This is a genomic window from Anaerococcus tetradius ATCC 35098, assembly GCF_000159095.1.
In the GTDB taxonomy this organism is placed as follows: Bacteria; Bacillota; Clostridia; order Tissierellales; family Peptoniphilaceae; genus Anaerococcus; species Anaerococcus tetradius.
Map to the genome: position 1 here is coordinate 23,980 of NZ_GG666300.1, position 115,343 is coordinate 139,322.

The 115,343-nt window shown below is 35.4% G+C and carries 119 protein-coding genes, 2 pseudogenes and 1 other annotated feature (1 of these 122 running past the window's edge); of the genes and pseudogenes, 101 read left to right on the top strand and 20 right to left on the bottom strand.

From position 1 onward, the window contains the following. Nucleotides 1–27: 27 nt before the first annotated feature. Complete coding sequence (locus HMPREF0077_RS07450; RefSeq protein WP_004837385.1) at nucleotides 28–567, bottom strand: ImmA/IrrE family metallo-endopeptidase; 540 nt, start codon at nucleotides 565–567, stop codon at nucleotides 28–30. After that, the gene (locus HMPREF0077_RS07455; protein ID WP_004837386.1) at nucleotides 567–956 is read right to left on the bottom strand and encodes a helix-turn-helix domain-containing protein; all 390 of its coding nucleotides are present in this window, start codon (nucleotides 954–956) and stop codon (nucleotides 567–569) included. Before HMPREF0077_RS07455 ends, HMPREF0077_RS07450 begins: the two co-directional genes overlap by 1 nt. 135 nt (nucleotides 957–1,091) lie before the next feature. On the opposite strand from HMPREF0077_RS07455, the gene HMPREF0077_RS07460 reads away from it, so the two are divergent. The 6 genes from HMPREF0077_RS07460 (at nucleotide 1,092) to HMPREF0077_RS07485 (ending at nucleotide 7,191) form a co-directional block, all read left to right on the top strand. Further along, on the top strand, nucleotides 1,092–2,333 hold the full coding sequence (locus tag HMPREF0077_RS07460; RefSeq protein WP_004837387.1) for a DNA polymerase Y family protein: 1,242 nt from the start codon (nucleotides 1,092–1,094) through the stop codon (nucleotides 2,331–2,333). A 95-nt stretch (nucleotides 2,334–2,428) separates the two neighbouring features. After that, nucleotides 2,429–2,806, top strand: coding sequence for a GntR family transcriptional regulator (locus HMPREF0077_RS07465; RefSeq protein ID WP_004837388.1), 378 nt, complete (start codon nucleotides 2,429–2,431; stop codon nucleotides 2,804–2,806). Next, the gene (locus HMPREF0077_RS07470; RefSeq protein ID WP_040349593.1) at nucleotides 2,799–3,881 is read left to right on the top strand and encodes a DUF1648 domain-containing protein; all 1,083 of its coding nucleotides are present in this window, start codon (nucleotides 2,799–2,801) and stop codon (nucleotides 3,879–3,881) included. Before HMPREF0077_RS07465 ends, HMPREF0077_RS07470 begins: the two co-directional genes overlap by 8 nt. A 21-nt stretch (nucleotides 3,882–3,902) precedes the next feature. Then, nucleotides 3,903–4,793 (top strand): ABC transporter ATP-binding protein, encoded by an 891-nt coding sequence (locus HMPREF0077_RS07475; RefSeq protein WP_040349595.1) that lies wholly within the window; start codon nucleotides 3,903–3,905, stop codon nucleotides 4,791–4,793. Then, nucleotides 4,786–5,964 (top strand): ABC transporter permease, encoded by a 1,179-nt coding sequence (locus tag HMPREF0077_RS07480; RefSeq protein WP_040349600.1) that lies wholly within the window; start codon nucleotides 4,786–4,788, stop codon nucleotides 5,962–5,964. The genes HMPREF0077_RS07475 and HMPREF0077_RS07480 overlap by 8 nt, the downstream gene beginning before the upstream one ends. Before the next feature lie 72 nt (nucleotides 5,965–6,036). Continuing rightward, a complete protein-coding gene (locus HMPREF0077_RS07485; RefSeq protein ID WP_004837392.1) occupies nucleotides 6,037–7,191 on the top strand; it encodes an NAD(P)-dependent malic enzyme in 1,155 nt (384 codons plus the stop codon). Nucleotides 7,192–7,280: 89 nt separating this feature from the next. Here the strand turns inward: HMPREF0077_RS07485 and HMPREF0077_RS07490 are convergent, their stop codons facing one another. Next, nucleotides 7,281–7,631 (bottom strand): winged helix-turn-helix domain-containing protein, encoded by a 351-nt coding sequence (locus HMPREF0077_RS07490; RefSeq protein WP_004837393.1) that lies wholly within the window; start codon nucleotides 7,629–7,631, stop codon nucleotides 7,281–7,283. Nucleotides 7,632–7,780: 149 nt separating this feature from the next. Here HMPREF0077_RS07490 and HMPREF0077_RS07495 point away from each other — a divergent pair, with 149 nt between their 5' ends. The 6 genes from HMPREF0077_RS07495 (at nucleotide 7,781) to HMPREF0077_RS07520 (ending at nucleotide 13,289) form a co-directional block, all read left to right on the top strand. Further along, entirely contained in the window at nucleotides 7,781–8,602 is an 822-nt protein-coding gene (locus tag HMPREF0077_RS07495; RefSeq protein WP_004837394.1) for a Cof-type HAD-IIB family hydrolase, read from the top strand. After that, complete coding sequence (locus HMPREF0077_RS07500; protein WP_004837395.1) at nucleotides 8,595–9,386, top strand: MBL fold metallo-hydrolase; 792 nt, start codon at nucleotides 8,595–8,597, stop codon at nucleotides 9,384–9,386. Before HMPREF0077_RS07495 ends, HMPREF0077_RS07500 begins: the two co-directional genes overlap by 8 nt. Next, a complete protein-coding gene (locus tag HMPREF0077_RS07505; RefSeq protein WP_004837396.1) occupies nucleotides 9,386–10,195 on the top strand; it encodes a tRNA 2-thiocytidine biosynthesis TtcA family protein in 810 nt (269 codons plus the stop codon). Before HMPREF0077_RS07500 ends, HMPREF0077_RS07505 begins: the two co-directional genes overlap by 1 nt. After that, on the top strand, nucleotides 10,192–11,073 hold the full coding sequence (locus HMPREF0077_RS07510) for an undecaprenyl-diphosphate phosphatase (protein WP_004837397.1): 882 nt from the start codon (nucleotides 10,192–10,194) through the stop codon (nucleotides 11,071–11,073). The genes HMPREF0077_RS07505 and HMPREF0077_RS07510 overlap by 4 nt, the downstream gene beginning before the upstream one ends. 1 nt (nucleotide 11,074) lies before the next feature. After that, complete coding sequence (locus HMPREF0077_RS07515) at nucleotides 11,075–11,617, top strand: DNA-3-methyladenine glycosylase I (protein ID WP_004837398.1); 543 nt, start codon at nucleotides 11,075–11,077, stop codon at nucleotides 11,615–11,617. Between the two features lie 61 nt (nucleotides 11,618–11,678). Next, the gene (locus HMPREF0077_RS07520) at nucleotides 11,679–13,289 is read left to right on the top strand and encodes a glycoside hydrolase family 13 protein (protein ID WP_004837399.1); all 1,611 of its coding nucleotides are present in this window, start codon (nucleotides 11,679–11,681) and stop codon (nucleotides 13,287–13,289) included. A gap of 39 nt (nucleotides 13,290–13,328) precedes the next feature. Here the strand turns inward: HMPREF0077_RS07520 and gltS are convergent, their stop codons facing one another. Then, entirely contained in the window at nucleotides 13,329–14,507 is a 1,179-nt protein-coding gene (gene gltS / locus HMPREF0077_RS07525; protein ID WP_004837400.1) for a sodium/glutamate symporter, read from the bottom strand. A gap of 134 nt (nucleotides 14,508–14,641) precedes the next feature. Between gltS and HMPREF0077_RS07530 the strand changes: the two genes are divergently transcribed. From HMPREF0077_RS07530 to HMPREF0077_RS07555, 6 genes are all read left to right on the top strand, one after another. Then, on the top strand, nucleotides 14,642–15,784 hold the full coding sequence (locus tag HMPREF0077_RS07530; RefSeq protein WP_052588110.1) for a glycosyltransferase: 1,143 nt from the start codon (nucleotides 14,642–14,644) through the stop codon (nucleotides 15,782–15,784). Between the two features lie 2 nt (nucleotides 15,785–15,786). Beyond that, nucleotides 15,787–16,566, top strand: coding sequence for a glycosyltransferase family A protein (locus tag HMPREF0077_RS07535; RefSeq protein WP_004837402.1), 780 nt, complete (start codon nucleotides 15,787–15,789; stop codon nucleotides 16,564–16,566). A gap of 1 nt (nucleotide 16,567) precedes the next feature. Next, nucleotides 16,568–17,521, top strand: coding sequence for a YveK family protein (locus HMPREF0077_RS07540; RefSeq protein ID WP_040349602.1), 954 nt, complete (start codon nucleotides 16,568–16,570; stop codon nucleotides 17,519–17,521). Beyond that, nucleotides 17,514–18,173, top strand: coding sequence for a CpsD/CapB family tyrosine-protein kinase (locus HMPREF0077_RS07545; protein WP_004837404.1), 660 nt, complete (start codon nucleotides 17,514–17,516; stop codon nucleotides 18,171–18,173). The genes HMPREF0077_RS07540 and HMPREF0077_RS07545 overlap by 8 nt, the downstream gene beginning before the upstream one ends. After that, nucleotides 18,173–18,631 (top strand): SH3 domain-containing protein, encoded by a 459-nt coding sequence (locus tag HMPREF0077_RS07550; protein ID WP_004837405.1) that lies wholly within the window; start codon nucleotides 18,173–18,175, stop codon nucleotides 18,629–18,631. Before HMPREF0077_RS07545 ends, HMPREF0077_RS07550 begins: the two co-directional genes overlap by 1 nt. Before the next feature lie 105 nt (nucleotides 18,632–18,736). Then, nucleotides 18,737–19,060 carry a hypothetical protein gene (locus HMPREF0077_RS07555; RefSeq protein ID WP_004837406.1) on the top strand — a complete coding sequence of 108 codons (324 nt, stop codon included), beginning with the start codon at nucleotides 18,737–18,739 and terminating at the stop codon, nucleotides 19,058–19,060. 159 nt (nucleotides 19,061–19,219) lie between these two features. Here HMPREF0077_RS07555 and HMPREF0077_RS07560 read toward each other — a convergent pair whose 3' ends face one another. Then, nucleotides 19,220–20,311: a hypothetical protein gene (locus HMPREF0077_RS07560; protein WP_004837407.1), complete on the bottom strand. Its 1,092-nt coding sequence runs from the start codon at nucleotides 20,309–20,311 to the stop codon at nucleotides 19,220–19,222. Between the two features lie 210 nt (nucleotides 20,312–20,521). Between HMPREF0077_RS07560 and HMPREF0077_RS07565 the strand changes: the two genes are divergently transcribed. The 3 genes from HMPREF0077_RS07565 to uraA all read left to right on the top strand — a co-directional run bounded on the left by HMPREF0077_RS07565 (nucleotide 20,522) and on the right by uraA (nucleotide 23,452). Next, nucleotides 20,522–21,727 (top strand): arginine deiminase, encoded by a 1,206-nt coding sequence (locus HMPREF0077_RS07565; RefSeq protein ID WP_004837408.1) that lies wholly within the window; start codon nucleotides 20,522–20,524, stop codon nucleotides 21,725–21,727. Nucleotides 21,728–21,857: 130 nt separating this feature from the next. Beyond that, nucleotides 21,858–22,052 carry a hypothetical protein gene (locus tag HMPREF0077_RS07570; RefSeq protein WP_040349604.1) on the top strand — a complete coding sequence of 65 codons (195 nt, stop codon included), beginning with the start codon at nucleotides 21,858–21,860 and terminating at the stop codon, nucleotides 22,050–22,052. Between the two features lie 134 nt (nucleotides 22,053–22,186). Further along, on the top strand, nucleotides 22,187–23,452 hold the full coding sequence (gene uraA, locus HMPREF0077_RS07575) for a uracil permease (protein ID WP_004837410.1): 1,266 nt from the start codon (nucleotides 22,187–22,189) through the stop codon (nucleotides 23,450–23,452). 109 nt (nucleotides 23,453–23,561) lie between these two features. Here uraA and HMPREF0077_RS11180 read toward each other — a convergent pair whose 3' ends face one another. The 3 genes from HMPREF0077_RS11180 to HMPREF0077_RS07590 form a co-directional block, all read right to left on the bottom strand. Next, nucleotides 23,562–23,693: an MntP/YtaF family protein gene (locus tag HMPREF0077_RS11180; RefSeq protein WP_428829057.1), complete on the bottom strand. Its 132-nt coding sequence runs from the start codon at nucleotides 23,691–23,693 to the stop codon at nucleotides 23,562–23,564. A gap of 163 nt (nucleotides 23,694–23,856) precedes the next feature. Then, the gene (locus tag HMPREF0077_RS07585; RefSeq protein WP_155811746.1) at nucleotides 23,857–24,399 is read right to left on the bottom strand and encodes a hypothetical protein; all 543 of its coding nucleotides are present in this window, start codon (nucleotides 24,397–24,399) and stop codon (nucleotides 23,857–23,859) included. An 11-nt stretch (nucleotides 24,400–24,410) separates the two neighbouring features. Beyond that, nucleotides 24,411–25,454 (bottom strand): hypothetical protein, encoded by a 1,044-nt coding sequence (locus HMPREF0077_RS07590; RefSeq protein WP_004837413.1) that lies wholly within the window; start codon nucleotides 25,452–25,454, stop codon nucleotides 24,411–24,413. Between the two features lie 187 nt (nucleotides 25,455–25,641). Between HMPREF0077_RS07590 and HMPREF0077_RS07595 the strand changes: the two genes are divergently transcribed. From HMPREF0077_RS07595 to hydE, 6 genes are all read left to right on the top strand, one after another. Continuing rightward, a complete protein-coding gene (locus HMPREF0077_RS07595; RefSeq protein WP_004837414.1) occupies nucleotides 25,642–26,847 on the top strand; it encodes a S41 family peptidase in 1,206 nt (401 codons plus the stop codon). A 3-nt stretch (nucleotides 26,848–26,850) separates the two neighbouring features. Then, complete coding sequence (mgtE, locus tag HMPREF0077_RS07600; RefSeq protein ID WP_004837415.1) at nucleotides 26,851–28,221, top strand: magnesium transporter; 1,371 nt, start codon at nucleotides 26,851–26,853, stop codon at nucleotides 28,219–28,221. Between the two features lie 25 nt (nucleotides 28,222–28,246). Continuing rightward, nucleotides 28,247–28,942 carry an acyl-[acyl-carrier-protein] thioesterase gene (locus HMPREF0077_RS07605; RefSeq protein WP_004837416.1) on the top strand — a complete coding sequence of 232 codons (696 nt, stop codon included), beginning with the start codon at nucleotides 28,247–28,249 and terminating at the stop codon, nucleotides 28,940–28,942. Further along, entirely contained in the window at nucleotides 28,935–29,552 is a 618-nt protein-coding gene (locus HMPREF0077_RS07610; protein ID WP_004837417.1) for an HD domain-containing protein, read from the top strand. Before HMPREF0077_RS07605 ends, HMPREF0077_RS07610 begins: the two co-directional genes overlap by 8 nt. 153 nt (nucleotides 29,553–29,705) lie before the next feature. Further along, the gene (locus HMPREF0077_RS07615) at nucleotides 29,706–29,963 is read left to right on the top strand and encodes a hypothetical protein (RefSeq protein WP_004837418.1); all 258 of its coding nucleotides are present in this window, start codon (nucleotides 29,706–29,708) and stop codon (nucleotides 29,961–29,963) included. Between the two features lie 6 nt (nucleotides 29,964–29,969). Then, complete coding sequence (gene hydE / locus HMPREF0077_RS07620; protein ID WP_004837419.1) at nucleotides 29,970–31,013, top strand: [FeFe] hydrogenase H-cluster radical SAM maturase HydE; 1,044 nt, start codon at nucleotides 29,970–29,972, stop codon at nucleotides 31,011–31,013. 57 nt (nucleotides 31,014–31,070) lie between these two features. Here hydE and hydF read toward each other — a convergent pair whose 3' ends face one another. Both hydF and hydG read right to left on the bottom strand, forming a co-directional pair. After that, the gene (gene hydF, locus HMPREF0077_RS07625) at nucleotides 31,071–32,219 is read right to left on the bottom strand and encodes a [FeFe] hydrogenase H-cluster maturation GTPase HydF (protein WP_004837420.1); all 1,149 of its coding nucleotides are present in this window, start codon (nucleotides 32,217–32,219) and stop codon (nucleotides 31,071–31,073) included. Nucleotide 32,220: 1 nt separating this feature from the next. Next, nucleotides 32,221–33,639 (bottom strand): [FeFe] hydrogenase H-cluster radical SAM maturase HydG, encoded by a 1,419-nt coding sequence (gene hydG, locus HMPREF0077_RS07630; RefSeq protein ID WP_004837421.1) that lies wholly within the window; start codon nucleotides 33,637–33,639, stop codon nucleotides 32,221–32,223. 199 nt (nucleotides 33,640–33,838) lie between these two features. Beyond that, nucleotides 33,839–34,068 (top strand) — a binding site (T-box leader). Nucleotides 34,069–34,119: 51 nt separating this feature from the next. On the opposite strand from hydG, the gene HMPREF0077_RS07635 reads away from it, so the two are divergent. From HMPREF0077_RS07635 to HMPREF0077_RS07775, 29 genes are all read left to right on the top strand, one after another. Continuing rightward, a complete protein-coding gene (locus HMPREF0077_RS07635) occupies nucleotides 34,120–35,151 on the top strand; it encodes a methionine ABC transporter ATP-binding protein (protein WP_004837424.1) in 1,032 nt (343 codons plus the stop codon). Beyond that, nucleotides 35,138–35,803, top strand: coding sequence for a methionine ABC transporter permease (locus tag HMPREF0077_RS07640; RefSeq protein ID WP_004837425.1), 666 nt, complete (start codon nucleotides 35,138–35,140; stop codon nucleotides 35,801–35,803). Before HMPREF0077_RS07635 ends, HMPREF0077_RS07640 begins: the two co-directional genes overlap by 14 nt. Nucleotides 35,804–35,872: 69 nt before the next feature. Then, nucleotides 35,873–36,754 (top strand): MetQ/NlpA family ABC transporter substrate-binding protein, encoded by an 882-nt coding sequence (locus HMPREF0077_RS07645; protein WP_004837426.1) that lies wholly within the window; start codon nucleotides 35,873–35,875, stop codon nucleotides 36,752–36,754. Between the two features lie 199 nt (nucleotides 36,755–36,953). Then, complete coding sequence (locus HMPREF0077_RS07650) at nucleotides 36,954–37,430, top strand: glutathione peroxidase (protein ID WP_004837427.1); 477 nt, start codon at nucleotides 36,954–36,956, stop codon at nucleotides 37,428–37,430. A 3-nt stretch (nucleotides 37,431–37,433) separates the two neighbouring features. Beyond that, complete coding sequence (locus tag HMPREF0077_RS07655; RefSeq protein ID WP_004837428.1) at nucleotides 37,434–37,919, top strand: hypothetical protein; 486 nt, start codon at nucleotides 37,434–37,436, stop codon at nucleotides 37,917–37,919. A 279-nt stretch (nucleotides 37,920–38,198) separates the two neighbouring features. Further along, entirely contained in the window at nucleotides 38,199–41,312 is a 3,114-nt protein-coding gene (gene ileS / locus HMPREF0077_RS07660) for an isoleucine--tRNA ligase (protein ID WP_004837429.1), read from the top strand. A gap of 476 nt (nucleotides 41,313–41,788) precedes the next feature. After that, entirely contained in the window at nucleotides 41,789–42,883 is a 1,095-nt protein-coding gene (locus tag HMPREF0077_RS07665; RefSeq protein ID WP_004837431.1) for a hypothetical protein, read from the top strand. Then, nucleotides 42,883–43,146, top strand: coding sequence for a hypothetical protein (locus HMPREF0077_RS07670; protein WP_004837432.1), 264 nt, complete (start codon nucleotides 42,883–42,885; stop codon nucleotides 43,144–43,146). Before HMPREF0077_RS07665 ends, HMPREF0077_RS07670 begins: the two co-directional genes overlap by 1 nt. 8 nt (nucleotides 43,147–43,154) lie before the next feature. Further along, on the top strand, nucleotides 43,155–43,448 hold the full coding sequence (locus HMPREF0077_RS07675) for a BMC domain-containing protein (protein WP_004837433.1): 294 nt from the start codon (nucleotides 43,155–43,157) through the stop codon (nucleotides 43,446–43,448). 8 nt (nucleotides 43,449–43,456) lie between these two features. Then, nucleotides 43,457–43,747, top strand: coding sequence for a BMC domain-containing protein (locus HMPREF0077_RS07680; protein WP_004837434.1), 291 nt, complete (start codon nucleotides 43,457–43,459; stop codon nucleotides 43,745–43,747). Nucleotides 43,748–43,757: 10 nt separating this feature from the next. Beyond that, nucleotides 43,758–45,191 carry an aldehyde dehydrogenase family protein gene (locus HMPREF0077_RS07685; RefSeq protein ID WP_004837435.1) on the top strand — a complete coding sequence of 478 codons (1,434 nt, stop codon included), beginning with the start codon at nucleotides 43,758–43,760 and terminating at the stop codon, nucleotides 45,189–45,191. Nucleotides 45,192–45,199: 8 nt separating this feature from the next. Beyond that, on the top strand, nucleotides 45,200–47,749 hold the full coding sequence (gene cutC / locus HMPREF0077_RS07690) for a choline trimethylamine-lyase (RefSeq protein ID WP_004837436.1): 2,550 nt from the start codon (nucleotides 45,200–45,202) through the stop codon (nucleotides 47,747–47,749). 17 nt (nucleotides 47,750–47,766) lie between these two features. Then, nucleotides 47,767–48,729 carry a choline TMA-lyase-activating enzyme gene (gene cutD, locus HMPREF0077_RS07695; protein WP_004837437.1) on the top strand — a complete coding sequence of 321 codons (963 nt, stop codon included), beginning with the start codon at nucleotides 47,767–47,769 and terminating at the stop codon, nucleotides 48,727–48,729. A gap of 8 nt (nucleotides 48,730–48,737) precedes the next feature. Next, entirely contained in the window at nucleotides 48,738–49,076 is a 339-nt protein-coding gene (locus tag HMPREF0077_RS07700; protein WP_004837438.1) for a BMC domain-containing protein, read from the top strand. After that, nucleotides 49,073–49,528, top strand: a complete 456-nt coding sequence (locus tag HMPREF0077_RS07705) for a EutP/PduV family microcompartment system protein (protein ID WP_004837439.1) — start codon at nucleotides 49,073–49,075, stop codon at nucleotides 49,526–49,528. Before HMPREF0077_RS07700 ends, HMPREF0077_RS07705 begins: the two co-directional genes overlap by 4 nt. Beyond that, the gene (locus HMPREF0077_RS07710) at nucleotides 49,516–50,064 is read left to right on the top strand and encodes a hypothetical protein (RefSeq protein ID WP_004837440.1); all 549 of its coding nucleotides are present in this window, start codon (nucleotides 49,516–49,518) and stop codon (nucleotides 50,062–50,064) included. The genes HMPREF0077_RS07705 and HMPREF0077_RS07710 overlap by 13 nt, the downstream gene beginning before the upstream one ends. Before the next feature lie 64 nt (nucleotides 50,065–50,128). Further along, complete coding sequence (gene eutJ / locus HMPREF0077_RS07715) at nucleotides 50,129–50,890, top strand: ethanolamine utilization protein EutJ (RefSeq protein WP_248596447.1); 762 nt, start codon at nucleotides 50,129–50,131, stop codon at nucleotides 50,888–50,890. A 3-nt stretch (nucleotides 50,891–50,893) separates the two neighbouring features. Continuing rightward, a complete protein-coding gene (locus HMPREF0077_RS07720; protein WP_004837442.1) occupies nucleotides 50,894–51,187 on the top strand; it encodes a BMC domain-containing protein in 294 nt (97 codons plus the stop codon). Continuing rightward, nucleotides 51,181–51,450, top strand: coding sequence for a EutN/CcmL family microcompartment protein (locus HMPREF0077_RS07725; RefSeq protein ID WP_004837443.1), 270 nt, complete (start codon nucleotides 51,181–51,183; stop codon nucleotides 51,448–51,450). Before HMPREF0077_RS07720 ends, HMPREF0077_RS07725 begins: the two co-directional genes overlap by 7 nt. Before the next feature lie 9 nt (nucleotides 51,451–51,459). After that, nucleotides 51,460–51,756 (top strand): hypothetical protein, encoded by a 297-nt coding sequence (locus tag HMPREF0077_RS07730; RefSeq protein ID WP_004837444.1) that lies wholly within the window; start codon nucleotides 51,460–51,462, stop codon nucleotides 51,754–51,756. A 1-nt stretch (nucleotide 51,757) separates the two neighbouring features. Next, nucleotides 51,758–52,402, top strand: a complete 645-nt coding sequence (locus HMPREF0077_RS07735; protein WP_004837449.1) for a phosphate propanoyltransferase — start codon at nucleotides 51,758–51,760, stop codon at nucleotides 52,400–52,402. A gap of 138 nt (nucleotides 52,403–52,540) precedes the next feature. Then, complete coding sequence (gene eutM, locus HMPREF0077_RS07740; protein WP_040349628.1) at nucleotides 52,541–52,822, top strand: ethanolamine utilization microcompartment protein EutM; 282 nt, start codon at nucleotides 52,541–52,543, stop codon at nucleotides 52,820–52,822. 31 nt (nucleotides 52,823–52,853) lie between these two features. After that, the gene (locus HMPREF0077_RS07745) at nucleotides 52,854–54,446 is read left to right on the top strand and encodes an acetaldehyde dehydrogenase (acetylating) (RefSeq protein ID WP_004837453.1); all 1,593 of its coding nucleotides are present in this window, start codon (nucleotides 52,854–52,856) and stop codon (nucleotides 54,444–54,446) included. Between the two features lie 40 nt (nucleotides 54,447–54,486). Beyond that, entirely contained in the window at nucleotides 54,487–54,762 is a 276-nt protein-coding gene (eutM, locus tag HMPREF0077_RS07750; protein ID WP_004837454.1) for an ethanolamine utilization microcompartment protein EutM, read from the top strand. Between the two features lie 5 nt (nucleotides 54,763–54,767). Then, complete coding sequence (locus HMPREF0077_RS07755) at nucleotides 54,768–55,553, top strand: hypothetical protein (RefSeq protein WP_004837456.1); 786 nt, start codon at nucleotides 54,768–54,770, stop codon at nucleotides 55,551–55,553. A gap of 1 nt (nucleotide 55,554) precedes the next feature. Continuing rightward, on the top strand, nucleotides 55,555–56,481 hold the full coding sequence (locus HMPREF0077_RS07760; RefSeq protein ID WP_004837457.1) for a DUF4037 domain-containing protein: 927 nt from the start codon (nucleotides 55,555–55,557) through the stop codon (nucleotides 56,479–56,481). A 1-nt stretch (nucleotide 56,482) separates the two neighbouring features. Next, nucleotides 56,483–57,112, top strand: a complete 630-nt coding sequence (locus tag HMPREF0077_RS07765) for a DUF4125 family protein (protein WP_004837458.1) — start codon at nucleotides 56,483–56,485, stop codon at nucleotides 57,110–57,112. A gap of 2 nt (nucleotides 57,113–57,114) precedes the next feature. Beyond that, nucleotides 57,115–57,975 carry a MerR family transcriptional regulator gene (locus HMPREF0077_RS07770; protein ID WP_004837459.1) on the top strand — a complete coding sequence of 287 codons (861 nt, stop codon included), beginning with the start codon at nucleotides 57,115–57,117 and terminating at the stop codon, nucleotides 57,973–57,975. After that, a complete protein-coding gene (locus HMPREF0077_RS07775) occupies nucleotides 57,972–59,057 on the top strand; it encodes a 1-propanol dehydrogenase PduQ (protein WP_004837460.1) in 1,086 nt (361 codons plus the stop codon). The genes HMPREF0077_RS07770 and HMPREF0077_RS07775 overlap by 4 nt, the downstream gene beginning before the upstream one ends. A gap of 71 nt (nucleotides 59,058–59,128) precedes the next feature. On the opposite strand, the pseudogene HMPREF0077_RS10995 reads toward HMPREF0077_RS07775, so the two are convergent. After that, nucleotides 59,129–59,407 (bottom strand): annotated as a pseudogene (locus HMPREF0077_RS10995) (hypothetical protein); the annotation flags it as partial. A 120-nt stretch (nucleotides 59,408–59,527) separates the two neighbouring features. Between HMPREF0077_RS10995 and HMPREF0077_RS11000 the strand changes: the two are divergent. The 12 genes and pseudogenes from HMPREF0077_RS11000 to HMPREF0077_RS07835 all read left to right on the top strand — a co-directional run. Then, a pseudogene (locus tag HMPREF0077_RS11000) lies at nucleotides 59,528–59,641 on the top strand (M48 metallopeptidase family protein); the annotation flags it as partial. 306 nt (nucleotides 59,642–59,947) lie between these two features. Continuing rightward, nucleotides 59,948–60,391: an 8-oxo-dGTP diphosphatase gene (locus tag HMPREF0077_RS07780; RefSeq protein WP_004837462.1), complete on the top strand. Its 444-nt coding sequence runs from the start codon at nucleotides 59,948–59,950 to the stop codon at nucleotides 60,389–60,391. 109 nt (nucleotides 60,392–60,500) lie between these two features. Further along, a complete protein-coding gene (locus HMPREF0077_RS07785; protein ID WP_004837463.1) occupies nucleotides 60,501–61,526 on the top strand; it encodes a lipid II:glycine glycyltransferase FemX in 1,026 nt (341 codons plus the stop codon). Then, nucleotides 61,526–62,242, top strand: coding sequence for an ABC transporter ATP-binding protein (locus HMPREF0077_RS07790; protein ID WP_004837464.1), 717 nt, complete (start codon nucleotides 61,526–61,528; stop codon nucleotides 62,240–62,242). Before HMPREF0077_RS07785 ends, HMPREF0077_RS07790 begins: the two co-directional genes overlap by 1 nt. Next, nucleotides 62,232–63,257, top strand: a complete 1,026-nt coding sequence (locus HMPREF0077_RS07795; RefSeq protein ID WP_004837465.1) for a COG1361 S-layer family protein — start codon at nucleotides 62,232–62,234, stop codon at nucleotides 63,255–63,257. Before HMPREF0077_RS07790 ends, HMPREF0077_RS07795 begins: the two co-directional genes overlap by 11 nt. After that, on the top strand, nucleotides 63,244–64,611 hold the full coding sequence (locus HMPREF0077_RS07800; RefSeq protein ID WP_040349607.1) for an ABC transporter permease: 1,368 nt from the start codon (nucleotides 63,244–63,246) through the stop codon (nucleotides 64,609–64,611). The genes HMPREF0077_RS07795 and HMPREF0077_RS07800 overlap by 14 nt, the downstream gene beginning before the upstream one ends. Nucleotides 64,612–64,984: 373 nt before the next feature. Beyond that, a complete protein-coding gene (locus tag HMPREF0077_RS07810; RefSeq protein ID WP_004837467.1) occupies nucleotides 64,985–65,383 on the top strand; it encodes an ATP cone domain-containing protein in 399 nt (132 codons plus the stop codon). Continuing rightward, nucleotides 65,383–65,865: a 23S rRNA (pseudouridine(1915)-N(3))-methyltransferase RlmH gene (gene rlmH / locus HMPREF0077_RS07815; RefSeq protein ID WP_004837468.1), complete on the top strand. Its 483-nt coding sequence runs from the start codon at nucleotides 65,383–65,385 to the stop codon at nucleotides 65,863–65,865. The genes HMPREF0077_RS07810 and rlmH overlap by 1 nt, the downstream gene beginning before the upstream one ends. A 23-nt stretch (nucleotides 65,866–65,888) precedes the next feature. After that, nucleotides 65,889–66,473, top strand: coding sequence for a DJ-1 family glyoxalase III (locus HMPREF0077_RS07820; RefSeq protein WP_004837469.1), 585 nt, complete (start codon nucleotides 65,889–65,891; stop codon nucleotides 66,471–66,473). A 182-nt stretch (nucleotides 66,474–66,655) separates the two neighbouring features. Then, nucleotides 66,656–67,672, top strand: coding sequence for a threonine aldolase family protein (locus HMPREF0077_RS07825; RefSeq protein WP_004837470.1), 1,017 nt, complete (start codon nucleotides 66,656–66,658; stop codon nucleotides 67,670–67,672). Continuing rightward, nucleotides 67,669–68,037, top strand: a complete 369-nt coding sequence (locus HMPREF0077_RS07830; RefSeq protein ID WP_004837471.1) for a hypothetical protein — start codon at nucleotides 67,669–67,671, stop codon at nucleotides 68,035–68,037. The genes HMPREF0077_RS07825 and HMPREF0077_RS07830 overlap by 4 nt, the downstream gene beginning before the upstream one ends. Continuing rightward, a complete protein-coding gene (locus HMPREF0077_RS07835; RefSeq protein WP_004837472.1) occupies nucleotides 68,027–69,805 on the top strand; it encodes an acyltransferase family protein in 1,779 nt (592 codons plus the stop codon). The genes HMPREF0077_RS07830 and HMPREF0077_RS07835 overlap by 11 nt, the downstream gene beginning before the upstream one ends. Before the next feature lie 138 nt (nucleotides 69,806–69,943). Here the strand turns inward: HMPREF0077_RS07835 and HMPREF0077_RS07840 are convergent, their stop codons facing one another. Both HMPREF0077_RS07840 and HMPREF0077_RS07845 read right to left on the bottom strand, forming a co-directional pair. Continuing rightward, a complete protein-coding gene (locus HMPREF0077_RS07840; protein WP_004837473.1) occupies nucleotides 69,944–71,041 on the bottom strand; it encodes a C40 family peptidase in 1,098 nt (365 codons plus the stop codon). A gap of 66 nt (nucleotides 71,042–71,107) precedes the next feature. Further along, nucleotides 71,108–71,701, bottom strand: coding sequence for a hypothetical protein (locus tag HMPREF0077_RS07845; RefSeq protein WP_004837474.1), 594 nt, complete (start codon nucleotides 71,699–71,701; stop codon nucleotides 71,108–71,110). Nucleotides 71,702–71,772: 71 nt separating this feature from the next. Here HMPREF0077_RS07845 and glsA point away from each other — a divergent pair, with 71 nt between their 5' ends. Beyond that, nucleotides 71,773–72,702, top strand: a complete 930-nt coding sequence (gene glsA / locus HMPREF0077_RS07850) for a glutaminase A (RefSeq protein WP_004837475.1) — start codon at nucleotides 71,773–71,775, stop codon at nucleotides 72,700–72,702. 76 nt (nucleotides 72,703–72,778) lie between these two features. On the opposite strand, the gene HMPREF0077_RS07855 is transcribed toward glsA, so the two are convergent. After that, entirely contained in the window at nucleotides 72,779–73,945 is a 1,167-nt protein-coding gene (locus tag HMPREF0077_RS07855) for an MFS transporter (protein WP_040349611.1), read from the bottom strand. A gap of 445 nt (nucleotides 73,946–74,390) precedes the next feature. Here HMPREF0077_RS07855 and HMPREF0077_RS07860 point away from each other — a divergent pair, with 445 nt between their 5' ends. Further along, nucleotides 74,391–75,749, top strand: a complete 1,359-nt coding sequence (locus tag HMPREF0077_RS07860; protein ID WP_040349613.1) for an MATE family efflux transporter — start codon at nucleotides 74,391–74,393, stop codon at nucleotides 75,747–75,749. Between the two features lie 47 nt (nucleotides 75,750–75,796). Here the strand turns inward: HMPREF0077_RS07860 and HMPREF0077_RS07865 are convergent, their stop codons facing one another. After that, nucleotides 75,797–76,081: a GNAT family N-acetyltransferase gene (locus HMPREF0077_RS07865; protein WP_040349614.1), complete on the bottom strand. Its 285-nt coding sequence runs from the start codon at nucleotides 76,079–76,081 to the stop codon at nucleotides 75,797–75,799. Nucleotides 76,082–76,194: 113 nt separating this feature from the next. Here HMPREF0077_RS07865 and HMPREF0077_RS07870 point away from each other — a divergent pair, with 113 nt between their 5' ends. Genes HMPREF0077_RS07870 through HMPREF0077_RS07880 form a run of 3 tightly spaced genes read left to right on the top strand, consistent with a single transcriptional unit; the run spans nucleotide 76,195 to nucleotide 78,057 of the window. Further along, complete coding sequence (locus HMPREF0077_RS07870; protein ID WP_004837479.1) at nucleotides 76,195–77,031, top strand: nucleoside hydrolase; 837 nt, start codon at nucleotides 76,195–76,197, stop codon at nucleotides 77,029–77,031. Then, the gene (locus HMPREF0077_RS07875; protein WP_004837480.1) at nucleotides 77,025–77,522 is read left to right on the top strand and encodes an FUSC family protein; all 498 of its coding nucleotides are present in this window, start codon (nucleotides 77,025–77,027) and stop codon (nucleotides 77,520–77,522) included. The genes HMPREF0077_RS07870 and HMPREF0077_RS07875 overlap by 7 nt, the downstream gene beginning before the upstream one ends. Beyond that, nucleotides 77,491–78,057: an FUSC family protein gene (locus HMPREF0077_RS07880; RefSeq protein ID WP_004837481.1), complete on the top strand. Its 567-nt coding sequence runs from the start codon at nucleotides 77,491–77,493 to the stop codon at nucleotides 78,055–78,057. The genes HMPREF0077_RS07875 and HMPREF0077_RS07880 overlap by 32 nt, the downstream gene beginning before the upstream one ends. 1,146 nt (nucleotides 78,058–79,203) lie before the next feature. On the opposite strand, the gene HMPREF0077_RS07885 is transcribed toward HMPREF0077_RS07880, so the two are convergent. Then, nucleotides 79,204–79,866 carry a hypothetical protein gene (locus HMPREF0077_RS07885; RefSeq protein WP_004837482.1) on the bottom strand — a complete coding sequence of 221 codons (663 nt, stop codon included), beginning with the start codon at nucleotides 79,864–79,866 and terminating at the stop codon, nucleotides 79,204–79,206. Between the two features lie 56 nt (nucleotides 79,867–79,922). On the opposite strand from HMPREF0077_RS07885, the gene HMPREF0077_RS07890 reads away from it, so the two are divergent. The 5 genes from HMPREF0077_RS07890 (at nucleotide 79,923) to HMPREF0077_RS07910 (ending at nucleotide 88,734) form a co-directional block, all read left to right on the top strand. After that, nucleotides 79,923–80,486: an ECF transporter S component gene (locus HMPREF0077_RS07890; protein ID WP_487042721.1), complete on the top strand. Its 564-nt coding sequence runs from the start codon at nucleotides 79,923–79,925 to the stop codon at nucleotides 80,484–80,486. 53 nt (nucleotides 80,487–80,539) lie between these two features. Continuing rightward, on the top strand, nucleotides 80,540–81,187 hold the full coding sequence (locus HMPREF0077_RS07895; RefSeq protein ID WP_004837484.1) for a CpXC domain-containing protein: 648 nt from the start codon (nucleotides 80,540–80,542) through the stop codon (nucleotides 81,185–81,187). A 66-nt stretch (nucleotides 81,188–81,253) separates the two neighbouring features. Next, nucleotides 81,254–82,549, top strand: coding sequence for a coproporphyrinogen dehydrogenase HemZ (gene hemZ, locus HMPREF0077_RS07900; protein WP_004837485.1), 1,296 nt, complete (start codon nucleotides 81,254–81,256; stop codon nucleotides 82,547–82,549). Between the two features lie 8 nt (nucleotides 82,550–82,557). Next, nucleotides 82,558–83,973 carry a beta-Ala-His dipeptidase gene (gene pepD / locus HMPREF0077_RS07905; RefSeq protein WP_004837486.1) on the top strand — a complete coding sequence of 472 codons (1,416 nt, stop codon included), beginning with the start codon at nucleotides 82,558–82,560 and terminating at the stop codon, nucleotides 83,971–83,973. A 510-nt stretch (nucleotides 83,974–84,483) separates the two neighbouring features. Then, nucleotides 84,484–88,734, top strand: coding sequence for an acyl-CoA dehydratase activase-related protein (locus tag HMPREF0077_RS07910; protein WP_040349616.1), 4,251 nt, complete (start codon nucleotides 84,484–84,486; stop codon nucleotides 88,732–88,734). A 674-nt stretch (nucleotides 88,735–89,408) separates the two neighbouring features. On the opposite strand, the gene HMPREF0077_RS07915 is transcribed toward HMPREF0077_RS07910, so the two are convergent. Next, nucleotides 89,409–89,693 carry a GIY-YIG nuclease family protein gene (locus tag HMPREF0077_RS07915; protein ID WP_004837488.1) on the bottom strand — a complete coding sequence of 95 codons (285 nt, stop codon included), beginning with the start codon at nucleotides 89,691–89,693 and terminating at the stop codon, nucleotides 89,409–89,411. A gap of 1,036 nt (nucleotides 89,694–90,729) precedes the next feature. Between HMPREF0077_RS07915 and HMPREF0077_RS07920 the strand changes: the two genes are divergently transcribed. The 17 genes from HMPREF0077_RS07920 (at nucleotide 90,730) to HMPREF0077_RS11005 (ending at nucleotide 108,715) form a co-directional block, all read left to right on the top strand. Then, nucleotides 90,730–91,212, top strand: coding sequence for a hypothetical protein (locus HMPREF0077_RS07920; RefSeq protein ID WP_004837489.1), 483 nt, complete (start codon nucleotides 90,730–90,732; stop codon nucleotides 91,210–91,212). Between the two features lie 232 nt (nucleotides 91,213–91,444). Further along, nucleotides 91,445–92,641 (top strand): hypothetical protein, encoded by a 1,197-nt coding sequence (locus tag HMPREF0077_RS10685; RefSeq protein WP_004837490.1) that lies wholly within the window; start codon nucleotides 91,445–91,447, stop codon nucleotides 92,639–92,641. A 1,392-nt stretch (nucleotides 92,642–94,033) separates the two neighbouring features. After that, nucleotides 94,034–95,902, top strand: a complete 1,869-nt coding sequence (locus HMPREF0077_RS07930; RefSeq protein ID WP_040349618.1) for a hypothetical protein — start codon at nucleotides 94,034–94,036, stop codon at nucleotides 95,900–95,902. A 14-nt stretch (nucleotides 95,903–95,916) separates the two neighbouring features. After that, nucleotides 95,917–96,423, top strand: coding sequence for a hypothetical protein (locus HMPREF0077_RS07935; protein WP_004837493.1), 507 nt, complete (start codon nucleotides 95,917–95,919; stop codon nucleotides 96,421–96,423). 121 nt (nucleotides 96,424–96,544) lie between these two features. Further along, nucleotides 96,545–97,159 (top strand): NfeD family protein, encoded by a 615-nt coding sequence (locus HMPREF0077_RS07940; RefSeq protein WP_004837494.1) that lies wholly within the window; start codon nucleotides 96,545–96,547, stop codon nucleotides 97,157–97,159. Next, nucleotides 97,159–98,103: a flotillin-like protein FloA gene (floA, locus tag HMPREF0077_RS07945; RefSeq protein WP_040349619.1), complete on the top strand. Its 945-nt coding sequence runs from the start codon at nucleotides 97,159–97,161 to the stop codon at nucleotides 98,101–98,103. Before HMPREF0077_RS07940 ends, floA begins: the two co-directional genes overlap by 1 nt. Then, nucleotides 98,096–98,446, top strand: coding sequence for a hypothetical protein (locus HMPREF0077_RS07950; protein ID WP_004837496.1), 351 nt, complete (start codon nucleotides 98,096–98,098; stop codon nucleotides 98,444–98,446). The genes floA and HMPREF0077_RS07950 overlap by 8 nt, the downstream gene beginning before the upstream one ends. A gap of 75 nt (nucleotides 98,447–98,521) precedes the next feature. Then, the gene (locus HMPREF0077_RS07955; RefSeq protein WP_004837497.1) at nucleotides 98,522–99,490 is read left to right on the top strand and encodes a PhoH family protein; all 969 of its coding nucleotides are present in this window, start codon (nucleotides 98,522–98,524) and stop codon (nucleotides 99,488–99,490) included. An 8-nt stretch (nucleotides 99,491–99,498) separates the two neighbouring features. Continuing rightward, on the top strand, nucleotides 99,499–100,830 hold the full coding sequence (gene ybeY / locus HMPREF0077_RS10505; protein WP_004837498.1) for an rRNA maturation RNase YbeY: 1,332 nt from the start codon (nucleotides 99,499–99,501) through the stop codon (nucleotides 100,828–100,830). After that, nucleotides 100,827–101,222: a cytidine deaminase gene (gene cdd, locus HMPREF0077_RS07965; RefSeq protein ID WP_004837499.1), complete on the top strand. Its 396-nt coding sequence runs from the start codon at nucleotides 100,827–100,829 to the stop codon at nucleotides 101,220–101,222. Before ybeY ends, cdd begins: the two co-directional genes overlap by 4 nt. Then, nucleotides 101,219–102,100 carry a GTPase Era gene (era, locus tag HMPREF0077_RS07970; RefSeq protein ID WP_004837500.1) on the top strand — a complete coding sequence of 294 codons (882 nt, stop codon included), beginning with the start codon at nucleotides 101,219–101,221 and terminating at the stop codon, nucleotides 102,098–102,100. The genes cdd and era overlap by 4 nt, the downstream gene beginning before the upstream one ends. Then, on the top strand, nucleotides 102,087–102,854 hold the full coding sequence (gene recO, locus HMPREF0077_RS07975; protein ID WP_004837501.1) for a DNA repair protein RecO: 768 nt from the start codon (nucleotides 102,087–102,089) through the stop codon (nucleotides 102,852–102,854). The genes era and recO overlap by 14 nt, the downstream gene beginning before the upstream one ends. A 1-nt stretch (nucleotide 102,855) precedes the next feature. After that, entirely contained in the window at nucleotides 102,856–103,737 is an 882-nt protein-coding gene (gene glyQ / locus HMPREF0077_RS07980; protein WP_004837502.1) for a glycine--tRNA ligase subunit alpha, read from the top strand. Then, nucleotides 103,727–105,793: a glycine--tRNA ligase subunit beta gene (gene glyS, locus HMPREF0077_RS07985; protein ID WP_004837503.1), complete on the top strand. Its 2,067-nt coding sequence runs from the start codon at nucleotides 103,727–103,729 to the stop codon at nucleotides 105,791–105,793. The genes glyQ and glyS overlap by 11 nt, the downstream gene beginning before the upstream one ends. Nucleotides 105,794–105,796: 3 nt before the next feature. Then, a complete protein-coding gene (locus HMPREF0077_RS07990; RefSeq protein WP_004837504.1) occupies nucleotides 105,797–106,630 on the top strand; it encodes a pyruvate, water dikinase regulatory protein in 834 nt (277 codons plus the stop codon). A gap of 19 nt (nucleotides 106,631–106,649) precedes the next feature. Next, nucleotides 106,650–108,182: a glutamine-hydrolyzing GMP synthase gene (gene guaA, locus HMPREF0077_RS07995; protein WP_004837505.1), complete on the top strand. Its 1,533-nt coding sequence runs from the start codon at nucleotides 106,650–106,652 to the stop codon at nucleotides 108,180–108,182. Between the two features lie 281 nt (nucleotides 108,183–108,463). Continuing rightward, a complete protein-coding gene (locus HMPREF0077_RS11005; protein WP_072071454.1) occupies nucleotides 108,464–108,715 on the top strand; it encodes a mobilization protein in 252 nt (83 codons plus the stop codon). 328 nt (nucleotides 108,716–109,043) lie between these two features. Here HMPREF0077_RS11005 and HMPREF0077_RS08000 read toward each other — a convergent pair whose 3' ends face one another. The 3 genes from HMPREF0077_RS08000 to HMPREF0077_RS08010 form a co-directional block, all read right to left on the bottom strand. Continuing rightward, nucleotides 109,044–109,469: a MarR family winged helix-turn-helix transcriptional regulator gene (locus HMPREF0077_RS08000; protein ID WP_004837506.1), complete on the bottom strand. Its 426-nt coding sequence runs from the start codon at nucleotides 109,467–109,469 to the stop codon at nucleotides 109,044–109,046. Nucleotide 109,470: 1 nt separating this feature from the next. Then, complete coding sequence (locus tag HMPREF0077_RS08005) at nucleotides 109,471–109,845, bottom strand: hypothetical protein (RefSeq protein ID WP_040349622.1); 375 nt, start codon at nucleotides 109,843–109,845, stop codon at nucleotides 109,471–109,473. Between the two features lie 684 nt (nucleotides 109,846–110,529). Next, entirely contained in the window at nucleotides 110,530–110,961 is a 432-nt protein-coding gene (locus HMPREF0077_RS08010; RefSeq protein ID WP_004837508.1) for a helix-turn-helix domain-containing protein, read from the bottom strand. 261 nt (nucleotides 110,962–111,222) lie between these two features. On the opposite strand from HMPREF0077_RS08010, the gene HMPREF0077_RS08015 reads away from it, so the two are divergent. From HMPREF0077_RS08015 to HMPREF0077_RS08040, 6 genes are all read left to right on the top strand, one after another. After that, nucleotides 111,223–111,417 carry a hypothetical protein gene (locus tag HMPREF0077_RS08015; protein ID WP_002839721.1) on the top strand — a complete coding sequence of 65 codons (195 nt, stop codon included), beginning with the start codon at nucleotides 111,223–111,225 and terminating at the stop codon, nucleotides 111,415–111,417. After that, a complete protein-coding gene (locus HMPREF0077_RS08020) occupies nucleotides 111,401–112,543 on the top strand; it encodes a site-specific integrase (RefSeq protein WP_004837509.1) in 1,143 nt (380 codons plus the stop codon). Before HMPREF0077_RS08015 ends, HMPREF0077_RS08020 begins: the two co-directional genes overlap by 17 nt. Then, the gene (locus tag HMPREF0077_RS08025; RefSeq protein WP_004837510.1) at nucleotides 112,536–112,898 is read left to right on the top strand and encodes a plasmid mobilization protein; all 363 of its coding nucleotides are present in this window, start codon (nucleotides 112,536–112,538) and stop codon (nucleotides 112,896–112,898) included. The genes HMPREF0077_RS08020 and HMPREF0077_RS08025 overlap by 8 nt, the downstream gene beginning before the upstream one ends. A 117-nt stretch (nucleotides 112,899–113,015) precedes the next feature. Then, on the top strand, nucleotides 113,016–114,491 hold the full coding sequence (locus HMPREF0077_RS08030) for a VapE domain-containing protein (RefSeq protein WP_004837511.1): 1,476 nt from the start codon (nucleotides 113,016–113,018) through the stop codon (nucleotides 114,489–114,491). A gap of 342 nt (nucleotides 114,492–114,833) precedes the next feature. Beyond that, entirely contained in the window at nucleotides 114,834–115,175 is a 342-nt protein-coding gene (locus HMPREF0077_RS08035; protein ID WP_004837512.1) for a plasmid mobilization protein, read from the top strand. A gap of 104 nt (nucleotides 115,176–115,279) precedes the next feature. Continuing rightward, nucleotides 115,280–115,343, top strand: the start of a protein-coding gene (locus HMPREF0077_RS08040) for a helix-turn-helix domain-containing protein (RefSeq protein ID WP_004837513.1). The gene runs 152 nt beyond the window's last position; only the first 64 of its 216 coding nucleotides appear in the window; it begins with the start codon at nucleotides 115,280–115,282; the stop codon falls past the right edge of the window.

Consider the following 115,343-nt stretch of genomic DNA (forward strand, 5'->3'; position numbering starts at 1 on the left):
CTATGGAAAAAGAATTCTTTACAATCCCTAGTAATTATAGGTCCTATCTTCTATATCCCTAAAGAAGGTAGACTTGGATGGGGCTTCCTTTCTTATGGGCATACCCATCCTGTGCATTTCATTTAGCTTAAATATCATGAGATTGACATTTACATCATACATACTCGCAAGCTGGTTGTAGGTGTAGCCTTCCTTGACATCTTCGATTAGACTTTTTTCGTCAAGAAGGAGGTGGGCTGCAAAGATATTGGCCTCAAGTTCCATTTCTGAATTTATATCGAAAAGCTCATATTCTATAAGCTCATTAGAGGCAGCATCTTCATGGAAAATATGATGGCCTAGTTCATGGGCAAAGACCATATTTTGGATTCTTTCATCGACAAAGGGATTGTAGAAGACAAAGCTTACTCCCTTTATTATTTTATACATACCCAAAAGATGGGTGTTGGTCTTGAAGGCTATGAGGTGGACACCTCTTCTTTCTAGGATATCCCTAGGATCTCTTGACTTGTATTTTTCTATGAGCTCCCTAGCTTTTTTGTAGATATTATCGTAGGATACTCCCATTATTTACCCTTCTTCTCATTTTCCATCTTTGCTATATAATAGGCCTCTGATATGGCATCTAGGATTGCTCTTTTGTCATTTTCAGGGAGTTGCCCACCAGCCATAAGGCCTATTACCCCATTAATCATATCTTGGGCATCCTTTGCTCCATTTTCGCCAAAGTTTTCTCTAGCCTTTAGGATAAACTCATCCTCGTCTGTTACAAGATAATCGTGAGTTGTATCTAGGTGCTCTGCCAGAAGGTCGTAGGTCTTCCTGTACCTTGGCTTTGATTCCCCAAGCTCATACCTTGATATGGTCTTGGTGGAAACATTACATAGTTTGGCTAGGTCTTCTTGGGTTAGTTTCTTTAGTTCTCTTAATTCTTTTACTTTGTTAGCGAATGCCATATAAACTCCTTTGCTAATATAAAGACTTTTAATTTATAAAATCGTTGACAAAAGACACTCAAGGTCTTATAATATTCATAAGTCATTTATTGTCTTAATTATATATTAAAAGTCTTTAAAATTCAAGGAGAAATTATGAAAAGAGTTATACTACATTCAGATATGAACGCTTGTTATGCATCAATAGAGCAAAAATTAAATCCTAAACTCAAAAATATCCCCATGGCAGTAGCAGGAAATCCTAAAAATAGGAACGGAATAATCCTTGCCAAAAGCCAAGAAGCAAAAGAGGCAGGGGTAAAGACCGGAGAGGCAATCTGGCAGGCCTTGGGCAAGTGTCCTAATCTTACCCTAGTCTCTCCCCAATATGACCAGTATCTCAAACATTCTAAGCTTGCTAGGAAAATTTATTATGATTATACTAATCAAGTAGAACCCTTTGGCCTCGATGAGTGCTTCTTGGATGTAACAGGCTCAACCCATCTTTTTGGAAGTGGGGAAGAGATAGCCAATGAAATTCGCCAAAGAATGAAGGAGGAGCTGGGAATAACAGTCAGTGTCGGGGTAAGCTTCTGTAAAATTTTTGCAAAACTTGGCTCAGATATGAAAAAGCCTGATGCGGTTACTATCATAAGAGAAGATAATTTTAGAAAAAAAGTCTGGCCTCTTCCTGTTGGAGAGATGGTTGGCATCGGAAGGGCTACTGAAAGAAAACTCAATAGGATAGGGATTTTCACCCTAGGCGAGCTTGCCAAGGCAGACCTTGACCTGATAAGAAACTTGCTTGGCGTAAATGGTCTTTATCTTTGGGAGTATGCTAACGGTCTAGACATTCGTCCAGTCCATGACAGGGACCACCAAGAGCCAATTAAGACTATAGGAAACTCATCTACCTGTAGGAAGGACCTTTTGACTAACAGGGAAGTCTTTAATGTCCTTCAAGAGCTTGCTTTTTCTGTATCAAGGAGACTAAGAGAAGCAAGACTTGAAGCTTGTGGGGTAGAAATTTTTGTAAGAAATAATGAACTTCAATCCTACAATTACCAAAGCCCAATCAAGCTTGCCAGCCAATCATCCATAGTCCTTGCCAGAAGTGGTTTTGATTTATTTAAGGAAAAGTATAAATGGGATTTTCCTGTTAGGGCTGTGGGTATTAGGGCAATCAAGCTTAGAAAGGAAGGTGGAGGAAGTCAGATAGATGTCTTTTGTGATTATAAAAAACAAGAAAAAGAAGAAAACTGCGATAAGGCCATCTATAAGATCAGAAAAAAATATGGGAGAGAGGCTATAAGCTTTCTTGGCCTTACTAGGGATATAAAACTTCCCAAAGAAATGAACGAAATAATAACCCTACCAATGAACCATTACAATTTTTAATGGCTAAAGGCTTGCATTATTTGTGAGCTTTTTTATTTACTCTTTACAAATTGCTAGAGCTGTTATATAATAACTATAACAAGAAAGGAGGGCTCATGTTTTTAGAAATTGATTTTGGGTCAGATATGCCTATATATGAGCAAATCAGACGAGCTATTATAAAGGCCTTGGCTAAAAATGAATTAGATTTTGGGCAAGCTCTTCCATCAGTAAGGCAGTTAGCAGGAGATATTGGAGTTAATCTTCATACTGTAAATAAGGCCTACAAGATGCTAGAAGAAGATGGCATTATTGTGATGGATAGGCGTTTTGGATCGAGAATTGTCGATAAGTCTTACGATATAACAGAAGCGCAGAAGAGTAAGGTAAAAGAAGAACTCGATTTTATTGTGGCCCTTGCCAAGGTCAAAAATATCGAAAAAACCAGTCTTGAAAAACTAATAAGAAATATTTGGGAGGGAAATGATGAGTGAAGCTAATAAGATGGCTATATTCTATGCCTTAATAATAGTTTTAATAAGCCTTATCCAAGCCTTCGTAACTTCATATTCAAAAAGGGGTTATATCCTCGGAGTAAGGTTTGCTGAAGGATTTGAAAAGGATGAAAAAGTTAGAAAGATAGTAAAAGATTATAAGACTTTAACTATCCTTCTTGGAATAGGATTGGGCTTGTTTATTGTAGGATTAAGCTATCTTACAGAAAATTTAATACTCACTAATGTCTTATATGTACTTTCGATTTTTATAAATTATCTTCCTTTAGTTTTTGCCAACAAAAAATTAAAAGTATTAGGCAAAAATCAAAAGCTAGATAAGAGAAAATTTGTAAGCCTTGATTATTCCAAGGCAAAAATATTTAACAAGAAGGAATTTTTCGGGCTTTACCTAGGTCTTCTCCTTATAGTAATAATTTTCGCCATAAAAATCCACCTGGATTATGAAAACTATCCAGCTAAGCTAATAATGCATATGAATAGCCGAGGAGAGATAGATAGAATGGCTTATAAGTCTTACTTATCTATCCAGTCCCCAACTATTGTAAGTTTTTTAATGCTTGCTGTGATGTTTATTTCTAATCTTTCCCAACTTCTATCAAAGATGAGGATAAGTCCTGATATGCCTGAAGAATCCTTGGATAGGATCTTGGAAACGAGAAGAATTTGGACCTATTATTTTGTGACAAGTTCATTCTTGCTTATAGTTCTTTTTCAAGTTGGAATTTCTTCCTTTATGAAGACGGGAGATGACTTGATTGTCAAGGTCTTGGGCATCATTACTATAGGATTTTCTGTTGGTGGAAGTCTTCTTATAGGAAGATTTAGGTCAGTCGATGGGTCAGCCTTAAACAAAACGGGAAAGTATGGCTATGAGGAAGAGGATGATAAGTGGATTTTGGGTGGACTTATTTATTACAATCCAGATGACCCCGCAATGTTTGTCGAAAAAAGAGTTGGAGTAGGAAGCACAATGAACTTTGCCAACAATTGGGTTAAGCTCTTATTTGCTATAGTTTTGCTTTTTCCATTTGTCTTAGGCTTTGTTCTATGATTTTGAATGCTAGGAGATAGTATGTTAGAGATTAAAAATGTATCCAAGTCCTTTGCTAAGGTCAAGGCCTTGGATGATGTGAGCTTTGTAGTAGAGAAGGGAGACCTTTTTGGTCTTATTGGGCAAAATGGAGCAGGTAAATCTACTCTCTTTAGGTGTATAATGGACTTTTTCGATTCTTTTGAGGGAGAAATTCTCTATGGTGGAGTTCCCATGAAGAAAATCCCCCTAGAAAAAATAGGCTTTCTCCCAGAAGAAAGGTCTCTTTCACCCAAAAAGACTATTGAAGAAGAAATCAGATATTTTGCTAGGCTAAATTTGATGAAAAATTTGGATGATAAGACCCTCCAATATTATTTCGATAAATTTGAGATAAAGGGCAGGCTAAAGGATAAAATCAAGGACTTATCCAAGGGTAACCAACAAAAGGTTCAACTCTTGGCAAGCCTTATCTATAAACCAGAATTTCTAATCTTGGATGAGCCATTTTCGGGTCTCGATCCTTACAATATTAGCCTTTTGCAAGATATAATCAAAGAGGTAAATGAGGCTGGAACTACCATAATTTTCTCATCTCACAATATGGAAAATATAGAAGATATGTGTAACAAGCTAGTAATGCTAAGGGATGGAAAAATTGTCCTAAATGGTTCTCCTAAAGAAATAAGAAATTCTTATCCAAAAGATAAAATTCTTATAGAATGTGAGGGAGAAATTGCTGATATCCTCGATGATTTTCCTCTTAGCTACAAAAAAGAAGATAAAACTTACAAGCTAAGGTTACAAAATCCAGAGGATGGAAGAAAAATCTATCAGAGATTAAGCCAAAGATTCGATTATATACCAGTTTTTGCCCAAACTCCTCCAAGTTTGAATGAGATATTTACAAGAAAGGTGGAAGAAGATGTCTAGATTTTGGACAGTTGCCCTAGATTCGTGGAAAAAACAAATGAAGTCCATAAGCTTTTGGATTATGGTTCTCTTGCCTGTCATAATGATGGGAGTAAGTGGAGCTATAGCCTACTTTTCCCAAGACACTAATGTCAAGGACACCTATGTAGTTTGTGATCAAAAGATAGGAAAATATTTTGAAAGTATGCCTGGCTATAAAATCTCAGATAAGGCTAAGGCAGAAAAGGCCTTGGAAGATAAAAAAATAGGAAGTTTTGCAGAAATTAAAGAAGAAAATGGATCTCTTCTAGCAGATTTTCATACAAAAAATATTAACTCTCAAGCTATCCTCGCCTTTAATGGAGCCTTGAAGGAAGTACAAAATGCTTTAAACATTGAAAATTCAGGTTTGGGCTTTGATAAGCTAGAGATTTTACAAAGAAAGGCCACTTTTAAGCTTGTAGAAGAAGGCTCTGAGTCTGAGATAATGTACTTTGCTTATTTTGCACTAGTTTTTTATATGTATATGATGTTAATAATGTATTCTAACATCATAGTTGTAGAAATTGCTACAGAAAAAGGCTCTAAGATGATAGAATTTATCTTTTCATCTATTAGGGCTGGCAAGTATTTTGCAGGAAAAATTTTCGGCAATTTCCTAGCTATACTAACCCACACCGCTCTTTATGGCTTTGTTGGAATTATAGCCTACTTTTTAGCTAAAGCTTACGGAATTCAAGAAAAATTTAACATCAACATAAAATCCTACCTAGGCGAGATAAATATTTTAATGCTAGTAGAAATCGGGATTTTGGTCATCCTAAGCCTCCTTATTTTTATGATAGTAGCTGCAATGCTTGGCTCTCTTGCTCAAAAGCAAGAAGATGCAGGAAAGGTCGCAAGTCCTATGATGATTGTGATAATTTTTGCCTTTGCCTTAGCCATGACCTTCATGAATAAGGATGAGAATATCCTAATCAAAGTCCTATCCTACCTACCTTTCCTTTCAGTTTTCTTCATGCCTTTGAGGATGATAAAGGCAAGTGTTGGGCTTGGGGCTGGTCTTATCGCTATAATAATTATGGTCGTTGCAATATTTGTAGTCTACAAACTTGCTAGTAGGGTTTATAAGAAAAATATATTAAATTACACTTCTTCATCTTTTATGAAAAAGTTATTTAGAAGAGCCTAGATGGGCTTTTCTTTTTTGTTTCATAAAATCGTTTTCTATGTTAAAATTATCTTATAAAGAAGGGGGCAATATATGAACGTATATGAAAAAGCTTTAGAAAAACATAAACAGTGGCAAGGAAAAGTCGCAACCTTAGTTAAGGCAAAAGTAGCAAATGCAGAAGATTTGACCTATGCCTATACGCCTGGAGTTGCAGAGCCTTGCAGGGAAATTGCCAAAGATAAGAAAAAAGCCTACACCTACACATCAAAGGCTAATACAATAGCCGTAGTAAGTGATGGATCGGCTGTTTTGGGTCTTGGTAATATTGGTCCAGAAGCTGGCTTACCTGTCATGGAAGGAAAGGCAGTTCTCTTTAAGGAATTTGGAGATGTAAACGCAGTGCCAATAGTTTTGGATACCCAAGATGCAGACGAGATAATAAAAACCGTAAAAAATATAGCTCCAGGCTTTGGGGGTATTAATCTTGAAGATATTTCTTCACCTAGATGCGTCTATATAGAAGAAAGTCTAAAGAAAATCCTAGATATTCCAGTATTTCATGATGACCAGCATGGAACTGCTATTGTAAGCCTTGCAGCTTTGATAAATGCCCTAAAGATAGTTGGAAAGAAAAAAGAAGATGTTAAAGTCCTAATCTCAGGAGCGGGAGCTGCTGGATATTCTATAGCTAAACTTTTAAGAGATTATGGGATTAGTCATATCATAGTTTGTGATTCTAAGGGGACTATAAATAAAGATCATCTAGAAAGTAGTAATGATGTAAAAAGAAGACTTGCAGAATTTACTAATGAAGAAAACTTAAAGGCAAGCCTAAAGGAGGCCATGCGAGGAAGAGATGTATTTATAGGTGTATCTGCTCCAAATATTATAGACGGAAATGACATTAAGAACATGAATGTTGACCCAATAGTATTTGCCATGGCAAATCCAGTTCCAGAAATAGACTATGATGAAGCTAAAAAGGCAGGAGTTAAGATTTTTGCAACAGGTAGGAGCGATTATCCTAACCAAATTAACAACGTCTTAGCCTTTCCAGGCATATTTAAGGGGGCTTTGAGTGCCCACGCAAGGGCTATAACTGATCAGATGAAGCTTGCAGCAGCAATAGGCCTTGCTGAAATGATTCCAGATGATAAATTGAATGAAGAATATATAATCCCGAAAGCCTTCGAAAAAGGAGTGGCAGATAAAGTTGCTGATGCTGTTAGGGCTTATGTAAAATAAAAGTATTTTATAAAATGAAAAAGTATCCTACAAAAGCTTAGCTTGGCTAAAAATGTAGGATACTTGTCTATTAGCTTAAAAAATCCTTCTTATTCTTCCAGGAAGGGAAAATATTTGTGGTATTGTTCGTCCAAATTTTTATTTATTTCATCATTAAAGTCCTTGTAGGCTCTCATAAGCCTAAGGCCTTCTTCTGTAACTATGCTTTTTCCTCCATCGGCGCCACCTCTTTGAGTTTTTACTATTCCATAACCCAATTCCTTTTCGCATCTTTTGATAATCTTGAGGGCTTTAGAATAGGATAGGCCCATGGTGTTAGCAGCATCCTTGGTTGAGCCTTTTTCATTAATAAGAAGGAGAAGCTCATTGATTCCAGGGCCGTAGAAGTTTGTTTTCTCACTTCTTATAACTAATTTTAATTTTGCTTTATAATTTCCCAAGACATTTCCTTTCTTTGATTTACTTTCTTTTTATCATTATATCACCTCCCTGGCTAAGTCTTCAAACGAATTGAAAATCAAAGCCCTTCTAGTATTATAATATAGTCCACAAAATTGTTTAAATCTAGAATTTTGCAAGAAGGAGACCTATGAATAAAGATATAAAAATGATAGTGTTTGACCTGGATGGGACACTACTTAATGATAAAAAAGAAATACTTGACCAAACAGTCGAGGTCATAGAAAAACTTAAAAAGAAGGGAATAAGGATTGTTTTAAATTCTGGCAGGACCTTTAATGGTATGTGGAAGATGCGCCAAAAGCTTAATCTTATGAGTTTTGACGATTACTCTATATGTGGGACTGGAGCCTTTGTTAGAAGAAATGCTGATGGCAAGGCCCTAATAGAAAACCCCCTAGCCAAGGCTGATTATGAGTTTTTAGAAGAGATGATAAGAGGATATGATCTCCAACTTAGTATTCACACTATGAATATCCTCTACCTAAATGATGAAGTTCCCAATGAAGCCTTTATAGTTGATCAAAAGCAAGTGTCTATGCCTTGGTTTAAGTTTGAAAAATTTGAGGATATAGAGGATAGCATATCAAGGATAGCCCTAAATGGTGATAAGGAAGTTCTTGATGATTTTTATGAAAAAAACAAGGCCAAACTCCAAAAAGATTATAAGATTATGAGAAATGAAATCCATCTTTTGGAGATATTAAATAAAAATGCTGGCAAATCTGAAAGCCTAAAGAAGCTTTGCCAAATCTTAAAGCTTGAAAGGGAAAATATCATGTATTTTGGAGATGGTATGAATGATATCAAGAGTTTGGAATTTGCTGGATGTGGTGTGGCTATGGGATCAGGAAGACAAGAAGCTAAAAAAGCAGCTGATTATATAATTGGCTCTAATGAACAAGCATCCATAGCTAATTTCTTAAAGGAATATTTTAACCTAGATGTCTAGATTTGTAACCCTATCATCAGGATCATCTGGCAATGTCAGCTTTCTTGAATACAAGGGCTGTCGTATCTTGATTGATGCTGGATTTTCTGGAAAGAAAATAGAAAATCTCCTAGGCCAAATAGGAGAAAACCCAAAAGACCTCGATGGAATCTTCATAACTCATGAACACAATGACCACATCCAGGGGGCTGGAGTCCTATCGAGAAGATTTGATATACCAATATACGCCAACCAAGGAACTTGGAAGGGTTTGACACAAAAAATAAAGAAGCTAAAGGAAGAAAATATTAAAGTCTTTAAGACAAATGAATTTATAAACTTTAAGTCCATGGATATCCTCCCTGTAGCTATCCACCACGATGCTATGGAGCCAGTCGCCTATGTTATATATATTGGCAACAAGAAGCTTACTATTCTTTCTGATACAGGAATAGTTGATGAAAAAATCGCTTACGAGATAAAGGGATCGGATATCTACTATATGGAAGCTAATCACGATCTGCAAGCCCTAAAGATGGGGCCATATCCCCACAATTTAAAGCTCAGGGTTATGGGAAATATGGGGCACTTATCAAATGATCAAGCCGCAGAGGCCCTTGCTGATGCTCTTGTTGGAAAAAATGAGACGGTTTTTTTATCTCACCTTTCAGAAACCAACAATACCCCTGAGCTTTCAAGACTTACAGTTGACAATTACCTAAGAAGTCTTGGTTATGATACAAAAAAAGATATTGATTTGGAGGTTTGCAATAGATACGAGCCTTCAAAAATAGTGGAGTTATAATGGAATTATTAGAAATAGAAAAATCACTTATAAAAAAATATAGAAAAGAAATCTGGTCGCCCTTTATCAAAGCCATAAAGGAATTTTCATTGATAAATGAAGGAGATAAGGTAGCTGTCGCTATATCTGGTGGGAAGGATTCGCTAATCCTTGCCAAGCTCATTGAGGAGCTTCACAAACACTCAAAGGTCAAATTTGATGTGGCATATATTTCTATGGATCCTGGTTATGATAAGGAAAATAGAGAGCTTTTAGAAGAAAACATCAAATACCTAAATATAGATGCTACAATCTATGATTCAGAAGTTTTTGAAGTAGCAGAAACTATAACCAAGGGGGCCTATCCATGCTATATGTGTGCGAGGATGCGTAGGGGCTTTCTTTATAACAAGGCCAAGGAGCTAGGATGCAACAAACTAGCCCTAGGCCATCACATGAACGATGCTATCGAAACAACTATGATGAATGTTCTCTATGCAGGAAATTTTAAAACTATGAAGCCCAAACTAAGAGCCCAAAACTTCGAAGGAATGGAACTTATTAGACCCCTCTACTATCTTCATGAAGATGATATTAAAAGGTGGAGGGACTATGTAGGTCTAAAAGCCCTAAATTGTGCCTGCACCGTAACAAAGTCTAGTGAGTCCTATACTAGAAAGAAGATTAAAGAGCTAATAGCAGATTTGAAGAAAGATAATCCGGAAGTAGAAAAGTCCATCCTAAGGTCAGCAGAAAATGTTAACTGCGATATGGTTCTGGGCTATCAAATAAAAGGCGAGAAACACTCGTTCTTGGAGGAATTTGAATGATAGTAGATTTTTTTAAGGTCCTAATCCTCTCCCTAGTGGAAGGGGTGACAGAATTTTTGCCAGTGTCATCTACTGGCCATTTGATTTTGGTAAATCAATTTGTAAAAATGGAAGGAGAAACTTTTTCCAATGCCTTTAATGTAATTATCCAATTGGGAGCTATCCTTTCTGTAGTGGTAATTTATTTTAAAAGGCTTAACCCTTGGGATAGGGAAAAAACTTCCAAGTATTTTCCTAAAAATTACGACAAGCTAAATGGTCAATCCAGGGCCTATTACAGGTTAACTCACCCAGATAGAAAGACAATAGAGCTTTGGAAGAGGGTAATAGTTGGAGTTCTTCCTGCCATGGTCTTGGGCCTACTCTTTGATGATTTCATAGACGAGCACTTATTTAAACCAATGGTAGTAGCAGCTATGCTTCTTGTTTGGGGTCTTGTTATAATCTTTGTCGAGAAGAAAAACAAGAGGGAAAATAGGGTTAAGCATGATAACATAGCCATGGTTTCCTACAAGACTATCCTCGCCATAGGATTTTTTCAAACCCTTGCTATGATACCAGGAACTAGCAGGTCAGCTGCAACTATTATGGGAGCTATGATTTTGGGCCTATCAAGGTCAGCTGCGGCAGAATTCTCTTTCTTCCTAGCTATTCCTACCATGCTTGGAGCAACTCTCCTAAAGGTTGTAAAGAACTTCTCTGGCTTTACAGGCTATCAATGGGTCTTGATTCTTGTGGGAATGCTTTTAAGTTTCCTAGTAGCCTATTTTGTAATCAAGAAATTTATGGCCTACATTAGAAACAATGACTTCATCCCTTTTGGTATTTACAGGATTATTCTTTCAGTCCTAGTCCTTGTTTACTTTTTGATTTTTTGAGATGAAAAATAGATGCGAATGGGCAAAAAGCCCAATCCTTATAGCCTATCACGATGAGGAATATGGCAGGCTAAGCCATGACGATAGATATATCTTCGAAATCCTAGTCTTGGAATTTATTGAAGCCGGTCTAAGCTTTGAAATAGTCCTAAAGAAAAGAGAGGCTATGAGAGAGGCCTTCGATGGTTTTTCTTATGAAATAATTAAAAACTATGACGAAAACAAAATCGAAGAGCTGATGAAAAATGAAAAAATTATTAGAAATAGGAAAAAATTAGAAGCTTTGGTAAAAAACGCCAGAGCTTTTATAAAAATAAGGGAAGAATTTGGATCCTTCGACAAATATCTAGAAAGCTTCATTGGGGAAGTTATTGACTATAAGAGAAAAGAGGGAGAAGTTATATCCCAAAGTCCCCTATCAGAAAAAATAGCCAAGGACATGAAAAAAAGATCCTTCTCTTTCCTAGGGCCAATCACAATCCACTCCTTTCTTGAGGCTATAGGAAGGATAAATTGTCATTGCCTAACTTGTTTCAAGCACTAAGATAAGTAGTTTTATAAAAATTAATAAAGCTAAAGAAAATAAGAATTATTAGAGGTGAAATATGCAAAAACACTGGTGGCATAAGGCGACTATCTATCAAATCTATCCTAAATCCTTCATGGATTCAAATAATGATGGAATCGGAGATATAGGAGGCATTATAGGAAAGCTTTCCTATCTAGAAAAGCTCGGTATCAACGCTATTTGGCTTTCTCCAGTCTATCAAAGTCCCATGGATGATAATGGCTATGATATTTCTGATTATAGGGCTATAGCAGATATTTTTGGCAATATGGACGATATGGATAAGTTAATAGCAGAGGCGAAAAAGAGGGACATCAGGATTATAATGGACTTGGTAGTAAATCATACTTCTGATGAGCATGCATGGTTTATTGAAGCGAAAGAAAATCGCAAAAGTCCTAAACGTGATTTCTATATTTGGAGAGATGAGCCAAATTCCCTAAAGTCTAGCTTCTCCGGCTCTGCCTGGGAGTATGACGAAAAATCTGGAGAGTATTATCTACACCTATTTAGCAAAAAACAACCCGACCTTAATTGGGAAAATGAAGCCTTGCGTCATGAAATCTACGATATGATGAATTTCTGGATTGATAAGGGGATAGGAGGCTTTCGTATGGATGTAATAGACCTCCTAGGAAAAGTTCCTGATAAAGAAATCCGTGAAAATGGCCCTATGCTTCATTCCTACCTAAAGGAGATGAATGAAAATACCTTTGGAAACTATGACCTTTTAACAGTTGGAGAAACTTGGGGAGCAAGTCCTGAAATAGCCAAACTTTATTCGGACCCAAAAAACAAAGAACTATCCATGGTTTTTCAATTCGAACATATAGGCCTTCAACATAAGTTAAATTTGCCTAAGTGGTATTATGAAAAAGACCTCGATGTTTCTAAATTAAAGGAAATTTTTAATAAATGGCAAAAGGAATTAGAGCTTGGTAAGGGTTGGAATTCTCTCTTCTGGGAGAATCACGACCTACCAAGAGTCCTTTCTCTTTGGGCTAATGTCGATGAATTTAGGGAAAAATCTGCCAAGGCCTTGGCAATCCTCCTCCACCTAATGAGGGGAACTCCTTACATCTATCAGGGTGAAGAAATCGGAATGACCAACTTTCCTTTCAAAGACTTATCAGAATTTGCTGATATTGAATCGATAAATTATGCCAAAGAATGTCTAGAAAATGGTGAGGACGAAGAGGATATTTTGGATAGGATTTCTGTCGTAAGTCGTGATAATGCAAGGACTCCTATGCAATGGGACGCTAGCAAAAACGCAGGATTTTCCAAGGCGGATAAGACTTGGCTAAGAGTAAATCCAAATTACAAGACGATAAATGTAGAAGAAGCTCTAGAAGATTTAGATTCTATCTTCTACACCTATCAAAAGCTAGTAGCTTTAAGAAAAAGTGAGGACTGGCTAGTAGATGGTGATTTCGAACTTGTCGATACAGAAGAAAAAGTCTTTGCCTATTATAGGAAAACGCAGGATGAGAAATATCTAATAGTTGTAAATCTCTCAGATAAAGAAGAAAAATTCGATAAGCTAGGAGATTATAAAGAAATAATCATCTCTAATACAGATGTGGATGAAGTTAAAAAAAGTGGGCTTCTTAGTCCTTGGGATGGTTTTTGTGTAAAAATTAAATAAAAAAAAGCTGGCCCCAGAATTTCTCTAAGGCCAGTTTTTTTAGGCAAAATAGTTTATAAAGAAAGTAATAACGATAGGGTTCATCAGATTTACAGCTATGGCAAGAACTATAGGAAAGACGAACATGGCAAGCTCTGCTGGGCCTCTTTCTTCTATGATAGCCTCCATATTTGCCATGGCATTTGGAGTTTGACCCAAACCAACCCCACAATGACCTGCTGCCATTACTGCTGAGTCATAGTCTTTGCCACAAAGCCTGTAAGTAACAAGGCTAGTGTAGATTGCTATAAAGATAGCTTGGGCTATGAGGATTACAAACATAGGACCTGCTAGACTTATTATAGCAGATATGTTTAGGTTGATTAGGGCGAGGGATAGGAAGAGATTTAAGGAAATATTTCCTACTAGATTTACATTTTCTATATCAAGGTCCCTTTTCATAAAATCATAAACATTTCTTATGACTAGCCCTCCAAATTGGCAACCCACATAGTAGGGAAAGCTTAAAGAGCTTTTAGCGAGTATTAGATTTATAAAAGTTCCCAAAAAACAAGAAAAAGCAACAAGAACTATAGCCTTCATCAAGGAAGCTTGGCTGATTTGGTGTTTGGCCTTTTCTAGGCTGAAATTTTCTACTAGGCCAGAGCTTTTTAGCTTGTTTTTGATGATAAGCCTTTTGGCAACTGGACCTCCTACTAAAGAGCCTACCAAAAGACCGAAAGTTGCAGCAGCAACTCCGATGGAGGTATTATTAACAGCCCCCATTGTTTCCATTATCTTGCCAAAGGATATGGCAGAGCCGATACCCCCTGTCATAGAGGTTGATCCCATGGCTATACCATGGAGGGGATTGATTCCTAAGAGAAGGGAAATTCCTACTCCTATAATATTTTGCAGGGGAAGGAGGATTATTATGGAAATGGCAAGTTTTACTCCAATAAGTCCTGCCTTTCTGAGGCTCTTAAAGGAAGCACAAAGTCCGATAGATGCAAAAAACACATTCATAAAGAAGTCTTGGAGGATTTTATCAAACTTAAAATCCACAGCTAGGGATGATTTAAGGGCAAAAATTCCAAGGCTTATTATAAGGCCCCCTATTACAGGAGAGGGGATAAAAAATTTCTTGAAAAAATCAAATTTATTTTTAATAAAGACTCCCAGGACATAGGCAAGCATGGCAAGACCGAGAGTCTGTAAGATATCTACTTGTATAGTCATTATTTTTCCTTTCTTTTTTATTAGATAAGTATATCCCTAGGAAAAAATTTTACAAGAGCATAGGTTAAAGAAGAAGCAATCTTTATTTGCTTCCAGTATAATGAATGTTATATAATATGCTAAGGAGAGTGTTTATGAAAATAATTTTTTGGGTATCGGCCTTTGCCATTATTTATCCTATGATAGGCTACCCCCTTACACTTTTGTTATTAGATAAAATTATTAAAAGAAAAAACAAACAAGACTATGCTTACAGGCCCATGGTTTCTGTAATAATTTCAGCCTACAATGAAGAAAAAGTAATTGTAAAAAAACTTACAAATATTATGAAAACTGATTACCCGAATCTAGAGGTCATAATAGCAAATGACGCTTCGACTGATAAGACAGTTGAGCTTTGCGAAGACTTTATTAAAAAGCATCCTGACTTTCCTATAAGGGTAAATACAGTCAAAAATCATTTGGGTAAGACTAATGCTCAAGATGAGGCGGTTGAAACTGCTTGGGGAGAAATCCTAGTATTTTCCGATGCCAACTCTATCTTCAAAGAAGATGCTATAAAGGAACTTGTATCTTATTTTACAGCGGATGATATAGAATATGTATGCGGATCTTTGCTTTATAAGAAAGACGATCAAGCCTCTGTTGTAGCTGAAAATACCTACTGGAATATGGAACTTACTATGAGAAAGATAGAGTCTAATATAAAGACCATAGCAGCCGGTAATGGAGCAATCTATGCTTGTAGGAAGAAAGATTATAGAAATTACAATCTAGTTAGCTCCCACGACTACGAGATGCCCCTCTATGCTGGCCTTAACAAGAAAAGGGCCCTCTATAATGAAAAGGCCATAGCCTTCGAAAAGGCAGGTGCTACAACAAGTGATGAGTTTAAGAGGAAGGTAAGGATGCAAAGAAGGATTCTTACTAATATTTTCACCAACCTAAGAAGATTAAATATCTTTAAATATGGATGGTTTTCCTTCTTCCACTTTAATCACAAGACTTTGAGATTCTTGCAGGCTTTTTTTCATATAGTATTATTTATAAGTAATATATTTCTTATAAAATATGGACTAATTTATAAGCTATTTTTCTTAGGCCAACTCGTCTTTATAATTCTTGCTATACTTGGTCAACTTACAAAGGCTAAAAATAAGCTCCTATATTTTCCAAGATATTATTCTATGATGATGCTAGCCCAAATTCTAGGAGCAAAAAATGAGTTTACAGGTAAGAGCAAGGCCACTTGGGAAAAGGCAGAAAGTACGAGGTGATTATGAAAATAGAAGTATTAATATCGGCTATGAATGTCAAAGACATTAACTTCTACGAGAAATTCAATCTCACAACTGATGCCCTAATTATTAACCAATGTGATCACAATGGCTATGAAGAGCTTGATAAGGGAAAGTTTAAGATAAGGATGATATCGACAGACACCAAGGGGCTTGGAAGAAGTAGAAATCTCGCTATCCTAAACTCTAGGGCTGATATAGTAGTCTTTTGTGATGATGATGAAGTCTTTTTAGAAGATTATGAAAAGAAAATTAAGGAGGCCTTTATCGAGCATCCTGATGTCGACTTTTTCGTCTTTAGAACCATAATTTATCAAAATGGCGAAGAGATAATCAAGGTAAGGGAAGAAAAAGACCTAAAGATATACAATGCCCTAAGATATGGTTCGGTGCATTTTGCTTTTAAGAGAGAAAAAATCGCCGAAAAAAATATCTACCTATCGACCTACTTCGGTGCTGGAACTGGTAATGGTTCTGGGGAGGATTCGATTTTTATTGCTGATTGCATAAGAAAAGGCCTTAGGCTTAGAACTTCGATGAAGACGATAGCAAAAATTTACAATGATGATTCTACTTGGTTTAAGGGTTTTGACGAAAAGTTTTTCTATGATAAGGGAAAACTAGCCAAGGCTCTATTTCCAAAGATGTATAGATTTTATATAGAATATTTTATTAGAAGATATCCAGAAAAATTAGTAAATGTTGATATAAGAAGAGCAAGACAGATAATGTTAGAAGGTGCAAAGGATTTTGGAGGTTAAAATGAAAGAAAAAAGATCGCTCTTTAGTGCAATTCCTGCAGGCCTAATCTGGGGAATACTTGCAGCAGTTGTTTTTTACTTTGCCTTGTCCTATTCAGGATTTAATGAATATAAGGCGAAGAGTAAGATTATTACTACAGATTTGGAAAGTGTTAATGAAAATGCAAGCGATGCAAAAACTTATGCAGCAACCATTAACTCAAATAAGATTAAAAAGACTGTCCTAGATAATTTGGGCATAGATATGTCTCTAGGCATGCTCGATACTAAGCTTAAAATCGAGCCAATCGAAGGTTCTTCAGTAGTAGATATTGTTGTTACTGATACAAATAAGCAAAGGGCAGAAGATATAGCTGATGAATATGCAGACCTTGCTGTAAGAGTAATTGGAAACATCTACGGAACAAAGGCTCAAGTTATGGAATATTCTTATCAATCAGCAGGTAAGGTTAATAATGGTATAACTTATTCAGCAATTATAGGCTTGGCTGTTTTCATCCTAGCTACTCTTATAGGAATGATTAGGGTAAATTCTTTTAATAACAAAGTCCTCCTTGCTAGGGCTAAGAATACTATCCTAGATGAAGAAGATCAAGAGCCTTACGAAGCAAGCGATAAAGACTATGAGGGAATTGTTTCTGATGGCAAAAGAGAAGTTAAGAATGGTAGGATGAGCTTTAGAAAAGAAGCTAAAGAAGATTACTCATATCAAGACAATGACGAGTCTAATGATAATGATTATGATAATGATGATGACTTCGATTATTTAGATACGAAAAGCCAAGAACTTCCTGATTTTGACAATGAAAATCCAGCTGAAACCATAGTAATTGATAAAAACGAAATACTCTATGGAATTAACAGACAAAATAGGGTCGAGGAAGATATAATCATCAAAGATTATCCAATCTTAGGCAAGCTTCCACCATATAGCAAAGGAGAATTAGATGTTTAGAAAAAAAGATGAAGAGAAAAAAGAGATCGCTCTTCAAGCCTTCTATAATCTTGAAGATGGTTTGCTAAGTGCTCTTAGCAATGATGAGAAAGTAATAGCCTTTACATCAACATCAAAGCACACCGACCAAGACTTAAATGTCTATGTTATGGCCAAGCACCTAGCTGAGGAAGGTGATAGAATCCTCCTAATAGATGCTAATCTAAGGGAAGCAGGCCTTGAAGAAATAACTAATGATAAAAAAGAAAGAGGCTTTATTGATGGAATCCTCGGTGATTACCAAATAGATGATCTGATAAATTATGATGGAAAACACGATAATATTTATCTAATGTATTCAGGTAAGGTTTCAGATTATGCCGATGAGTTCCTAGAACCAGCAGACATTAAAAATTTCTTTGAAAGCCTAAGGGCTTCTTATGATTATATATTTGTAAACACAACAGCAAATACAGATATAGCAGAAGCTAATATGTTTGCTTCCCTTGCAGATAGAGTAGTTATTTTTACAACCTATGCTAACAAGGATAACGACATCTACCAAGAATCAATTGAACAACTCGAAAGAGTTAATGCAGATATCCTGGGCCTAGTTATTACAAACTATGTTTATAGCGAAGCCGAAGTAAAGGAATTGTTTGGAGAAAATTAATGAAAAAGATTAAAGTATTGATGCTTCTTTGTCTAAGCCTTATCTTGGCTTCATGCTCAAATGACACTTATGTATCAAAGCGTCATCCAGAAGAAAATAACAAGACTGAACTAACAGAAAAATCTAAAGAAGGCAAAGAAAACAAGGATGGCAAAGAAGCTTTAGAAAATTCTAAAGACGAAAAAGATAAAGATAGCGAAGAAACAAAAGAAACAAAAGAAGCTAAAGACGAAAAAGACAAGGGCGATGAAGACTCTGATGTTATGGCTGGAGTAAATTACCAAGTTGAAGATGTGGTAAATATGAGATCCGAACCAAGCACAGACTCAGAAATAGTAGGAGAAGCCCATCCAGGGGATGAAATTTTAGTTCTCCTAGAAAAAGACGGCTGGTCAAGAGTATCAATTAATGGCCAAGCAGGCTACATCAAAAGCGATTTATTAAAACCAGTAAAATAATGATAAGGCTCTTGTGGGATAACCCTGCAAGAGCTTATTTTTCCATAAATTTCAATAAATTTGCTAATAATATGGCCATATGTGATATAATTATATAGAGGTATTATGATAAATTTATTTTTTGATTACTTACTATGGCCCTTGCTTATGGTTATAGCCGCCATAAGTTTTCTAAATTCTATCATGGAAAATAGGAAGAGCAGGATTGTTATTTCTATAATAATTTTGATTATGGCTGTGGTAATAATGATGGTTGTTTATAAGAAGTTTGACGAGGGAATATTCATCCAGCTATATTTATTCCTTTTTTTACTATCCATAGCTTTGGTTATCCTCGCTTTGAAAAAACAGGAAGACTCGTTCACCCTAATTGGTATAGGGCTAATGGTAGTTATGCTTGTTATTTTGCTAAGCTTTCCACTAGAATAATCGGACTTTTTGTAAAAATTGTAAGGATAGAAGCTTCTGCTAATAATAAATAAAATAGCTTTATCAGGGATAGATTGTCTATTGCTGATTTTTATTTACAAATAAGGGCAAAAAAAGATGATATTTAGAAACTGTTTTTCCAAATATCATCTTTTAATTTTATTTGCTTGAAGCATCTACAATAAGCTGTAGGTAGCTTGCGGTATCCTTTAATGTTGCTCCAGTAATTGAATCAATTGTGCCATCTTCCTTCTTTGAAGCTATGGCAGCCTTGATTTCGTCAACAGTCTTGCCGGAAACAAATTTTTCGATGGCTTCGAAGTTATCCTTGATGGAGACTTTAGATTTGGCTTTTTCTGCCATTAGCTTTGAGTACTTATCGCTATTTTCAAGTTTTGATCCCAATACATTCTTGCTATCAGCATAGCCCTTAGCAAATTCATCATCGGCATTGCTTAGGCCAAGTCCATCTTCCAAGTATTGGTATTCATCAAAGCTTGCCGCAACTATCCTATCGCCTTCCATAGCTACTAGGCAATCAGCAAAAGAGTTATCCCCGTGGCCTTTTCCTATTATAGTCTTGAAAGTTAAGTTTTCAGGATCTTCGGCATGACCTACCGATATAAATTTATTATCCTTTGCACTATCTACTATGGCTTTGATTAGGTAAGGTGTGGATTCAAAGTCAGTTTTTCCAACAGCTTCCATTATTTGCTTATCTGTCTTATCTTTTAAGAAAGCTTCAACTTCTCCTATGGTTTTTCCCTTTACGAAATTTGCTATTGCTTCATAATTTTCGCCTAGGCTAGTTTTGGCTCCGGATTTTTTCATCTCGGCTGAGTAAAGCTTCTCATTTTCCATTTTAGATACGAGTTTTTTATCCTTGACAGCCCCTTTGCCAAAGTCCTTATCAGAATTTACAACTGCCTTTAGGTCGCTTGTGCTGTTTTCATATTGGTATTGATCAATTGATAGGCCAACAATTTTATCTTGGCTTGTGGCAACAACTATGCGTGTGAAGGACTTTGCTCCCTTATTTCTTGGGTAGGACCTATGAAGAATAACATTTCCTTCAGCTTGGTCAGGATTTTGTGGTTTTACTTCTTCTACCTTATCTTCTTTTTTATCTATAGCCTTATCTTCTAATGCTATTTCTTCTTTTTTATTATTAGCTTTGTCGGAAGTCTTCCCGCAGGAACTTAGGACAAAAGCACTTACAAGAAGTAGGCTTATTATATTGAATTTTTTCATTTTCCCTCCTAAATTTCTTATAAAAAACTTTCGCCCAACATTATATGCGTTCCATAATATATTTCAAGCCTATTTAATTATTAACTTTCCTTTTTTTAAGCTTTTTGATATAATATATATAAAATTAAAGATATTGGCAGGGCTAATTGATTATAGGTAGTTTTTTCAAAGAGAAACTGCCTTTTTTTTAGGAATAATTAAGGAGAAAGCATGAGAAATATCAATGTAAACAACGAGATTAACAAGTTAAAAACAGTTCTTCTTCACAGACCAGGCGAGGAACTACTAAACCTAACCCCAAACGCCTTGGATGAACTCTTATTTGATGACATACCAGACCTAGATAAGGCCAAGGAAGAGCATGATAATTTTGCTCAAATATTTAGAAATGAAGGAGTAGAAGTTCTTTACCTAGAAGACTTGATGGCTGAAACCATAGCAGATAATAAAGAACTTAGAGATAAATTTCTGAATCAATATCTGGCTGAGGCTGGAATAAGTGATGATCTTATTTATCAAGAAGCAAAAAAACTTCTAGAATCAATAAAAGATAGCAAGGAATTTATCCTAAAGACCATGAGTGGGATAACCCTACATGAGCTAGGTATAAAAAACGAACATGTCCTCTTTAATTACAAATACACCGCCATCAATCCCATGCCCAACCTTTATTTCACTAGAGATCCCTTCTCATCAATAGCAAATGGAGTTTGTATAAATACCATGTATTCTGTAACTAGGTCAAGGGAAACAATCTATGCAGATTATATTTTTAAATATCACAAAGACTACAAGGATACAAAGAATTTCTATGGCAGGGGAAAGAAATATCACATAGAAGGTGGGGATATCTTAAATATCAACGAAAATCTTTTGATGATAGGAATAAGTCAGAGAACAGAGCTTGAAGCAATTAGGGACTTGGCAAAGAATGTCTTATTCGATGATGAAAATAAGATAGAAGAAATTATAGCTATAAATATCCCAAACGAAAGAGCCTACATGCACCTTGATACTGTATTTACCCAAATAGATTATGACACTTTTACCTATCATCCGGGAATAATTTCTAGCTTCCATGCTGTTAAATTTACAAGCAAAGACCATAGGCTTGAAGAAGAGTTTATAGAAAAATCTCTTGATGAGCTATTGAGAGATTCGTTAAAACTTGATAAGATAAGACTTCTACCATGTGGGGGAGGAGATCCTATAGCAGCCCTTAGGGAGCAGTGGACAGACGGATCCAATACCCTAGCTATAGGACCAGGCAAGGTAATAGTCTATAAGAGAAATACAGTAACCAATCAAATGCTAGAAGAAAATGATATAGAAGTAATAAAACTTGACTCATCAACCCTAACTGTCGGCAGGGGTGGTCCTAGATGTATGTCCATGCCTCTAGTAAGAGAGGACTGAGATATATATTAAAATAAGGGGGCTATAAATTAACAAAATCTAATTTGAAAGTTAATAATATTAAAAGTATAATTCAAATATAATAAGTAGCTAGGTGGAAACCACCATAGAAATAAGAAAAGAGGCTATCATGTTTGATTACAAAAATAACAAGAAAAAAATAGAAGAAAACACCCTAGGTAAAATCTTATTTACAGCAGGAGCTGGTCTAGTAGGAGCTTACCTATATCTTAAAAACAATAACAAATTAGATGAAGTTAAGGATAAGATAGACGATATAAAAGATGAAATTATCGACTCACTAAAAGGTGAGGACCTTTTGTAAGTCTTTACCCTTAAAATTTCAATCGAATTATTAAAAAGTAAATAATCATTTAAAAAAGTCCCAAGGGGCTTTTTTTTGTTTGACAAGTCCTCATTAATTTGCTACAATAGCATGAGAAAAATTAGGGAGGTATTATGAAAAATTCTAAAAAAATTTACCATGTTGATGAAAAAGTTCCATTGAAATTACTCTTGCCTTTGTCAATCCAACACACTTTCGCAATGTTCGGAGCGAGTGTTTTGGTTCCTATTTTATTTGGTATTAATCCAGGAATTGTATTATTGATGAATGGTATAGGAACATTGTTATTTATTTTAATTACTAAGAAAAAAGCACCTGCTTATTTGGGTTCTTCATTTGCATTTCTAGCTCCAGGTACAGCTATTATCGCAAGCGAAGGTTTCCAATATGCGCAAGGTGCTTTTATTGTGGTCGGACTTCTGGGTTGCTTTCTTGCTTATATAATTTATAAGTTTGGTATAGGATGGATTGATGTCGTTCTTCCTCCAGCAGCCATGGGTGCAGTAGTAGCCTTGATTGGTTTTGAGCTTGCAGGTAATACTGTAACAGGAGGATCTATAGGTGCTAACCTTATGACCGATAATGCTAGCAAAAAAGATTTCTTTATCTTCTTTGTAACCTTGTTTACAGCCATAATCGGATCAGTTGCCTTTAAGGGCTTCTTCTCAACTATTCCAATTCTTATTTCAATAGTTGTAGGCTATATAGTTTCAATTCTCTTCGGTATGGTAGACTTTACCCCAGTTAGGGAAGCTAGTCTTTTCACTATGCCAGCCTTCTCCATGCCAAAGTTTTCAGCAAGTGCAATAATAGCTATGCTTCCGGTTATTCTTGTAATAACAAGTGAGCACATATCCCACCAAGTTGTAACAAGCAATATCATAGACAGAGATCTACTAAAAGATCCAGGCCTTCACAGGTCAATCTTTGCAGATAATTTCTCATCAGCCTTATCAGGTCTTGTAGGAGGAGTGCCAACAACTACTTACGGAGAAAATATAGGAGTTATGGCAATCACTGGAGTATATTCTGTTCAAGTTATAGGAGGAGCTGCAGTAATCTCTATCCTTATGGCCTTCATTGGACCTCTAGCAGCCATAATCCAAACCATACCTGGAGATGTAATAGGAGGAGTAACCTTCCTTCTTTACGGAATGATTGGTACAAGTGGTATTAGACTCTTAGTTGATCAAAAGGTAGACTACTCAAAGTCCATGAACCTAGTTCTTACATCAGTAATCTTTATAGCTGGTCTATCAGGTCTTTCCGTTAAATTTGGATCAATCCACCTACAAGGAATGGTTCTAGCATCAGTTGTAGCTGTCCTTCTATCAGCCTTTATGACTATAATAAGAAAGCTCGGCTTGATTAATCAATAAAAAACTCCCGAGTAGGGAGTAAAAGCAAAAAGGTAGATGAAAAAATGTCTTCATCTACTTTTTTTATTGGAAAAAAGATGCTCAATAAGAATCTTCGATACTATGTCCATTAAAATATACCTCCAACAAGCTCTGCCACTTGTTTGCTCTTCATCCCAAGTTTTGAGCCTATCTTAGAGCCAAGCATGAAAAGAAGGGCTGTGACTATGCTTATAGTTGAAGCTGACCTTACTATATCTATATTAAGAAAAGCAAGACCGATTGATAAGACTAACAACTATTCAGTATCCAAAACTCCACCTTAATTTAAAATACTATAAGTGCCCTATACTTAACCCTAATGATATTATAAAGCAAGTTTGGAAAAAGAAAAACCGGTCAAACTGACCGGTTGATTCTTGATATTATTCGAATTGACTAATGATTCTTTGGGCATTAGCAATAACTCTATTACTTTTTTCTATTATAGCATTAGCCTTTGGTCCAATACTTCTAGCTATGGCAGGATAAGTATTCATAAGGTATTTAATAGCTTTAATAGTTATCCTGTTTTCTTCTACAGCAGCCTTTAGCTTTTGAACTGCCAAGATTTTTTTGCCATATTCTCTTATCTCGCTTTTAGCATTATTTAGGGCTATGGTAGCATTTCTTAATTCTTCATAGCTAGGGTTTTCTTTATTTAACAAGGTCTTCGCATATTCTAAGGCTTCAACATAATTAGCCTTTAGGCTTTGCTTTTTTATCAAATTATAGGTTTCAGAAGCGAAAATATTTACGCTATCATCAACTCCAATTTGCAATTGCTCTTTTTGAGTTTTAAGTTTTGTAGCATCATCCTCAGCAGCATAGCTTATATTAACTGGGCTAACCTTTTGAAAAACAGGGCCTATTCCTAGAAAAGCAAAGTTAAATGCAAGAAGTCCTGCTATTAATTTTTTCTTAAACATCATTACTCCTCTTATTTGTTTGCTGGTTTTTCGTATTTGGCTATAACTTCTTCAGCATTTTTGATTACTTTTTCAGCCTTTACAAGGTAAGTTCTAATCTTATCTCCGTAGTTTTTAGCTATAGCTGGGAAATCAAGAAGGGTCTTACAAGCTTTTACTGTAATTTCGCTTTCGCTTTTTGCTTTCTTTAACTTATCTAGAGCCTTCTTTATTTTTGCATCCTTATCGCTTCCAAGCATATCTTCCTTAGCTGTATCAAGTTTTTGGATGATATCTTCGTAATTTTCAAGACTTGCTTTAGGATTTGCGGCTGTAGACTTAGCAGCTGTAAGGGCAAGTTCAAATATCTTTACGCTATCAGCAGAATATTTTTTCTTATCCTTTAATAAAACTTCTGCCTCTTCAATTCTCTTAGCCAAGACTTTCTTAGTATCTTCTGTCTTTACATATCTAATTATAGCAGCCTTAGTATCTCTAAGTTCACTTACAGCCTTTTCGTATTCACCTTTTGATAAGCTATCACCTTTGCCATAAACTGTATAGGCATTTGTAAGAGCTAGGTCAAAAGCAGCCTTTAGGTCTTGGGATGCTGCCTTGTAATTTTCATCATTTCTAATAAAGCTACGTGCATCATCTATAAGATTAGTTAAAGTTTGGGAGTCAACTTGTTTACCATCTAGTCTGTCTCTAGCAGTTTTTAGTTCTTCTAATTTAGCTTTCATTTCAGGTATATATGCCTTTTTTTCAGCATCTGTCATTGCTTTATCTGTGTTTATAGAACCAATATAGTTTGCGATTTGAGTAATTGTTCCATCAAAAGCTGCTTTAGAATAGGAAGTTGCATTAATATAAGTATAGTCTTTATTTCTTAAAGATAAACATTCTGTATAAGTTCCGTTTAGTTCGTTATAAGCATCTAGAAAAGCTTTTTTAACATCTTCTTTTTGACTTATACTTGTAGCTTCTGCTGCAAATGAGCTTTGACCTGCTCCTAGGACGAAACTTGTTGCGAGTGTTAGGGCTATTATTCCTTTTGTGATATTATTTTTCTTCATAAAAACTCCTTTAAATTACGTTTTCTTTTCCTACATTATACCATATAAGGCTTTTATTTACAGTATTTATCTTTTCTTCTGTGGAGTAGTTATTTCTTTATTGTTATAAGCTTATTTTTCATTTCCTTTATGTATTCTTGGCAATTTTTGTGATATGATATAGTATATACTTTAAGACGGAGGATTTATGAAAAAATTAGGAAAAATATTTTTAGCTCTCGCCTTATCAGCAGGGCTTGCTTTTACAGGCTATATAGTTGGCCTCAACCATCCATCAACTAATGGACAAATTACTAAGACAGAACAAGCTCATTTGGAAGATATGCATATGCTAAGAGATCTTCTCGATAAGAATTTCCTTTTCGATTACAAGGAAGAAGACTTGTATGAAGGTTCTCTAAAGGGAATGTTCGCTAATTTAGGTGATCCCTACACCCAATACTACACTGCCGATGAGTTTAAGAAACTTATGGAAACCCTAGATGGAAGATATAAGGGAATAGGCGTATTGGTTCAAGCTAGCAAGGAAGGCTTTATTAAAGTTGTCCAAGTATTTGACGATTCTCCTGCTGCTGAAGCAGGACTAAAGGCTGGAGACTATATCATAAAAGTCGAAGGCAAGGAATACAGTGCAGATCAAATGGAAGATGCAGTGGCTGTTATGAAGGGCGAAGAAGATACTGACGTCAAAATAACTATCCGCAGGATGGAAAAAGATGGCAAAAACTTCAAGGATATAGACTTAAAGGTAGCAAGACGTGATGTAAAGGTCGATACCATAGATGATGCAAGCTTTACCATTAAGGGTAAGAAAATCGGCTATATCCACATCAAATCTTTTGACGATGTAACAGGTGAGGACTTCAACGCTTCCTACAAGAAACTAAAAGATCAAGGTATAAAGGGCCTAGTCCTAGACCTTAGAAATAATCCAGGCGGATCACTTGATGTTTGCCTTGCCATAGCTGATAAGTTCTTGGGTAAGGGAGTTATAGTTACAACAGAAGATAAGAAGGGAAAGGTCATAACTGAAGAATCAGACGAGGCTAATGATGATATCCCTATGACTGTTCTTGTAAACGAAAACTCTGCTTCAGCAAGTGAAATCCTATCTGGGGCCTTTAAGGATAGAAAAAGAGCAAAAATTATAGGAAAGAAGACCTTTGGTAAGGGTATTGTTCAAAAACTTTTCCCACTAGAAGATGGTTCTGGAGCAAAAATTACAATTAGCGAATATCATACACCATCAGGAGCAAAGATTAATAAAATTGGTGTCAAGCCTGATGTAGAAGTTGATGTTGAAGATCAAAATCAAGAAATAAACAAGCAAAACCTATCTAAAGATATACAATTCAAAAAGGCTGTTCAAGTTCTTTTTTCAGAGATGGATTAATAGATGCAAAAATATATGGATTATTCAAAGAGGGTAGAGGAGTTAGCAGAACTTCTAGCTAAGAAAGATGGAGTAAATCTTTCAAAATTATTAAGAAGGACTAATCCGGTCGATATAGAAGAATTTATATCGACCCTTAGCTCTGATGATGCTCTTTTAGTTTTTAGGCTCCTCAAAAAGGAAGATGCTATAGAAGTATTTGCCAAGCTTGATCCTTCCGATAAGGATAAGATAAAGAAGGGCTTAAATGATGCTGAGTTTACAGATCTTCTTGAAGATTTGGACTTCGACGATATGATCGACACCCTAGAAGAGATGCCAGCATCAGTTGTCCAAAAGATTCTAAGAAATACCGACCCTGAAATAAGAAAGAGGGTCAACCAATACCTAAAATTCCCTGAAGACTCAGCAGCAAGTCTTATGACTCCAGAATTTGTTGAGTTAAAAATCAACATGACAGTAAAAGAAGCCCTAGCCACTATAAAAAGAATAGGCAAGGACAAGGTAACAGTCTATACTTGTTATGTAACTGATACTACCAAAAAGCTTCTTGGCTACGTTTCCCTAAGAAATATTGTTACAAGCGATGAGAATACCTTGATATCATCCCTCCTCTATGAGGATGTAATTTCTGTAAGGACAGATGAAGACCAAGAAGAAGTTGCGAGGACTTTCCAAAAATACGGTTTTACCGCCCTTCCAGTTGTGGATAAGGAAAATATGCTGGTAGGTATAATCACAGTTGATGATATCATGTGGATAATCGAGCAAGAGGCGACCGAAGACTTCCAAATCATGGCAGCTACAACTCCAGAAGAGGAAGAATATAGTAAGATGAGCGTTCGGAAATTAGCGAAAAACAGGATTCCTTGGTTGATGTTTTTGATGATATCATCAGCCTTCACATCTACAATCCTTAGAAGCTATGAGGCAGTTATTCAATCGATAATTGCCCTTAATATGTTTATACCAATGCTTACAGACTCAGGTGGAAATGCAGGAAGCCAAACTTCAACCCTAGTCATTCGTGCCATGGCAACCCATGATGTTGAATTATCGGATTGGATTAAGGTCTTCTGGAAGGAATTTAGGGTAGGAGTTGTGTGTGGTCTATCGCTTGGTCTAGTAAGTTTTCTAAAGTGTATGTTCTTTGATAAGGTTGGAGTAGAGATATCCCTTATAGTAGCAGTGACCTTGCTATTAGTGGTTATAACAGCCAAAGTCGTAGGCTCCCTCCTTCCAATGCTTGCAAGTAGATTAGGAGCAGACCCTGCCATCATGGCAAGTCCACTTATAACTACCATTGTTGATTCTGTTGGACTAATTGTTTATTTCAACATTGCTCAAATGTTTATCAGTGTAGCTCCCCTATAAATATATCTCTAGAAAAGGAGGCCCTATGAAATTCAAGAAGAAATTCAAAATAGGAAGGATGCATGTAGATCCTTTTAATTATATCTCAATGAGATATCTAGTTGCTCTTATGAATGAAGTTGCCTTTGATCAAGCAGAGATACTTGAAAAAGACATAGATATGAAAAATCTAAGGTGGATAATTTACTCTTGGGATATACAAATCGAAAACAATATTAGACTGGGAGAAGAAATAGAAATCACCACAATTCCCACCCATATGGATAAATTTTATGCTTATAGGGACTTTATAGTTGAAAGTAGGGGAAATATCCTAGCAAGGGCTAAAGCGACCTTCCTATTGATGGACATTACTAGGCTTCGTCCTATAAAAATCCCCCAAAATCTAAGCCTAGCATATGGAAAGGAAAATCCAATCTTTGATATCTACGATATGGAAATAAGAAATGACTTAGCCTTCATCAGAGATATTCAGTTAAGAAGAGCAGATTTGGATAATAATTTCCACATAAACAATGCCGTCTATTTTGATTTGATTAAAGAAACTGTCGATATTTATGACAAGGATATAAGTTATATCAAGCTAATCTACAGAAATGAAATTAGGGATAAAAAACAAATTCAAGCTTTCGCAAGAAGAGAAGATAAGTCCATAGACTTTGCCCTAAGAGGGGAAGATGGAAGAGATTATTGTTTAGGAAAGATTAAAACTAATGTATAAAAAAGGCTTCGGGAATATTCCCAACAAGGACAAGATAATAAATTATTTGGAAGAGGCCTATAAGGCAAGGCCTGGCAGATGGATTGCTCGCCTCTTTCTTGTAGGAAAAACGGCAGAGGCTATGGCAGAAGACCTAGGTCTTGATAAGGACTTGGCCTTTGCTTGTGGGGCCCTAGGAAAGATCGGCCTAATGAAGTCAAATGATAAGGATTTTCTATATGGCTATAAGATCCTTAGGGATGAGGCATATTTTTTTCCAGCAAGGCTTGCCCTTAGTCAGGCTTTTGCTATAAAAGATCTATGTCTTTATGAAAACTTGTACAAATTAGACGATAAAGAGAAGGAATTTTTAGAAAATTTCTTCTACAAGTTTAGCTACACTGACTATGACCTTTTAGTCCAATACCTCTATATGATTTTTTCTGATGAATATATAGGTCTAAAAAGAGGGATGGACCTATATTTAGGATATGACAATGATAAATTGAGGCAAAGATATATAGACCTTGAAGCTTATTTCAAGGGAAAATTAGGGCAAGATATAGAATTATATTTGCCAAAGATTAAAAAATCTAAATTTCCCTACAAGCTTTTTGTTAAGGATGACTAGGAGTTAAGAAAACTTTCGATAAGAAATCTAGTTTGCAAATATAGCTTATAGCAGTATATTATAAATGAATTTATTTTACCAAACCCAAGGAGACTGTTGCAAAAGTGAATAGAACTTTTGCTTTGGTCTCCTGATTTTTTTATAGGAGTTTTTATGAAAGTCAAAGTATGCAAAAAGTGTTCAAAGCTTGACATAGATAAATTAGAAGACCTGAGTGACAAATACGGTTTTAAGTTAAAGAAAACTTGTTTAGGTCATTGCAAAGAGAAGAAAAAAGATTATTTTTTTGGAAAAATCAAATCAAAGTTTATAAAGGTCAAAAACCAGGATGAATTTTTCAAAAAGCTAATAAAGAAGGCTAAGAAGGCACAGGCTAAAAAAGATAAGTCAAAGGCCAAGAAGGAAAAATAAAAGCTTATGCAGGTTAAAAACACAACTTATTATGATGATTCGACCCTTAAAAGATGGATAGAAGATGACTCTCTAACAGAAGTCCTCAACAAGAGGGCAGATGCTATAAGAAAAGAGATTTATGGAGATAAGGTCTATGTCAGAGGTCTAATTGAATTTTCTAACATTTGCAAGAATGATTGTTATTATTGTGGAATTAGAAAGTCAAATTATCATGTAGAAAGATATAGGCTAAGCGAGGAGGATATCATATCTTGTGCCAAACTGGGTTACAAGCTTGGATATAGGACCTTCGTCCTCCAAGGGGGCGAAGATGGATATTTCACTGATGATATCATGGTAGATATAGTTAAAAAAATCAAGGCCCTCCATGACGATATAGCTATCACTCTTTCCCTTGGGGAGAGGTCTTACGAATCATTCAAGAGATTGTTTGAGGCAGGGGCCGACAGATATTTATTAAGAGAAGAAACTTCAGATAAAGACCACTACCAAAAGCTCCATCCTTCTTCAATGAGCTTTGAAAATAGGAGAGATGCCCTAAGGAAGCTAAAGGAAATCGGATTTCAAGTAGGTGGTGGCTTCATGGTAGGCTCTCCCTACCAAACAACAGAGTCTATTATTAAAGACCTACGCTTCTTAGAAGAATTACAACCAGCCATGATAGGCATAGGCCCTTACATGACCCAGCACGATACTCCCTTCAAGGACTTTCCTAATGGGTCATTTGAGATGACCCTAAGGCTAGTATCAATCCTTAGAATCCTCTTTCCCTACGCCCTAATACCGGCTACAACTGCCCTTGGAACTATTAATCCTCTGGGCAGGGAAAGAGGCCTTCAAGCTGGAGCAAATGTCCTTATGCCCAACCTTTCCCCAACCATGGTTAGGGAAAAATATTCCCTCTATGATAACAAAATTTGTACAGGAGATGAGGCGGCCGAATGTAGGGCCTGCCTTGAACTTAGGATAAAAAATGCAGGCTATCAAATCGTAACCGACAGGGGAGATGTGATAACTTACGATAAAAAAACAAGAAGATACAGTTAATCTTTTTAAAGAGAAATAGAAAAAGGCCCAAAAGCTAAGCTTTTGGGTCTTTAGTATCTAATCTGGAAGGACTACCTTATCGAGGATTCCTTTAAGATAGGCTATGGTGATACCATAATTTGTCATTGCTATAGATTTTTCTTTTGCCTTTTCTACCTTGCTTAGCATAGTAGTTCTATTAAACATACAAGCTCCACAAGATATGATCAAATCGTATCTATCGTAGTCTATAAGACTATCGCCCCTAGCAAATTCTATCTCAAGGTCTGGATATTTTTTCTTGAGCATCCTTGGAATTTTTACTGTTCCAATATCCTCATCAATAGGAGGATGGGTGCAGGCTTCTGCTATCAAAACTCTTTTTAGGGGCATGTCGAGTCTTTTTACAGATTTTATAAAATAAGGTAAATCTCCCTTAAAGGCAGAAAAAAGTATGGAAAAACTGGTAAGGCTCGTGCCTTCTTCTATTATTTCGCTAGTTTCCTTAAAGACTTGGGAGTCGCAGATTACTAGGTCGGGCTTTTTGTTAAGGGAGCTTAAAGTATTTTCTAGACTTGTCAAATCACAGCAAATAGCTGTAGCCTTTTTATCAATAAGCTCTCTAATAGTCATTACTTGGGGCTTAATTAGCCTTCCCTTTGGGGCGGCCTTATCTTGGGGGATGACAAGAACAACCAAGTCGCCCTTTTTGACCAAATTTTTGGTGATAGTAGGCTCATCTTTTTTTTCTAAGCTCTTAATCCTAGCAAAAATCTTTAGCCTGTCATCCTTATTCCTTATATCAATCTTTAGAGGAGCAAGGTCCTTATATTTATCACTTATTTCACTACCTACTGGCAAATCCTGCTTGCTAGCTACATAAATTATTGGCTTTTCCTTTTTCTTTAGCTCATTTAGGATTTGCATATCATCATCCAGGCTTAGGCAGTAGATGAAGACATCACACTTATCAATAACCTGCCTGCTTTTAGCAATCCTTGCTTGACCTAAGCTAGTCTTATCATTAACTCCAGCTGTATCTATAAAAAGAACTGGGCCAAAGTCTGTTATCTCCATGGCCTTTCTAATAGGATCTGTTGTAGTTCCTGCTATATTTGAAACAATAGCCGTATCAGTTCCTGTCATGTAGTTTAGTAGGCTCGATTTACCAGAATTTGTTTGACCAAAAATTCCTATATGGAGCCTTTCGCTATTTTGTACTTTCATATTAGATATATAAATCTCTTTGTCCTTGTCTTATTTCTTCTAGTTTTTCTATAGTTGATTTGCGAACTTCAGGGTTTGGAATACTATCAAGCTCTCTTTGGATGAGGGCTTCGGCATCCTTTTTAGTTTTATCACTAGCATAATCAACGAGGTATTCTTCGAGGGTAGTTATGGCATTTGGATGACAAATATTTCCTATACCAAATTGCTTAACCATACCCATGAAGGTCTCTCCTGTTCTTCCCTTTCTGTAGCAAGCTGTGCAAAAGCTTGGAACATGGTCTTTAGCTATAAGCCAGTCGATAATCTCATCAAGACTTCTATTATCAGACAATTCGAACTGATCGCTTCCCTTGGTTTCATCATCGGTGTAGCCTCCGACAGAAGTCTTTGAACCGCCAGAAATTTGTGAAATTCCAAGCTCAAGGAGCTTAGCACGAACCTTTTCACTTTCCCTAGTTGACACAATCATACCAGTATAAGGAGCAGCTACCCTTATGCAGGCTACAATTTTCTCAAACATCTCATCTGAGAGGGAATTGTCGAAGTCGTTAGGGTCAATATCATCAGCAGGTTGAATTCTTGGAACAGAAATTGTGTGAGGACCTACATTAAATCTAGCTTCGAGGTGCTCAGCGTGCATCAATTGTCCTACAAATTCATACTCATAAGAATCTAGCCCATACAAAACTCCAAGGCCCAAATCATCTATGCCACCCTCAAAGGCCCTGTCCATGGCTTCGGTATGGTATTCATAATTAGACTTTGGTCCAAACTTGTGAATAGCCTCGTAATTTTTCTTATTATAAGTTTCTTGGAAGAGAATATAAGTTCCAATCTCTGCTTCGTGAAGCTTCCTATAATTTTCAACTGTAGTTGCAGCAATATTTACATTAACCCTCCTGATAGCGCCATTCTTATGTTTGATATTATAGATTGTGTGAATGGACTCGAGTATGTATTCGAGTGGGTTATGGATAGGATCTTCTCCAGCTTCTAGGGCAAGTCTCTTATGACCCAAATCTTGTAGGGCTATAACTTGCTCACGGATTTCATCTTGAGTTAATTTTCTTCTAGGTATAGTCTTGTTTTGACCATGGTATGGGCAATAAGAACAGCCATTTACACAATAATTTGATAGGTATAAGGGTGCAAAAAGCACTATCCTATTGGCATAAAACTTATGTTTAAGTTCTCTTGCTAGATTAAAAATCTCCTCGTTAAGGTCTTCTTCCTTGCAAGATAGAAGCACAAAGGCCTCCCTGTGGCTTAGGCCCTTAGCCTTTTTTGCCTTATTTAAAATATCTATGATAAGCTCTCTGTTATGGGCATTAGCTCTGCCATAATCGAGAGTTTCTAAAATTTCTTCATGGTTTATAAATTCATTAGCATCTTTTGATTTTGGATTATATACTACCATATTACCTCCCTTTATTATTTCATTAATATTATAATACTTATGGGCTTAAAAAGGAAATTTACCTATCTTTCATGGATAAATTTTTTCTAAAAAATTCTACCAAAGCTCTAAAAATTAATGCTTATACAAAAATACATATATTTTATTTGACAAGTAAAAAAATCCATGGTAATATATCTTTATCGACAAGATAAACTTAACAAACCAACAGAAAAGAAGAGTAATCTAGATTTTCGTTCTACAGAGAGCCCCGTTTTGGTGAAAGGGGTGGATAAGGATTTAGATGAAGATGGCCTTTGATGGGGCGATTCGATATTAGAGTCGCACGGGAATTCCCGTTATAGAATTAGAGTATGTATGTACTTGATGAGAGCATGAGTGTGCGAGCACTTGTGAATTAAGGTGGTAACGCGAATTTTCGTCCTTAGTTTCCTTCGGGAAGCTGGGGACTTTTTTTATTGAGACAATAGGAAGGAAGATATGATAGAGTTAAACAATATTACAGTCGACTTCGATGGCTTTAAGGCAGTCGATAATGTAAGCATTAAAATTGAAAAGCAAGATGCTTTTGGAATCGTAGGATTTTCTGGAGCTGGTAAGTCAACTCTAGTTAGGACTATAAACCTTCTCCAAAGGCCAAGCCAAGGGGAAGTTATAGTTAAGGGAGAAAAGCTTCTAGACTTATCCAACAAGGAACTTAGGGAAAGAAGAAAAAAAATCGGAATGATTTTCCAACACTTCAATCTTTTGAATAATCTTACAGTTTTGGATAATGTAATCTTTCCAATCAAAAGAGATAAATCGACAAGCAAGGAGGAGAAAATCAAAAAAGCCAAAGACCTCCTAGAGCTAGTTGGAATTGCTGATAAGATAGATTCCTATCCAAGGGAGCTTTCTGGAGGACAAAAGCAAAGATGTGCCATAGCTCGTGCCCTAGCTTCTGATCCTGAAATCCTTCTTTGCGATGAGGCTACAAGTGCCCTCGACCCAAAGACAACTAAGCAAATTCTAGCCCTCTTAAAGGAACTAAATGAGAAGCTAAAGCTTACTATTGTGATAATCACTCACCAAATGGAAGTTGTTAAAGACCTTTGCAACAAATGTGCAGTAATGCAAAATGGAAAAGTTGTTGAAGAAGGCTCAACCCTCGATATCTTCTCAGATCCTAAGGAAAAATTGACAAGAGAGTTCGTAGAAACTTCTACAAATGTCGAACAAACCATAGCAGATGTTAAGGAAAATATAGGAATCCTTAGAGATGATGAAATCCTTGTTCAGCTTAACTACAAGGGAGCTAGCACAACCGAGCCACTTATCAATGAAATTTACGAGAAGTTTAAAATAAAGACCAACATCCTAGCTGCCAATATAGAGTTTATAGGATCAACTCCTGTAGGAAATCTAATAGTAACCTTCAAGGGTTCTGAAGGAAGCCTGGATAATGTCTTAACTTACTTGAAAGATAAAGATGTAAGAATTAAAATCTTGGGAGGTAAAGATGGGATACTTTGATTATGCCATATCCATATCAGATAGGATAGTAGATGAAACCTGGGCAACCTTGTATATGCTAGTAGTTTCTGCTATATTCGCAGGAATATTTGGCCTTATACTTGGAGTAATCCTAGTAGTAACAGACAGGGGAAGATTACTCGAAAATAAGAAACTCTATTCGATATTAGATAAACTAACTAATACCTTTAGGGCCATTCCCTTTGTAATCTTACTAGCTCTAGTAGCTCCAATTACCAAGGCCATAGTCCACACAAGAATAGGCCCTACAGCAGCTATAGTGCCACTAATATTTTCGGCAGTTCCATTTTTTGCAAAGCAGGTTGAACAAGCCCTAGCAGAAGTTGATCCAGGAGTAATCGAAGCTGCTGAAGCAATGGGCAAGGGACCAGTCGAAATAATCTATTCAGTTTACCTTAGGGAGGGACTTCCTTCACTAATCAGGGCAGCATCCATTACCCTAATCTCACTATTAGGCCTTACAGCAATGGCAGGACTTATAGGTGGTGGCGGTATAGGAGACCTTGCCATAGCAGTTGGATATCAAAGATACAAGGATGATGTAGTCTTGATATCAGTAATCATAATTTTAATAATGGTATTTATCATCCAAGGAGTATCAAACATACTCATAAGAAAAACTAGTCACTAAAGACTAACAATCGTGGTTATTAAGATGAAAATCTTTAATAATATATATGTAAATTAAGGGAGGAACATAATGAAAAAATTTACAAAAATCGCACTAACTCTAGCCCTAGTCCTAGGCTTTAGCGCTTGTGGGGCAAAAAATAACGAGAAGGCACAAGATAGCAAACAAGAAGCAAAGACCGAAGAAAAGGCAAAGCCAGAAGAAAAGTCAGGAAAAAAAGATAGTGGAGTAATCAAAATCGGTGTTGTTGGAGAATACAACGACGTCCTAAAAGAAGTAATCAAAAGATATGAAAAAGGAACAGGCAAGAAGGCAGAACTTGTAGTATTTTCTGACTACAGCCAACCAAATGAAGCCCTTCTAGCAGGAGATATCGACCTAAACGCTTACCAACACTATAAATTCCTAGAAGAATTTAACCAATCAAAAGGATCAGACCTAGTATCTATCGGAAATACAATGCTTGCACCAATTGCCATCTACTCAAACAAGATTAAATCTTTAGATGAACTAAAAGAAGGCGATAAGGTAGCCCTACCAAACGACCCATCAAACGGATCAAGAGCCCTCTTCCTACTTCAAGAAGCAGGTCTAATCAAAGTAGACGGAAATCCAGGAGATATAATTACCATAGATAAGGTAAAAGAAAATCCTAAAAAATTAAAACTAGTTGAAATGGACGCATCACAAACACCAAGAAGCTTAGATGATTGCCAAGTAGCAATAGTAAACGACACCTTCGCTCTTGACGCAGGCCTTGATAAAAACACTGCAATTTTTAAAGAGAATCCAAAAACTGACTCTGTAAAACAATATATCAACCTAATAGCAGCAAGAAAAGAAGACGAAAACAACGAAGACTACAAAGAATTTGTAAAATATTATCAAACAGAAGAAACTAAAAAAGACATGGAAAAAATCACAAAAGGAGCTTGGTTACCAGCTTGGTAAAATCTAAAAGCTAATTAGACTTGTTAAAATACAAGCTAAGCTAGGTGAATAATAAATTAAGAGGCTGTTGCAAAATCACAAGAGATCTTGCAACAGCTTTTTTTACAAGGAAAATAGCCCAAAAAATAGAAGCCTTATAAAATAGATGAGAAGGAAATTAACAGTATAATCAATAGAGAAGAGCTAAAAAGGAGAAATTATGACAAGCGTATATGATTTTACAGTTTTAGATAAAAATGATAATGAAATAAGTTTAGAAAAATACAAGGGCAAGGTCCTCCTTATAGTAAACACTGCAACTCACTGTGGCTTTACTAAGCAATACGATTCTCTTGAGGATCTTTATAAACAATACAAGGATCAAGGCTTCGAGATTTTGGACTTTCCTTGCAATCAATTTGCAAATCAAGCACCAGAATCTGACGAAGAAATAGACTCCTTCTGTGCCTTAAACTTTGGGACAAGCTTTGATAGATTCAAAAAAATAGATGTCAACGGTGAAAACGAAGCACCCCTCTACAGCTTCCTAAAAACAGAAAAGCCAGGTCTTGGCAAGGCTATTAAGTGGAATTTCACAAAATTTTTGATTGATAGAGAAGGAAATGTAGTAAGTCGCTTTGGTTCAAACAAGAAACCTGAAAATATGAAAAAAGATATAGAAAAATTGTTAGGATAAATCATGGATAAATTTGTAAAACTTGCTTTCGATTCTTTGAAGCACTACCTAGATACTGGAAGCTACCTAAGTACTTATGATAAAGAATTTGAAAATAATCACAACGGAGTATTAATCGAAATTAATATAGGAGATAAGAGGGAAAGAGCTGGCTCAATATATCCAACTAGGAAAAATATCGCCCTAGATATAATCAACGAAACAGTAAATCTCGGCATCTTCAACAATGCCCTAGCCCTCAAAAAAGAAGACCTAGATGATGTTTACATCCAAGTTTTGGAAATAAACAAGGTAACACCAATTGGAAAAATCGAAGACTTCGGAGTCTATCATGGACTCTTACTAAATTACAAAAATAACCCTGTTATAGTTTATAGGAATGATTACGAAAGCGACTATCAAATGTTTGAGGATGCCAAGGATAGGGCCAACATAGATGATTTTGATGTCTATAATTTGGAGAAATTTAAGATAATCAGACATATATAGTCAAGCCTATACAATTATATTTGACAAAAAACTTTGTTAGTATTATATTATATTATAAATATGATGTTATGAAGAAGAGTAACCCTTTATTAATCTAAAAGAGAGGCAGGTTAGGTGAAAGCTGCTAGAAGCTTACTGGGCGAAGATCATCTTCTAGTCTAATAAATGAATTATTAGTTTATTACGTTACAATTGCGTTAAATTGTTTATTAAAACGGTGGACCGTCCTTTTTAAGGACGGTTTTATTTTTTGAAAATTTACAAAAAAAGGAGTTAGTAATGTCAGAATTCAAATCTTTAGACAGTAAAAATGTAAGAGAAAGGGAAGCGGTATTAGAAAAATATTGGCAAGATATCGACCTCTTAGACGAAACCTTCAAAACAAGAGAAGATGCCGAGGAATATATAATCTTTGATGGCCCACCAACAGCCAATGGTAAGCCAGGAATCCATCACGTTATAGCCCGTACCTTAAAGGATATGACAAGTAGATACAAAAACATGAAAGGCTACAAAGTTTTAAAAAAGGCAGGTTGGGATACCCATGGTCTTCCAGTAGAAATTGAAGTCGAAAAATCCTTGGGCTTTCATGACAAAAACGACATAGAAACCTATGGTATAGAGAAATTTAATAAGCTTTGCAAGGAATCTGTTTGGAAATATTCAGACCTTTGGAGAGAAATGTCAGATAGAATGGCCTATCTCTACAATATGGACGAGCCATATGTAACAATGGATAACAACTACATCGAAACAGAATGGTATCTTCTAGATCAAGCCTTCAAAAAAGGTTACATCTACGAGGGAGCAAAGGTTATGCCATATTGCCCTCGTTGTGGTACAGGTCTTGCAAGCCATGAGGTTGCCCAAGGCTATCAAATGGATAAGACTATAACCCTTACAGTTAAATTCAAGAAAAAAGATACAAAAAACGAATACTTCCTAGCTTGGACAACAACCCCATGGACCCTTCCATCAAACGTAGCCCTATCCGTTCATCCAGAATTAACCTATGCCAAAGTTTTCGTAAAAGAAGATGACGCATATTACTATTGTGCCAAATCTCTTGTAGAAAAACTTATGGGAGAAAGGGAATATGAAATCGTAGATGAATTTCCTGGAAAAGATATGGAATATTGGCAATATGACCAACTTATGCCTTATGTAAAAGTTGGTGAAGATAGGGCCTTCATAGTAACCCTTGCCGATTATGTATCAGCAGAAGATGGTACAGGAATAGTTCACTCAGCACCAGCCTTTGGTGAGGACGACTATCAAATAGGAAGAAAATATAATCTTGCCTTCGTTCAACCAGTTGACCTAGAAGGAAACTTTACAGAAACTCCTTGGAAGGGCGAATTTATCTTCGATACCAACGAGAAAATCTGGAGACACCTCCAAGAAGAAGGAAAAGTTTTTGCTAAAGAAACTATAGAGCACAACTACCCACACTGCTGGAGATGTCATACCCCACTTGTATATTACGCAAAACCATCTTGGTATATAGAAATGAGCAAATTCTCAGATGCTATGGTTAAAAACAACAACGAAGTTAATTGGTTCCCACAAACCATAGGCGATAAGAGATTCGGCAACTGGCTAGAAAATGTCAAGGACTGGGCTATATCAAGATCAAGATATTGGGGGACTCCATTAAATATTTGGAAATGTGATGATTGTGGCCACACCGATACAGTTGCTTCAAGAGCTGAGCTTAAAGAGCGTGCGATCGAGGACATATCAGAAGACATAGAACTTCACAGACCATATGTTGACAATGTAAGTATTAAGTGCGATAAGTGCGGAGGAGTAATGCACAGGGTGCCAGATGTAATAGACGTTTGGTTTGACTCAGGAGCTATGCCATTTGCCCAAATCCACTATCCATTCGACAAGAGCCAAAAACTTGACAACTACTTCCCAGCAGATTTCATATCTGAAGGAATTGACCAAACAAGGGGATGGTTCTATTCCTTAATGGCAATATCAACCATCACCCTAGGAAAAGCACCTTACAAAAACGTCCTAGTTAATGACCTTGTAGTCGATAAAAATGGTCAAAAAATGAGTAAATCAAGGGGCAACACCCTAGACCCATTTGCCCTCTTTGACAAATATGGAGCAGATGCCGTAAGATTCTACTCCCTCTACGTTTCTCCACCATGGATGCAAACAAAATTTGACGAAAAGGGTCTAGTCGAAGTTAAAAACAACTTCTTTAGAACCTTCGAAAATGTCTACAACTTCTTCGCTCTTTATGCCAACACCGATAAGCTAAGCGCAGAAGAAATTGCAAAATTTGAAGATGGTCAACTAGAAAAAATAGACAAGTGGCTCTACTCTAAGCTAAATTCCCTAATCAAAAACTACACCGAAGCCATGGAAGTCTTTGATTACAACAAAGTCGTTCACATGATATCAGACTTTGTAGTAGAAGACTTATCTAACTGGTATATCAGAAGAAATAGGAAGAGATTCTGGTCAAAAGACCTAACAGCTAGCAAAAAAGCCGTATATAAGACCACCTTTGACGCCCTACTAACCATATCCAAGCTAATAGCTCCAGTAACACCATTTATAGCCGAAGAAGTCTATAGGTCACTTACAGGAGAAAAAACAGTTCACACAAGCCTCCTTCCAGAAGCAAATGAGAGCTTGATAGACACACAAATCGAATCTAGCATGGACCTTGTAAGAAAAATAGTAAACCTAGGACGTGCTTCAAGAGAAAAAGAATCAATCAAGGTTCGTCAACCTCTATCAAAAATCATAGTAGATGGAGCCTACAAAGATAAAATCGCAGAGCTTACAGGCTTAATCAAAGAAGAGCTAAACATCAAAGAAGTCGACTTCGAAAATGACCTATCAGATTTTATGGACTACTTCCTAAAACCAGACTTTAGAGTAGTAGGAAAAATCTTCCAATCCAAGGTTAACGACTTTGCCAAATTCCTAGCAAGTGTAGATGCCAAAGAATTTATAGAAGCTGTAGAAAAAGCTCCACAAGAAATCACCCTAGCAGATACAAAATATGAGGTAAGCAAAGACTATCTCGACATAAGAATCACCGCCAAAGAAGGCTTCGATGTAGAAATGGACGGCAATGTCTTTGTAATCCTAGATACAGAAATAACTAAAGACCTCCTAGACGAAGGCTACGCAAGAGAATTTACTTCAAAAGTTCAAAACATGAGAAAAGATAGTGGCTTTGAAGTAACAGATAGAATAAACATCTACTACCAAGCAGATGATGAACTAGAAGCCTCTCTAGAAAAATTCAAAGAAGAAATCAAAAAAGAAACCCTAGCAGATAAATTCGAAAGAAAAGATCTTGCTAGTGAACAATTAGAACTAAATGACAAAAAAGTAAAAATAGAACTAGAAAGAAAGTAAGAATAAAAACAAAGGGAAGCGAGGAAACTTGCTTCTTTTTTTATGGCTTGGAAAAAAATGAAACTCAAACTTATGAATATGGTAAAAATTCACGATAAAAAAAGTTTTAGTTTTAGATAAAAAGAAAAAAATGGACAAGATGAGCGAATCCATGCCAGAGATTTTAAAAATTCATGATGAAAAATATAGGGAAATTTATTGGAATATAGACAAAAATAAAAGAAATTTATTGATTTATAAATTTTCTTGAGTAAAAATATCTAAAAAAAATTAGGAATGATACAAAAACTTTTACGCTTAGGTAAAAGCTAGACGAAAAAATAGTTAGCTCAATGACAAAATAATATCAATTAAAACCTGATATTTCAATTAGGAAATTTATTTTAAGAAAAAAGTTGACTTTTACGTTAGGTAAATTGTTAATATTTAATCAAGGAAAACATTTGTATGTTTTCAAATAAGAAAAAGGAGACAAAGTGGTGGAAAAAACAAAAGATTATTCGGCTGCTGTTAGTAAAGCAGAATCCACTAAAAAAGAACTTGATAAAAAGTATTTTAATAGGGGATTGAATATCGGAATTCAATCTGGTATTTACTATGGACTTTATACAGCATTAGTAACTACAGCCACAGTATATGGAATATGGAAGTTTTGGTATTCTGGAAAAGCAGGACTTTCCTATATTACATTATCTTTTATTCTTGGAACTCTTGCGACAGGAATAAACGATTTAACATCAGCAATCTGGGCTTTAGCAAATTCAATTTTTAAAGGAAAATTTGGAGATTTTATAAAAACTTTAAAAACAAAGCCTGGAATGATAATGGTGTTTGCAGCTATAGTCGGAGGACCTATAGCAGGAGTTACATATATTCTTGCTGTTCAAATGGGAGGACCAGTTGTTATACCTATAGCAGGTCTTAATGTTGCTATCGGAGCAATTCTTGGAAGAGTAATTCTGAAACAAGAATTATCAGCAAGAACAATTTTAGGAATTGTTATTTGCCTAGCATCATCTCTATTAATAGGTGCAACAAGCCTTACTGGAGAAGTTAAAGATGGAATGATTTTAGGAATAATTCTTGCAATAATTGCAGCTTTTGGCTGGGGACTTGAAGGAGTAATAGCAGGATTTGGTACATCAATGATTGATTCTGAAATAGGAATTGCAATTAGACAAACAACATCTTCATTAGCGAACCTATTTATAGTCTTGCCAATTTTTGGATTAATCGAAGGAAGTGGAATCCATCTTATATCAAGTCTTTTCATAAAAGCTTTCACTGATCCAACTATTTTGATCTTATTTGCCAGTGGATTTTTTACTTTTATATCATTTGCTTTTTGGTATAAAGGAACTTCAATGTGTGGAGCAGCCTTGGGTATGGCATGTAATGGTACATACACTTTCTGGGGACCTTTTTTCTGTTGGATTATACTTGGAATAATTTTAAAAAATCCAGGTTATGAAATAGCACCAATAGCATGGTTCGGCTCACTTCTTATGGCATTAGGAATATTCATAATGAGTGTAAATCCGCTTGATTATTTAAAAAGAGGTAACAGATAATGAGAAGACCATTAAACTATGAAATATTAAAACATTTTACTAAGGTTGATAAGGCATCTGCAAACGATGTTTATCAAGCTTTAGAAAATGAATTTAAAGATCACAAAGCTTTTACTAAGGCAAACATAATGGAAAGTCTAATGACAGCAAAAGAAAATGGCCTAGTAGATGAAGATTCATATACGCTAATAAATGACGAACTAGTCGTATATTATAAAGCAAGCGAAGAACAAAAACAAACTATAAATTCGTATATTAAGTAGGTGAAAATATGCAGTACGAATCACAAGCAATAGGTCTTATAGAAACTTTGGGTATGTTGCCAGCTATAAAGGCATTAGATGCTATGCTAAAAGCAGCAGATGTAAAACTTGTATCCTATGAAAACGTAGGATCAACTCTAGTTACCGTAATAGTAAGAGGAGATGTTTCATCATGTATGAGTGCAGTAAAAGCTGGAGTAGCTGAAGGCGAAAAAATTGGAAAAATAACAGCTCATAATGTTATGAAACGACCAGTAACAAATGTAAGCAAGGTAATATCAGTTCATAAAGTTGAAGATTAGGAGAAAAGATGCAAGCATTAGGAGGCATAGAAACTTTCGGTTTAGTATATGTGCTAGAAGCTGCAGATGCAATGGAAAAAGCAGGTAGTGTAGAAATTATTGGTTACGAAAACGTAGCTAGTGGATATATTTCAATACTTGTAAAAGGAGATGTGTCAGCAGTTGAATCAGCAGTACAAGCAGGAGTTAAGGCAGTAGAAGCTATGGGAGCAGAAGTTTACTCGTCATTAGTAATACCAAGCCCACATCCAGAATTAGAAAAAGTAACCGAAATTTATAATTTAGATAATTTGATTTAAGGGGTGGACTATGAAAGTAATAGATACAGATCTTCTTTCGATTCAACAAGCAAGAATTTTATTAGAACAGGCAGAAAATTCTAGGGAAATTCTTCTTGGCATTGACAAAGGAACAAGAAATGAACTATTAAAAAAAATAAAACAATATTACAAAACTAACATAGACCAACTTGCAAAAATGTCTTTTGAAGAAACATCATATGGAAAATATGAGGATGAGATAAAACTTGGAAATTATTATTTAGATAATTTAGATGATGAACTAAATGCCTATCCTCAAATATTCGACATAGTAAATGGAAAAAATTCAAAACAAGTGGCTCTTTCAAAAGGTGTTAGTCTTGTATTCATAGCCCCATACCTATCAACACTTACTAGTTTTCAAGCCATATATTTTGCGATAAGAGCTTTAAACCCTCTTATTGTAGTAAGTGATTTACGATGTGAAAAGACTGTAACAAAAATGGTTGAAGATATAAAAAAAATCCTAAAAGAAAATTTTTATCCAAGAGGTTTTTTAGATATTTTAACCTATAACTCGGACTTAGGAGAAAAAACTTTATATGAAAGTGAAAAAGTTTCATTCATATTAGAAAATCTTCTAAGCGAAAACAAAAGAAAAATACAAAACGATAAGGCTCAAATTTTTAAAGCGGAAATAGGAAATAACATAGTATTTATCGACAAAGATTGTGATATAGATAAGGCAAGTCGTGAAGTTATAAATTCAAAAACATTTAATAACGGCCTTTTGCCAGGAGTAGAGCAATCAATAGTAGTAGAAGAAAATGCTTATGAAAAGGTTGTAGAAAAATTCAAAGAATATGGAGCGTATTTTCTAAGTAAGGACGAACATATAAAACTTGAAAAAATATTATATGATCAAGACCATAATTGCAGAAAGGAACTTATAGGAAGAAGCGCAAGGCAAATCGCCGAAATTGCAGGAATAAAAGTTGATTCAGATACAAAAATTTTAGTTGTTACAAAACCATACGTATCAGAAAAAAGCCCTTATTCAAAAGAAAAATATAATCCTATACTTTCCCTATATATAGAAAATGATTGGTTAAATGCTTGCGAAAAATGCGTTGAATTAATTTTAAACGACAAAAAAGGTCAAAGCCTTTCAATATATTCCAACGATGCATATGTGATAGAACAATTCATAGAAAAAAAACCTGTAGCAAGAGTTTTAGTAAACTCTCCAACTGGTTTAGGCTCAGTAGGAATAGGAACAAACCTTCCCATAAGTTTTAGCTTATCAACAAAAAAAATAGAAGGATGCGAACAAACATCACTAACACCAAATCATTTTATGAAATTTAGAGAAATAGGTATATGTGATCAAAAAGATATAAGCTCCTTTTTAAGCGAAAAAACTGTCAAAAAAGATAGAGATTTATTTGAAAAAATACTAAATTCATTAGAAAAAAATTATTAGGAGGAGAAATGGACTTAAAAGAATTTTCTAAGAAATTGGCAATTGCAACAGAGCATATGTCAGATTCAGAAAAAGAAAGTGTACGCAAGTTATTCGAAAAAGTACAAGACCAATTAAACAAAGAAGATAACAAAAATTGTGATTTAAGTGTGGGAATACAAAGTGAGGGAACACAAATTCCTAACGGACCTACTCAAAGACTTATTGATTTAAAGGCAAACTTTTTAAAACAAGTTCCAACTATAACCTTGCATAGGGCAAAAATAGTAACAGAACTAACAAAAGAAAATCCAGGAATGCCCAAAAATGTATTAAGAGCAAAAGCCTTTAGAAAAAATTGTGAAACAGCACCACTTGTTATTCAAGATAATGAATTAATAGTAGGTTCACCTTGTGGAGCCCCAAGAAGCGGAGCATTTTCTCCAGATATTTCTTGGAGATGGTTAAGAGATGAATTAGATACAATTGAAAATAGACCTCAAGATCCATTCCACATTTCAGAAGAAGACAAACAATATTGTAAAGATGTATTATTCCCATTTTGGGAAGGAAGAAGTCTTGATGAAGTTTGTGAAGACCAATATAGAGATGCAGGAGTATGGGAATTATCAGGAGAATCTTTCGTATCAGACTGTTCTTACCACCAAGTAAACGGAGGAGGAGATTCAAACCCAGGATATGATGTAATCCTAATGAAAAAAGGAATGAAAGATATCCAACAGGAAGCAAAAGATCACTTAGAAAAACTCGATTATTCAAATCCAGAAGATATAGATAAAATTTACTTCTACAAGTCAGTTATTGAAACAACTGAAGGAGTAATGATTTATGCTAAAAGACTAAGTGAATATGCAAATGAATTAGCTCAAAAAGAAACAAACCCAAAAAGAAAAATGGAATTGGAAAAAATAGCAGAAGTAAATGCTCACGTTCCAGCAAATAAACCTAGAACATTTTGGGAAGCAATTCAAGCAGTGTGGACAATAGAATCCTTGCTTGTAGTTGAAGAAAACCAAACAGGAATGTCAATAGGAAGAGTTGACCAATATATGTATCCATTCTACAAAGCGGACATTGAAAGCGGAAGAATGAATGATTACCAAGCTTTTGAACTTGCAGGATGTATGCTAATAAAAATGAGCGAAATGATGTGGCTAACAAGCGAAGGTTCATCAAAATTCTTTGCAGGATACCAACCATTCGTTAATATGACAATCGGTGGAATCACAAGAGAAGGTGTAGATGCAACAAATGATTTAACATATCTTTTGATGGATGCAGTAAGACATGTAAAAGTATATCAACCATCACTTGCAACAAGAATACACAATAAATCCCCAGAAAAATATTTGAGAAAAATCGTAGACGTAGTAAGAGCTGGAATGGGATTCCCTGCTTGCCACTTTGATGACACTCACATAAAAATGATGCTTGCAAAAGGAGTAAGCGTAGAAGATGCTAGAGATTATTGCATGATGGGATGCGTTGAACCACAAAAATCCGGAAGATTATATCAATGGACATCAACTTCATATACACAATGGCCAATAGCAATAGAATTAACATTAAACCACGGTGTTCCACTTTGGTATGGAAAACAAGTTACACCTGATTTAGGAAGTCTTTCAAACTTTGATACTTGGGAAAAATTTGAAAAAGCTGTAAAAGAACAAGTTTCATATATAACAAGATTAACTGCAGCAGCAACAACAATTTCTCAAAGAGTTCACAGAGATATGGCACCAAAGCCTTTAATGTCAATAATGTATGAAGGTTGTATGGAACATGGTAAAGATGTATCAGCAGGTGGAGCTATGTATAATTTTGGTCCAGGAGTTGTATGGTCAGGACTTGCAACTTATGCAGATAGTATGGCAGCAATTAAAAAATTAGTTTATGACGATAAAAAATATAGCCTAGAAAAACTAAATGAAGCTTTAAAAGCAGAATTTAAAGGCTATGAACAAATCAAAAGAGACTGCTTAGACGCTCCAAAATATGGTAACGATGATGATTATGCAGATAAGTTTTGTAACGATATTATAAACTTTACAGAAAGAGAACACGCAAAATATAGAACACTTTATTCAAGACTTTGCCATGGAACACTTTCAATATCTAACAATACACCATTTGGACAAATGACAGGAGCATCAGCTAACGGTCGTGATGCATGGACACCTCTATCAGATGGGATATCACCAACTCAAGGAGCTGATTTCAATGGCCCAACAGCAATTATAAAATCAGTATCAAAAATGGCAAATGATTCAATGAATATGGGTATGGTACACAATTTCAAAATTCAAAAAGGAATTTTAGATTCAATAGAAGGAGAAAATGCTCTTGTAACCTTATTGCGTACAGCTTGTATGTATGGAAATGGAGAAATGCAATTTAACTACTTAGATAATGAAACTATGCTAGATGCCCAAGCTCATCCAGAAAAACACAGAGATTTAGTAGTTCGTGTTGCTGGATATTCAGCATTCTTCGTTGAATTATGTAAGGATGTTCAAGACGAAATTATAAGCCGTACAATGCTTGAACATTTCTAAATTAGAAAGGAATATAAATGGATGTAGATTCAAAAAAAGAAGGGATTGAAAGAACTGCTAGAATTTTCAATACTCAAAAGTACAACGTCCATGATGGTCCAGGAGTAAGAACTTTAATATTTTTCAAGGGTTGCCCACTTAGGTGTAAGTGGTGCTCCAATCCTGAAGGATTAAAAAGCGAATATCAAGTAATGCTTAAAAAAAATGCATGTATAAATTGTGGTCAATGTGTTAATGTTTGTCCCAAAAAAATTCATTATATGGAAAATGGCATACACAAAGTTCATAGAGATATAACTTGTATAGGTTGTAGAAGATGTGAAAAAAATTGCCTTCAAAAAGCCATAGAAATTGTTGGTGAAGATAAAACAATAACAGAATTGATGGATGTTGTTAAAGAAGATAAAGATTTTTACATGATGAGCGGTGGAGGGCTAACAGTTGGCGGTGGAGAATGCACTGCTCAAGCTGAAAGTTTAAAATCCCTACTTGAAGCAAGCCACATGGATGGAATTAATACAGCCATAGAAACTTGTGGTTACACTCCAAGAAAATCTTTAGATTTAATCAAAGATCATGTAGATTTATTCTTATTTGATATTAAGCAAATGGATCCTGTAAAACATAAATATTGGACTGGAGTAAATAATGAAAGAATCTTATCCAATTTAAGATATTTACTCGAAAATGGAAAAAAAGTTAGGGTAAGGATGCCAATTTTAAAAGGTGTAAATGATAGCCACGAAGAAATAAAAGCAGTTGTAGATTTTTTAGAAGATTTTAAATGTTTTAAAAATTTCGATGGCATAGATTTACTTCCTTATCATAGGTATGGAGTTGGCAAATATGTACAGCTTGATATGGATTATCCAATGGATTCTGAAATGGAAGGTGAATTTGCCTTGTCCAATGAACAGTTAGATGAAATCCAAAAGTGGATTGATGAAAAGAAAATCGAAGTGAATTTAGTAAGGCATTAGGTGATAAGATGGAAAATTTGCAAAGAATAGTTCAAGAATCGGTACCAGGTAAACAAATAACACTTCTTCATCTTATTTCATCTCCAGATCCATCAGTAAATGAAAAAATTGGTTTGGATAAGGGAAATGCCATAGGAATTATGACCTTAACCCCAACAGAAAGCTCCATTATAGCAGCCGATGTAGCAGCAAAGGCTGCAAGCGTTGAAGTTTGCTTTATTGACAGATTTAATGGATGCGTTCTTTTACAAGGCGATAATGAAAGCGTAAAACAGTCCCTACAAGCAGTTAAAGATACTTTTGAAAGTATGTTAAAATTTACTTCTTGTTCCGTAACAATGTCATGAGAAGAAAGTGGTTAATAGCTGGAAATGATGGAGTAGGAAAGACAAGTCTTGCAAGCTTAATTGAAGATAAAAATATCGAATCAAAAAAAAGTTTAGATCTTCAATTTAGAGAAAAAACTATTGAAGTATCAGAAGGATATATAGAAAATCCCTACTTAAATAGTGCCTTGATTATGGTTGGACAAAATCAATCTTTAGTAAATATTTTTATGATAGATTTACAAAAAGATTGTCATTTTCCACCAAATTTTGCAAAATCATTTACCAGACCAACAATTACAATAATCAATAAGATTGATCTTTATGAAGATGTAAAATTAGAAAAATTAAGACAAATAGCAAATGCTATTGGAAGTGATTATATATTTGAGATATCACTAAAGACAGGTAAGGGACTAGAAAAATTAAGAAAATATATAAAAGAAACTGAGGAAAAAAGATGCTTTTTATAACAGAAGATAATTTAAGATACAAATACAAAAAAAGCCCTTTTGACTCATACATCATTGAAGAAGGTAGTAAGCTAACTCCACAAGCTAGACAATTTCTTTTAGATTTTAGGATAGATATAGTTGATAAAACAAAGTCTAAAAACACAACAAAGAAACAAAATAAGCTTGGGGATAATCCGATTTGTAAAAATTTGGATGAGGAAAAATTAGATGAAGAAGTAAGTTTGATAATTAAAAAAGTTGCTCTTGAACTTAGAGAATTTGACCATAAATTTGCAACTTATCTAAATGACTTAGCGATAAAAATTTTTAAAAATGAAATTATAGACCTAGAGAAAATAGATTGTAAAAAAAGTGAAGCTATAGATATTTATATGAATATGAATCTTGATAATCCATATCTTAAAAGCTTTATAAGTATAGAAGAAGGTATTGATAAACTTAATAAAATTAAAGAAAAAAACAATGAAGATTTTATAGATAAAATAGCTCTTAGACTTTATATCTGGTTTATAAACATTAGCAAAGGAGGATAAGCTTATCAATTTAGAAAATGTTAATAAAGTCATAAAAGACTTCGAAGAATCAATAAAAAAGCCTATAAAAACAAAAAATAAAAAACTTTACACAGGCATAGATATAGGAACTGCTTTTATAGTTTTGTGTGTATTTGATGAAGATAAAAGACCAGTTGCAGGAGCATATGAATTTGCTCAAGTTGTTAAAGATGGAATGGTTGTGGATTATATAGGAGCTTGCGATATTGTAAGAAAGTTAAAAAAACAACTAGAAGAAAAACTAGGAGAAGAACTTCTTATAGCAGGATGCGCTATCCCACCTGGAACAGAAAATATTGACGGCGGAGCAGTAAAAAATGTAGCAGAGTCAAGTGGTTTTATAGTAGAAAAAGTTTTAGACGAGCCAACAGCTGCAAATAAATTATTAAATCTTGATAATGGAGCTGTAGTAGATATCGGTGGCGGTACAACTGGAATATCAATAGTAAAGAATGAAAAAGTAGTAAAAGTTTTAGACGAAGCCACAGGTGGAACACATTTTTCCTTAGTATTATCAGGAGCATATAAAATTGACTTTGATAAAGCAGAAGAATTAAAAAGAGATTTTTCAAAACACCAAGAAATATTTCCTGTTGTAAGACCTGTTATAGACAAAATAATTTCCATAATCGAAAATGCAAGCAAAGACCAAAAAATAGATAAAATTGTTTTGGTAGGTGGTACAGCACTTTTAAGTGGTATGGAAGATTATGTTGGTCAAAAGACAAAAATAAAAACATTAAAGCCATCAAACCCTATGTTTGTAACTCCAATAGGAATAGCTTTATCTCTTATAGAGGATTAAAAAATGGATATTAAACTTATAAAAGCACCAAGCCCAGCCACACTTGATATTATAAAAAATAGATCAAAATTCAAATTGGAAAAAAATCCTGGAGCTTTAGGGCTTGTTCAAGGGAAATTAATAGAAATGACTGTGGCAAGTGATATAGCTTATAAAACTAGTGGGGTAGAAGTAGTAGATGTTAGAGGCTCATGTCCACAAAATATGATTATGCTTGCAATAATTGGAGAGATGGAAGAAGTTAAAGTTGCCCTAAGAAATATTGAAGAAAAAATCAAGGAAAAAGATATATGGTAATTGCAAAACTTATAGGCAATGTATGGGCTACAAGAAAATACGATTCACTTAATGGTCTTAAATTTATGTTAGTAGAAATTTTAGATGGAAGTGAAAAAAATAAAAAAATAGTAGCAGTAGATACAATAGGAGCTGGTAGAGGAGATAGGGTTATTATAACCCAAGGCTCATCTGCAAGAGCAATTCTTGAGGAAAATCAAAATCAAAAAATTCCTGTAGATGCTGTTATAGTTGGAATAATAGATGAGGATTGTGATTTCTAGGAGGTTTTGATGAAAAGACTCATAAGTCAAGAAGAAGTCTTAAATAAAAAAAATGAAAAAGAAATCTATATCGATGACAATACAATAATCACAGCTGCTGCCAAAGACTTGGCAAAAGATCTTGGCATAGAATTTAAAAAATGTGATTGTAAAAATCAAAAAAATGATATAGAAGAAAAAAAAGAAAGCAAAGACCATAAACAATCATCAGCAGTCTTATCAGAAGATCAAATTTATAAGATACTAAAACAAGGTATAGAACAAGGTCTATTATCTGAAAATGATATTGAAAGGATGATAGGATAGGATGAATGAATTAAGTCAGTTGCTAGAAAGTTTAGTAGACAATTACAAAAAAAATAAGCAAAAAGTTAATATAGACCTTTATAAAATTCCTGTAGGAATATCAGGAAGACACATTCACTTATCTCAAGAAGATTTAGATACTCTTTTTGGGAAAGGATATGAGCTTACACCAATAAAAAGCCTATCACAACCAGGACAATTTGCATGCAAGGAATGCCTAACAATTGCAGCAAAAAAAGGTTGTATAGAGAAGGTTAGAATAATAGGACCAACAAGAAAAAAAACTCAAGTAGAAATACTAAGATCAGATGCCTTTAAACTTGGTATAAAACCTGTACTTAGATTATCTGGAGATTTAAAAGATACTCCAGGAGTAACAATAATAGGACCAGAAGGATCTGTTATTTTAAATGAAGGCGCAATAGTTGCTCAAAGACATATTCATTTTAATAATTTTCAAGCAAAAGAAAGGGGATTTAAAAATGGAGATATAGTTTCAATAAGAACTAGAGGCGAAAGATCAGCAGTACTTGAAAATGTAAGCGTTAGGGTTGGAGACAATGGATATCTTGATTGTCATATTGATCAAGAAGAAGCCAATGCTCTAGGCTTAGGTCCTAAAGACTTTATAGAAATTGTTATATAAGGGGTTTAGATGACAGAAAAAAAACAAGAACTAATAAGAAAAACTGAGCCTGCAAAAGATGAAGAGGCAAAGACAGAAGTAACAAAAAAAATCGCAAATAAAAATATAAAAAAAGAAGAAAAAAAGGAGAATAAAAAAATGGCACAATTAGACGCATTAGGAATGATCGAAACAAAAGGATTAGTAGGAAGTATTGAAGCAGCAGATGCAATGGTAAAAGCAGCTAACGTTACACTTATAGGAAAAGAACACGTTGGTGGAGGACTTGTAACAGTATTGGTTAGAGGAGATGTAGGAGCAGTAAAAGCAGCAACAGATGCAGGAGCTGCAGCAGCACAAAGAGTTGGAGAATTAGTATCAGTTCACGTAATTCCAAGACCACACACAGAAGTTGAGACAATCTTACCACACAAAGAATAATTGAAAATATTAATATAGAAAGAAGGTAAGTATGACAGAATTCGATTTTGATCTATCTTCAATCCAAGCGGCAAGAGATCTTGCTAGAAAAGGAGCTGAAGCAGAAAAGAAATTAAGAAATTATACATTCGATCAAATTGATAGAATTATAAAAGCAATCGCAGAAGCTGGAGAAATTCACGCAAAAGAATTAGCAGAAATTGCTGTAGAAGAAACTGGATTTGGAAAAGTAGAAGATAAAATATATAAAAACCACATGGCTAGTGGACTTTTATATGAAGAAATTAAAAATCAAAAAACTATAGGAATAGTAGATGCTGACGAAAAAGGTCAAGTTATTACTGTAGCAGATCCAGTTGGTTTGATAATGGGAATTGTTCCATCAACAAATCCAACAGCAACAGTTTTATACAATTCAATGATTGCTATAAAATCTAGAAATCCTATAATTTTTAGCCCACATCCAAAAGCTAAGATATGTACATCAAGAGCAATTGAAATTGTAAATGATGCAGCTGTAAGAGCAGGAGCACCAGAAAATATAGTACAAGGATTAACAAAACTTTCAATGGATGCAACAAATGAGTTGATGCATGCTGATGAAGTTAAATTAATTATAGCTACAGGTGGTCCAGCAATGGTAAAAGCAGCATATTCTGCTGGAAAACCAGCTATAGGAGTAGGAGCAGGAAACTCTCCAGCTTATATAGAAAAAACTGCTGATATCAAAAAAGCTGTTAGAAATATAATGGCATCAAAAACTTTTGATAACGGCACAATTTGTGCATCAGAACAATCATTGATTGTTGAAAGGTCAAATAGACAAGAAGTTATTTCAGAATTTGAAAAAGCTGGAGCATATTTCATGACTGATGAAGAATGTAAAAAAGTATGTGCCTTATTATTTAGAAATGGAACTGCAATGAATCCTAACTTTGTAGGAAGAAGTGCAGAAGTTATAGCAGATGCTGCAGGAATTAGCATACCAAGTGGAACTAGAGTTCTTGTTGGTGAACAATATGGAGTTGGAAAAGAATATCCATTATCTTATGAAAAATTAACATCAGTACTTGGTTTTTATACAGTAAATGATTGGAGGGAAGCTTGTGATCTCTCATTTAAACTTTTAGAAAATGGTATAGGTCATACAATGAGCCTACATACAGAAGATAAAGAAATAGCAAGAAAATTTGCTATAAAACCAGCAAGCAGAATTCTTGTAAATACTGGTGGAACAATGGGAGGAACTGGACTTACAACAGGACTTCCAATTGCCCTAACTTTAGGTTGTGGAACAATGGGAGGATCAAGCGTATCTGAAAATGTTGGTCCAAAACACCTTGTTAATTTGAAAAAATTAGTTTATGGAACAATAGATGCTGATAGAGTTGTTGAAGAAGATAAAATATTCAAAAAATATCATGGAAATAATTCTTCATTAAATAATAACTCATTACCATGTTATGGAAATCAAGCAAAATATTTTGACTATTCAACAGGTTGTAACAGTTGTAAAACAGAAGAAGAAAGAAAATCTTCAAACTTTAATGAAACAGGTGAGATAAACTTAGAAGAATTAAAAGAAATGGTTGACTCACTAGTAAATGCCTTCAAAGGTAAATAAATAAGTTTATAAAAAAATAAAAATATAAAGGAGAAAAAAAATGAACGAAGCTTTAGGAATGATTGAAACAAAAGGATTAGTAGGAAGTATTGAAGCAGCAGATGCAATGGTAAAAGCAGCTAACGTTACTCTTGTAGGAAAAGAACACGTTGGTGGAGGACTTGTAACAGTATCAGTTAGAGGAGATGTAGGAGCAGTAAAAGCAGCAACAGATGCAGGAGCCGCAGCAGCACAAAGAGTTGGAGAATTAGTATCAGTTCACGTAATTCCAAGACCACACACAGAAGTAGAATCAATTTTACCAAAAAATAAATAAAAATCATGGAATATGATTTATCAAACTTTTATAAAGATTTAAAGCTAAAGTTTAATAAATCAAATGGCAAGGAAATTCTTCTATTTTTGATGGGAGAATTTTCCAAAACTATAAGTTTGAAAGATGAAAGAGCCATTATCGCTGTCGGTAATGAGCTCGCATCTTTTCTTAGAGTAAAGGGACAAACAGACTTTGCTTATAAGATTTATAAAGTAATAAAAAAATTAGTATTAAAGAGCTATGGATTTATTTCAAAAGACTATGCTAGTCTTTTAATAAATATTTCAAATTGTCATATAGTTGCTAAAAATTATGATCTGGCAATTGATGTTTTGTATGAAACTGAAAATATTTTAAATCAATTAGAAGATACACAATATCTTATGGCAAGTGTATATAACAATAGATCCCAAGCTTATAGGGCAAAAAATATGCTTGATTTAGCACAAAAAGATATTGAAAATGCTCTAAAAATTATAGAAAATAAAGAAAAAATAGCTGTATCTAAAATTAATCTTGCAGAAATTTTGACACTCAAAAAGAAATTTGCTGACGCCTTGGTAAATGCTAATGAGGCTATATTGTATTATGAAAAAAACAATTTAAGACTTCCTCACCTGGCTAATGCCTACGCAACAGCCGCAAATATTTATTATAATAATGAACAATATTATAAATCTGCATATTATTACGAAAAAGCTCTAGAAGTATTTGACGAAACCGTCGGCGAAGGTCCAATTAAAGATATTTTAATTAAAAACTTAAAGCAAGCTAAAAAAAAGGGGATATAGAATGAATGGTATAGATTTATCAAAAAAATATTTTTATGATATAGCTTATCCTATTTTCAAAAAAAATTGTCCTGAAATTTTAGATATTTCATCAATTGGTCTTGTTGGGGAAGGATCTGAGTGTTTTGGCCTAGATGATGACATATCAAAGGATCATGATTTTGGTCCTGGATTTTGTATTTGGCTAAGTGAAGATGATGTTAAAATTTATAAAAATAGTATTGAATCTGTTTTGAAAAAATTACCAAAGGAATTTTTGGGATATAAAAGAATTGATTCACAAATTGCAGATAAAAGAGTAGGTTTATTTTCTGTAGAAGATTTTTATGAAAAATATACATCAGTTAGAAAGTTTCCAATTAATGATATAGATTTTTTAAAAATTCCAGAATCTTTTCTTGCTACTGTTACTAATGGAGAAATTTTTTTAGATAATTGTAAATTATTTTCAGCTTATAGAAAATATTTATTAGATTTTTATCCAGAAGATGTAATTAGAAAAAAACTTGCTGCCTATCTTTTTCAAATGGCTCAAGCTGGACAATATAACTTGAAGAGGTCTCTTGATAGAAGTGATATTTCAGCAACATTTTTTGCAAAGGCTGAGTTTATGGAAGCTTTATTTGGAGTACTTTTTTTATTTGCAAAAGTCTATATGCCTTATTATAAGTTAAGATACAAAAGATTAGTACAAATTAATTATTATCCTAGCCAATTATTTGAAGATATGAATAAATTTATCCTAGCAAATAGTAAAAAAGATCTTTTATATTTGAGTGAAAAGTTAAGTATTTATGTAAAAGACATTTTAAAATATAGGTCAATCACTAGGTCAAATGATGATTTTTTATTAACTCATGCAATTGAGGTGCAAAATTCTATTAAAAATCCACAAATTAGGGCTATTAATTTGGTGAAAGGAAATTAATATGAGGTACTTATTTAAAAATATTGACAAAAACTTGATGAAAGATATACTTAATGATTATAAATTATCTTGTATTTTCGATGAGCTTTCTTGGATTTTGGACTTTGAATGGAAAAGTTTTGACAAGATTAGGGGATTAAATGGTAGGGCAATTTGCCAAGATTCGCCTAAAGAATTTTTTATTATGAGGCTTGCTCAATATTTAGCCTATAATGAAAAAGTTGTAAATTATTTATACGAGGACCTAAAAAAAGCAGAAAAAAATGATTTTAATCCCATTTTTGATAAGTATGCTAGAATGATGGAATTTACAGATAAGGATAAGTTTGAAATTATTAAAGAAAACTTAGAAGACTTATCACAGGTTAAGATTCATCTTTTAGAAAAAATTAAAAATATCCTAAAGTCAAAGTCAACAGATACTCCAAAAGAATTAGAAAAAATAAGGCCTAGAGAGTCTGAAGATAAGAAAATTTCATCTTATGATTATTATATAGCTGAAATTTCTTCTTTGTCTTTAAAAACTTTGTGGGCTATTGAAGAGATGATAAATCATCCTCCTTTTAACTTAGAAGAAAATATTTATGATAACACAAAATATTTATTTGAAAGATTAAATATTAAGGAGTAAGAATGATCAAAAAAGAAAAACCATACTCAATTGGTGAAGCTTCAAATAAAGCACAAGTATCTACGAGAACCTTAAGACATTATGAAAGTATAGGGCTTATTAAACCAGATTTTGTTAAAGAAAATGGATATAGATATTATACAGATGAAACTATACTTGTAATTTCTTTAATAAAATATTTACAATTTATGGATTTCACATTGGATGAGATTAGAAATTTTATTTCTAATACAGAATATAATGATGTTAGCAAGACCTTTAATGAACTTATTAAAAGAACTAGTGAAGAAATAAAAAGATTAGATGAAAGATTAACGATAATAAAAGATTGGAACGAGCTAATATCAGAAGCTTCGTCTGCCTTTTTAATAGGAAACAACACTCCAAGTATTAAATACATAAAGGAAAGCGAATTAATTTCCTATCCTATGGATTTTGATTTTTACTATGAAGATACTGTCCTAGATTTAGACTTTGCAAATTTTGTAAAAAGTAAAGATAACAAGATTACAGGTCCTGTTATGTTTTATTTTGATTCTTATATTGATAGATTAATGTGCGAAAACGATAATAGACCTATAAAGGGTCGATACATTCAAAGAACTGTTAATCCTATCAAAGATCAAAAAGATATTTTCACCATAAAAGATGGAATTTATGGGTCTATTTATCATTTTGGAAAATATGAAAATTTAAGTAAATCCTATCAAAAACTTATAAATCGGGCTAAAAAATATAGGTATAAATTATCAAAAGAGGTTATAGAAAGATTTGTAGTGGATTCTTGGACTTTTAGAGATGAAGAAAAATATGTAACAGAGATACTAATACCGATAGAAATGAAAGTAGAGGAAAATAAATGACATTTTCAGTAAAACCTACTATAAATGTTGGAGATGATAGCCTAAAAATTTTAAATTCTTTAGACGTAAATAAAATATTTTTTGTAACAGATCCATTTGTAGTAGAAAGCAAAATGATAGACCAAGTAACAAGCCTGCTAAATAAAAATATTTCTTATGATATTTTTAGTGAAATCAAACCAGACCCAAGCCAAGAATTAGTTGAAGAAGGAAAAAAAGCTTTAAAAGCTTCAAATCCTGAATTGGTTTGTGCAATTGGTGGAGGATCTGCGATAGATGCTACAAAGGCTATTATTTATGATATATACAAGGAAGAAAAAGTAAAGAAAACTTTTGTTGCTATACCAACCACAGCAGGTACAGGAAGTGAGTCAACGAATTTTGCAGTTGTAACTGTAGGAAGTGATAAAAAAGTATTAATAGATGATATAATGCTTCCAGATTATGCCCTATTAATTCCAAAATTTACAAAAACCGTGCCAAATTTTATCACTGCTGATACAGGAATGGACGTATTAACTCACGCAATAGAAGCATATATTAGTAAAAACGCATCAATATATACTGATACATTTTCAAAAACTTGCATAGAAACAGTATTTGAAATTTTGCCAAAAGTATATGATGATGGAGATAGGTTAAAACTTAGAGAAAAAATGCTAGAAGTTTCAAATATGGCAGGAATTGCCTTTAACAATGCAGGACTTGGAATAAACCATTCCCTAGCCCATACAATTGGCGGAACTTTCCATATTTCTCACGGAAGATTAAATGCAATACTTCTTCCTTACGTAATAGAATATAATTGTAAAAATTCCGATGATACTAGAAAAAAATTAGATGATTTAGCTCAAAAATTAAATCATAGGGATTACACTTGCCTTATTAAAGTCATTAAAGAAATGAATAAAAAATTCAATATTCCAGAAAAATTAAGTGGCCTTGGGAAAATCGATGAAAAAACTTACCAAGATTCAATAGATAAAATGGCACTTACAGCCCTAAATGACAGGTGCACACCAACAAATCCAGCCTTGGTAACAAAATTTGATTTAGCAAATATCCTAAGGGATGCTTTTTAAATTTTCAAAATTCATGTGTAAAAAAATGACCTTAAAAGTTGAACTGCCCCCCCAAAAGTTAGACCTAAAAACTAACAAAAGGAGGTCAGTTTTTTTATGAAAAATATAGAAAAATTATATACTTTCGTATTTAAAAGTTTATTATAAAAATATAAAAATATTATAAGCTCTCCTATTGCAAAAAATCCTAATAAGACTAAAGAATGTGGACATATAAATCTAAAGTTATTTGATTCAATTGCCAAAAAGTTAAGTCCTATTATTTTTAAAGATTTATAGTAAGTTACAAATCCAAACATTGAAGAAATTATAGACAGAAGAAATATTATTCCAAAAGGCTTTACTGCTAAATGTGAAAATATACAGGCCTAAAAGCTAATGAGTATAGGGTTAAGAATATGAAAACAAAAAGGGGGACTTGTAACATTGCTAAGAAAAGAATATGGATAAATCTTTAATTAGTAAACAAACCCATGGAATGTTTAGAATATGTCATTACTCATGAGTTGGTTCATTTGATAGAAAAAAATCACACCAATAGATTTCACGCTTTAGTAGAAGAATTTTATCCCACATGGAAATAGTATAGAAAATTATTATCACAAATGCCATTAGATTATCTGGAAAAGGACAATAACAAGGAGGATAAAGACATCTAGCGATTTATTGCAATAAAAGGATGAAAATTCTATAAATCTTGTTATTACAATATGGATGAATTTTTAAAGGCTAGGAGCATTTAAGCTCTTAGCTTTTTATAATACCAACTAATAAATCCCAAATCAAAAATCCAAAGCAACTAGGTATTATTCTCGATTTATCCTTTTTCCTTTTAACTCAGCTATTATTAATATATAATAATAAGATAAGAAAAAGTTAGTGAGGGTGTTATGAATATAAAGTTAATGAATATGGTAATGATTTGTGATGATGTTAATGATAGGGTTCTTGTTCTTGATAAGGTTAAAAAGTATGGCTGGGAAGGGCTTACTTTTCCTGGGGGCAAGGTCGAGGAAGGCGAAAGCCTTACTGATTCTGTGATAAGGGAGGCCAAGGAGGAAACTAACCTCGATATCAAAAATCCTAAGCTTGTTGGTGTGATTAGTTGGATTTATGGAGAGAATAGGGATTTGGGCTTTATTTATAAGACTAATGAGTTTTCTGGAAAGCTTATCGAAGAAAATCGTGAGGGTAGACTTTTTTGGGCTTCTTATGAAAAGATGAAGGCTATGGATGGCCTATCAGAATCCATGGATAAGATTTTTAAAATCTATGATGGAAAGTGTAGGGAGATTACTTGGTTTTATGATGAAGGAAGAGTTATTTATCAATAGAAACTAGGAAAGTTATTATTGAAAAGTGATTAGCTTTCTGTTATACTTTAGTTAGTGTATGGTACAGACCATAACAGTTCGGTTATTAAAAATTGAAAGTGAGTAATATATGATTTTAGATAAAAATAATCCTGATTTAGTGAAAAAATATAATGATTTTATTAAAAATTCAGAATATGGAAATTTTATGCAGGATATGCGCTGGGCAAATATTAAGGCGAATTGGAATAGTGTATATTTTTATGTCGAAGAGGAAGGCGAGATTAAGGGAGCTCTTTCTGTTATTTATATTAGGGATGGCAAGGTTGGAAAGAATTTCTTCTATGCAACAAGAGGGCCTGTTGCAGACCTTCATGATATAGACCTTGTGAAAAAACTTATAGGAGAGGCTAGCGATTTTGCTAGGAAAAATGACGGCTTCCTCCTTCGTATTGATCCTCTTGTAAGATTTGACGAAAAGCTCGTTAAATTTTATGAGGATGAGGGGATTGTAATTAGGCACGATAAGACCACATCTTCCCAACCCCTTCTTAATATGGTTTTGGATATTAAGGGAAGAGATGCGGAAGAAATTTTTGCAAATTTTTCTAAAAATACGAGAAAGCATACAAGAAAGTCTTACAGGGATGGGATAGTTACTAAGGAATTGGGCGAAGAAGGGGTGGATATTCTCTACAAACAAGTAGTAGAAACTGCCGAAAGAGCTGGAATCAACCACAGACCTTATGAGTATTTCAAGGCCCTTTATGATAATTACAAGGACGAGATTAGATTATCAGCTTGTTTTTATGAGGATGATGCCCTTTGCTCATCTATGCTAATTTGTTATGGAAACAGGGCCCTTGCCCTTTATGGTGGCTCTAGTGATGAGCATAAGGATATGGGTCAAAATTATCAGATAAACTACGAAGAAGTTAAGTACGCTTCAGAAAATGACTATGCTTATTATGATATGGGCGGAATTTTTGAGGCTGATGATAGTGATGGTCTTTACAGTTTTAAGAGAAAATTTACCGAAGAGAATGTAGAAAATCTCATCGGTGAAATAGATATAGTTCTAGATGATAAGCTTTATGAAGAATATATCAAGGAGAAAAATCCTCACTTTAAGAGAGAAGAAGAAAAGGAAGATTAGTGAGCCTAATTGAGATTAGGGGGCTTAAAAAATATTACAAGCTAGGCGGTAATGTTATAAAGGCCCTAGATGGGATAGACCTAGATATAGAAAAGGGCGAGTTTGTTGCCCTTTTAGGAACTAGTGGTTCTGGTAAATCTACCCTCCTAAATATGCTAGCAGGCCTTGAAAGACCGACCAAGGGGACTATCAAGTATGGTAATATTTCCCTAACTGATCTTAACGAAGAGCAGATAACTAAGTTTAGGAATCTAAATATCGGCTTCGTCTTTCAGTCCTACAACCTCCTTCCCTATCTATCAGCCTGGGAGAATGTATCCCTTCCCTTAACCTTTAAGGGCCTAAATAAGGAAGATAGAAAGAAGGAAGCCTATAAAATTTTAAAGCAAGTAGGTTTAGCTGATAGGATGGACAATAGACCGAACGAGCTATCTGGTGGTCAACAGCAAAGGGTATCTATTGCTCGTGCCTTTGTTGGAAGGCCAAAGATAATTTTTGCGGACGAGCCAACAGGAAACCTTGACACCAAGACTAGCTTTGAGGTAATGAAGCTTATTAAAAATATTACAAGAGAGAACAAACAAACCTTCATTATGGTAACCCATGATGATGAAATGACAGAATTTGCAGACAAAGTCCTCTTTATGAGAGATGGACACTTAGATAAAATCCACGAGAAACTAACAATAGATGAGGTATTAGAAAATGATGGGTAATGCAAACACCGCAAACGAAAGCCAAACAAGTAGGACAGAAAGCCAAGAAAATGCTTCCGAATCTGTCCAACAAGGCCCTATTAGAAATCAACCTAAGCTAATCATATCAGATTACGAACTAAATCCCAAGATTGTCCAAGCAGGTGAAGATTTTGATTTATCCTTCACCCTCTACAACACCAACAATGAAAATACTATTTACAATCTAAAGGTAACCTTGGAACAGACCCTAGCCCAAGCTCCCCAAAGCTCAGGCTCAAATAATAACAACCTTGTATCCGATGGATCAGTTTTTACTCCAGTAGATAGGTCAAACACCTTCTATGTATCAGCCATTTATCCTGGCAACTGGACTAGCAAGGATATAACAATGAGCGTTCTACCAAACGCAAATCCTGGTCCCTATGTAGTTAATTTGACTATGGAGTATGAAGACTATCTCGGCAACCAATACAAGAGTGTCGAAACTATAGGCATCCCAGTTACCCAAAGGTCGGGAGTAAACTTTGGTAAGGTAAAGCTAAATGACCTAAGTGCAGGTACACCAAGCTCTCTTTCTGTAAATATCTACAACACTGGCAAGGATAACCTAAGCACAGTTATGGTAAGGGTCAAGGGAGAAGGCTTTACAGCCGATGAAGACGAAAGATTCATAGGAAACTTCAATGCAGGAAGTCAGGAAAGTTTCTCTTGCAACATCACTCCAACAAAAGAAGGCAAGATATCTGGCAAAATCGAAATAATCTACGAAGACTCAAGGGGTAAAATCTTCAAGCAGACCAAGGAATTTAAGGGAGAAGTAATGGGAGCTATGCCAGGTAAAGAAGGATCAGTCGATCCTAAAACTGGAGAAATGATGGGAGATGCCCCTCAAGAAACTAATTCATCAGTCTTAGCTTCACCCTTCCTCTGGATAGGAATAATAATCATAGCTGCCCTCTTATTAATCCTAATAAGAAAGAAAATGAAAGCTAAGAAAGACGAGGAGCTAATAATAGAAGATGAAGATCAGTGATAGACTTACGATGGCCCTAAGAAACTTAGTCAGAAGAAAATCGAGGACTATCTTGACCATCCTATCCGTAGTAATCGGTGCAAGCTCCATCATCCTCATGATGGCCTTTGCCCTAGGCATCAACCAAAAACAAAAGGACATGATAGACTCCTTTGGTGGGCTAACCTCTATCACCATTCTAACGGAAAATAATGGTGGAAGTACAAAGGTTGATGAAGCGAGCATTTCTAAGCTAGAACAAATCAAAGGAGTAAAGGTAGTTGTTCCCTACAAGTCCTTTTACAGTCAAATTTTACTTAAAGATGACGAATCATATAGCATAGATGGTGAAATCCAAGTTGTTCCCGACAAGGTCATAGACAAAATTACAAGCGATATGCTTGATTGGGGAAGTAAGATGAATAAATCTGAAGATAAAATCCTCCTAGGCTCTCAAGTTAAAGCATCTAAGATTAAAAGGTCTAATGGTGGCTACTCAGAAGAACCGGTCAATGACTTTGACTACCAAAAACACAAGTACATTCTTAGGCTGGGATGGAGAGATGAAAGTGACGATGGAGTCAATTTCACAAGCAAGGATGAGCAAAATAATGAGGACAATAAGCCCCAATTCGTAGACCTAGCAGTAGAACTTGCTGGAAAGATGAATGCCAAATCCTTTATCACGGGATGGACTTCTATAATAAATGAGAATTTCTACAAAAAACTTCAAAAGGAAGACAAAAAACTTGCCAATTCCCAACTTAACCAAAATTTTGATAATCAGGGAAAACCGATTGAACATAAAAGCAGGGATAAAATCGACTATGACAATCTCAAAGTAGTAGTAGGAGATGTCGATGACCTTAAAAATGTCGAAGAGCAAATCAGAAAAGCTGGCTTTCAAACTCAATCAGAAGCAGGCTCTGCCGAAGAAGTCAAAAAAACAAGTCTTGTAATAACCCTAATCCTTGGCGGAATAGGATCGGTTGCCTTCATAGTATCAGCCATAGGCATAATCAACACCATGCTTATGAGTATCTATGAAAGACAAAAAGAAATAGGAGTAATGAAAGTAATAGGAGCATCCATTGGAGATATCAGGTCTATGTTTCTAATCGAATCTGGCTTTATAGGACTTTTCGGTGGGATTGTAGGATTAATAATCTCCCTTGCCATAGGACTTGTAATAAACAAACTGGCAGCAAATTCAGGTATATTTGCGGGAGAAGCATCTAATAAAATTATCCTAATACCAATCTGGCTTGCCATAGTAGGAGTAGGCTTCTCATCAATGGTAGGAGTACTCGCAGGCTACATCCCAGCAAGAAGAGCAACAAAACTATCAGCAATAGAAGCTCTAAGAGCAAATTGATTTAACTTGCTTTGATTAAAAGCAAGTTAAATCATCTCGACAGAGCGAGCGAAGCGAAAGGAGAGAGTTTGCCCACCGGTCATTTCTAATGGTCCTTGCCACAATGAACATTAGTGAATTGATGGCAGACTCCGCCTTGCCATTTCGAACTAACGAAGTTAGGAGAGATCTAACTAGCAAATCTAATATCCAAGCAAACAAAAGATCAAGAAAAGATACTCAGGTAAGAAGCAAAGCTTCTACCTCGACTCTAGCTTGGATTTACTTTTTAAATCAATCTTCATATAAATAGGCAAATGGGCGAAAAATTAAGCTCGTTTTTTTGTGCTTATAAATTACAGTGGGTATAAATATATAAAGCGAGGAGGAAATGATGAGTAAATTAAGTGCAGAGATTAAGAAGTATTTACTAGAAAATAAGTTAAGTCTTGATGATATAAAAAAAGACCTACAAAGTCTAGATGTCGACCTAGTAGCGGATATGTTGGAAGATAAGCTTAACACCTATGTTATCAAGAAGTCTGGTTCTGTGGAGAAGTTTTCCAAAGAAAAGATAGAAAGGTCAATAAAAGATGCAGTAGCTTCTCAAAAGGCAGCTATGACTACATCTGATATAGGAATAATAGTAGACGATGTGATTGACAGTCTAGATAATGATCCTAGAAAAGTTTATAAGACTAGTGAAATCAAAAACTATATCAAGGACGCCCTACTCAAGGAAGGCTACTCCAAAGTCTATAAGGAATTTATCTCCTATATCAAGGAAGACTAATGAATATAAAAATAGTAGCTGTAGGAAAAATCAAGGAGAAATTTTTCAGGGATGCCCTTTCTGAATACTTAAAGAGAATGGCTAGCTACAATAGTCTTGAAATCATAGAAGTCCCTGACCAGATGGCTCCAGAAAGTCTTTCAGCCAAAGAATTAGAAGATATTAAGGCTAAGGAAGGAGAGAAAATCCTCTCCAAAATAAAGGATGACGCCTATCTTGTAAGTCTAGAAATCCTAGCTAAGGAGATGACTAGCGAAGAATTTGCAGGCTTTATTAAAGAAGAAATGCTAGATGGGGCAGGTCGTGATTTAGTTTTTGTAATAGGTGGGTCAAATGGCCTAGCTAAGTCGGTAAGCCAAAGGGCGAATAAGAAGATTTCTTTTGGCAGATTTACCTATCCCCACCAGCTAATGAGGGTTATACTTGCCGAGCAAATTTATAGGGCCTTTAGGATTATTAATGGCCATCCCTACCATAAGTAGGATTATGAATATAAGGAGTTTTGATGAAAAAATTTTTAGTTTTAGCAACAAATGGAAATGAAACAATAGAACTTTTTACCCCAGTAGATTATCTTAGAAGATTAGGCATAAGTGTCGACATAGTCTCTACTGAAGAAAGCCTAGATTTAAAAACTAGCCAAGGGGTAAGCTTTAGGACTGATTTAACCTTTGATCAAATCGTAGCAGATGACTACTTTGGTCTATATATACCTGGTGGAACTGATGGCGCTTACTCAATGAGAGATAATAAGAAGGTCATTAATCTTATTCAAAACTTTAATAAAGAAGGAAAAATTATCGCAGCAATATGTGCAGGCCCAGTTGTCCTAAACAAGGCAGGAATCTTGACAGACAAAAAAGCTACTTCTTTTCCAGCTATGAAAGAAGAGATGGATAAGACGGGAACTTATATTGATGATAAGATTGTAGTAACAGATGGAAATATCACTACAGGAAGGGGAGCGGCAGTTACAAATTATCTAGCCCTAGAACTAGCTCGTATAATAGAGGGAGAAGAGTCGGTAGAAAAATTAAAATATGGCACCCAACAAGAGGCTGTAGAAAGATATTTCGATTTTAAATTCTAATAGTTTACAAGCACTCGAAAATTTCCATGGATGATTAACTTATCCATGGTTTTTTATGTAAAGAGAATTATTTTTGCAAAAGTAAGGAAAAACTAAAATATTTTTTCCAATGATAAAAATTTTGTTTTAAAAACTTTTCCATATTTCCAAGCACTTTGTTATAATATAGGAAAGGAGTTTTTATGTATTTTTTTGTTAACGATTATAATTCGATTTGCTATCCAGAAATTTTGGATTGTTTGAAAGAAAATATGGATGAATTTAATATCGGATATGGTTTTGACTATCATAGTGACAAGGCCAAAGCTCTTATTAGGAAGGCCTTGGCGGATGATAGTGTCGATATTCATTTTCTTCCTGGGGGAACTTCTGCAAATATTATTGGAGCTTCTTGTGGTATGCGTCAGCAGGATTCTATCCTAGCCCTTGCGACTGGTCATATCAAGGGCCACGAGGCAGGCTCAATTGAAGCTACAGGAATAAAGGTCGAGCTTTGTTATGCTGATTCGGGTAAGCTTAGTAGAAAAATTCTTGAAAATGAAATTGGAAAGTTTGATACAGAGTTTACAACTATGCCCAAGAAGGTCTATATCTCAAATACGACAGAGCTTGGAGAAGTCTATAGCAAAGCCGAGCTTATGGATATATACGATTTTTGCAAGGCCCATGACATGTATCTTTTTATAGATGGAGCAAGAATTGCAGCAGCCCTTGCTAGTGATAAGTGCGATTATACTATGAAAGATTTAACTAAGATGTGCGATATTTTCTACTTGGGAGGGACTAAGGTAGGCTTTCTTTTTGGGGAAGCCCTCGTAATAGTTAATGATGACTTAAAAAAGGACGTCCTAAAACTTATCAAGCAAAAAGGCGCCATGCTTGCCAAGGGTTTTATCTCAGGGCTTATGTGGGAGAGGGTCTTTTCAGAAGAAGGTTTCTACTTAAAGGGCTCAAGGCATGCTTATCTTATGGCAAAACTTTTGGCAGAAGGTCTTGAGAAAAAAGGCTATAGGCTAAATCCTGCTTTTGAGTCTAACCAAATTTTTCTAGACTTAGACCATGATAAGCTAAAGCTTTGGCAAAATCTAGCTAAGTTTGAAATAGTGGATTCTTTTGATACTTGTCATAGGATTAGGCTTGTAACGACCTTTAGGACAAAGAAGAGTGACGTGGAAGGATTTTTGGAAGAGATTGAATGATTATGGATTATAAGAAGTTTTTATCATATTTTGCCAAACTCTGTCTTGGAATTTTTATTATCGGTGGTCTTTATACGATTTTAAAGCCAAAGACTAAAAATGTTACTGACTACAAGTTGGCAGATGGTTTGCTTTATACAGGTAAGCTTTATAGGGGTAAGTTTCAAGGCAAGGGAGTCCTAAAGACTAAGGAAGGTCTTTATAAGGGAGATTTCAAAAAGGGACGTCTTGTTGGAGAAGGAGTCTACATAGGAGATTCTTATTATTATATAAAGGATAAGAAGGAAGTTAAGATAAAGTATAACGATGGTAGAGTTTACAAGAAGGTAAATGGCAAGTGGGAGGAAGAAAAAAATGCGAATTAAGGGTTTGGACTATTTGCGTGTCTATGGCATAGGACTCGTCCTAGTCTATCATATTTTCAAGGAATTTCTCCCAGCAGGTTTTCTTGGAGTAAATATAATGTTTGTCCTCTCAGGATTTTTGGTAAGCTTTCACCTCCTTGATGAAGTCTATACTAAGGATGAAATCGACCTAGTTTCTTACTACAAGAAGAGATTTATTAGAATCTTTCCTGGGGTGTTTTTTATGGTCTTTGTCGTTAGTATTTTGGCAATTTTCATAAATAGGGACTACACTGTCCACTTTTTTGACCAGTTTATAGCAGCCCTTTCCTTTACAAGTAACTACTACGAAATTCTTACAGGAGGCTCTTATGAATCCCAATTTATAAGCCACCTCTTCCTTCATACTTGGTTTTTGGCAATAGAAATCCATTTCTATTTGCTCTGGCCAATTATAACTAACTTTATCTACAGGATGAGTGAAAAAAGTAAGAATGTAAAAAAGACCTTTTCCAATAGGTTTTTCCTTGTAAGTTTTATTCTTTATGTATTAAGCCTAGGCCTTACTATAATTCTTACAGCCCTTGATAAAAATAGGTCTTTCGTCTATTTCTCAGACTTTACAAGATTGTCTTCCTTCTTTATGGGAGCTATTGTTGCTTGTTTTGTCAAAAGATTTGGCTTTAGGAAGATTCCTTATAGCAAGGCTACTATAGGATGTGCTATCATCATCCTAATAATGTCCTTAGCTCTTTCCTATGATATGAAAATAACCTACATTCTAGGATTTTTCTTAACAGACTTGTTGACTATTATAGCCATTCTTGCAGCATTTTCTAATCAAGACACAGATGAAGTAGGAATAGTTAAGAGAATTTCACCTTACACTTATTCAATCTACCTCATCCATTGGCCAATCTTTGTCATCATGAAAAGTTTTGCCAACAAGCCAACAGCCTTCTTGTTAACCATAATCTTTACAGGCCTTCTGGTTGCCATTAACTACCACATATTCGAACCATTCTTCAGGGGAGATGAGATAAGCTTTATGAAGCTTAAAGTAAATCCAAATGCAAGGGTAAGAATGGCAACTATTTCAGCAATTATGCTTATCTCTTTTGTAAGTGCATCAGGCCTAAGCTTTGCTTCAGCTGATATGGTAAGTCTAGAAAAAAATATTTGGATATCTTCTGTCAAACAAGACCTTGATCAAATAAAGAAGGATAAGAAAGACTTGGATAGGCAGATATTCGAAGAAGAAAATCCTGACCAAGCATTAAAAGATGGAGAAGTAAATACGACCGTCTTTGGAGACTCAGTTCTTTTGGGTAATAGGGAATATATAGAAGAAAATATAAAGGGAACTTCAGTAAACGCCGAAGGAAGCAGACTCCTTGAAACAGGCGAGGATTTGATAAAAGAAGCAGTAAAAGAAAACAATCTAGGAAAAATAGTAGTTATCGCCCTAGGAACTAACGCTATTGAAGACCCAGAAACATCATTAGATAAGATGATTAAGGCTGTGCCAAAGGGAACAAAAGTAATTGTAGTTTCCTGCTACGACAATCGCTACGAACAACCTCACAGGGTTAGTGTCGCCATGAAGAAAATAGCAGAAAAATACAAATTCGTAACCTATATGCCTTGGGAAGAAGAAGCTATGAAGCATCCAGAATACTATCAAGGAACAGATGGGGTTCACTTCTATGGCCACACTGACGCCTACGAGGCCTACAACAAATTACTTAAAAAAGCTATCCTAGAAGCAAGCAAAAAAGAGGGAAAATAACCCTCTTTTTTTGATGAAATTTTATAGGCTAAAAGTAAGAAGCCTATTTCCTATCATAATATTATATTTCCATTCAAAAAACCCTCCATGCAGAGGGCTTTTTATACTTTATCACATACCTTTATCATTATACCACATTTATTCGAATATTCTTTTAATAACAAACGGATTATTGATTGGGCTAACTATAACTCCTTGGCCAGGACTTGCTGCATGAACCATATTGCCCAAACCATCAGCTATTCCTACATGATAGATATCATTATAGCTTGAACCGAAGAATACCAAATCGCCTGCTTTTTCTTCACCAAAAGCAACTGTTTCACCATATTCTGCCTGACTTTTGGCAAGGTGAGGAAGGTCTAGACCGAAATTCTCGTAGGCCTTTAGGACAAGACCTGAGCAGTCTATACCATTTGTCTTTGATATTCCTCCAAAAACATAAGGGCTTCCAACATAGTCGAGGGCGTAATTATAGATGCTCTTTCCGATTTGTGATTCATCCTTATTAATAACTTCACCATCATCGTTGGTAAAGTAGCTTACATAGATTACTTCGTAAGCATCATCACCGCCTTGTTGACTTTCTTCTTGTGTGACTCTTTCTTCTTCTTCGATTTTTTCGTGCTTATCCTTGGATTCGTTTAATTCTTTGTAGGTTTTTTGTAGTTTACTTAAATATTTTTTGCTTCTTCTGGAAAGATCAAGGCTTGATATTTTAACAAAGCCTAATTGCTCTTCCATATCTACTTTTTTATCTTTAAGCTTGTCATTTTCATCTACATTTAGCTTTTTGTTTTCCTTCTTAGCTGGCTTGTAGGCTACCTTTACATAATCGCTTCCTTCTACAAAGGAAAGGATAGTAAGCTCGCTATCTGGCTTTAGCTTGTAATTTATCTTATCCTTGGCATTTTTGCTTGGAGCAGACAAAAGATTTGTTTCTTTTATGACCCTTACATCCTTCAAGCGATAGAACCACTCCTTGCCGACATAGGCGTTTTCGCCCTTGTAGTCAATGATATACCAAAATCTATCTTCACTTTTTATTGGGTATCTATTGTAGTCTTCTATTCCGCCAAGGACTTCTGAACTGTTGGATTTTTCTTTTCTAATATTGACTCCATCAGTTTTGTCCTTATTAAGTATAATTTCATCCGCCTTAGCTGTACTTGGATAAATTAACAAGAGGCCTAAAAGTATAAATCCTTTCCCTAATAACTTTCTTAATACTTTCACCGATTCTCTCCTTAAATGTTCTCTTCTTCTATTATAGCATAGATTACTAATTGATTAAGGAGAAATTTAGAATTTCTCAAACAATTTATAGGAGAAGTCAACCAAGTTCTTAGAATAATCATTTCTCAAATAGGCAGGGTCTAGGAGATTAATCCTAACCCTATCGAGTCCATCGGCATCCTTAAAGAACTTGGCAAGTCTTTTAGCTCTAGGAAAATCATCCTCATTTTTTACAAATTCTCTTATAGTTTCATCCATATTCTTGTCATCCCTGGAGTGGGCAGCAATTACTGCTTGCAAGATTTCCTTATCCTCTTTTTTTATATCATGGGCGTATTGGATAGACTCCCTTGCGGCCCTTGGACCATGTTCTGTATCCCAGCCATCATTTACCCTGCGGGTATCGTGAAGGCTTGCAGCATTTATCAAGATATTTGTGTCTGCTTCATCAAGCTTATAGGCAAAAGACAAAAGGACTGAGAAAAATATCACCCTTTCTATGTGGTCTTTGCCATGGATATGGGAAGTAAAAAGTATATCTGTATTTAGTTTTTCATAGGCTTCTCTTAGTTTATCCAAATAGGAAGAAGCCATGAATTTATCATAAAAATCGTAATCTTTTATCCAATTTTCATTATTTAAAATCTCTAGTATTCTCATAAATTCTCCTTTATATTATTGTACAACATAAAACACTTGCGATAAAGGGTATCATATTAAAGAGGTGACTTATGTTATATAATAAAAAAATGATTAATGAAAGATTACTCAATGCAATAGAAAAAAGCAAGGATTATATAGGTATAGGTGAAGCAGCAGGCTACATACCAGAACTTTTGAATGTCGATAGTGACAACTTTGCCTTTAGTCTTGTTACAACCAACGGGGATGTCTTTAGTTATGGGGATAGGGATATAGTATTTTCCATCCAATCCATCTCCAAACTGCTAAGCCTTATTCTCGCCCTAACCGATACTAGTCCCAAAGAGGTTTATGAGAAGGTAGGTAGCGAGCCAACCCGCTATGAATTTAATTCCATAGTTCCTATAGGCGATAAGCCTGCCAATCCTTTTATCAATGCTGGTGCAATTACTACGACTTCTATGATACTTGGAGCGAATAATGAAGAAAAATTTAAAAGAATCCTAAATTTCTACAAGAGCCTATCAAACTTCAAAGAAAGTAGCCTTATGAAAGATATCTACGAGTCCGAGATTAAGACTACAGATAGGAATAAGGCTATAGCCTATTATCTTAAAAGCAAAAATATTTTTTCTGCTGACCCAGAAGAAGTCTTAGACCTCTACATCAAATCCTGCTCCATAGGCTCAAACATAGAAGGCCTTGCAAAAATGGGAGCAGTCCTCGCCAATAATGGCTATGATGTTGACGATAGAAATATGATCGTTCCAGAACCGATTGTCCAAATAGTAGTAAGCCAAATGGCATCTTGTGGAATGTATGAAAACTCTGGCAACTACTTGATGAATGTAGGTATTCCATCGAAATCTGGAGTAAGTGGGGCCATAGTAGGAATAGTGCCAGGAGTATGTGGCATAGGAGTCTACTCACCAAGACTAGACAAAACCGGCAACTCCGTAAGAGGCAAAGAACTATTTAAAATCATATCCCAAGACTTGGGCTTAAATATTTTTGTCTAAAAAAAAGCTTTGAAAGATTCATGACAAGAAGTTAATCTTTCAAAGCTTTTGATTTGAATAAGTATATAGCTTAAAGCTACTTAGAATCTTTAATGACGCTACTCCTATCTAGCTTAATATTTTCATAAAGATAAACAAAGAACAAAATAGCATATAGTATAGCAAATCCTACAAAGGCTATAGTCAAGGAGTCACTGCCTAGAAGTTTTCTTACTCCCATTAAAAAGGCGGGACTTAAGAAGCCTCCTATATTGCAACCTATAAAGATAAGGTTGTTGATAATCCTATTTTGGCTACCTCTTGCAAATCTACTCGCTTCAGCAAAAAGATAAGGGGTGCACATGGACTGACTTGTTGCATTTAATACCATTGCTAGCATAAAGACATAAATATTGTAGCCCCAAAAGGCTATAATAAGGTTAGATATTATATAGATAATTAGGCCTAAAAGTATAGTCTTTTCCCTCAAGGATCGGTTGATATAGCCGAAGGCAAAACCTGAAAGCATACCAGATAGGGGAAGGAGGATCATATAAGCATTAATATTAAAATCCATTCCCTTGGCAAGAGTTGCTATGGTTGGAAATCTTACACTCAAGGAAGTTAGGTTCATTATCATTAAGCCTGCAAAGAAAACATAGAAGAAGACTTGCTTAGTTAAATAAAATCTTCCTTCTCTTTTTTCTGGCCTTATATCCTCGACATTCGCTGAAAAGAAAAAGAGGATAAAGATTGATATGCAATAGGCAAGAAAAGCCATAGGCCATTTGATTTTGATAAGAAAACCTGCAAGGAGGAGCAAAAGCATCTGACCTATATATTCTGTGGAGTTTCTAAGACCATACAGGCTTGCCGCCTTTTCCCCCCTAAAAAGGGCACTTATGTAATTGGCGGCATGACCATTAAACATCCCAACCCCAAAGCCTAGGATGATCCTAGAAAGGAAAATACTCTCGTAGCTAGTTTTAATTACTGGTATTAGCCCACTAATAAAGACTAGACTTGTTCCTATTTGTACACATTTTTTCATCCCTATTAGCTTGGTTATATATTCGCTTAGGGCTATGGAGATTATAGTAGTTATTGATGATAGGGTTATGAGAAACTCTGCGGCTTGTCTACTTATGCCTAGGTCTTTTTGCATAAAGACTAGGATTCCTGATATGGCGGCATTACCTGCAGTTATTAAAGAAATAGACAGGATTGCAGCTTCTGTCAATCTATTTTTATTAAAAGCTTTCATTAAGACCTCTTTTCTAAGGGGATGTTCGAGAATGAATAATCGTACCAATATCATTAGAATAAGCTCCGCGGAAAAGTCTCAAAACGCCGACGGGCTAACTGCCTTAATTATCTGGCAGACACCAATATGCCTAGCGTTAAGGAGAGGTAAAATTTCCTAAGAGAACCTTCTAATGATAGAACGATGATTATTCATAATTTTGCATTAGACCCTTTAGATTTTGATTTGAATTATATTTAACTTACATATATCAAAGATATTTTAGACCCTGTAGGAAAATTTATCCCTTTGTCTAACTTTGAGATCTTCTTTCTCGTAGTATCTTAGTATCTGTCGATATATCGAAAATTTATGCTATTTCAGCGATTTTGTATTGGATTTTCATCGCATTTCCTTGACCTTGGACTTATCCAAGCCTTATAATATTATATCAGAAGGAGTCAAAATGAAAAATACTTTACTTAAATCTTATTTCAAATATTTGCTACCGACCATAACTACCATGATTTTATTTTCGACCTACACCATGGTTGATGGGATTTTTGTCGGCCAAGGAGTTGGTGCAAGGGGGATATCGGCTGTAAATGTTGCCATGCCCTATGTAACCCTTACCTTTGCCCTTTCTATCCTAATTTCTATCGGTAGTTTAAACCTAATAACCTATCAACTGGGTAAGGGAGATAAAGAAAAAGCTGATGAATTTTTCTCTATTGGTCTTGTACTTTCCCTCGCAGTTTCCTTACTCATAGCCCTTCTTAGTTATATCTTTATGGATAGGCTTATTGGAGCCTTGGGAGCAAGTGATGATATAAGGCCTTTAGTCAAGGACTATATGTCAGTAATTATTTTCTTTACTCCCTTTTATGTGATGGCCTATGTCTTTGAGATTATGGTAAAGGCAGATGGAAAGCCAATCATATCTACTATCCTAATGATAGTTTCTGCCCTCACAAATATAATTCTCGACTATGTATTCATCTTTCACTTCCATATGGGAGTTAGGGGAGCAGCCATAGCTACAGGTATAGCCCAAGTGCTTCCGACCCTTGGCTATGTTTCATATTTTCTATCATCCAAGGCCCAGCTAAAGTTTAGGAAATTCAAGTTAAAATATTACAAGATCAAGGAAATCATCTCTTATGGTTTTCCTGCAAGCCTAAATGAATTATCATCAGGCTTTGTCATCCTCCTTTTCAATAAAGTAATATCAACTTATTATGGGACAGATGGCCTTGCTAGCTTTTCAGTAATTTCCTACATCATGATATTTGTGGTAAACACCATGATTGCCATTAATCAATCAAGCCAACCTATAATTTCTTTCTCCTTTGGTAGGGAAAAATACGAGGATGTCCTAAGGATTAGAAAGTACATGCTAAGAACAGTCGCCATAGTAAGCCTTCTTATGTTTATGGCAATTGAACTAAGACCAGTATTTTTTGTAAATGTCTTTATAGCTGACTATGATATTAATTTTCTAGCCTTTGCAGTAAAGGCCCTAAGAATTTTCGCTATATCCTATCTAATTATGGGCTTTAATATAATTAATGCTGGATACATGACGGCAGTCCAAAAGCCAAGATATGATTTCTATATCACAATAGTAAGGGGCTATGTCCTAATGGCGATTTTAGTCTACCTTTTGCCCTTTATCTTTGGAAGGGAAATAATCTGGCAAGTAGCTAGCATCACAGAACTAATTACTATGATACTTTCTATATTCTTGATAAGAGATGAAATAAAAGAAATTCATGAATTAGAAAAAAGACGTGATAGCCATATCAAGATTAAATACGAAAAATAATATCCCAGCTGGGCCTAATACTTTTTTAGGTTACAGCTGGGATAAATTTAATTTCTAGCGTCTACATCGGCGTATTTTCTATCATTATCAAATTTTTTAACTGCATAGGAGCAGATAGGAAGGATTTTTTTCTTAGAAGCCCTAAAGTGATCAACTAGGCAATCAAGTAAGCTTCCTGCAAGTCCCCTTCCACCATAGGCCTTATCTACTACAGTATGGGTAAGCTTGTAGATGCCATCTTCTTTTTCATACTGGCAATAGCCAATCTTTTTTTCTCCATCAAAGGCAGAAGCCTCTTGTTCCTCTTCGTTAAAAATAATTCTAATATCCATCTTATCACCTCTTTTATCTTTTACCCAAAAAGAAAAATAACTAGCAAAACCTAGGCATTTGACCTTTGAAAATTGCAAGTGAGCTTAGTATAGTAAGGTCAAAGTGAGGTATTATGCAAAAAGAAAAAGCATTTATATATATAGATACAAATTTCTCAGATGACGAAGCTCTCATGCTCGATATGGCCTTTAGGTCCTTTAACTTCGAGTTGGTGGGGCTTTCTTCTATTAGAAGTTACATGACAGCTGCCACAGCAGCAGACAACATCCTAGGTCTTAACGAAAGCCACGAGCTTTTCCTTCCCATAGCCAAGGGAAATGAGACCAACATCTTGGATAAGGAAATAAAGACTAAGGGCTTAGATAAAAACTACTATCCAAACCACAAGGACTACTTGGAAGAAACAGAAGTAAGTGATCATCTCTATGATATAGCAGCTGATTGTGGCAAAATTGACATCATTACAACAGGGCCACTAACAAATATCGCTAAAGCTCTAGAAAAATACGAGGACTTGGAGGATTACATATCCCATATATTTATAAGTGGAGGCAATCTCTACGGGCCTGAATATAACTTTAGTGAGGACCCAAAGGCTATAAATAAAATCCTAAACTCTTCGATTGATCTTTTTATCTTGCCCAAAAATTTGGCAGATCAAATAGAAATAAGTGATGACTTCCTCAAAAACTTAGCTAAGGATAAGAAAAACGAGAAGATTATAGAAAATCTTTTAGCAAATAAGGAAAATAGATTTCTCTACGCACCCCTTCTTCTATATCTTCTAGAAAAACCAGAAGCCTTTATCTTCGAAGAAAGTGGCATAAAGGTTGACGATAGGGAAAATCTTGGCGAGATGATTAGGATAAACTCCAGAAAAAAATTATATCTTGCCAACAAGGTAAATATTGAAAGCTTCTTTACCTACCTAGAAGGCAAACTATGTTAATAAAAAAACCAGGGGCAAGAATGATTAAAACAGGTCTTGCCTTGTTTCTAGCAATGCTAATATCAAGCCTAAGACCTAAGGGACTTCCATTTTATAGTGGAATAGCAGCCATAATATGTATGCAACAAGACCTATCTTCCACCTTTATTAAGGGAGTCAACAGGGCAATAGGAACTATAATAGGGGGTCTTACAGGTCTAGTCTATCTTTTAATAGTAGATGGGATGGGCCTACCAAAAGTAGTAAACATTTTTTTCCTATCCCTAATAGTAATTGGACTAATTTGGATTTTGGCTAGCTTCGAAAAACATCTAGCCATAACAATTGCAGGCATAGTATTCCTATCGGTAACAGTAAATCACGCCAATGACGCCGCAGGACCCGTACTCTTTGCAGTTAGCAGGATAATTGATACAATAATAGGAATATTCGCAGCCATATTCGTTAACTGGGCAGACTTTGAATTTAGAAAGAGGTATAGACATAGATAAGATCTTAAAAATAAAAAGACCAGGACTTAGGATAATCAAAACTGTAATAGCAGTTTTCCTATCCATGCTAATATCAGAACTTAGACCTGGCCAAGGCTTGCCAATAAACTCATCAATAGCAGCCATAATATCCATGCAAACCAACCTAGTAGATACAAAAGACATAGGAATAAATAGGGTAATAGGAACAATCCTAGGAGGTTTAATAGGACTAGCCTATCTAATATTAGTTCCAAACTTTAAAAAACCCTACATACTAGACTACCTACTAATGAGCCTAATAGTAGGCCTGATAATATGGATAATGGCCCACCTAAAACGCTACAATGCCCTAACCATCATGGCAATAGTATTCCTCTCAATCACCCTAGACAATGTAAACCAAACCACAAAACTTCCCCTAACCTTCGCCTTCAACAGAACCCTAGACACCCTAATAGGAGTAGTAATATCCATAGCCATAAATGGCATAGAAATAAACTACAGAAGAAAAAAATTCATGAAGAAAAATGGGATAGATAAGTGGACTAGGTAAATATTTTTTTAAATATTTTTGATTAAAATTTTTTTCATATATTTAATTTTCTTGATTTAATAGAATACTCATCTTATAGGGTTGAACCCTTTGTACCCTAGGGGTATTGGAAGATATTTCTATATATCTTGAACTAAATTTTTTGTTCTTTTTATTACTTAATATTTTAAAAAGTTTTTTTCACAGGGTTGAACCCTTCGAACCTTTGGGGGAACGCTAAGGGGGCGGCAGAGGCCCCCTCCAGCTTTCCCCCAAGCCCCCTTTTCCCTCACCCCCTCTGCTCCTTGGGCGGAGTGCGGAAAAGGTCGATTTGCTAAAGCAAATCTTTTTTTTGAAACGAGCTGCCTCGTTTTACTTGGTCTTTGATATAAGAATGTCTGATAATCGTCTCTCTAAAAATCGATAACTCGCTATCGCTCAAACAAATCGATTTTCTTAACGAGAGACTCTATTAGCCATTTCTACTAGACCACCGCTTGGGGAAGCAGTAAGCTTTGCCCTTGGCAAAGCGTATCATGTTTTTATTTTTCATATAACATATTATTCGAAGAATAAGTCTATTCGACATCGTAATATTACTAGTAAATCCTAAATCAAGAAAATGTAAATACATAGAAATCCCCCATACAACCTTATCGAGCAGTATGGATAATCAGAATGAGCGTTAAGAAAATTTATCTGTTTTGAGCGTTAGCGAGTTATAAATTTTTAGCGAATGATGATTAGGAATCCTAAGAGTCTAAACCAACTAATACGAAGGCTCCCACCTATCAACAAAGATTGGCGAAGCCAATCAACAAAATCCGCACTCCGCTAAGGAGCAGAGGGGGTGAATGAAAAGAGGGTCCAGGGAGAAAGGTAGAGGGGGCCTCTGCCGCCCCCTTAGCTGTCTCCCTGGGGTTCGAAGGGGCCAACCTTAGAAAGAGAATATTCTATAATATCAAATGTTACTAATAATAAAAAAATTTAGTCTAAGATATTTTGAAATATCTTCCAAACACCCCTTAGCCCCCCCCAAAAGCTACGAAGGGGATAGCTTCGATTAAAAATCTATTTCTAATATCAAGAACAAAAAATTTAGTTCAAGATATTTTAAAATATCTCCCTAACGAAGCTATCCCCAATATCTAAATTATATAATTTTATCTAAGATTTTTTAAAAATCTTAAAGTCCAACCCGTTTATTCTTTCTACAGAGTAGGGACTTTTTTCTAAGAATCCTTTTATGAATTGATATCTCATGTCGTGATATCTTGATTTTTCACTTGTGTTTTCGATTTTGTCGATTTTTCCTATTTCGAATGATTCGTGGGAGTCGTGGCTGTGGCCGCCTTCGCAGGTGTTGTTGATTGATTTTTGTGGGTCAATCATGTTTTCTTCGTATTTTTTGTGAAGGTTGGCATTTGTGATTAGGAGTAGCTTTCCCTTATCATCAAGGCCTGCGCTTAGGGCTCTATCACATGGCATACCATCTAGAAGTCTTAGATTTAGTTTATCGAATACTTCTTCTAGGCTGTCTAGTTTTTCTTTTGCTCCCTCAATTTTTCCAAGTTCATAAAATTTTTCTTCTGGATTTTTGCTTAGGCTTATGGCCTTAGCTAGTCTATTTTCTACCATATCAATCCTTGCTGATAGCCAGCCGTGGATGTTTTCTTGATCGACTAAGTCCTCCAAGGGCTTATCAGAAACTTTTGGAAAAATTTTATCAAGCTCTTCGGTATTGTCATCCATTAGATAATTACTTATTTTATCTTGAAATTTGATCTTTTCATACATCATAAAGTGTATTGGACCTAAATTTTTACTCATTTTATCACCTCATATATACCTTACTTCAGTTTTTTATGGTATACTAGAAAAGAAATATTTTTAAGGAGGGTTTTATGAATAATAAACTTACAACCAAAAAAATGGTATATGTTGCACTTTTTACAGCCTTAGTTTACATATTTTCTAGATTTTTCCAAATCCCTGTTCTTACACCATTTGGCCAAACTAGATTTCACTTAGGTAACGTTTTTTGCTTATTGGCTGGTATTTTGTTAGGACCTGGTTTAGGAGGTCTTGCAGCAGGTCTTGGTTCTGCTCTTTTCGACCTATTTGATCCGGTGTATTTTACATCAGCTCCTATTACCTTTGTAACAAAATTTGCCCTAGCCTATGTTGCAGGTGCCCTTTACAAAAATAGGAAAGAACTTGTTGATAAGAAAAAGCTTGTAACATCATCCATAGCAGGTCAACTAACCTATGTGTTTTTATACTTGTTAAAGACATTTATCACAAGCAAATTTGTCATGGGCTTTACTAATCAAGCTGTTATGGCAGAGCTTCTACCAAAGGCAGGAGTTTCACTCTTTAATGCTCTAATTTCTGTAATTATAGCTTCAATACTTGCTATTCCTTTAATTAAGGCTATCAAGTTTGACTAAGATACAATTTTGGGTATAAGCCTAATAAGGTAAAGAAAGTTTGAGAGGTTGATATGAAGGAAAGACTAAAAGAATTTAGCATAACTTGTCCAAAATGTAAGCATAGCTTTAAGGAAGAATTGAATACTGCTGTTTTTGATTCTTCTAGCGAGAGGGAAGAAATATTAGCTGGGGATTTTGCCAAGCTATCTTGCCCTATTTGTGGAAAAGACTTTATTCTAAATTATAGGTTTGTCTACACAGACAATGGACTAAAGTATATGATAATAAATGATCCTGATTTTTGTGATATAAAAAATAGGATTGCCCTTAGGTCTTCTTTCAAGCTCTTGGATAAGCTTAGGAAAAATGAAGCCCAAAAGTTCAATGTAATTTTGACAACTGACATCAAAGATTTAAGAGAAAAAATTATAATATTGGAAGATGGCCTTTCAATTAGAGCGATCGAACTTATGAAATACATGCTCCTAGAAGCAGATGATCTTAGCTTGGGCCATGATGATGTAGTTAGCTTCAGATTTACGAATGATAAGGACTTTGAAATCCAGACCAAGGGAGGGGATATAATGAAACTGCCTTTCCCAAGAGAAGTCTACGATAGGGTCTATGACCAATACAAGGACTACTTTGAAGAAAAAATAGAATTGGTCGATAAGGCCTGGGCCTTCGACCTACTAAAAAATATAAGAAGCCATGAGTGATTTTCATTCATGGTTTTTTATCTTGGACGAACTTATTATTAGCGGCGAAACCAGTATAGTAAGACTATGAAATTTTATGTTGCAAATCCCAAGAAAAGAAAACAAGTTTATGATATATTAAATATTTTCTATGACCATGATGAGCTTATCTTTGATGATAAAGCCGATCTTAGGATAGAAGAAGGAAAGATTATCCTAAAAGATAAGAATTTTTCCTATAAGGATGATCAACTCAAAGAAAAACTCTATCAAATCCTCACACATCTAACTGGCTACCAATCGCCATGGGGATATCTTACAGGATCTAAGCCTTCCAAGCTCCTCCAAAAGATGAGCCTTGAAGAAATTAAAAAGAAGTATTTATTAAGCGATGAAAAAATTAAGCTACTAGCTGAGGTAAAAAGCGAACAAGATAAATTAGCCTTTGATAGGAAGGCTTTTTCTGTCTACATCAACATCCCCTTCTGTCCTACAAGATGTCATTACTGTTCATATCCAACCCTAGTTGGAAAACGAAATGATAAGAAAGCCTATATAGACTCCCTCATCTACGAAATAAAAAATATCGACCTTCCTAGAAAAATTGATGCCATCTATGTAGGTGGAGGAACACCTTCCTACATTGACCATGAGGACTTGGCAAGGCTCTTAGTCGCAATCAACGAAAAATTTACCTATGAAGAATTTACCTTCGAAGCTGGCAGGGAAGATAGCCTAGATTTTGATAAACTTCAAATTTTAAAAGAAGGAAAAGTTGACAGGATATCCCTAAACCCCCAAAGCTTTAACGAAGAAATTGTAAGAAAAGCTGGAAGGAACTACGACTATGAGCATTTTGAGAAAATCTACCTTAGGGCAAGACAGCTAGGCTTTATAATAAATACAGACTTCATAGTGGGACTTATGGGAGAAGGAAGTGAGCTTTTTGAGAAAAACTTCACAGTCCTAAAGAAACTAAAGCCAGACAATATCACCTTCCATGCCCTAGCCATGAAGGTTGGTAGCAAATACTTCGAGGAAAACAAGAGGGCAAAAAGGTCGGATAGCCTAGAAATATCTAGAAAAATCAGAAGCTTCGTCAAGGAAAATTCCTACAAGGCCTACTATCTTTACAGGCAAAAAAATATAGTATCCAACCTAGAAAATGTCGGCTACCAAAAAGCTAACACTAGCCAGAGATACAACATCATAATAAACGAAGAGCTTGAATCAATAATTGGCCTTGGAATGAATGCCAACTCCAAACTTATGAATGCTAAGAAATTTAGAAATTCTAGAAACCTAAGAGACTATTTCCTAAGACTTGAGGAAGAAATTTGGGCTAAAAATACTTTGATAAATGAGTATAATAAAAATAATTAGGAGGAATTATGGAAATTAAAAACTTACAACCTAGCGAAGTATTCGCTAATTTTTATGAACTCAGTAGAATCCCTAGAGAATCAGGAAACGAAAAGGGAGTTTCTGACTTCCTTGTACAATTTGCTAAAGATAGAAAACTTGAGGTAATCCAAGACGAAGCCCTCAATGTAATAATTAGAAAAAAAGCCTCAAAGGGCTATGAAGATAGACCAACCGTTGCTCTTCAAGGCCACATGGATATGGTTTGTGTAAAAGAAGACGATAGCGACCATGACTTCGAAAAAGACCCAATCGAGCTAAAAATAGAAGACGGCTGGCTAACTGCTAACGGAACAACCCTCGGAGGAGATGATGGAATAGGAGTTGCCTTCATAATGGGTATCCTTGATGACGATAGCCTCGAACATGGTCCAATCGAAGCAATAATTACAACAGGTGAAGAAACCTCAATGGTAGGAGCAAACGCCATCGACCTATCCCAACTTAAAGCAAAATACCTAATAAACATCGACTCAGAAGAAGAAGGTGTCCTAACCATAGGCTGTGCTGGTGGCCTTGACCTTGAAATAGAATTTAAGAAAGAATACGAAAAAGCCCAAGGAGACTTTATAGAAATAAACCTAGCTGGCTTTGAAGGCGGACATTCTGGAATGGAAATAGATAAATTCAGATGTAACGCCATCAAAAATCTTGCAAGACTCCTTCACAACATCGAAGGTGTCCAAATAGCTGACATCAAGGGCGGAGTAAAGAGAAACGCCATACCAACTACAGCCTACGCCCTAGTCTCAGTAAAAGATAGGGATGAAGCAATCACAGAAATCGAAAAGAGAATAGGAGAAATCCTAAACGAATACAAGGACTCTGATCCAAAAGGAACAATCACTGTCAAAAAGGCCCAATACGAGGGAGAAGTCATTAGCCAAAAGGCCTCTAAGGACATAATAGATGCAATCTTCGTCCTACCTGATGGTCTCTACAAAAAATATAAAGACAACATCGTAACATCATCAAACCTCGGACTCCTAGAAAATAGGGAAGATACAGTAATGTTCCACTCAATGATTAGATCTGAAGTCGACTCAGCCAAAGCAAATAGGGCAGAAATCGCCATCGAAATAATCAAAAGATTCGGAGGATCTTATCAAATAACCAACCAATACTCTGGCTGGCAAAGAGAAGAAAGCTCCCTAATAGGGCTTGCAAACGAAACATGGAAACAAATCCACGGGGACGACCTAATAATAGGTACAACCCATGGGGGACTTGAATGTGGCCTCTTCAAAAAAGAAATCCCACACGTTGAAATGATATCCTTCGGCCCAGAAATAGAAGGAGCCCACTCACCAGCAGAAAGATGCAACATCCAATCAGTAGCAAATAACTACAAATTCTTAGTAGAGCTTTTGAAAAAAATCAAATAAATAACAAGGGAGGCGTCTAGCCTCCTTTTTATCTATAAAGAGAAAGGAGTATTAAAAGATATTTTAGAATATCTTGAACTAAACTTTCTTTGTTTCTTGATATTATAGAACATCTTCTTTATAAGGTTGAACCCTTAGCGTTCCCCCAAAGGTACGAAAGGTTCAACCTTCAAAGGAGAACATTCTATAATATCAAGTTAAAAAAAGAACATAAAATTTAGTCCAAGATAAATAAAAATATCTTCCCTCCCAAGCAATGAATCTTCAATCTTAAAGTAAGAATATCCTTAATATTTTTAGATATTAAAACAAATTTAGTCATAGATATTTTCAAATATTCTCCTAAAACATTTATTATTTTCAATTACAAGCAGTATAATCGGATATAGAAAGGGATTGAGCAGGGCTGTTTGATTCCTTCTTGTATTATTTAGGGAAAAATTAGTTTATATATGAAGTATAAGCATTAAATATTAGAGAAGTTTTCTTTAGTTTCTAGAAAGGAAAGTTATGAACTTACATATGGGTCTTGACCTAGGCTCAACTACGGTCAAGCTTGTAATCACTGATAGGCAATATAATATATTACATTCTGTCTATATCCGTCACAAATCTGATGTCAAAGAGACAGTAAGAAAGGTTTTAAGCGAAGCTTATGAGAAGTTTAAGGATGCCGAACTTACTGTTAATGTTACAGGTTCTGGGGGGATGTTTCTAGCAGATTATCTGGGGATAGATTTTGTCCAGGAGGTTATAGCAGAAACAAGAGCCATCCGAGAGTATATAGCTGGTACTGATGTAGTAATTGAGCTAGGCGGAGAAGATTCCAAGATTACTTATCTTAGTGGCTCAGTTGAACAGAGGATGAACTCAATTTGTGCAGGTGGAACAGGAGCTTTCATTGATCAGATGGCAACCCTCCTTGATACCGATGCGATGGGACTTAATGAGCTTGCCAAAGCCTACAAGAAGGTCTATCCTATAGCTTCAAGATGCGGAGTTTTCGCTAAAACGGATATCCAAGCCCTAATGAATGAGGGAGCAAGTAAGGAAGATATAGCTATTTCTGTCTTTCAATCAGTTGTAAATCAGACCATTTCCAACCTTGCTTGTGGTAGACCTATTAAGGGAAATATTACCTTTCTAGGTGGGCCCCTCCATTTTCTTTCCTGCCTTAGGGATAGATTTATCGAAACTTTGGGTGAAGAAGAAAACACCTTCTTACTACCAGATGGGGCTGAAATATATGTAGCCCTCGGAGCGGCTATCCTATCAAGTGAAAATCCTTCCTATATTTCCTATGAAGAACTTATGAGAAGACTAGAAAGAAAAGCACCGAAAAATACAGACATGACAAAAAGTCTTAAAGCCTTGTTTGAATCAGAAGAGGACTATTGCGACTTTAAGAGAAAACACGCCACTGGTCTTGTTGCCTATAAGGATATTCACGACTATGAAGGAGCGATTTTTGTAGGAATTGACGCAGGCTCAACCACTAGCAAGATGGTTTGGCTAACAGAAGATGGAAAAATCCTCCTAGATGATTATAGGATGAATCTGGGTAAGCCTCTCGAAGTAGTTATTTCCATGCTAAAAGAAGCCTACATCAAAAAAAATCCCAAGGCCTACATAGCTTCAAGTGGCATATGTGGCTACGGGGAAGACTTTATCAAAAAGGCCCTCCATGTCGACTATGGAGAAGTTGAAACTATAGCCCATTACAAGGCAGCCTATTTTTTCAATCCCAAGGTCGACTTTATCCTAGACATAGGCGGTCAAGATATGAAGGCTATGCATATCAAAGATGGGATAATCGACAGTATCCAGCTTAACGAAGCATGCTCATCTGGATGCGGTTCCTTCTTATCAACCTTCGCCCAATCAGTTGGAATGAATGTTGAAGAATTTCAACAAAAGGCAATTCTTTCCAAAAAGCCTGTAGATTTGGGTTCAAGGTGTACTGTCTTTATGAACTCCAAGGTCAAACAAGCCCAAAAGGAAGGGGCAGAAGTAGAAGACATAGCAGCAGGCCTTTGCTATTCAGTTATCAAAAACGCCATCCAAAAGGTAATCAAGGTTAGAGACCCAAGGAATTTGGGAGATAATCTCATAGTCCAAGGGGGAACCTTCTATGGGGATGCCATCTTAAGAGCCTTCGAAAAAATCACAGGAAGAGTCGCTACAAGACCAGAAATCTCAGGTCTTATGGGAGCAATGGGCATGGCCCTAATAGCAAGAGATAAATCCACAGGTCACTCAAGCCTCGCCGATATTAACGAGCTTGAAGACTTTACTTATGAGCAAAAAAATTCTAGATGCGGGAGGTGCTCAAACAATTGTTCCCTAATTATCAATATCTTTCCGGATGGGTCAAGATATATAACAGGTAATAGGTGCGAGAGGGGAGCAGGAATTAAGCAAAGCCAAAACTTTTCTTTCTACAATATGTACAAATACAAGTACGACTTGCTCTTTAATAGGAAGACCCTCAAGGAAAAAAATAGCATGGGTAAAGTCGGTATAGCAAGAGTCCTAAATATGTATGAAGACTATCCTTTCTGGCATAAATTCTTTACTAGCCTTGGCTTTGACATAGTCCTATCGGATAGGTCATCAAGAAAAATCTACGAAAATGGTATAGCTTCCATATCATCAGAAACCGCCTGCTATCCAGCAAAGCTCACCCATGGCCATATAGAAAACTTAATAGAAAAAGATGTCGACTTTATCTTCTATCCAGCAATTTTTTATGAATACAAGCAATACAAAAATGCCAAAAATCAGATGAACTGTCCTGTAGTAAGCGGTTATCCTGACCTTATCAGAAATAACGTGGATAACTTGAAGGGCATTAAATATATGGCTCCCTACTTATCCTTCGAGTCCGAAAAAATAATAGCTGATAGGCTAGTAGAAGAATTTTCTACCTTTAGCTATAAGGGAAAAAGCCTTGGCAAAAAAGAAATCAGAAATGCAGTAAAACTTGCTTGGAATGAGATGCAAGCCTATCACGACTCAATCAAAAAACGAGGCAAGGAGATTATCGACTTTGTAAATGAAAAAAAGATTAACGGCCTAGTCCTTGCTGGAAGACCCTATCACATAGACCCAGAAATAAACCATGGGATAGCAGACCTCATAGAATCCATGCAAATCCCTGTCCTATCAGAAGATGCCATAGCCTATAACTCAGATGACCTAAACTATGAACTAAGAGTCCTTGACCAATGGTCCTATCACGCAAGACTCTACAGGGCAGCCCAATATGTAGGGACAAATGACAACCTAGAGCTAATCCAACTTAACTCTTTCGGATGTGGACTTGATGCAGTAACAAGCGATCAAGTAGCAGACATCCTAAAGGCCAAGGGCAAAATCTACACCCTAATCAAAATTGACGAAGTAAGTAACCTCGGTGCTGTAAAAATTAGGATAAGATCTCTAATAGAAGCCCTAAACCAAAAGAAAATCGAAGGCCTAAGAGCTAGGATAGACTTCGAGAAAATAAGCTACAAAAACCCAGAATTTACAGAAAAAATGCTCGAAGAAGGCTACACCATCCTTGCCCCACAAATGGCAAGAGAGCATTTCGCAATAATGGAGTCAATCTTTAAAGCCCATGGCATAAATATAGAATTTCTAGATGACATAAATAGCAAGGTCATAGACACCGGCCTAAAATACGTCAACAACGATTCTTGCTATCCATCAATAACAGTAGTAGGTCAGCTAATCGAAGCTGTAAAATCCGGTCGCTACAATACCGATAAAATCGCCCTCCTCATGACCCAAACAGGAGGAGCTTGCAGGGCTAGTAACTATGTAGGCTATATAAGAAAGGGTCTAAAAGACGCAGGACTAGAAGACATACCAGTCATAGCCCTATCAGCCCAAGGCATAGAAAAAAGTCCGGGCTTTAACCTAAATAAACTATCATCCATACCCCTACTAAAAAAACTAATGCGAGCAATCCTACTAGGCGATTTGATAAACAGAGTATCCAACGCCACAAGACCTTATGAAGTAAATGATGGAGAAACAAACAGACTCAAAGAAGCTTGGCTATACAAATGTAAGCAACTTGCCCCAGACCTTGACAACAACTCCTACAAGCAAATAGTAGGCAAACTAGTAGCTGACTTCGATAACATAGAAAGAAAAAACAAAAAACTTCCTAAAGCTGGCATAGTTGGAGAAATCCTAGTCAAATTCCTCCCAGAAGCCAACAACCACCTCCTAGACATCCTAGAAGAAGAAGGAGCAGAAGTAATCCTTCCCGACCTTACAGACTTTCTCATGTACTGCATGAAAAACACCGAGCTTAAAGCCAAATACTACGGCAAAGAAAAGAAAAAAGCATGGCTAGGAAAAATCGGCATAAAGCTAGTAGAATCTTACAGAAAACCAATAAGGACAGCCCTAAAAAATAGCAAAAACTTCACAGAACCTTGCTATATAAACGACATAGCAGACTTCGCAGAAAATATTACAAGCCTAGGCAACCAAGCAGGCGAAGGCTGGCTTTTGGCTGGAGAAATGGTAGAATTAATCAAACAAGACGCCCCAAACATAGTAGTAATCCAACCCTTTGGCTGCCTACCTAACCACATCACTGGTAAAGGAGTAATGAAAAAAATAAGGGCAACTTACACACAAGCAAATATAGTAGCCATAGACTATGACCCAGGAGCAAGCGAAGTAAACCAAATCAACAGAGTAAAACTAATGATGGCAACAGCCCGAGAAAAAATGAAAAACTAAAAAAACAAAAAAAGATCCTCACGTCAGAAGCGAAGCTTCTTCCTCAGGATGACATTTAGTTTGTCATTCCTAATGGTCTGGCCACAATGAACGTAAGTGAATTGATGGCAGACCTTAATCGAGGCTTTGCGAGGTGAAGGTCGCAAGACCTGAGCCCTCAAACTACCGTCGACAGAGCTTCCACGGGGAAGCGACGAGGAATCTAACAAGCAAATCTAAGAGTCGGGTAATACTAAGACATCAAAGAAAAGATCCTCACGTCGCTATCGCTCCTCAGGATGACAATTAGTTTGTCATTCCGACAGAGAAATCGCAGATTTCGACGAGGAATCTAACAAGCAAATCTAAGAGTCGAGTAATACTAAGACATCAAAAAAAAGATCCTCACGTCGCTGTTGCTCCTCAGGATGACAGGGTGGAGATCCTCACGTCATAAGCAAAGCTTCTTCCTCAGGATGACAGTAATGATGTCATTCCGACAGAGCTTCCACGGGGAAGCGACGAGGAATCTCACAAGTAAATCTAAGAGTCAAGTAACACTAGGACGTCAAAGAAGAGATCCTCACGTCGCTACGCTCCTCAGGATGACAGGGTTGTTGCTTAGCTCCCTGTGACAATTCCATTAAGGATGACATAGGTGTGTTATTCTTATAGAGAAATCCACTTAGTCATTTTTATTTATTCCAATCCAGAGATAAATCTTTCCAATCAGGATTCACAGAGTTTACAATAGCATCCTTCTTTTCTCTTCTATAACTCTTTATCTGCTTTTCTCTAGCTATAGCACCATCAATAGAATCGCCAGTTTCAAAATAAACCAACTTATTAACATTATATTTACTAGTAAATCCATCTGCTAAATGATGTTTATGTTCATACAATCTTCTCTCTAAGTTATTGGTAACGCCTGTATAAATTACCTTGTTATTATAATTGGACAATATATAGACATAGTACATAAAAGCCTCCTATTATTCTTTATTAAATTATAGCATTACAAATAATAGATAACAAAATTTATTGTAAAAAGATCCTCACGTCAGAAGCAAAGCTTCTTCCTCGGGATGACAATAATGATGGTAGACCTACTCTGTCATTCCGACAGAGCTTCCACTGGGAAGCGACGAGGAATCTCACAAGTAAGTCTAAGAGCCAAGTAACACTAAGAAGTCAAAGAAAAGATCCTCACGTCGCTCCGCTCCTCGACGGTAGTTTTCGGATTCGCTTTTAATCGGAAAGCTCATCTCGAAAAGCCTCGATTAAGGAATTTCATCAGCTCGCTTTGCTCCCTGTGACAATTCCATTAAGGATGACATTTAGTTTGTCATTCCGACAGAGAAATCGCAGATTTCGACGAGGAATCTCACAAGTAAATCTAAGAGCCAAGTAACACTAAGACGTCAAAGAAAAATATCCTCAGGTCAGAAGCTAAGCTTTAAAAATCATTATTTTTTGTATAAGCTTAGAGTTTAGCTAAGGATAGGGTGATTTTGATATTATATTTATAAATAAATCTTCATAAAATACCGAATATCCTTGACAAGCTCACGGAAAAATGATATAACATTAATTAGTTAAATAGCTAAAGGATATTAACTGCCTAGAAGTCCACAAAAGGCACTAGTAAATATCATTTTGTTGTTTAATTTGCCCTTCCACTTTAGGACAATACCTGCCAGGGTGAATCTCCATATTCCTTCGGCTTATGCAATTATTATCTACTTAATATTTGTTCGCTTTCACTTAACTTGGCAAAAGACCTAACTTGGATTGTAGAAATACAAAAAATATTTTTATATAAAAAGAAATATTTTCCCGCCCAGCTTTGGGCAATAGTTTTTCCCTTCTGAGAGCCACCCCTTGATCGGTGGCTCGATTTTTTTTCTATATTTTATCCAATGTCTATTTTAAAATAAAAAAAGGCAAGTACAATTATAGTACATTAAGAGTCTATGGAAGCCCCGCATAGACCAATAATGTCTGAAAGGAGGAAGGATGACTACTGATATAATCGCAATCTTGCCTGAAGAAATCAATCGCATAGGCATCGGATCCCGTATCTATTATGTAGATAGGAGCGAGATGGACAGAAGAACGCCGACCCATTTTCTCAAAAACCTCTATGACCAGAAAGGCAAGAGGAAAAAACTTGTCGACAAGCAAATCAAAAACAAGGTCCAAATAGCAAGAAACTACCCCTATCCCATAGACAAAAACCACGTCTTTTTTGCCTTCAAGGTTAGAAATAGCAACTATGATGACCAACAAAGAGGCTTCGTCAATGTAAAATACGTCGACAAAATAGAAAACTCCAACATAATACTTACAACGGGCGAAGTAATAGCAAGCCTAAACAAAGAAAAGGCCCTACTTAACAACAGAAGAAACGCCCAGCTCTTGTATTACATGAGCCTAGTAGAAAGTCTGGTAGACAATTACGAAGCAGTAAAATATGTACGTGAAAATTTATTGACTTAGGGCTTTTCTTTTATCAAAAAAGTGTTATAATGTAATAAACAATTACAAAGATGACACAAATATGTAAGCATTATGGAGAAAATGTGGAGAAAAAGCCTGAAATTCAGGGAAAACATTAAATTTCGAAACTTTTTGTAGAAAATGTGTTGCAAAATTTGTAGGAATGTTGTACAATTGTAATTGTAAAGTGAGTACTATATTAATAGTTTAAACAAATAAGGAGAATATAATTATGAAAACAAATAAATTAGCAGCTGGTGCTTTAGCATTAGCTCTAGGACTTGGCGCAATCGCTCCATCATACGCAGCAACAAGTGATGAACTTAACAAAGCAGTTGGTACATTCACAGAAAGTGAAAAAGCAGAAATCGTTAAATTAAACGCTGAATTGGAAGAACTTAAAGCTAGACTTCCTAAATTAGAAAAAGATTTAGCTGATGCTGAAAAACTTGAAGCTGAAAAAGCAGCTGAATTAAAAGCAGCAGAAGCTTCAGTTCCAGAAGTTGCAGCTCTAAAGGCAAAAATTGAAAAACTTACTAAAGAAATATCAACAGCTAAACCAGAATTAGCAGGAGATGATGCAGATGAAGTACTTAAACATCTTAAAGAAGAAGCTGAAAAGGATTTAAAGGAAATTTATCAACCAAAACTAGATAAAGCTACTAAAGAAGCTACAAAAAATTTAAATCAAGCTCAACAAACAGTTATAAATGCTAGAGTTCAACTTAAAAAACAACAAGACGCTGTTAATACTAAAGTTGATAAAATCAAAGAAGAACTTGGAAAACTTGGTAAAAAAGTTGATGAAGCTAAATTAAATGATATTCTTGCTCTATTCAACAACGACAAAGTTAAAGTATTAGAAGATAAAACAGCACCAGCTACACCAGAAGCATCAAAACCAGCTAAAAACAAAGCAGAAGTTCTTGCAAGAGCTGAAAAAGCTTACGCTGAAGCTAGAGAAACAGCAAAAGCAGTAGAAATCCTTAAAGAAGCAGCTCCAGCAGTTTACAAAAACCACAAAGCACCTATCGATGCTTACCTAACAAAAGCTAATGCTGTTATCAGCAAACTTGGCAAACTACTTGGCAAAAATGTAGCAGTATCTGATATTCTTTTCTCAAAAGCTTACGCTGATGAAGCTAACCTTGACGAAATTGAAAACGCTACAAAAGACGCTGAAGAAGTAACTAAAGAAGGTAAAGATCTTCTTAAAGATGTAAACAAAAAAGAAGAAGCAAAACCATCTACAGAAGACAAAAAAGAAGATAAAAAAGAAGACAAAAAAGAAGACAAAAAAGAAGACAAAAAAGCTCCAGCTAAAAAAGCATCTAAAAATGCTAAAACAGGCGTTGTAGGAGTAACAGGCGTTGCAGGAATCCTTGCAGCAGCTTCAGTTGCTTACGCAGCTAGCAAAAAAAGAGACTAATAATACTTAAGTCACTCAAGAGTGCACTCGTAAAGACGAAGTATTAATTTAGTAACCGCGGTACTCACGAATTAAGACCCCTTAATAGGGGTCTTTTTTAACCCCTAATTTTAGATGGTAGGTATATAAGGTAATGATAAGATATTTTTATATATCTTGGAATAAATTTTTATTTTTTTGAATCTAGATATTATGAATCACTTTTTACAAAGGGTTGAACCCTTCGAACCTTTGGGGGAACGCTAAGGGGGCGGCAGCGCTCCAGATGCCGCTTGGGCAAATTCCCCCTCCAGGCTTTCCCCTAGAACCTCTTTTCGATTGGCCCGTCGGACCACAGAGACCACCCCCTCTGCTCCTTAGCGGAGTGCGGATTTTGTTGATTGGCTTCGCCAATCTTTTATGTATAGGTGGGAGCCTTCGTATTAGTTGGTTTAGACTCTAAGGATTCCTAATCATCATTCGATAAAAATTTATAACTCGCTAACGCTCAAACAGATAAATTTTTTTAACGCTCACTATGATTATCCATACTGCTAGAAAAGGTAGTATGAGGGGTTTCGTTGCATTTACATTTTCGTCATACAAGATTTGCTAGTTAGATTTCTCGTCGCTTCCTCGTGGAAGCCCTGTCGAAATGACAGACGTAGAAGTTCATTCATTGTGGTCAAGGCATTAAGAATTACAAGAGCGTGCATTTATTCTATAATCAATATGTTAGAATGAGGTAATCTAAGTTAATATGTAAGAAAAATACAAAAACATGATACGCTTTGCCAAGGGCAAAGCTTACAACTTCCCATCTCCATAATCAGTAGAAATGGCTAATAGAGTCTCTCGTTAAGAAAATCGATTTGTTTGAGCGCAAGCGAGTTATCGATTTTTAGAGAGACGATTATCAGACATTCTTATATCAAAGACCAAGTAAAACGGAGCAGCTCGTTTAAGAACAAAGATTTGCTTTAGCAAATCGACCTTATCCGCACTCCGCCCAAGGAGCAGAGGGGGTGAATGAAAAGAGGGTCCAGGGAGAAAGGTAGAGGGGGCCTCTGCAGCCCCCTTAGCTGTCTCCCTGGGGTTCGAAGGGTTCAACCCTTTGAGAAAAAATTTCTATAATATCAAGTAATAAATAGATAAAATTTATTCAAAGATATATAAAAATATCTTCCAACACCCCTAGAGTACGAAGGGTTCAACCCTTCAAAAAAGTCTTCCCTAATATCTCGTAATAAATATATAATAAACTATTTAGTCTCAGATATTTGAAAAAATATCTTCCAAGGCTATTGTATATTTTCCAAAAAGTAACTATAATATCATATAAGGAAGAGCTTTTGACATATTTCTTAGAAAGCTATATAATTTATGTATGATATAAAATGGATAGGAGAAATTATGAATAAAAATAAGATAGGCATTGCTGTACTTCTTCTAGGACTAAGCCTAGGTCCTGTGCAAACAAGCCAAAATTACTCTATAAGATTAAATAACCTTGCTTATGCAGAGGAAGAACAAGGAGAAGATTCTGCTAAAAAATCGGAAGATGGAGAAAAAAAAGAAGAACAACCAGTTACTGACAGAGCTGCACAAGATAACACTCAAGCTCAACCTTTAAAGGAAACTGCTCCTACAACAAAGGTAAAGGAAGCTGTGAGGACTGAAGTAGAAAATTTCAATAAAGAAGTTGAGGCTTCAAATGTATATAGTCTTGCAACAAAAAGCGAGGAGGAAGCCTATAAAAAAGCTTATGGAGCTATTTTAGAAAAAATTGAAAAAGAAGTTAAGGAAGATGGCAAAGCTGAAGATTATAGTGCTGAGTATAAGCAAAGCTTATTAAAAGAGTCAATGGAACTTGGCTATACTGTTGTTAAGAATATTCCTAACAGAATTAAGCTAAGAAATCTAAAGGCTGACTTGGATCAACTCGAAGAAGCTGCTAAGACTGCTAAGCTAGAGCTTCCTGCTGACCTAAAGACATTAGCAGAAAGTGCCGATAAGATTTTAGCTGAAAAAGACCATGAAACAGATGAAATAGAAGAAAATGTAAAAGCATTTTCTGATGCTATTGACAAGTTTAAGAAAGATAATAAGCTAACTATCAAGGAATCTAAGCTCAGCGATGAAGAAGTTAAGTATGGATATCCTGATGATTTTTATGCAAAAGGCTTTGGCAAAACTAAAGACCTTAGCGAAGTGCGTCTTGATGCAAAAATTTTCCTTGAAGCTACTAACTCAGATGATACTAAGATAGAAAGAAGACTAGGCGACTTATATAAAAAAGATTCTCTAACAGATAAGGAAAAGGAAGAGAAGAAAAATCTTGAAGCTTATAAATCTTCTAAGTCTAATTTAGAGAATAATCTATATAATCTTGATGTAAGAGTAGAAAATCTTAAGTCTTATCTCGATGCTTACGTAGTTGCTGTAAGCAAGGTGATTATTAATGCTGAGCCATCAAAAGATCAAAAGACAATAGATGATTATGCAAAGAGATTAAAGGCTATTAGAGATTCTGATAAAGATTTTAGAGCAAGCGATAAGTTTAAGAAAGCCGATGAAAAGCTTAGAAAAGCTTATGAAGATGCCTACAAGGCCTTAGATGATATTAAAGAAAAAGAAATTGACCAAGATGCTAAGGGTAAGATAGAATCTGTTGAAAAAGCAAAGAGAGATATCGAGAAGGTAGAAGAGGATGTCTTGATATCTAAGATTGCTACTGCTCTTAATGTTGATAAAAACAAAGAATTTACTGAAAGTGAAAATTTCAGAAGAGCTCCAAAGAAGCTAAAGGAAGCTTACAAGAAGGCTTTTGAGGATTTAGGCAAGAAAAAGACAGAAGAAAATCTAAAGGCTTTTGAAGAAGCTAAAAAGGCAATAGAGGACAAGGACTTCGCTGGAGAATTTAATGATAAGCTAAAGGCTCTTGAAAAATACATTGACCAAGCTAAGTCAGATAATCTTACCGAAGATTCTCTAAAGAAGTTAAAGAAAGAGTATGCCGATAAGTTAAAGGACTTAAAGGATAATAAAGATGCTAATGTTGACGACATCAAGGCTTTGGAAGACGACTTTAATAAGGATTTGAACCCAGAAAAACCAGAAAAAGGTAGCAATAAGGCAAAGACTACTAAAAGACTTGTAAGCACCAAGAAAAATGCTGGTGGCAAGGTTAGAACTGGTGTTGAGTCAGTGCTTCCTCTTGCAGGTGGGGTTCTTGTTGTAGCTGCTATAGCCTTAGTGTTGACTAGAAAGAAGAATAAATAGAAAGAAGCAGGTATATGAAAATTACGAATAAAGTTGTTCTTGCAGGACTTTTGCTAAGTCTAAGTCTTACATCATGCAACAATTTAAGTAAAAACAAAAATAACGAAGAAGATGCTTCTAAGAAGACTGAAGTAAGTGAGAGTGCTGATCCTGAGAAAAAGGAAGGAACTGCAGAGAAGGAAGCTGACAGCAAAAAAGACGCTGAGGAAGATAAAAAAGAAGGTACATCCGAAAAGGAAGCTACAGATAAGAAAGATAGCAAGGATGATGCTGACAAAAAGGATGCTGAAGGAAAAGAAGATTCAGATAAGGATGCAAAGACCAAGGAAGAGTTGGTTGCAAAGCTTGAACAAGCGATCTTTGATGCTAAGGTTACTGTTAGGGCTATAGAAATCCTACAAACAGAATCACCAGAGGCTATCGAAGGCAGGGAAGCTGAAGTCCAAGAGATGCTCGATCATGCCAACCAAGTTTTGGATAAGGCTAACGAAGTTCTCGAGAAGGTTCAAAACAATAATTAATAATCAAAATTTACAGGCTAAGGAATTAGCCTGTTTTTTAGTAAGAAAGCTTAGGATGTTAATTTCTTGATTTTTCGATACAAATATATGATAATTATATAAAGAGCAGAAAGGAGATGTTATGATTTATGAATTAGCCATAGGCTTGACTTTTGTCCTTGCAGTTGTTAGTCTTATTTCGATTTTGTTTACCGACAAGAAGCTGATTTTTGCGGGGCTTGCCATAATTTTGTTGGGGGTATTTTATTATACTAATTCAACTTATCATATGGCAGAAAGTTGGCCTTTGATAGCTTTTGTAGCTGGAGTAACCCTCCTTACTTTGGAAATTTTTATACCGAGTTTTGGCTTGATTGGGATAACGGGTCTTGGTCTTATTGGTCTTGCTATTTATAATTCTATATGGATGGATGGCAGGGAGCTTTTTCTACTAATTGGAGCAAGTCTTGCCATAGTTTTTAGCCTAACAGTTTATGTCCTTTTAGGCTTTAGGGCTAATATTTTTGATAGGGACATACTTAGGACGGTTAATAGTAGGGATATTGCATCCAAGGCTGATTATTCTAGTCTTCTTGGCAAAAAAGGCAAGACTAAGAGTATTCTTCGTCCGACAGGAAAAGTTGTGCTTGATGATTCTTATTATGACGCCAGAAGTCAGGGAGATTTTATCGAAAATGATAAGGATATTGTAGTAGTAAGTGTGAAAGATGGCCACATAGTGGTAAAGGAGTTATGATGGAATTTGTTATTATTGGTTTAGTTTTAGTTTTAGTGGTGGTTTTCTTCACCATGGTGCCAGTGGGTCTTTGGATAACAGCGAGATTTTCTGGGGTTAATATTTCTATGGCAGCCCTTGTTGCCATGCGTTTTAGGAGACTTTCTCCTTCAAAAATAGTAAATGCAATGATTAAAAGTTACCAAGCAGGTATTCCAATTACAACAAATGATTTGGAAAGCCATTATCTAGCAGGGGGTAATATTAATCAAGTAGTAGACGCCCTTATAGCAGCAGAAAGAGCAAATATCGAGCTTTCCTTTGAGCAAGCAGCAGCCATAGACCTTGCTGGTCGTAATGTTTTTGAGGCTGTTCAAGTATCAGTTACACCAAAGGTAATCAATACTCCAGTAATTGCTGCCGTTGCCAAAAATGGTATCGAGGTTAAGGTTATAGCCAAGGTTACTGTTAGGGCAAATATAGAAAGGCTAGTCGGTGGTGCTGGAGAAGAAACAATCATAGCAAGAGTAGGCGAAGGAATTGTAACTACAGTAGGTTCTTCTGATTCCCACGCCCAAGTTTTGGAAAATCCAGACAATATTTCCCAAACCGTTCTTATGAAGGGTCTTGATTCTGGAACAGCTTTCGAGATTTTATCCATAGATATAGCTGATGTGGACGTAGGACGAAATGTCGGCGCCCAACTTCAAAGAGATCAGGCTGAGGCTGACAAGAATATAGCCCAAGCCAAGGCAGAGGAAAGACGTGCCCAAGCCATAGCCCTCGAACAAGAAAACAAGGCCAAGGTAGTTGAAGCAGAAAGTAGGATTCCTATTGCCATAGCCAAGGCTTTCGAAGAAGGTAACCTCGGTGTAATGGATTATTATAATCTTAAAAATATAAATGCCGACACCAAGATGCGTGAAGCTATTTCTGCTGATGATGGGGCTGAGTTTGATGTTTAATTTCCCTAAGCCTAACTACAAGGATAAGAAAAAAACAAAGCCTAGCTTTGAGGAATGGCTAAATAGGGCAAGTGAGCTTCTAAATGAATACATGGACGAGTCGGTTGATGATATCTTCAAGCCCCAAGGGCAAAAGAGCCAAAATAAAAAGAATATAAAAAAAGAGAATATTCAAACAGAAGAGGGCGATAAGGATGCTCAGATGAGAATTGAAGAAGCTATAAAGAAGAGAGAAGAAGAAAAAATCGCCGAGGAAAAGAAAAAATCAAAGAGAAGACTCAATCTCAAGAAGGCTATGATTTATTCGGAAATCCTAGCCAAGCCTCTTGCTAAGAGAAAATAGCGGCCAAAAGAGTATAATATTCCTATTGGAGGGATTGATATTAAAGAATTATTAGCGATAGAAAGTCCTGAACAAGTGATTAGCTTGTTCGGGAATTTTGATAAAAATAGAAAATATATAGAAGATAGATTTGATACGAAGATCAGGGTTAAGGATGAGGACCTAGAAATCAGCGGAGATGAGCTTGGGGTTAAGTTTAGCAAGAGTCTTCTCGACCAACTTTTAGGAGAAATTAAGAAGGGTAAGATTCTCGACTTCCAAAATATAAAGTACCATGCTGATATGCTAGAAAGAGAAAATAAGGATGTTATAAAGTCCTTACTAGATGATGTGATAATAACTAGGGCTGATGGCAAACCAATAAAGGCAAAGACTCTTGGTCAAAAATCCTACATTGATAAGATAAGAAATAATGATGTGGTTTTTGGTATAGGGCCAGCTGGTACGGGAAAGACCTATCTTGCTGTTGCCATGGCTGTTAGGGCCTTCAAGAAGGGCGAGGTTGATCGAATAATCCTCACTCGTCCAGCTGTTGAGGCAGGAGAAAGTCTAGGCTTTTTGCCGGGAGATTTGCAAGATAAGGTTGATCCATATCTAAGACCCCTCTACGATGGGCTTTTTGATATCTTGGGCTTTGAGTCCTATCAAAATCTAGTTGAAAAGGGACTAATAGAAGTAGCTCCCCTTGCCTACATGAGAGGAAGAACCCTAGATAGGTCTTTTGTGATCTTGGATGAGGCACAAAATACGACCCAGGAGCAGATGAAGATGTTTCTAACAAGACTCGGCTTTGGCTCCAAGGCTATTATTACTGGAGATAAGACCCAAGTAGACCTACCTCGTGGGAAAAAAAGTGGAATCAAGGCAGCCGAGCACATCCTAAGAAATGTAGAAGGTATAGCCTTTATGGAATTTTCTTCAATAGATGTGGTAAGACATCCTCTTGTTCAAAGGATAATAGATGCCTATGATAGGGAAGAGAAAAGACTTATTGAACAAAGACAAGAGTTAAAAGATAAGGAAGATAATAAGAAAGAAGAATAGGTGGGCTTATGCATCTTTTAATAGAAAATGATACAAGTGAAAAGATAGAAATGGATGCCGACCTCGAAAAAACCATAAGAGAAGTACTAAAGACAGAAGGCTTGGAGGATAATTATGAAGTCTCTATTACTTTTGTTGATAGGGAGGAAATCCAAAGGCTTAACAAGGAATTTAGGAATATAGATAGGCAAACTGACGTCCTATCCTTCCCCCTAGATGATGATATGAACTTGCCTGGTGAGGATATCATGCTTGGTGATATTGTAATCTGTATGGATGTAGCCAAGGATCAGGCTAGGGAGTTTGGCCATTCTCTAAGGCGAGAGATAATGTATCTTACTTGTCATTCAACCCTACATCTTCTAGGCTATGACCACATGGAAGAAGACGATAAGAGGAAGATGAGGGCTCGTGAGAAGGAAATCATGAGAAATCTTAGGGTTTTTAAGGATGATAATCATGAAAACTTCGATCATGCTGACAAGAAGGATTATGAATTAGCCAAGGCAGAAGAAGGAGGCGACTTTAGCAAAATCAAAGATGAGCTAAAGGAAGAAATCAAGGAAGAACTTAGGCTTGAGCAAAGATATGCTAATGTCGAATATGGCAAGATTTATACTAAGGAGAATCTAAGCCATGGGCAAAAATTCCTAAAGGGCTTTGATTATGCCTATGAGGGTCTAGTTTTTGCTATCAATCACGAAAAAAACATGAAATTTCATTTCCTAACCTGCGCCATAGTTCTTGTGGCTAGTCTTTTTTTTAATTTATCAAGAATTGAGATGATGTTTCTAGTTTTTTCTATATCAAGTGTTATAGCCCTTGAGCTAGTCAATACTGCCCTAGAAAATGCTGTCGATATTGCTGCTGATGGTAGGTGGCTAAGCCTTGCCAAGTCTGCCAAGGATGTTTCTGCGGCAGCAACCTTTATAGCAGCCCTCAATGCAATTTTTGTGGGCTATATGATATTTTTTGATAAGTTTCTCAATTTCTACGATTCAGTTATCCTAAGGATAGCCAGAAGACCGAGCCACTTGGCCTTGATTTCTATTTCCCTTATTATAATCTTGACTATATTTTTTAAGGGAGTTTTTTATGAGGGACATGGAACAGCCTTTAGGGGTGGTTTTGTTAGTGGCCACACATCGGTAGCTTTTGGCCTTGGAACTATTGGTTTTTTGCTAGTAGATGATCCAATGCTTATGATAATTTTGGCAGGTCTTGCCTTAATAGTTGCAGAAAGCAGGTATGAGGCAGACATTCATTCGGCCAAGGAAATTATTAGGGGAGCGATACTAGGAGTTAGTATAGCTCTTGCGATTTTTGGGATATTTTCATGAAAAATTTAGAAGAATTAATACAAAGGGCTATAGACAATAAGGAAAATTCCTATTCTCCTTATTCTAATTTTAGGGTGTCGGCCCTAGTTCTAACAAAGACTGGCAAGATTTACGAGGGAATTAATATAGAAAACGCCTCTTATTCTGCAACTCTTTGTGCGGAAAGGTCGGCTCTTGCCGCAGCTATTTCTGCAGGTGAAAGAAAGTTTGATACAATTATTATAACAGGAGATAGCGAGGATACTTTCCCTTGTGGAGTGTGTAGGCAATTTATGGCTGAGTTTTTTGATGATGATACTAAGCTTGTCATAGCCAATTCTGTAAGCGATTATAAGATTTATACTATGGACGATCTTTTACCCCATAGTTTTAGCAAAAAGGATTTAGAATGATAAAATCAGGTTTCGTTTCTGTTGTAGGCAGGGCCAATGTTGGCAAATCTACTCTTATGGAAAAAATCCTAGGAGAGAAGATTTCTATAATATCCAACAAGGCACAGACTACCAGGGATAAGATACAAATTATATATAATGATGAGGAAAGTCAAATAATATTTCTCGATACTCCAGGCATCCAAACTCCTAGAAACAAGCTTCAAGAAAAGCTTCTGACTTTTTCTGAGGAAAGCCTAAAGGAGTCGGATATAGTAACAATGATTGTGGATGATTCTTTGGAAATTGGAAGGATAGACACAGAAATCCTAGCTATGCTAGATAAGATAAAGCTTCCTAAGATTTTACTAATCAACAAGACCGACCTACTAGCTAAGGATAAGATTGAAAAGATTAGGGCGAATTTTAGGGCCTATGACTTCGATAGAATCTTGGAGATTTCTGCCCTAGAAGGAAAAAATGTCGATATTTATATAAAGACTGTCAAGGATATGCTTGATTTTGGGCCAGCCTACTATGATAGGGATATGATAACTGATAGGAGTGAGAGGTTTATTGTTTCTGAGATAATTAGGGAAAAGGCCCTAAGAAATCTTTCGGAAGAAGTCCCTCATGGAGTCGCCGTTAGGATTGATGATTTCAAAGAAAGGCCTGATAAGAATTTGATAGATATAAGGGCTACTATAGTCATTGAGAAAGTTAGCCATAAGGAAATTGTCATAGGTAAAAAGGGATCTATGATTAAGAAAATCGGCATGGATGCTAGAAGTGAGATAGAAAAGTTCCTTGACAGTAAGGTCAACCTCCAATTGTGGGTTAAGGTTGAAAAGGACTGGAGAAAGAAAGAAAAGCTGGTGGATCGCTTTGGCTACAAGTGATCTAAGCGATATTACAGGCTTTATCCTAAGAGAATTTCCCTATCATGAAACTAGTAAGATTGTCGAAGTTTTTACCGATAAGCTCGGCAAGGTATCAATACTCGCCAGGGGAGTTTATCGCAAAAACTCTGACAAGCTTTCTTTGACAGGAAGATTTATGAAGGTAAACTTATCCTTGTACAAGTCGGGCAAGGACTTTTATGGGATAAGGGAAGGAGAGGTCTTAGAAAATTATAAGAAATCACAGAAGAATTTCGATGTGATTTTGTATAAATCGGCTATCTGTGATTTTTTGCTAAAGACTATGGATGAAACACAAATTGATACGGTCTTTAAGCTCTTAGATACTAGTTTTAGAGCCTTTGAAGAAGCCGAGAAAAACTATATTAATATTTTCCTCGCCTTTATGATTAAATACATATCATTTTCAGGGCTAAAGCCTAACTTTTCTACTTGCGGTATATGCGGTAAAATTATAGATAATGGGAATAATTTTTTCTCCATCGAAGAGGCTTCGGTTATATGCGAAGACGATAAGAAAAAAGCCTTGGATAGGATATTTCTTTCTTATGATGAGTTTTTGTATTTCTATAAACTTCTTTATAGCAGATCCGATGAGCTAGCTAATCTTAGCCCAAGCGAAAATTATGAGAAAGTTGCCAGATTAATAATAGATTATTGCTTAAAAAAGCTTGATCTTAGAAGTTTTCCTTCTATGGATTGGGTCTATAAGAAATTAAGCGAAAGGAATTAGAATGTACTTTGAAGATTTAATAATGAAAATGGAAGAGTTTTGGATGAAACAGGGTTGTTCTGTTATGCTTCCTTACGATACCGAAAAGGGAGCAGGAACTATGAACCCTCACACATTTTTGCGTGCCCTAGGTCCTGAACCATGGAAAGTATGCTATGTTGAGCCTTCTAGAAGACCTGCCGATGGTAGGTATGGACAAAATCCTAACAGGCTCTACCAACACCACCAAATGCAGATACTCTTAAAACCAACACCAGATAATATCCAAGAGCTCTACCTTCAATGCCTAGAGTCAATAGGAATTAATCCTAGGGAACATGACATTAGATTCGTAGAAGACAACTGGGAAAGCCCAACCCTCGGAGCTTGGGGACTAGGTTGGGAAGTGTGGCTAGATGGGATGGAAATCACACAATTTACCTATTTCCAACAAGTAGGTGGTATTAACTGTGAGATTGAAAGTGGGGAGATAACCATAGGCCTTGAGAGAATCTTTATGTATCTTGAAGATGTGGATAATGTATTTGATATCAAGTGGTCTAAGGATTTGACTTATAGGGATATTTTCTATCTTCCAGAATATGAAAATTCTAAGTATTCTTTCGAAGATGCTGACAATGAAGTCCTAGAAGAATTGTTTAACATCTACGAGAAAGAGGCCAACAGGCTAATCGACTTGGGCCTTTGCATACCAGCCTATGACAATGTGTTAAAGACAAGCCACACCTTCAACACCCTAGATGCCAAGGGAGCTATTTCTGTTTCAGAAAGAAGCCACTACATCAAAAGAGTTAGGGATGTATCAAGCAAGGTAGCACATAAGTTTATTGAGAAAAGAGAAGAGCTCGGCTACCCTCTTCTAAGAAAGGATAATGATGAGTAATTACTTATTAGAAATCGGAGTAGAAGAGATACCTTCTGATTATGTCAAAAATACCAAGAAACAATTAGAAGATAAGTTTAAAAAACTTATAGAAGAAAACAAGTTGACTTGCGAAGAAGTCCTCGTGGAATCAACACCAAGAAGATTTGCTATTTTTCTAAATAATGTAAATGCTGATACTGAAGAAAAAACTATATCTGTAAAGGGCCCTAGCGTAAAAATCGCCTATGACGAGGGCGGTCAAGCCAACAAGCCCCTCCTAGGTTTCCTAAAGGGTCAAGGAGCAGACATAGCTGATGTAGTAATAAGAGAATTTAAGGGTGAAGACTATATTTTCATAGAAAAAAAAGAAAAGTCTAAGTCAGTAGCAGAAGTCTTAAAGGAAAATGTCTATGATTTAGTTAAGTCTATATCCTTCCCAAGGTCTATGAGATGGGCTGGCAAGTCAATCAGATGGGCAAGACCAATAAGATGGTTCGTCTCCCTCCTAGATGATGAAGTTCTAACTTTTGATGCTGAAGGAATAAAAGTATCTAATATCAGCAAGGGCCACAGAAGCCTTGGTTCAGCTGAAATTGTCATAGACAAGATAGAAAATTACGAAAAACTCTTAAAGGAAAATTATGTCATTCTAAGATACAAGGATAGAAAAGATATAATCCTCAAGGGTCTTAATAGATTAGCAAGTGAGGTAGGGGGAGAATATATGAAAGATGAATCCCTCCTCGATGAAGTTATCAATATAGTAGAATATCCGACAGTCCTTATCGGAGATATTGACAAGAAGTACCTAGAACTTCCTAAGGAAGTTGTAACAACTCCTATGAAAGACCATCAAAGATACTTCCCAGTCCTTGACGAAAACAAGAATCTTCTTCCATACTTCTTGGTTGTAAGAAATGGGGATGAAGAATTTAAGGAAAATGTCATTGAAGGTAACAAGAAAGTCTTGGTTGCAAGACTTGAAGATGCCAAATTCTTCTATGAATTGGATATCAAAAAACCTCTTGATTCTTATGTTGATGAGCTTAATAGCCTAACCTTCTTTGAGGGCTTGGGCAATATGAAACTAAAAACCGACAGACTTACTGACCTTACAGAAAGATACAGACAAGCCCTAGCTATCGGTGAAGATATGACCCATCCGATAGGAAGAGCAGCTTACCTTGCCAAGGCAGACCTTGTAACAAAGATGGTAGTAGAATTTACCGAGCTACAAGGAACTATGGGTAGGATTTATGCAAAAAAGTCTGGAGAAGAAGAAAGAATAGCCACAGCCATAGAAGAAGCCTATATGCCAAGATCAGCTGGAGATAATCTACCAAAAACTATAACTGGTATAATTCTATCCATAGCCGATAAGATGGATACTATAGTTGGCCTTTATGCTATAGAAAAATATGTAACAGGTAGCCAAGATCCATTCGGTCTAAGAAGGGCCTGCCTAGGAATTATAAATATTTTCCTAGCAAACTCCATAGATATTGACCTAAAAAGACTTGTAAATGACGCACTTTTGGTATATACAGAAAAAAACGAACTAGCCTTTGACTATGATACAGCTATGGCCAAGGTTCTAGACTTCTTTAGGGATAGGCTCAAAAACAAATTGATAGATGATGGCTACAATTATGACACAGTAAATGCTGTAATGAATGTTAGTGAGCTTAATATACTAAGAATCGCTAAGAAGGTGGCAAGTCTTGATAAGTTCTTAGAAGATAACGAAGATCAAATATCTTACTTCACAAGAATTGTAAACCTATCCAAAGACCTTGATGATGATAATATAAGAGAAGATCTCCTAGAAAACGACCTAGAAAGGTCATTCTACGAAGTGCTTATATCTCTCGGAGATTTTGTTGCTGTTGCCGAAACTGATTATCTAGCCGAACTAGAAAAGATTAAAGAAACTAGCCAAATAGGAAATGAATATCTTGATAAGACAATGATAAATGTTGACAATGAACAATTGAAAAACAACAGGATAGCCATGATCAACATTCTAGCTAAGCGTATTAAGCAAATTTTTGATGTGAAAGAGATTGTAAGGTAAGAGATGAAGGAACTAAAGGTAATTCTTGTCAGCGATTCGACAGGAGAAACAGCTCAAAATTATATAAAATCTGTTACAAGCCAATTTCCAGACTTGAAGGTCAACCTAATAAGAAAGCCTAGCATAATCTCGACAAAAGAGATAGATGAAGTCATGGAAGAAGCGGATAAAAGCACAATTGTAGTTCAAACTATTGCTGACAAGGACCTATCCAATCACCTTAGAGAAGTTGCCAAGAAAAGGAACATGGAGGTCTTAGACATCCTAAATTACGGTATCAGAAAAGTAGAAGAAGCCACTGGCCTTAAAGCCATAAGGCAAGTCGGCCTAACTAGGACCCTATCTAAGGACTACTTCGATATGATAGAAGCCATAGAGTTTGCTATCAAATACGATGATGGTAAGGACCCAAGGGGATTTCCTCTATCAGATATAGTCCTAGTCGGCGTATCAAGAACCAGCAAAACTCCTACTACCATGATTCTTGCAACCAAAAACTTCAAGGTATCAAACCTACCTCTTGTGCCTGAAATAAGGCTACCCCAAGAGATATTCGAAGTAGACCCAGAAAGGATCATAGGCCTTGTCATAGACCCAGACAAGCTATCTAACATAAGAGAAGTAAGAAGCAAGTCCCTGGGTATAGTAGGCGAATCAATATATTACGATGACAAGAGGATAAGAAAAGAACTAGAATACGCTAGGGAAGTCTACAAAGACCTTGACTGCAAGGTCATAGATGTAACAGAAAACACAATCGAGCAAACAGCAACAGACATCGTTCAATACTATTTCGAGAAATTTCCCGAAGAGCACAAAGACCACGTTCAATATTAAACAAGCTTAAGGAGCAAGTATGAAAAAAGACAAAATAATTGTACTAAACTTCGGCGGCCAATACGACCAACTCATAGTAAGAAGAGTAAGAGAAATGGGCGTATACGCTGAACTATTTGACTGCGAGAGCAAAGTCGAAGACTTAAATCTTGACGGAGTAGCAGGAATCATCCTAACAGGTGGCCCACAATCAGTAAATGACGAAAATTCCCTAAAGGCAGATGACAAAATATTTGACCTAGGCCTTCCAATACTAGGAATCTGCTATGGCTTACAATACATCAACCACCACTTTGGCGGAGAAGTAGAAACTCCAAAAAATGGTGAATATGGAAAAACCCCACTCTTTGTAGATCAAAAGAGCGAACTATTCCAAGAAGTTCCTCAAGAATCTGTAATTTGGATGAACCACAGAGATAGGATTAACAAAATCGCCGATGGTTTCAAAAAAATAGCCTGGACCCTAAACGCTCCTGTAGCTGGAATCGAAAACAAGGAAAAGAAAATCTATGCAGTTCAATTCCACCCAGAAGTAGTTCACTCAGAATATGGCCGTCTCATGCTAGAAAACTTCGTTAAAAACATAGCCCAAGCAGAACAAACTTGGAAAATGGAAGACTTTGCCAAGGAAAAAATAGCCGAAATAAAAGAAAAATACGCAAATGAAAAGATGATATGCGGACTATCAGGTGGAGTTGACTCAACAGTAGCCGCAACCATTGTATCCAAGGCTATAGGAGATAATCTACAATGTATCTTCGTAGACCATGGTCTACTTAGAAAAGACGAAGGCAAAACAGTAATGGAAACCTACGCAAAACTAGGTCTAAATGTAAAAATGGTAGACAAATCAGAAGAATTCCTAGACCTACTAAAGGGCGTAGAAGAACCAGAAGAAAAAAGAAAAATCATAGGCAACCACTTCGTAGAAGTCTTCGAAGAAGAAGCCAAAAAAATAGGTGGAGCCAAATACCTAGTCCAAGGAACAATCTATCCAGACGTAATAGAATCAGGCAAGGATAAGGCAAGTGTTATAAAAAGCCACCACAACGTAGGAGGCCTTCCAGAAGACATGGACTTCACAGGCTTAGTAGAACCCCTAAGAGAACTTTTCAAAGACGAAGTAAGAGCAGTAGGAGAAGCAATAGGAGTACCACACGATATGGTATGGCGTCAACCATTCCCAGGACCAGGCCTTGCCATAAGAGTAATAGGTGAAATCACCAAAGAAAAACTAGACATAGTAAGAGAAACAGATGCCATCCTAAGAGAAGAAGTAGAAAACTTCGGCCTAAAAGAAGACATCTGGCAATACTTCACAGTATGGACACCAATAAAAACGGTAGGAGTAAAAGGAGACGCTAGAGTCTACGACAACGTAATAGCAGTAAGAGCCGTAACAAGCACTGACGCAATGACAGTAGAAGCAGCCGACCTCCCATACGACCTCCTCCAAACCCTATCCAACAGAATGATAAACGAAGTAAACGGAGTAGGAAGAATAGTCTACGACATAACCAGCAAACCACCAGGAACAATTGAATGGGAATAGTCCCAACATCTATGGGTGACCGATGCATTTGCATCGGTCATTTTCGAGACGAAGCAAAGCTGAGTCCGAAAAACTAAGCGAGAAAACTCAGGAGAGTTTTCGAGAGGAAAGTGATATGAAAAACTGTAACTGGGATTAAAATGGGAACATTTGTTAAAAAGAATAAATTGAATAATAGTTCCAAGTGGTTTACATTTGGACAAAAAATTAGATCATAACTTAAGTGTTATGGTCTTTTTTATTTGATAGGTTGTACAATTAAAAGCGACATCTAGTATAAAATAAATTTAAAAAATCAACTAAAAATATACTCAACATATGAAGAAAAAGAAATTTATATTATAGACCTAGAACAATTTAGAGATTTACAATGGTCACTTTCAAATGCAACAAATAATATAAACCAGACCGTAAAAGCAACTAATACAACGGGAGTCATTTATAAGAAAGATATAGATTATATGAGAGAAAAAATAGAGAAAATATCCAAGGAGTTGTGGGATGTGCATTCACTATTATTAAGGAGGGAATGAAAAAATGTAGAAATTATGATAATATTTAAACTTCTAGTTCAATAATTAAAGTTTTATAATACTACGATATGCTCTATTTCTATAGGAGTGTATAGATATTTAAAAGCAAAAAATGTATCAACCTTTACCCTTATGTCAGGATTTAGGTTGATACACAAAATTATTTACAGCCCCAGTTAAATATAGACAATCAAGATTAACTAGTAATTATCATTTAATCTTAAATTAGTGCGTTCGATTTTAAATTGTACAAATAAGTGTTGACAATCCAAGGTGTAAAAGTTCGAGGCAAGTTGACCCGATGTGTAGAGGGGCAATAAATTGAAAGTTATTTATTATCAATCTCAAAATTTTTTTTTAGCATTTCCAGACTTTGATAAACGATTTCATATTGTTCATCTGTCCATTCTGATGTCAACTTCTGATTAAATTCTTTTAATGCTCTACTTAAAGGTTCATATTTTAATCGTCCTCTTTCTGTAAGATGTATTTTTTTGTTTCTTTTATCTTTAGGGTCTGTTTCTCGTGTGATATATCCTTTTTGCTCTAATGATTTAACCATTCGAGCCGTACCAGCCTTATCTACTTTCACAAGCTTTGTTAATTCATCCTGAGTCAATCCATCCTGTTTTGTAAGTGCCATGTAATAAGGCTCTTCTCCGACACTTATGTCAAATGGAACAACTACATTTTTTAATTCTTGCTGAATACATCTCGATAAATAAGTTATAAGTTTTCCGATACTTTTCTCCACTTTATGCCTCTTTTCTTCTTAAAACTTTGTCCAATATCACATTCCAAAAAATACTCGAAAAATATCCTAATACAACATTAATAGGAAATGAGGAAAAATATATTTTCCAGAAATTCTCATCATATCCATTCATTCTTAACAATCCGCTTACAGACATAATTGTAGTAAAATATATCGCTGGAATTATTGATGAAAGAACTAAAAAAACAATATATGATTTTCCAGTATATAGTTTCTCTGTTACTTTTGCACCTATAAGTCCAGCCGGAAAAATCAAAGATGCTATACTTGCAACTATAGATTGCAATAACATCATTAAAAGTATAGACGGAAAAACAATTTTTCCAGTATTCATCTGAGACATAATGCAACTCATTGTACTCCCCATCAATATAGGGAAAATATAACGTTTATATTTCATTACTCTTACATCACTTTTCATAATAAGTGAAGTATACCACAAATTAGTTGATGCGTCAACTAATTTGTTTTTAAGTTTATATCTCTTAAAATAATATTTTAGTGGTGAATTTCGTAGTAAATACTGTTTCTATAAATTTTTCCTTTCAAAGGGTAGCTGGCGGCAGCCAGTGCAGGGGAAGCGTAGTGTCCTCTTTTTGATTTGGAACAGACCATGACTGCGGAAAATCACAGCCCTCTGGCGAGGAGCCTTCGGAGAACACAATGCACCAACCTCTGGGTGGTGTATAATTACGCCCTTAGTAAACTAAGGGATTTCAGACTTCTCCCGTTAAAGCTGTTTTTTCAATAGTTCCTGCGTGTCCTGCCTGTGAAAAATGAGTTTCAACAACAGCATGACATCATCATCATCTGTCAGGCGATCTGGTATGGATACAATAAATTGTGCTATTTATTGTATGCATACCAATTAAGCGAGAAAACCAGAATGGTTTTCGAGAGGAAAGTTGTAAAAAATGGCTACTGGTACTCAAATGGTACTGGGAGTAAAAAAAATAATTAAAATAATAGTTCCAAGTGGTTTACATTTGGACAAAAATTAGACCGTAGTTTCAAGCTACGGTCTTTTGAGTACATATTTTTATTTTAAAAATCTTGATTTTTTAGGGTAAGATAGCTTCCAATCTTCAAACTCTTCGTCTGTTATTTCATCATTGTAATGCTTTTTTCTCATCTCATTCCATTCTATAAGAAAATTATTGAAGTCTACATCATTTGATAAAAGCCCTGTGATTTCTCCATCGCCTGCTAAGGGTCTAAACTTCATGTCTTTTTCATAATCAAAAATTATATGCATTATTTCAAAAATAGAATTAGGTTCATGATCGATTAATGCTGATATATCACAATCAAGTGCTTCGGATATTTTTTGTAATTGTTCTTTACTTGGAGATCTATTTCCAAGCTCGTAATTTCTTATAGCAGCATCTGTCAAACCAGACTTAATGGCAAGTTCTTTTTGAGTTAAGTTTCTCATAAGTCTTAACTTTTTTAATTTTTCTCCAGAAATCAAACTAACTCCTCCTTATTTCACGATAACTATAAATATTTTATCACAAAACGAACAAAAGCTCAACAAAACTGTTCTGTTGTAAATATTTGTAAGTATCTGAATATTTTAGAAAAAAATAAATAGAAAAAACTTGACAGAACAAATATGAACTGTTATTATATATACATACCGTTCAATATTGAACGGAAATTGTAAGACATATAAATTAATGCTCGCCCTTTTGAGGATGTAGAACCTTACAAACTATAAAAGGAGGACATTATGAAAGGTATTTTTATGAATGCAAAAGATGTACAAGAATTTCTTGATGTAAGTAGGACAACAGCATATCAGATAATAAACGATATGAATCAAGATCTACTTAAATTAGGTTATCGTGTGCAAAGAGGAAAGGTAAATAGAGAATACTTTATGGAAAAGTATTGCTATAAACCAACAAATGCAAAGGAGGTTTAAATTGCCAGCATTTAGAGATGAAAGCGGGAACAAGACTTGGTTTTGTAAATTTAATTACACCAACTGGAGAGGAGAAAAATTAACTAAGAAAAAACGTGGATTTTTAACAAAAAAAGAAGCATTAAAATGGGAAAAAGAATTTTTAAATCAACATTCTGAATCAATTGAGATGAGCTTTAGGGAGTTTTTTGAACTTTACAAGAGGGATAGAAAACCAAGAATAAGAGAAAATACTTGGAGGACAAAAGAAGCAATTGTAAATCAAAAAATACTTCCCTATATTGGTGATTTAATGCTTAATGAGATTAATAATGTAACCATCATTCAATGGCAAAATGAGCTTATGAAGATTAAGGATAATAATGGAAAAAAATATTCTCCTACTTATTTGAGAACTATTCATGCTCAGTTATCTAGCATCTTAAATCATGCCTGTAGGTACTACAATTTAAAAACTAATGTTGCTCGTGATGTTGGATCTATGGGAGAAAAAGAAGCTGATGAAATGCTATTTTGGACTCAAGATGAATATGAAAGATTTATAGAAGCTATTAAAGATAAACCTGAATCTTTTTATGCTTTTGAACTTTTATATTGGTGTGGTCTTAGAATGGGAGAATTATTAGCCTTAACAAAAGAAAAATTTGATTTTAAAAAGCATACATTAAAAATTGATGAATCTTTACAAAGGATTGATGGGAAAAATGTAATAACTGCTCCTAAGACTAAAAAAAGCATAAGGACAATAGTTATGCCTGAATTTTTAACTGATGAGATTAAAGAATATATAGACAGTTTTTATAAGATAAAACCAAAAGACTTAATATTTAATTTTTCTAAGAGCTACCTCCACCATGAAATGGATAGGGGATCTAAGAAATCTCAAGTAAAAAGAATTAGAATACATGATTTAAGGCATTCTCACGTTTCTCTCTTGATTGAACTTGGATTTTCTGCAACTGCAATAGCTGATAGGGTTGGACATGAATCGATTGACATCACCTATAGATATGCTCATCTTTTCCCTAGCAAGCAAAAAGAAATGGCTCTGTCTTTAACTCAAGTAAGAAATAATAAGGCAAATGACTGGAAAGATTTATTAGAAGAGGACGAGAAAGATGTTTAGAAGACATTCATTAGATGAAATTTCTATAAAAACGAGAAATAAAGACAAAAATAGAAAAAGAAATCGCATTTTAAATTTTAGAGTATCTGAGGAAGAATATAATCTAATAAACAAAAAAATTGCAATAAGCGGACTAAAAAAACAAGATTATTTTCTACAAATGCTATTAAATCATGAAGTTAAGTTAGTAAGTGATTACAGACTTTCTGATAATATAGCCAAGGAGATATTTCAACTAGCAAAAGTTATTAAAAAGTTCGGCAAACTAAATGACGATGAAGCTGATATTTTAATCTATATTTTAGAAATATATGAAGAAATCAAAAAAGAAAAAAGCCCCTACTACAAAGAGTAAAGGCATACACTCCTGTGAGAAGTGTTCTCTAGACAAGTTCATTTTACCACAGGAGTCTTATTTATACCAGACAGGAGGATAAAATGGAAAAAACATATAAAACTATAAAGAGATTAGATGGTTGTAAAAAGAAAAGGAGTAAGGCTTATGACAGATATTAAATTAAAATTCCCAGAAATAGATCAGACTTACGCCTTTTTAGACCTACAAACTACAGATAAGGGGATGGTTAGACAAATTACTGGTAATATTGTAACTGCTATTCTAAATCCCAAATATTGTCAAAATCAAAAAATCATTGATGGACAAATATTCTTTGATAAATTTACCAATGAAATAAAATTCCAGGGGAAAATTATCGGAGAAAGAAATATAAAGGAAAATCAAATACGACTTTGGGATGATTCTTTAAATAATAGACTAGGCTTAGAGATAGAAAAACACTTTGGAATTAATTATAATGCCAATAAAATGTGGGAAGCTATTCGTTTTGTAGCTCACCAATATGAAGTGAGCCCGCCAAAGCAATATCTTCAAAATTTAAAATGGAATGGAGATAAAAATACCATTAGAAAACTTTTACCAAGGTATTTGGGAGCGGATGATACAGAACTTAACAATTGGATAATGGAACATATGATATTGGGTATGATAAAAAGAATTTTCAATCCAGGATCTAAGTTTGATGAGATGATTGTTTTAGTTGGTGGACAAGGTATAGGCAAATCGACTTTTGCAAGATACCTGTCCATAACAGACGATTGGTTTTGCACAATAGAAAACATTCAAGGCAAGGATGCTATCATGAACCTTATGGGTAAAACTGTTGTTGAAATCGAAGAATTCGTTGCTTTAAGAAATGCAAAATCGGCTAATGAAGCTAAATCTTTTTTATCAAAATTAAGCGATAGGATAAGGATACCCTACGAAAAATATGCAACAGACGTGCCAAGAACTTGCATCTTTATAGGGACATTAAACGAAAGAACTTTTCTTAATGATCATACTGGAGAAAGAAGATATTTACCTGTTGAATGTAAGCCAAATCAAAGAGTAAGAACTATATATCCAGATAAAAATAATAAAGAAAAACTTTCAGACAAAGAATATATATCTAGTATAAGAGAAGATTTTAATCAGGCTCTAGCCTTAGGATATGAAATCTTTAAAAACAAGACTCACGCATGGACTATACCAAAAAATCTTTTAAAAGACTTGTATAAGGAACAAGAAAAATTCAAATATCTAAACCCAGATGTGGAAGACATTAGGTATTTCTTGGAAGAATATAAGCCGAAAAGCGCAGATCCAAATATAACTTGTTTCAAAGAACTAACCATGCAAGGCTACCAAATAAAATCAAAATCTTTTTCAGAGATTATGGATAATTATTTCCAAGACTGGATTCCAATTAGGTCATCAAAGACCAAAAGAATATCACCAAGCGGAGTCTCAATTCCAGTAAAACTATATTATGAAAAGAAAATAGAAAACAAAAATGACTTTATAGAAGTTGACAAGAATTTATTGCCAGAAGAATGGAAAAAAGAAAATCAATTAGAAATAGATACTGCAAATCAAGTAAAGATATAAATGTAACTTTGTAACCTGTAACCAATCGTTATAAATCTTCTTAAATTAGGATTACATAAATTAATGGCTTGATAATAAGGAGTTGTCATAGACTCTTAAAACAAGCTCGCCTAATTTTGGAAGTTTTTATTTTGTAAGTTACAGTTACACTTATTAATTCCTATTTGAAAAAATATTAAAAAATAAATTTTAGACTTGTTAATAATAGCAAGCACAGTAAGTGAGTACCCACTTACGAAAAAATCAAAAAATCAATAGCTTATAAGGCTATATAATTTTACGATTTTTACCTTGTTAGGGAGAACCCTAAGACCCCAAAAGATATGAGCAAAGGAGAAAAATATGGATAATAGAACAAGAAAGAACCAACTTAAAATATATTTAACAGATGAAGAAAAAGAAGTTTTTGAAAAGAAAATGAAACTTGCAAATTGTAAAACAATGTCCCACTTTCTTAGAAAATGTGTGTTGGAAAAAGAAATTTATATTGTAGACCTAGAACCATTTAGGAATCTCCAATGGCTACTTTCAAATGTAACAAATAACATAAACCAGATCGCAAAGGCAACTAATACAAGTGGTGTTATTTACAAGAAAGATATAGATTATATGAGAGAAAAAATAGAAAAATTGGCAAAAGAAATATGGCAGATCCATTCCCTTTTATTAAACAGAACTAAATAGAATTACTCGCCTAAAATATCTTAGACCTGTAAGAAGTTTTAAAAATATGATATAATATAATTAATTGAAATGCCGATTTTTAAAATTACAAGGGAGAGAAATTTATGCAAAACTATGGGAAAATTATTTTTAAAATAGACCAAGTTTTAGAAGAAAAAAATATAAGCA

Coding starts and splice junctions, on each gene's coding strand:
- HMPREF0077_RS07810 (WP_004837467.1), top strand. CDS start 64,985: ATGAGTAAATTAAGTGCAGAGATTAAGAAGTATTTACTAGAAAATAAG.
- hydE (WP_004837419.1), top strand. CDS start 29,970: ATGCAGGTTAAAAACACAACTTATTATGATGATTCGACCCTTAAAAGA.
- HMPREF0077_RS08020 (WP_004837509.1), top strand. CDS start 111,401: ATGCAAAGGAGGTTTAAATTGCCAGCATTTAGAGATGAAAGCGGGAAC.
- HMPREF0077_RS07705 (WP_004837439.1), top strand. CDS start 49,073: ATGAGAAGAAAGTGGTTAATAGCTGGAAATGATGGAGTAGGAAAGACA.
- HMPREF0077_RS07760 (WP_004837457.1), top strand. CDS start 55,555: ATGAATGGTATAGATTTATCAAAAAAATATTTTTATGATATAGCTTAT.
- HMPREF0077_RS08030 (WP_004837511.1), top strand. CDS start 113,016: ATGGTTGTAAAAAGAAAAGGAGTAAGGCTTATGACAGATATTAAATTA.
- HMPREF0077_RS07910 (WP_040349616.1), top strand. CDS start 84,484: ATGAACTTACATATGGGTCTTGACCTAGGCTCAACTACGGTCAAGCTT.
- HMPREF0077_RS07795 (WP_004837465.1), top strand. CDS start 62,232: ATGATGGGTAATGCAAACACCGCAAACGAAAGCCAAACAAGTAGGACA.
- HMPREF0077_RS07855 (WP_040349611.1), bottom strand. CDS start 73,945: ATGAAAGCTTTTAATAAAAATAGATTGACAGAAGCTGCAATCCTGTCT.
- HMPREF0077_RS07765 (WP_004837458.1), top strand. CDS start 56,483: ATGAGGTACTTATTTAAAAATATTGACAAAAACTTGATGAAAGATATA.
- cutD (WP_004837437.1), top strand. CDS start 47,767: ATGGATGTAGATTCAAAAAAAGAAGGGATTGAAAGAACTGCTAGAATT.
- HMPREF0077_RS07895 (WP_004837484.1), top strand. CDS start 80,540: ATGAAGGAAAGACTAAAAGAATTTAGCATAACTTGTCCAAAATGTAAG.
- HMPREF0077_RS07920 (WP_004837489.1), top strand. CDS start 90,730: ATGACTACTGATATAATCGCAATCTTGCCTGAAGAAATCAATCGCATA.
- HMPREF0077_RS08035 (WP_004837512.1), top strand. CDS start 114,834: ATGGATAATAGAACAAGAAAGAACCAACTTAAAATATATTTAACAGAT.
- HMPREF0077_RS08005 (WP_040349622.1), bottom strand. CDS start 109,845: ATGAGTTGCATTATGTCTCAGATGAATACTGGAAAAATTGTTTTTCCG.
- mgtE (WP_004837415.1), top strand. CDS start 26,851: ATGCAAAAATATATGGATTATTCAAAGAGGGTAGAGGAGTTAGCAGAA.
- HMPREF0077_RS07885 (WP_004837482.1), bottom strand. CDS start 79,866: ATGAGTAAAAATTTAGGTCCAATACACTTTATGATGTATGAAAAGATC.
- HMPREF0077_RS07835 (WP_004837472.1), top strand. CDS start 68,027: ATGCGAATTAAGGGTTTGGACTATTTGCGTGTCTATGGCATAGGACTC.
- HMPREF0077_RS07520 (WP_004837399.1), top strand. CDS start 11,679: ATGCAAAAACACTGGTGGCATAAGGCGACTATCTATCAAATCTATCCT.
- cutC (WP_004837436.1), top strand. CDS start 45,200: ATGGACTTAAAAGAATTTTCTAAGAAATTGGCAATTGCAACAGAGCAT.
- HMPREF0077_RS07565 (WP_004837408.1), top strand. CDS start 20,522: ATGAGAAATATCAATGTAAACAACGAGATTAACAAGTTAAAAACAGTT.
- HMPREF0077_RS07785 (WP_004837463.1), top strand. CDS start 60,501: ATGATTTTAGATAAAAATAATCCTGATTTAGTGAAAAAATATAATGAT.
- HMPREF0077_RS07495 (WP_004837394.1), top strand. CDS start 7,781: ATGAATAAAGATATAAAAATGATAGTGTTTGACCTGGATGGGACACTA.
- HMPREF0077_RS07710 (WP_004837440.1), top strand. CDS start 49,516: ATGCTTTTTATAACAGAAGATAATTTAAGATACAAATACAAAAAAAGC.
- HMPREF0077_RS07515 (WP_004837398.1), top strand. CDS start 11,075: ATGAAAAATAGATGCGAATGGGCAAAAAGCCCAATCCTTATAGCCTAT.
- HMPREF0077_RS07485 (WP_004837392.1), top strand. CDS start 6,037: ATGAACGTATATGAAAAAGCTTTAGAAAAACATAAACAGTGGCAAGGA.
- cdd (WP_004837499.1), top strand. CDS start 100,827: ATGAAAAATTTAGAAGAATTAATACAAAGGGCTATAGACAATAAGGAA.
- HMPREF0077_RS07670 (WP_004837432.1), top strand. CDS start 42,883: ATGAGAAGACCATTAAACTATGAAATATTAAAACATTTTACTAAGGTT.
- HMPREF0077_RS07950 (WP_004837496.1), top strand. CDS start 98,096: ATGTTTAATTTCCCTAAGCCTAACTACAAGGATAAGAAAAAAACAAAG.
- HMPREF0077_RS07465 (WP_004837388.1), top strand. CDS start 2,429: ATGTTTTTAGAAATTGATTTTGGGTCAGATATGCCTATATATGAGCAA.
- HMPREF0077_RS07875 (WP_004837480.1), top strand. CDS start 77,025: ATGTTAATAAAAAAACCAGGGGCAAGAATGATTAAAACAGGTCTTGCC.
- HMPREF0077_RS07675 (WP_004837433.1), top strand. CDS start 43,155: ATGCAGTACGAATCACAAGCAATAGGTCTTATAGAAACTTTGGGTATG.
- glyS (WP_004837503.1), top strand. CDS start 103,727: ATGATGAGTAATTACTTATTAGAAATCGGAGTAGAAGAGATACCTTCT.
- HMPREF0077_RS07915 (WP_004837488.1), bottom strand. CDS start 89,693: ATGTACTATGTCTATATATTGTCCAATTATAATAACAAGGTAATTTAT.
- HMPREF0077_RS07610 (WP_004837417.1), top strand. CDS start 28,935: ATGTATAAAAAAGGCTTCGGGAATATTCCCAACAAGGACAAGATAATA.
- HMPREF0077_RS07615 (WP_004837418.1), top strand. CDS start 29,706: ATGAAAGTCAAAGTATGCAAAAAGTGTTCAAAGCTTGACATAGATAAA.
- HMPREF0077_RS07640 (WP_004837425.1), top strand. CDS start 35,138: ATGGGATACTTTGATTATGCCATATCCATATCAGATAGGATAGTAGAT.
- hemZ (WP_004837485.1), top strand. CDS start 81,254: ATGAAATTTTATGTTGCAAATCCCAAGAAAAGAAAACAAGTTTATGAT.
- HMPREF0077_RS07470 (WP_040349593.1), top strand. CDS start 2,799: ATGAGTGAAGCTAATAAGATGGCTATATTCTATGCCTTAATAATAGTT.
- HMPREF0077_RS07830 (WP_004837471.1), top strand. CDS start 67,669: ATGATTATGGATTATAAGAAGTTTTTATCATATTTTGCCAAACTCTGT.
- HMPREF0077_RS07510 (WP_004837397.1), top strand. CDS start 10,192: ATGATAGTAGATTTTTTTAAGGTCCTAATCCTCTCCCTAGTGGAAGGG.
- HMPREF0077_RS07585 (WP_155811746.1), bottom strand. CDS start 24,399: ATGTTTAAGAAAAAATTAATAGCAGGACTTCTTGCATTTAACTTTGCT.
- HMPREF0077_RS07725 (WP_004837443.1), top strand. CDS start 51,181: ATGGTAATTGCAAAACTTATAGGCAATGTATGGGCTACAAGAAAATAC.
- HMPREF0077_RS07535 (WP_004837402.1), top strand. CDS start 15,787: ATGAAAATAGAAGTATTAATATCGGCTATGAATGTCAAAGACATTAAC.
- HMPREF0077_RS07590 (WP_004837413.1), bottom strand. CDS start 25,454: ATGAAGAAAAATAATATCACAAAAGGAATAATAGCCCTAACACTCGCA.
- gltS (WP_004837400.1), bottom strand. CDS start 14,507: ATGACTATACAAGTAGATATCTTACAGACTCTCGGTCTTGCCATGCTT.
- HMPREF0077_RS07475 (WP_040349595.1), top strand. CDS start 3,903: ATGTTAGAGATTAAAAATGTATCCAAGTCCTTTGCTAAGGTCAAGGCC.
- HMPREF0077_RS07570 (WP_040349604.1), top strand. CDS start 21,858: ATGTTTGATTACAAAAATAACAAGAAAAAAATAGAAGAAAACACCCTA.
- guaA (WP_004837505.1), top strand. CDS start 106,650: ATGAAAAAAGACAAAATAATTGTACTAAACTTCGGCGGCCAATACGAC.
- ybeY (WP_004837498.1), top strand. CDS start 99,499: ATGCATCTTTTAATAGAAAATGATACAAGTGAAAAGATAGAAATGGAT.
- floA (WP_040349619.1), top strand. CDS start 97,159: ATGGAATTTGTTATTATTGGTTTAGTTTTAGTTTTAGTGGTGGTTTTC.
- HMPREF0077_RS07700 (WP_004837438.1), top strand. CDS start 48,738: ATGGAAAATTTGCAAAGAATAGTTCAAGAATCGGTACCAGGTAAACAA.
- HMPREF0077_RS07990 (WP_004837504.1), top strand. CDS start 105,797: ATGAAGGAACTAAAGGTAATTCTTGTCAGCGATTCGACAGGAGAAACA.
- ileS (WP_004837429.1), top strand. CDS start 38,199: ATGTCAGAATTCAAATCTTTAGACAGTAAAAATGTAAGAGAAAGGGAA.
- HMPREF0077_RS08025 (WP_004837510.1), top strand. CDS start 112,536: ATGTTTAGAAGACATTCATTAGATGAAATTTCTATAAAAACGAGAAAT.
- hydF (WP_004837420.1), bottom strand. CDS start 32,219: ATGAAAGTACAAAATAGCGAAAGGCTCCATATAGGAATTTTTGGTCAA.
- HMPREF0077_RS07870 (WP_004837479.1), top strand. CDS start 76,195: ATGCAAAAAGAAAAAGCATTTATATATATAGATACAAATTTCTCAGAT.
- HMPREF0077_RS07635 (WP_004837424.1), top strand. CDS start 34,120: ATGATAGAGTTAAACAATATTACAGTCGACTTCGATGGCTTTAAGGCA.
- HMPREF0077_RS07755 (WP_004837456.1), top strand. CDS start 54,768: ATGGAATATGATTTATCAAACTTTTATAAAGATTTAAAGCTAAAGTTT.
- glyQ (WP_004837502.1), top strand. CDS start 102,856: ATGTACTTTGAAGATTTAATAATGAAAATGGAAGAGTTTTGGATGAAA.
- HMPREF0077_RS07935 (WP_004837493.1), top strand. CDS start 95,917: ATGAAAATTACGAATAAAGTTGTTCTTGCAGGACTTTTGCTAAGTCTA.
- HMPREF0077_RS07605 (WP_004837416.1), top strand. CDS start 28,247: ATGAAATTCAAGAAGAAATTCAAAATAGGAAGGATGCATGTAGATCCT.
- HMPREF0077_RS07940 (WP_004837494.1), top strand. CDS start 96,545: ATGATTTATGAATTAGCCATAGGCTTGACTTTTGTCCTTGCAGTTGTT.
- HMPREF0077_RS07930 (WP_040349618.1), top strand. CDS start 94,034: ATGAATAAAAATAAGATAGGCATTGCTGTACTTCTTCTAGGACTAAGC.
- HMPREF0077_RS07655 (WP_004837428.1), top strand. CDS start 37,434: ATGGATAAATTTGTAAAACTTGCTTTCGATTCTTTGAAGCACTACCTA.
- HMPREF0077_RS07595 (WP_004837414.1), top strand. CDS start 25,642: ATGAAAAAATTAGGAAAAATATTTTTAGCTCTCGCCTTATCAGCAGGG.
- HMPREF0077_RS07730 (WP_004837444.1), top strand. CDS start 51,460: ATGAAAAGACTCATAAGTCAAGAAGAAGTCTTAAATAAAAAAAATGAA.
- hydG (WP_004837421.1), bottom strand. CDS start 33,639: ATGGTAGTATATAATCCAAAATCAAAAGATGCTAATGAATTTATAAAC.
- HMPREF0077_RS07460 (WP_004837387.1), top strand. CDS start 1,092: ATGAAAAGAGTTATACTACATTCAGATATGAACGCTTGTTATGCATCA.
- HMPREF0077_RS07650 (WP_004837427.1), top strand. CDS start 36,954: ATGACAAGCGTATATGATTTTACAGTTTTAGATAAAAATGATAATGAA.
- HMPREF0077_RS07680 (WP_004837434.1), top strand. CDS start 43,457: ATGCAAGCATTAGGAGGCATAGAAACTTTCGGTTTAGTATATGTGCTA.
- HMPREF0077_RS07645 (WP_004837426.1), top strand. CDS start 35,873: ATGAAAAAATTTACAAAAATCGCACTAACTCTAGCCCTAGTCCTAGGC.
- HMPREF0077_RS07560 (WP_004837407.1), bottom strand. CDS start 20,311: ATGAAAAAATTCAATATAATAAGCCTACTTCTTGTAAGTGCTTTTGTC.
- HMPREF0077_RS07825 (WP_004837470.1), top strand. CDS start 66,656: ATGTATTTTTTTGTTAACGATTATAATTCGATTTGCTATCCAGAAATT.
- HMPREF0077_RS07800 (WP_040349607.1), top strand. CDS start 63,244: ATGAAGATCAGTGATAGACTTACGATGGCCCTAAGAAACTTAGTCAGA.
- HMPREF0077_RS07480 (WP_040349600.1), top strand. CDS start 4,786: ATGTCTAGATTTTGGACAGTTGCCCTAGATTCGTGGAAAAAACAAATG.
- HMPREF0077_RS07745 (WP_004837453.1), top strand. CDS start 52,854: ATGACAGAATTCGATTTTGATCTATCTTCAATCCAAGCGGCAAGAGAT.
- HMPREF0077_RS07550 (WP_004837405.1), top strand. CDS start 18,173: ATGAAAAAGATTAAAGTATTGATGCTTCTTTGTCTAAGCCTTATCTTG.
- HMPREF0077_RS07780 (WP_004837462.1), top strand. CDS start 59,948: ATGAATATAAAGTTAATGAATATGGTAATGATTTGTGATGATGTTAAT.
- HMPREF0077_RS08015 (WP_002839721.1), top strand. CDS start 111,223: ATGAAAGGTATTTTTATGAATGCAAAAGATGTACAAGAATTTCTTGAT.
- HMPREF0077_RS07820 (WP_004837469.1), top strand. CDS start 65,889: ATGAAAAAATTTTTAGTTTTAGCAACAAATGGAAATGAAACAATAGAA.
- HMPREF0077_RS07775 (WP_004837460.1), top strand. CDS start 57,972: ATGACATTTTCAGTAAAACCTACTATAAATGTTGGAGATGATAGCCTA.
- rlmH (WP_004837468.1), top strand. CDS start 65,383: ATGAATATAAAAATAGTAGCTGTAGGAAAAATCAAGGAGAAATTTTTC.
- HMPREF0077_RS07860 (WP_040349613.1), top strand. CDS start 74,391: ATGAAAAATACTTTACTTAAATCTTATTTCAAATATTTGCTACCGACC.
- HMPREF0077_RS07540 (WP_040349602.1), top strand. CDS start 16,568: ATGAAAGAAAAAAGATCGCTCTTTAGTGCAATTCCTGCAGGCCTAATC.
- glsA (WP_004837475.1), top strand. CDS start 71,773: ATGTTATATAATAAAAAAATGATTAATGAAAGATTACTCAATGCAATA.
- eutM (WP_004837454.1), top strand. CDS start 54,487: ATGAACGAAGCTTTAGGAATGATTGAAACAAAAGGATTAGTAGGAAGT.
- HMPREF0077_RS07450 (WP_004837385.1), bottom strand. CDS start 567: ATGGGAGTATCCTACGATAATATCTACAAAAAAGCTAGGGAGCTCATA.
- pepD (WP_004837486.1), top strand. CDS start 82,558: ATGGAAATTAAAAACTTACAACCTAGCGAAGTATTCGCTAATTTTTAT.
- HMPREF0077_RS07845 (WP_004837474.1), bottom strand. CDS start 71,701: ATGAGAATACTAGAGATTTTAAATAATGAAAATTGGATAAAAGATTAC.
- HMPREF0077_RS07455 (WP_004837386.1), bottom strand. CDS start 956: ATGGCATTCGCTAACAAAGTAAAAGAATTAAGAGAACTAAAGAAACTA.
- uraA (WP_004837410.1), top strand. CDS start 22,187: ATGAAAAATTCTAAAAAAATTTACCATGTTGATGAAAAAGTTCCATTG.
- HMPREF0077_RS07555 (WP_004837406.1), top strand. CDS start 18,737: ATGATAAATTTATTTTTTGATTACTTACTATGGCCCTTGCTTATGGTT.
- HMPREF0077_RS07865 (WP_040349614.1), bottom strand. CDS start 76,081: ATGGATATTAGAATTATTTTTAACGAAGAGGAACAAGAGGCTTCTGCC.
- HMPREF0077_RS07735 (WP_004837449.1), top strand. CDS start 51,758: ATGAATGAATTAAGTCAGTTGCTAGAAAGTTTAGTAGACAATTACAAA.
- HMPREF0077_RS07545 (WP_004837404.1), top strand. CDS start 17,514: ATGTTTAGAAAAAAAGATGAAGAGAAAAAAGAGATCGCTCTTCAAGCC.
- HMPREF0077_RS07720 (WP_004837442.1), top strand. CDS start 50,894: ATGGATATTAAACTTATAAAAGCACCAAGCCCAGCCACACTTGATATT.
- HMPREF0077_RS07505 (WP_004837396.1), top strand. CDS start 9,386: ATGGAATTATTAGAAATAGAAAAATCACTTATAAAAAAATATAGAAAA.
- era (WP_004837500.1), top strand. CDS start 101,219: ATGATAAAATCAGGTTTCGTTTCTGTTGTAGGCAGGGCCAATGTTGGC.
- HMPREF0077_RS07770 (WP_004837459.1), top strand. CDS start 57,115: ATGATCAAAAAAGAAAAACCATACTCAATTGGTGAAGCTTCAAATAAA.
- eutM (WP_040349628.1), top strand. CDS start 52,541: ATGGCACAATTAGACGCATTAGGAATGATCGAAACAAAAGGATTAGTA.
- HMPREF0077_RS07530 (WP_052588110.1), top strand. CDS start 14,642: ATGAAAATAATTTTTTGGGTATCGGCCTTTGCCATTATTTATCCTATG.
- HMPREF0077_RS07685 (WP_004837435.1), top strand. CDS start 43,758: ATGAAAGTAATAGATACAGATCTTCTTTCGATTCAACAAGCAAGAATT.
- HMPREF0077_RS07500 (WP_004837395.1), top strand. CDS start 8,595: ATGTCTAGATTTGTAACCCTATCATCAGGATCATCTGGCAATGTCAGC.
- HMPREF0077_RS10685 (WP_004837490.1), top strand. CDS start 91,445: ATGAAAACAAATAAATTAGCAGCTGGTGCTTTAGCATTAGCTCTAGGA.